We start from the raw sequence: 111,830 nt of genomic DNA on the forward strand, positions 1-111,830 counted from the left end.
CCGGCGGCGTGGCCGTCATCAAGGCCGGTGCCGCCACCGAGGTCGAGCTCAAGGAGCGCAAGCACCGCATCGAGGACGCGGTGCGCAACGCCAAGGCCGCCGTCGAGGAGGGCATCGTCGCCGGTGGTGGCGTGGCCCTGCTCCAGACCGTCTCGGTCTTCGAGAAGCTGGAGCTCGAGGGCGACGAGGCCACCGGTGCCCAGGCCGTGCGCCTGGCGCTCGAGGCCCCGCTGAAGCAGATCGCGGTCAACGCCGGCCTCGAGGGCGGCGTCGTGGTGGAGAAGGTGCGCAACCTCACCCCGGGCCACGGCCTCAACGCCGCGACCGGCGAGTACGTCGACCTGATCGCCGAGGGCATCATCGACCCGGCCAAGGTCACGCGCTCCGCGCTGCAGAACGCCGCGTCGATCGCCGCGCTGTTCCTGACCACCGAGGCCGTCATCGCCGACAAGCCGGAGAAGGCCGCCGCGGCGGGCGCTCCGGGCGGCATGCCGGGCGGTGACATGGACTTCTGATCGACGCCTTCCGTCGATCGACCGTCCGAAACGTCGGGGCGGCACCCTCTTCCGGGTGCCGCCCCGACGGCGTTTCAGGACCCGCGCCCTCAGCCGCGCGCGGCCTCCAGCGCGGCCCGCAGATGGCCGTCCGACTCGGTCAGCAGCCGGGTGGCGGTGGGGGCGTCCACCTCGCCGAGGATGGCCAGGATGGCGTGCTTCGTCTCGCCGGCGCTGGCGGCCAGCGCGGCTTCGATCCGCGGGGCGGGGGCCCCGGTGGCGAGGGAGACGATACGGCGCGAGCGCGCCCGCAGCTTGTCGTTCGAGGCGCGCACATCGACCATCAGATTTCCGTAGGTCTTGCCCAGCCGGATCATGGTGATGGTCGAGACCATGTTGAGCACCAGCTTCTGGGCCGTGCCCGCCTTCAGCCGGGTGGAGCCGGTGAGCAGCTCCGGCCCGACCACGATCTCGATGCCGTGCTCGGCGGCCGCCGCGAGCGCCGAACCCGCGTTGCAGGACAGGCCGACGGTGAGCGCGCCGAGCCGGCGGGCGTGCTCGACCGCGCCGACCGCGTACGGGGTGCGGCCGGAGGCGGAGATGCCGACGACGCTGTCCTGGGCGCCGACGGCGAGCGCGTCGAGGTCCGCGGCGGCCAGCTCCTTGCTGTCCTCGGCGCCCTCGACCGAGGTCACCATGGCGGCGGGCCCGCCCGCGATCAGCCCGACGACCTGGCCCGGCCCGGTGTTGAAGGTGGGCGGGCACTCACTGGCGTCGAGCACGCCGAGCCGCCCGGCGGTGCCCGCGCCCATGTAGATCAGCCGGCCGCCGCGGGCCATCCGCTCGGCGATGCCGTCGATGGCGGCGGCAATCCGCGGCAGTTCGGTGGCGACGGCCGCGGGCACGGCCGCGTCCTCGCCGTTCATGATGCGGGCGATCTCGATGGTCTCCAGCCGGTCGATTTCGGCGAGTTCGGGGCGGAATGCCTCGGTGGTGAGCGTGTCCAGCTGGGCGCGCAGCTGTTGTTGGTCAGCGGCGGAAGTCATGGCGAAGCGGCTCTTTCCGGTACGGGGTGTCAACGGGGGGTGTCCCGACTCGGTCAGCGCTCGGTCAGCGGGGTCCGGGCCGGGGGTCATGCCGGTGGGCGAGGGCTTCGTACGAGGCGGCGAGCGCGGGGGCGGCCGCCTCGTACGTACGCTGCGCCACACCTATGAAGAGGCAGTCCACGACGAGGAGTTGGCTGGTGCGGCTGGACATGGCCGCCGGGCGCAGCTCGCTCTCGCGGGCGGTGGAGGTGGTGAGCACCAGATCCGCGTACTGTGCGACCTCGCCGTCGGGGCGGCCGGTGATCGCGACGGTGGTGGCTCCGTGCTCGAAGGCCACCCGCAGGGGCTCGATGACGTCGGTGGTACGGCCCGAATGGGTGATCGCGATGGCGACGTCCCCGGAGTGCAGCTGCACGGCGTTGGTGACCGCGAGGTGCGGGTCGGCGTGCGCGTGGGCTATCAGGCCGATGCGCAGCAGCTTCTGGACCAGGTCCTGGCCGACGAGGCTGGAGGCGCCGACGCCGTAGACGTCGATCCGGCGGGCGGTGGCGAGCGCGCCGACGGCCGCTTCGAGCTGGCTGGTGTCAAGACCGGCGGCGGTGTCGGCCAGGCACTGCTGCTCTTCCTGGGCGAGCTTGGTGACGACGTCGGCGATGGGGTCGTCGACGGCGATGTCGGCCGTGACGGCCGGGGCGCGCCCGGCCGCCTGCTGCGCGGCGAGGGCGGCCAGCGCGAGGCGCAGATCGCGGTAGCCGGGGTAGCCGAGCAGGCGCGAGGTGCGGACCACGGTGGCCTCGCTGGTGCCGGTGCGCTCGGCGAGCCCGGTGACGGTGAGCGCGGCACAGCCGGCCGGATCTCCCGCCACGGCCTCGGCGACGCGCTGCATCGAGCGGGTCATGGAGGGCGCGAGGGTACGGACCTTGGCCGCGAGGGCGGCGGGGGCGGGCGGAGTGGCTTCGGGCACGGTGAAAGTTTCCTTCAGCTTGCTGCTCACCACTGAAAGGTATTTTCACCGCCCGGGGGCAGTCAAGGGTCCGTGCCGGGGCTCGCCCTGCGCCGCTCCATAGCTCCCGGCGCGCTCACCGACGGGCGCCGGCTGTGCGCAAAGGTGACAATGGGGCTCATGAAGCTCGAACATGCACTGCACGCGGCACGGGCGCTCGTGCTCGCCGATCTCGCGGCGGGAGAGGTCGCCCAGGCGGACATCGTCTCTCTCGTCGAGGACTCCATCGCGCACCGCAGGTGGTGGGTCGAGCAGTGGCCGGAAGGGGCCGACTACTTGGCCGGGCTGGTCGCCCAGGACGTACAGGACGCCCTCCTGGAGCGGTACGGCCGCTGGCCACTGTGCCCGGTCTGCACGGAGGGCGGCGATCCGCACGCGCTGGACGTGGAGCCGGAGTTGGGGCCGGATCCGCACTGGGTGTGCGGCAAGACGGCGGTGGCGGTGGCGAGGGTGGGGACGCTCGGGACGATCTGAGGGGTGCGGGGCATGGACGGCCGCCGCTGTCTAGCGTCGCTAGACAACCGAGCGCCGAACATGAACGGGCCGCTCACCCCGTCTTCCGAAGGCCGTCGTGCTCGTCTTCGCCCCGCGGCTCCTGTTCCCGTGCCTCCGAACCGACGATCACGCGCGAAGTGCCCGGCGCCTGATGCGGCAGCCGCGCGGCGAGCGCCGTCGTCCCGACGGCGAGCGCCGCGAGCGCCGCGCCCGTCCAGGCCACGGCCGGGTAGCCCCAGCCCGCGTCGATGACGAGCCCGCCGAGCCAGGGGCCGAGCGTGTTGCCGATGTTGAAGGCGGAGGTCGTGGTCGCGCCCGCGAGGGTCGGGGCGGCGTTCGCGACATTGAACATCCGGGCGTTGAGCGCGGGCCCGGTGAAGAAGGCCGTCACACCGAGCAGCAGCGCCAGGCTCACGGCCACGACCGCGTGGTGCGCGGTCAGCGCCAAGGCGCTCAGCACGACGGCCGTGGCCGTGATGCCGCCGTAGAGCGTGCCGAAGAGATGGGCGTCCGCGATCCGCCCGCCGATCGTCGTCCCCACGATCGCCCCGGCGCCGAACAGCGCCAGCACGCTGGGCACCCAGTCCTCGTCCATCCCGGCCACGTCCGTCAGCAGCGGCGCGAGATACGAGAACAGGCAGAAGACCGCCCCGCCGCTGAGCGCCGTGGTGACCAGCGCCAGCCACACATGCCGGTCGCGGTAGATGGACAGCTCGGCACGGAGCCTCGGCCGGTCCTGCCCGGTCGGCGCCTCCGTACGCGGTACAAGCCCGACCACACCGACGAGCCCGAGCGCCGACAGCGCCGCCACCGCCCAGAAGGCCGCCCGCCACCCGGCGTGCTGACCCAGGAACGCCCCCGCGGGCACGCCCACCACGTTCGCGACGCTCAACCCGCCGAGCATCACCGCCATCGCCCGCGCCCGCGTGTTCACCGGCACCAGCGACACGGCCACCGCCGCCCCCACCGCCCAGAACCCGGCACACGCGAGCGCGCTGACCACCCGGGACGCGAACAGCACCTCGTACGAAGGCGCCACCGCCCCCGCGACCTGGCCAAGCCCGAACACGGCCAGCAGCGCGATCAGCGTCGTCCGGCGCGGGAGCCGCAGCGTGGCGGCGGCGAGCAGCGGCGCGCCGACCACCATCCCGATCGCGAAGGCGGAGATCAGCAGCCCGGCGGTCGGGATCGAGACGTCCATGTCGCGGGCGATGGGTTGCAGCAGCCCGGAGAGCATGAACTCCGAGGTCCCGAGGGCGAAGACGGACAGGCCGAGGACATGGACGGCGACGGGCATACGGACCCGCGCGCGGTCAGCGGGGGACATGCCGAGAGTCAACTACGGCCTGGAGCTTGGTATTCCGCATCAGCCTCCGCCCTCCTGGTTGACTCCTCGCATGGATCCCACGACCACTCTGACAGCTCTGCGTGACTTCTGCGCGGAACATCTCGGTACCGACCTCGCGGACCGCGTCATCAGCCTGGCCCGGCCCGGTTTCGAGCTCACCGAGGCCGCCCCCGGACAGGCCGCCGGGCACAGCCGCTTCGGCGGCAGGGCCATGCTGGAGCCCGGCACCCCCTGGCCGATGTGCGAGGACCTCCCGCTCAGCCTGATCGCCGTCCTCGACACCGACGCCCTGGCGCCCTGGCTCGGCGACCTCCTGCCACCCGGCACCGGCCTGCTCAACTTCTTCCACCTCGACAAGGAGTCCGAGCAGTGCGACCCCACGGCCCGGGAGGTGGCATCGGGCTTCGGCGCGGAGGACCCGGAGGTGGGGAGGGTCATCGCGGCCCGTTCCCCCCTCGCCGTCGAAACGGGACCACCCGCCCGGTCCAGCGTCTTCGCCCCCGTCCCATGGGCGGCGGAACTCGCCTTCGCCTTCCCCGACATCTGGGATTCCGCCTGGGACACGCTCGACCTGGGATACGAGGGGGGCGACTACGAGGCCGTGGAGACGTTCAGGGGCGCGATACACGCCGATTGGTTTCCCCCGGGCCTGCTGTTCTGCGAGGACATGGCCTTCGGCCGGCCGGTCTTCCCCACGGGAAGCTCATCGGTGATGCTGAACGGCGACGACTCGAACCGATACCACCACCTGCTCCAGCTCTCCGACCGGCACGAGTGGCGCCTCGACGGGGAAGGCGGCTGGATGCACTGGTCGATCCCCACCGAGGCGCTGCGCGCGGGCGACTTCAGCCAGGCGATACCGACCCCGGACATGTGGTGACGCGTCGCCGGGCCGGAACACCGACGGCCGGCCGTGCGAGGGGCGAAACCCCTCGCACGGCCGGCCGAACCGCTAGACCCCGAAGGGCGCGGCGTAACGGACGGTGCCGCTCGGCAGCGGGCGGGTCGCGTCCAGGGTGAGGGCCATCATGGCCTCATCCGGGACGTCGAGGGTCACGCCGATGCCGTGGGCGGAGGCACGGCCGAAGCCGAACCGCGGGTAGTACGCCGGGTGTCCGAGGACGGTGACGTAGTACTCGCCCAGCTCCCTGGCCGCGCCGAGCGCGGCGCGGATGGCCGTCGAGCCGGCACCGGTCTTCTGGTGCTCGGGCAGCACGGAGACCGGGGCCAGGCACAGGGCCGGGGTGTCGCCGATGTGACAGCGCGTCAGCAGCGCGTGGCCGACGGGCGAGCCGTTCGCGCCGACGCTGACGACGGACAGGCCCTCGATCCACGACACGTCGTCGCGCAGGGCGTCTACGAGGTCGGCCTCGTACGGGGTGTCGAAGGCGGCGAGGACGATGCCGCGGATGGCCGGGATGTCGGCCTCGGTCTCGGCACGGGTGATCCACTGGTGGTGGGTACGCATGACTGGATGAAGATCCGTTTCATGGTGAGGTTCGTGTAGGACTGCCCCGCGAGCTCACGCTCCCAGCAAGGCGGATGACTGGATCAGGCCGTCGCCCGGGACGTGAGGACGGTCCGGGCGCTGCGCAGCGCAGCGGCCTTATGCGCGGCCATCAACTCGCCCTCCTTGTCGTCCTCGATCTGATCCAACACGAACGCCCGTACCGTACCACGCCGTTGATCTGCCCCGACCTGACGTCCGGCAGCGGGCCCTGCCCGTCACCCAGGGCCGCGCCGGATCGCCTTCACGTGGTGCTTTCTTCGGCGAGCGTGTGCGCCACGAGGGCGTTGGCGTGTCCGTGTCCGAGTCCGTGCTCGGTCTTCAGCCACGTGACGAGCTCCATGTGCTTGGACAGGGGCGAGGAGCGGATGAGGTCCTTCCATTCCGCGATCGGGCGGCCGTACTTCTTCTCGATCGAGGGGGCCATGTTCACCGGCGGCCCGCAGCACACCGAGGCCGATCTCGACCACTACGCCACCGCCGGCGTCCGGGCCTTCCTCGCCGCCTACCGCTGACCGGGGCGCCGCCCGTCGCGGTCCAGGGTGCGCTTGATGACCTGAATCCCCTGGTCGACCATCTCACCCATGGGACCCCGGAGACTGCTGGGTGTCACGTCGGTGATCCAGACGAATCGGCTGCGGTTCTCGGTGTCGTCGAGGATCTGCATGGACGCGTGGTGGTGCGTGGGCTCCAGGGAGCCGCCGACCACCGTGTAGGCGATGCGTCGGGCTTCGTCGTCGAGGTCGACGATGAGCTCGCGCACCACGGTGCCGTTTGCGAAGGTCACGACTCTGATGTCGCCCTCGACGCGGGTGTCGGTGACGAAACCCGGTGCGAGACGCTGGTGGATCTCGCCGAAGGCGCGAACCGCCGCCCAGACGTTCTCCGGTGTGTCGTCGATCAGGACTTCGCGATGGATGGATGCCACAGGTCGATCTTCCTTTCCGTCAGGGCGCTCAGCTGCCGGAGGCGTCGGGGACGAGGCAGAACGGATGCCCCTCGGGATCGGTGAGGACGATCCACCGGCCCTCGCCCGGCTGGAAGTCGGGCCGGGACGCCCCGATGCCGACCAGTTCCTCGACGGCGCCGTCCAGGTCGGTGACGGTGAAGTCGAGGTGCACCTGCGTGGCGCCGTCGGGCCAGCTCGGCGGCCGGTAGTCCGCGGCGCGCACGAAGCCGAGCTGTACCGGGGTGCCGTTGCCCACGGACGCGAAGTCCTGCCCGCTGCTGGTGATTTCCCAGCCGGTGGCCTTCTGGTAGAACGCGGCGAGCGCGGCCGGATCGGCGCAGTCGAACACGACCGTGCTGAGCTGCTCGAGAACAGGCATGCCGATGACTCCTGAGAATCGGTAGAGGATGGGGCTCGACGCCTCGGGGGCGCGGCCCGTCGCAACCCCGCCAGCATGCTCGCGGCGGCAGACCCTCGTCTTGAACATCCTTGCGGGGGCTGTCGGACCCGCCGCGTAGCGTTCGAAAGGTGCTCACAGCTGTTCCTGTCGCCGGCCGTCCCGACTTCGGCATCAGTGCGGTGGCCTGCCGTGCCGACCACACGCGCTGGTCGGCGACGGAAGTGCGCACCGACTACCGGGTGGTGCTCGTGCGGCGCGGCCGGTTCCGCAGAATGAGCGCCGGAGTCCCCGCCGACATCGACGCGGCCTTGGCCTATGTGGGCCACCCGGGCGAGGAGGAGAGCTTCGCCCACCCCACCGGCGGGGATCTCTGCACGGCGATCAGCGTGACGCCGAAGCTGTGGCGTTCCCTGGCCGGAGACGCCGCGGGACCGGCCGCGCCGACGGTCTACGTCGACCCCCGGCTCGATCTGGCCCACCGCCGTCTCCTCGCGGCCGCACGCTCGGGAGATGTCGACTTCGCGGTCTCGGAGGAGCTGCTGGCGCTGCTGTCGACCGCCATCGGCCGGATGGCGGCCGGACCGACCCCGCTCGGCGGCACATCCGCCGGATCTGACCGACGGCTCGTAGCGGCAGCACGCGAGGCGATCGCCGAAGAACACCCCACATCGAACACGCTGTTCTCACTGGCCGAACTGCTGGGCGTCTCCCCCTACCGCCTGAGCCGGGCGTTCCCCCGTGAGCTGGGCGTGTCGGTGACCCGCTACCGTCACCGCGTCCGCATCGGCCGGGCCCTCGACCGCCTCGAGGCCGGCGAAGACAGCCTCAGCGCCCTGGCCGCCGACCTCGGCTACGCCGACCAGGCCCACCTGACCAGGACCATGCGCCAGTACCTGGGCCGCACGCCGACAGCGCTCCGCCACCTGCTGGCCCCGGCCCGCCCGCCCGGGCCATCTTCCGCTCGTACACCGGCTATCGGCGGAGAGTTCCCCTTCACTTGACCCTGCCGGTCTTGGTACCGGGACGGCTCCCCGCCCGCAACACCCGGTCAAGCGACTCAAGTCCGAGGCAGGATGTCTGCCGCACAGGGTGTGTCGATGGCGTCTGGAGAATGGGGGCACACAGTGGATTCCGGGACGGTTCTGTCTGGCAGGTACGAGCTGCACAGGATCCTGGGGCGCGGTGGCATGGGCCAGGTGTGGCTGGGCCGCGACCTGTCGGTGCTGCGGCGGGAGGTCGCGGTCAAACTTCTGCCCGCGTTGGCGGACCCGGGGTCGGTACGGCGTTTCCAGGACGAGGCGGCTGCCCTCGCCAAGTTGCAACACCCCGGTATCACCGTGGTTCACGACGCCGGTAGCCACAATGGGCATCTGTTCATCGTGATGGAGCTGCTGCACGGCTGCGATCTGGCGCAGTTGATGGTCCAACAGCCATCAGGGCTGCCGATCGAGCAGGTGTTGGACCTGGCTCGCCAGACTGTCGACGCTCTGGGCGTGGCACACAGCCGCGGAATCGTCCACCGGGACCTGAAGCCGGCCAACCTCTTCCTCCAGCGCGATGGCCGGGTCAAGATCTGTGATTTCGGTATCGCGCGCAGCACGGATGCCGTCACCTCGGTGACCGCCAGCGGACAAATGATCGGTACACCGCCGTACATGTCGCCCGAGCAATGGCAGTCCCAGCCGGTCGACGCCCGCAGCGACCTGTACTCCCTCGGCTGCGTGATCTTCGAGCTGCTGACCGGGCAGCCCCCGTTCTCTCCCCGCCAGCCCCTCTACACGCTGATGCGTCAGCACGTGGAGCAGCGGCCACCATCCCCTCGCGCATTGCGGCCCGACATTCCCGCTGTGCTGGACGATCTGACCGTGGCACTACTGGCCAAGATGCCCGAGGGACGACCGGACGCCGACAGCCTTGCCTTCGAGCTGGCCCGGCTCGCCGAGCGGGGTGACAGAGCAACGACGAAAACACTCCAGTACTCCGGCGCCGGCGCCTCCGGCGCGCCCACCAACTCCTCGTACGGCATCAGCGGGATGCCCACTTATGCCCTGCTCGGCCGATTGGGCACACGCGCCATGGGAGCGGTGAACTCGGTGGCCTTCAGCCCGGACGGGCAGACGCTGGCCAGCGCTGGTGAGGGCGGGGTCCGTCTCTGGAACGCGCACACCGGCGAGCAGCTCCGTCGGCTCATCGCACACCGTGACCTGGACAGGCTGCTGTTCAGCCCTGATGGCGGCACGGTGGCCACTATCGAGGGCGGCAAGGTGGTGACCCTGTGGGACGCGCACACCGGGGAGCAGCGCGACCAGCTGGCGCACGCCAGATGGCTGACAGGGCTGGCGTTCAGCCCCGATGGACAGACCCTGGCCAGCAGCGGGACGGACGGGATCCACCTCTGGAATATCCGCACCGGCGAGCAGCGTCGCGAGCTCGTCGCGTCCAAGATGGTGTGGTCGCTGGCCTTCAGCCCCGATGGGCAGACGCTGGTCAGCGCTGAGGGCGGAAACGTCCGACTCCGGGGTGCCTACACCGGGGAGCATCGCTCCGAGCTGGCCGGGCACCGCAGATGGGTGTGCTCGGTTGCCTTCAGCCCCGATGGGCAAATCCTGGCTGGTGGCAGCGGGAATTGGGTGTACCTCTGGGACGTCCGCACCAGCGCGCTGCGGCGGCAGCTGACCGGGCACCGCGGGCGGATGCAGACGGAGCACGCGCTGGCCTTCAGCCCGGATGCCCGCATGCTGGCCAGTGGCGGTGCCGACCACAGGGTGCACCTTTGGGACACGCACACCGACGACAAACTCGCCACTTTGACGGATCACCGTGCGCCGATCCGCTCCGTGGCCTTCAGCCCGGACGGGAGCACCCTCGCCGGCGCCGGTGGCAACGAGGTGGTCCTCTGGACCGCCTGAATCACGCATCCAGCAGCGCCAGCTCCGTCGCGAGATTCCGGCGCGCCGCGTCCTCCCAGCGGTCCTGGGCCTCCGGCGTGCGGAACAGCCGGGGCATGGCCAGCAGTTCGCGCAGCACGCCCGCCCGGCCCTCGCGGAAGGCGTCGTCGGGGACGAAGCCGTACTCCTCACGGACGGCGGCGGCGTACACGGCGTAGTCCTCGGGGGATCCGGCCAGCACCGCCAAGTCGGCGTCGCACAGCACTTCGCCGTTCGTGTCGCCGGGACCGGGGGCATGGCTGCGTGTCAGCCGCACCAGGCGGGCGACTTCGGCGGTACGCGCCTGGGGGACGCCCGCCTCGGGGAGGGCGCGTTCGGCGAGGCGGGCGCTGCGGTCCTCGTTGGTGGAGCGCTCGGGGAGGTAGACGGCGTCGTGGAACCAGGCGGCGAGGCGGACGGCGGCGGGGTCTGCGGCATAACGGATCAACTCATCGACCCGGTCCAGGATGGCGATGAGGTGGTCGGTGGTGTGGTACCGGCGCTGGGGTTCGGCCCAGCGGGCCAGGAGGTCCTGGCCGTACGGCTCGGGGGCGGGCTGGGTGACGGGCTCGCGGGCACTGTCGAGGTGGATCGCCCAGCGGGTGAGGAGCGCGTCGTGCGCGGGGTCGGCCATAGGCCAATTGTGGGACGTCCGGGTTTCGGGGTGCGTGTGGTGTGGCAAGCTGTTCGGCATGTCTAGACCACTTCTCGAGGTGATCGCCCTGGACGTGGCCGACGCGGTCGCGGCGCAGGCCGGCGGGGCGGACCGGCTCGAACTGGTCACCGATATGGCTGCCGACGGGCTCAGCCCCTCCCGCGAGACCTTCGCCGCGGTCCGGTCGGCCGTGGACATCCCGCTGCGGGTGATGCTGCGCGCCTCCGACGGCTTCGCGTGCGGTGGGGCCGCCGCGCTCGACGCGCTGTGCGCGCGGGCCGCGGCGCTGCGGGCGGAGGGGGCGGACGAGTTCGTGCTCGGCTTCCTGACCCGCGACGGGCTGGCCGACCTGGCCGCCGTCCGCGCGCTCATGGACGTCATCAGCGCGGGCCCCGGGCTCGACGAGAGCCGATGGACCTTCCACCGGGCCATCGACCGCGCCGCCGACCGCGGCGCGCTCCGCCGGCAACTCGCGGGCGTCCCCGGCCTGGACACCTACCTCACCGCCGGGTCGCCCGCCGGAGTCGACAACGGGCTTCCGGTCCTGGTGGACGAGGCGGCGCACATGGCAGCCGGGCCCCGGATCATGGTGGGCGGCGGGCTGCGGCTCGACCACCTGCCCGCGCTGCGCGCCGCGGGGATCGACGCCTTCCACATCGGCGGCGCGGCCCGGGCCTCGGGGTGGGACGGGCCCGTGGACATCGCCTCGGTCCATCAGTGGCGCGCCGCGCTGGACGAAGTGGTACCGGTGGGCTGACGGGGGTCCCCAGACCCCTGACACATTCGACGATGCCATGGCAGGGGCCACCGGGCGGGTAGTCGCGAGACGGCGTGAGGGGGTGGGGGTGCAGGGGTGGTGCCCTGGACGCTTACGCATATGTGTGGCGCCAAGTTCCGGCCCACTCCGCGCTTCCGGGCACCGGCGCCGTAAATATGCGGTCCAGGGTGACAGCCCCGGAGGCCCCGCCCCCGCACCACCCACGAACACCAGGCGCACCCCCACCGGACCGGCGCGGTCCAGGCCTGACAGCCCCGGAGCCCCCGCCCCCGCACAGCAGGCGCACCCCCCACCGTCAGGCAGCCAACCGCTCCGGGAGCGCCGCCGCGTGGACCACCGTGAGCCCCGACACCGCCCGGGTCAGCGCCACATACAGGCGGCGCAGGCCGGTGCGCTCGTCCGGTTCGCCGTCGACCACCGCGGCCGGCTCGTCCAGCACCACGTAGTCGTACTCCAGACCCTTGGCGAGCGTCGCCGGGACGAGCGTCAGGCGGGCCTCGGCGCTGGTCTCCTCGCCGGGGGAGAGATACGCCAGGCCCGCCGCGTCGAGGGCGTCCGCCAGCACCGGGATCCGCGCGTCGGCCGCGATCAGGCCGATCGAGCCCTCGTGGCCCAGCGCCTCGCGGCAGGCGGCGATCACGGCGGAGTCGAGAGCGGCGGCGTCCACGGCCCGTACGGAGAAGTCGCCCGCCGCCTCGCGGATCGAGGTGGCCTCCGACAGGCCGGGGGCGATGGCGGGCAGCAGCCGCGAGGCGTACGCGATCACCTCGCGCGGCACGCGGAAGCCCTGGGTCAGCTCCTCCACCGCGGCCCCGGACTTGCCGAGGTGGGTGAGGGCCTCCTCCCAGGTCGCGGTCGCCCACGGCGTGGTGCCCTGCGCGATGTCGCCGAGGATGGTCGCCGAGCCCGTGGTGCAGCGGCGGCCCACCGCGCGGTACTGCATGGGGGACAGGTCCTGCGCCTCGTCCAGGACCACATGGCCGAGCGAGTGCGTCCGCTCGACGAGGTCGGTGGCCTCGTCGATCAGCACCGCGTCCGCCGGGGACCACTTCGCGGACTTCACGCTGCGCGCCGGCTTGGCCCACAGGATGGTCTTCTGCTCGTCGGCGTCGAGGATCCCGTCGGCCTGCTCGGCGAGGAAGTCGGGGTCGGAGAGCAGCCGCAGCACCAGCTTGGCCGGGTCCACGGGCGGCCAGATCGCCTTGACAGCCGCCTTCACGGCGGGGTTGCGGGCCACCGCGTCCTGCACCCGGTCGTCGGGCGCTTCGCCGGACTGCTCCATCCGTACGAGCACGGCGTGCGCGATCCGCTGCGGCAGCGCCTCGCGGGCCGCGCCGTAGCGGATGTCGCGGTCCAGCAGCTCGCGGACCATCTCCTCCAGTTCGTACGCCGGGACCCGCCAGCGGCGCGAGCCGCGCACCACGACGCACGGCTCGGTCGGCAGGTTGACATGCGAACGGACGGCGCGGCGCAGCACCTCGGCCATCCGCGCGTCGCCCTTGACGCCGGCCGCGTCGGCGTCGTCCGCGCCCCGCACCTCGACATGCGCGACCAGGTCGTCCACCGTGGCCTGGCCGACCTGGAGCTCGCCGAGCGCGGGCAGGACCTGCTCGATGTAGTGGAGGAAGGAGCGGTTCGGGCCGATGACGAGGGTGCCGGAGCGGGCGAGCCGCTCCCGGTGCGCGTACAGCAGATACGCCACCCGGTGCAGGCCGACCGCCGTCTTCCCGGTGCCCGGCGCCCCCTGGACGCAGACCGTGCCGCCGATCCCGGCGCGCACGATCTCGTCCTGCTCGGGCTGGATCGTGGCGACGATGTCCCGCATCGGACCCACGCGCGGCCGCTCGATCTCGGCCTGGAGCAGCTTGCTGGCGTGCTCCGCCTCGCTCGGGTCGGTGAGGGCCTCGTCCTCGTACGCGGTCAGCTCGCCGCCGGTGTAGCCGAAGCGGCGGCGCAGCCCGACGTCCATCGGCGCTTTCTTCGACGCCTGGTAAAAGGGCTGGGAGACGGGGGCGCGCCAGTCGATGACCATCGGGTCGCCGTCGGCGTCGTGGACATGCCGCCGCCCGATATAGAACTGCTCCCCCTCCGCGCCCTCCGCCGTCTCCGCGCCCGGGGCGTGCAGATAGTCGAGGCGGCCGAAGAACAGCGGGGTGTCGGCCAGGTCGGCGAGGGCCTTGATGCGCTCGTCGACCTGGTGCTGGAGGGCCTCGGCGTTCACCCAGTTGGCGGTGACGTCCTTGAGGTCGAGGGCCTCGACGTCGGCGCGCATGGCGCGGAGGGCGGCACGGGACGCGGCGAGGTGGGTGCGCTCCCGTTCGAGTGGATCGGGGTGGTCAGGGGCGTGCGAGGGCACGGCGTAGCCTCCGGCGTGTACGCGAAGCAGACAGACAAAGTGCGGGGCGTGAATGGCTCACGTCAGAAGCCGGCCGGTTTCCGTCCGGGCGGCGGCTCTCCCTGAGGGGCGGGAGGCGGCAAGACGGGCGATTGTAGCCAGTGTTTCAAGCGACCGCGAATGGTTTTCCGCTGGTTCTCCGCTGGTTCTCCGCCCGGCCCGGCCTGATTGGATGGCATGGGTCGCACCGGGTGGTCCGGGAACGGAGAGGGAGGTGGCGCATGCCCCGAGCGGGTCTGACGCCTGAGCGGGTGGCGGAGGCGGCGGCGGACATGGCGGACGCCGTCGGCCTGGAGAACGTCACGATCTCCGCGCTGGCGCGCAGCTTCGGGGTGGCCGACGCGAGCCTGTACTCGCACGTCAAGAACGTCCGGGACCTGCGCGTCAGGGTCGCGATGCGCGCCGCGAGCGACTTCGCCGACCGCATCACGGCCGCCGTGGCCGGGCGGGCCGGGCGCGACGCCCTGCTCGCCTTCGCCAACGCCTACCGGGACTTCGCGCTGGAGCACCCCGGCCGGTACGCGGCGACCCATATCGAGATCGACCCCGAGGTGGCCGCCCAGTCCTCGGGCGGCGCCCGGATCATCGAGGCCACGTACGCCGTGTTCCACGCGTACGGGCTCACCGAGCCGGACCTGACCGACGCCGTACGGCTGCTGCGCAGCACGTTCCACGGGTACGTCGGCCTGGAGGCGATCGGCGCCTTCCACGACCCGCGCGACGTCCAGGCGTCGTGGGAGCGCGGCGTCAACGCCCTGGCCACGCTGCTGGAGAACTGGCCCTCGGCCGCCAGGTCCTGAGCCGTGCTCTCAGATCAGACGTCCTCAGATCCGACGTCGTCCCCCGCCAGCAGCGCGCTCGCGTCCACGATCCGGTAGGCGTACCCCTGCTCGGCGAGGAACCGCTGGCGGTGGGCGGCGAAGTCCTGGTCGATGGTGTCGCGCGCGACGACCGAGTAGAAGACCGCCCGGTGGCCGTCCGCCTTCGGCCGCAGCACGCGGCCCAGGCGCTGGGCCTCCTCCTGGCGGGACCCGAACGTCCCCGACACCTGGATGGCGACCGTGGCCTCCGGGAGGTCGATCGAGAAGTTGGCGACCTTGGAGACGACGAGGACGGAGATCTCGCCCTGACGGAAGGCGTCGAAGAGCTTCTCGCGCTGCGCGTTGGTCGTCTCGCCCTTGATGACGGGCGCGTCCAGATGCTCGCCCAACTCGTCGAGCTGGTCGATGTACTGGCCGATGACCAGGGTCTGCTGGCCCTGGTGGCGCGCCACCAGCGCCTCGGTGACCCGGCGCTTGGAGTCGGTCGTGGCGCAGTAGCGGTACTTCTCGTCGGGCTCGGCCGTCGCGTACGCCAGGCGCTCGGTCTCCGTCAGATTGACGCGGACCTCGACACAGTCGGCGGGCGCGATATAGCCCTGCGCCTCGATCTCCTTCCACGGCGCGTCGAAGCGCTTGGGGCCGATGAGGGAGAACACATCGGACTCGCGGCCGTCCTCCCGCACCAGCGTCGCGGTCAGCCCGAGCCGGCGGCGCGCCTGGAGATCGGCGGTGAACTTGAAGACGGGGGCGGGCAGCAGATGCACCTCGTCGTAGACGATCAGGCCCCAGTCGCGGGAGTCGAAGAGCTCCAGGTGCGGGTAGACGCCCTTCCGCTTGGTCGTGAGGACCTGGTACGTGGCGATGGTGACCGGGCGGATCTCCTTGCGCGTACCGCTGTACTCGCCGATCTCGTCCTCGGTGAGCGAGGTGCGCTTCACCAGCTCATGCTTCCACTGGCGGGCCGAGACGGTGTTGGTCACCAGGATCAGGGTGGTGGACTTGGCGGTGGCCATCGCCCCCGCGCCCACCAGCGTCTTCCCGGCGCCGCACGGGAGCACCACGACCCCCGACCCGCCGTGCCAGAACCCCTCGACGGCCTGCTTCTGGTACGGGCGCAGCGCCCAGCCGTCCTCGGCCAGCTCGATCGGGTGCGCCTCGCCGTCCACATACCCGGCCAGGTCCTCGGCGGGCCAGCCCAGCTTGAGCAGCGCCTGCTTGATCTGCCCGCGCTCGGAGGGGTGGACGACCACCGTGTCCGGGTCGATGCGCTGGCCGACCAGCGGCTGGATCTTCTTCGAGTGCAGCACCTCCTGGAGGACCGGGCGGTCGGAGGTCTCCAGGACCAGCCCGTGGGTGGGGTGCTTGAGCAGCCGCAGCCGCCCGTAGCGCGCCATGGTCTCGGCGACGTCGACGAGGAGGGCGTGCGGGACGGGGTAGCGCGAGTACTGGACCAGCGCGTCGACGACCTGCTCGGCGTCGTGCCCGGCGGCGCGGGCGTTCCACAGACCGAGCGGGGTCACCCGGTAGGTGTGGATGTGCTCCGGGGCCCGCTCCAGCTCCGCGAAGGGGGCGATGGCGCGGCGGCAGGCGTCTGCCTGCTCGTGGTCGACCTCGAGCAGGAGTGTCTTGTCGCTCTGGACGATGAGCGGTCCGTTCACGCGCCTGGGCCCTTCATGACGGGGGTGGGGGGCAAGCCTCCAGTGTTACGCACTCGGGTGGGTGAACGGGAATGAAGCGCCAGACGGGTGCGGGTGGGGGCACCACGCTGAGGACGATGGCTCTCGAGAACGAGGTGGCGTGAAGAGCGTCGTGCATGATCCGCACTACGGCCCTTGGACGGTCGAGGAAGTTCTGGCCTTGGGGGAGGACTGTGGACAGGGGCGGGAACTGGTGGGAGATGCGCTTCTCCTGTCGCCGGCTCCGGGGACCAAGCACCAGCGGGCTTCGTCCCGTCTGTGGCGCTTGCTGGACGCTGCGGCCGAGGCGGCCGGTGCGCCGGTGGAGGTGCTGAAGATGATCAATGTGGTGCTGCCGGAGGCGCTGTTCATCCCGGACCTTGCCGTGGTGGATGCCGCAGCCACCTGACGCGGAGGCGGGGATCGAGTACCTGTGGCGGCTGGAGCTTGAGCCCATGCCCGCGCTGATCGTCTCCCAGCTGGAGAACGGCCGCTATGTGGAGCGGCTCGCGGCCGAGGCCGGGCACACCACGCTGATCGAGAAGCCGTTCCCCGTCGAGGTGGACCCCGGGGCGCTGGTCCAGCGCAAGCGCTGACGCGCTGACGGGCTACACCTCGCTCACGCTGAGTCGTCCGCCAGCTCGGCGACGCCTGTGATCCGGTGCAGCGGGTACGTGCGCACCTCGTCGGCCGTGTGGTCGTACGCCGTCACGAAGCCGCCCTCGACGCGCACCGGCGCGATGACGCGCTGGCTGGCCGCGCCGTCCGCGTTGACGTAGCCGATCCACACGGCCGAGCCGGTGAGGGCCGCGGCCTGCATGGTGGCGAGGGTGTCGGCGGAGGTGGTGCGGGGCAGCCGGCTGCCCGACGAGGCGGCCGCCGACACCGGCTTGTGGGGTGCCGTCGCGGCGCGGTCACCGGCGCGGATGGCGCGCACCGCCGCGCCCAGGAGCGTCTCGTCGGGCACCGGTGGGCCCTCCGGCACGGGGGCGGGGGCCGAGCGCGGCGGGGTGCGGTGGGCCTCGGCGCGCGTGATCAGCACATCGCCCTCGGCGGACTCGGCCGCCGGCGCGTACCCCATCGCGCGCAGGCCCTCCAGGAGCGCGTCCGGCGCCGCCTGCGCGGCCAGCACCGTCGGCGCGAGGCGGCGCAGCCGCAGGCCCGCCGAGCGGCGGTCGGCGAGGATCTCGGCCAGCAGGGCGTCGTCGTCGCAGCGCACATAGGCGGAGGCGGCGCCGACGCGCAGCCGGCCGTGTTTCCGGGCCACGTCGTCGATGAGGTAGGCGAGCGGCTGGGGCACGGGGGTGCGGGAGTGCTGCGCGAGGAAGGCGTGCAGGTCGGACGCCGCACGCCCGGCGTCAAGCGCGCGGCGTACGGAGGCGGGCGTGAAGCGGTAGACCGTGGCGCCGCCCTTGGACTCCACGTCGGCGAGGACGCCGAGCATCGCCGCGAGCGGCCGCTCCAGCGGGCCGGGCGCGACGGCGGTGAGGTCGGCCTGGAGGAGGACGTGGTCCAGCGGCTGGGGCAGCAGCGGCGCGAGCAGCCGCGCTGCCGCCGCCACGGCGGCAGCGGCCTCGGCCCCGGAGAGGGGTCGGCCGGGCGCGGGCGGGGCCTGCGGTTCCGCCGCGCCCGGCCCCGCCGGGGTGGCGGGGCCCGGGGGCCGCGCCCCGGGGCGGGTGCCGGTCGCCCGGTCGGCGGCCCGGCCCTCGGGCCCGGCGGCCGATGGCGCACCGGCTCGGCCTCCCGACCCGGGGGCGGGCCGGTCAGCGGCCCGTCCTTCGGCCTCGGCGGCCAATGGCCCGGCGGGCCGGTCCCCGGGCTCGCCGGCCTCGGCCTCGGCCTCGGCCTCGGCCTCGGCCTCGGCCTCGGCGGCCTGCGGTGCGAGGCCCTGGCCGACGGTGCCCCGGCTCCGCGCCCGTCCCCCGGGCTCGGTGGCCTGCGGTGCGGTGCCCCGGCCGCCGCCGCCTCGTCGGTTCTCGGCGCCGCCCGCCGCGGGGCCTGCCGGAGCCGGGACCGCGGGTGGGAGCGGGCCCAGAAGGGCGCGGGCGTGGGCGGACAGGGCGCCGCGGCCGGTGACGCCGAGCAGCTCGGCCTCGGTCAGCGTCCACTGGGCCAGCCGCGACCGCAGGTCCTCGCCGGGCGCGCCGCGGTGGGCCGGGCGCTCCCAGCGCAGCCGGGCCAGCAGCGACTCGGCGGCGGGCGAGGCACCGGGCGGGAGGGCGGCGAGGAGTTCGAGGACGCGGCGGCGCACCTCGGGGGCGGGGGAGCGGTCCAGCTCCGGGCCGAGGGCCGCGAGGGTGCGGCCCTTGGCGTCGCGGCCGCCGACCAGGCCGGGCGCGCGGGTCGCGGTCAGCCAGGCGGAGGCGAGCCGCGCCCAGCGCTCCTCGGCGGGCAGCCCCAGCCAGTCGTCGTAGGCGGGGGTGGGCACGTAGCGCTCGTCCGTCTCGCCGTCCGAGGCGACCAGCCCGGCCGCGTACGCCAGCTCGATCCAGAACGCGGCCAGCGGCTCGGTCGCGTCGAGCGCCGCGGCGGTCCGCTTGAGGTCCCGTACGCTCAGGCCGCCCGCGCGCAGGACGGCCGGGCCGGTGGCCCCCCACTGCCCCAGCAGCTCCTCGACCGTGGCCAGGGAGGTGTACGCCTGGCCCGCCGCCGTCGCGTCCACAGCCTGTGGATCGTGGCGCGCCGCGGGCGGGAGTGGCGGCGGCAGCGGCTCGGGCGCGCGGTGCGCGCGGCCGCCGCGCAGATGCAGTGCCACCTCGCGGGGCAGCACCACATTGCGCGACCCGGACGGCAGCAGCAGACCGCGGGCCAGCAGCCACTCGACGGGCGGGCTGGGCGCGGCGACGGACGCCTCCCCGTACGGCGGGCCCCAGGTCAGCTTGGTCAGCACCGCCGTCGCGGCGGCGGGGGCCCCGGCGAGCAGCGCCGCCATACGGGGGCGGTCGCCGAAGAGCGAGGTGAGGGCGGCGGCCGCGGTGACCGGGTCATGGGTCGGCGGCAGCCCGGCCGCCGCCAGGATCTCCTGGAGCCGCCCGGGGGACATCCCGGCCGTGGCCTCCGGGACGGTGGGGCCCAGGCCGGTCGGGGACGGGGTCGTGGGCGAGGGGGCCAGCAGCTCGCGAGCGGTGCGGACCAGGCGCAGCCGGTCGTCGCCGCCCCAGGCGAGCGCCTGGGCGCGCAGGGTGGCCACGGCGCGCGGGAGCTCGGCGAGGATCTGCTCGCGGGTCGCGGCGGGAGGCTCGTCCGGGGCGCCTTCGCGCGTCGTGCCGCTGGGTGCTGCGTCATCGTTTCCGGGGTCCCCCGGCCTGCTGTCGCCCGCCATCAGCGCGCTCAGCGTCTCGTACGGGCACGGGTCAGGCGCGACCGCCAGCGCCTCCGCCGTCTGGAGCGCGAACCGGTCCAGGCGCTCCACGGCCCGTACGACCGAGGCGCGGGTGCCCGCCCGGGTGGCGAGCTGGGTGAGGTCGCCCGGGACGGGGGACAGCAGGTCGGGGCGGGCGCGCAGAAGCGTGGCGAGGGCGTCGTCCCGGCGGGTGCGCAGCTCTTCGGCGAGCGTGCGCGGCGCTCCGCGGCCGCTGTCCCGTGAGCCGGTCTCTGCAGGCACGTGTGCCTCCCGATTCCGCGAACTGGTCATTCGATCCACAGTACCGGGGGCTGGTGACGAGCCGGAGATGCGGCGGCCCGCCCGTCCGGCGCGGTACCGTCGGGACGGTCTGATACGCCAGCGGTGTGCATTCTCAGGGGTCTTGGTGGGGATCGAGAGCGAACAGCTCGTCTACGACTATCTGAGCCGTGTCGGCGATCTGGCACAGCAACAGGGTCTGCCGTCCGGTGACCGGATGCGGCTGGTCGCCGAGTTGCGCGCCGACATCGACCAGAGACGGGGGTCCGTCGGCTCGGACAGCCCGGCCGGGGTGAAGCGGATTCTCGCCAAGCTGGGCACGCCCTCGGAGGTGGTGGCCGCCGCCGGGGGCCGCCCGCGCGAGGGGGACGTTCCGGGCGGGGGCACGGTGGGCGCCGGGGGCGCGGGAGGCGCCGACGGGGCGTACGGGAGCGCGCAGCCGCCGCGCGGCGCGGGCGCGGGCGGGGTGGCGCGCGCGGCGCGCGACAAGCTGTCCGGGCTCGCCGAGCGCAGCGGGCTGATCGGCAAGGTACCGACCCCGCGCGACGGCGACTCGCCGTCTCCTTCCACGTCCGACGGGGCATCCTCAGGCAAAGCTGACCAAGTTGACAGGCACGCGCTCCGGTCGCCCCCGGCCGCCTCGCCGCCGCATCTCGCGGGCGAGGACGAGCTCGGCCCCCGCGACTCCAACCCCGACTGGTGGCATGTCGAGCCCGGCCCGTTCGCCCAGCCGGAACAGCGCGACTCCCCGTTCGGGCAGGTGGAGGGGTTCGTCGGCGGCGTCGAGATCCCCGAACTGCTCGGCATGCCGGGCGAGACGGACAGGGAGACCGGGGAGGCCGCGGGCGAGGGCACGGAGCAGGACGCCGACGCGGGCGCCGAGGAGGCGGAGGCCGCCGGCGGCAAGGCGGCGCGGCGGCCCGGGCTGCTCCGCCGCGCGCTGCGGCGCGGCAAGAAAAAGGGCGGGGACGGGGGCGGGGAGGAGAAGGCGGGCCCCCTCAGCCTGCTGGTCCTTCTCGCGGCCGCGCTGCTCGTGGCCGGAGCCGCGCTGGGCAACCTCATCGTGATGGCCTTCGGCTGGGTGATCGCCTACTACACGCGCAAGCTGTCGCCCGCCGAGGCGAAGTGGGCCGTGCTGGGCATGCCCGGCCTGGTCGCGGCCGGGACCATGGCCTGGCTGTGGGGCCGGGCCAGCGGCAAATGGGGCGAGCAGATCCCCGAGAACGGCATGGGGGACGCGATCCAGGGGGCCTGGCCGGTCGTCGTGCGCGCCGCCGCGATCTCGTCGGCGCTCTTCCTCGTATGGCGCGCGAGGCGGCGGCGGAGCTGACCCCGGGCGGCCGGCCCTCCGGCCGCCGGGGCCCGCGGCGCGGAACGGGGCGCGGAACGGGCGGCGCGGGGGCCGAATGGGGCGCGGGGCACAATGTCGGGCATGCCTTCGTCTACGCCCCAGCATTCCGTGACGGTCGGTTTCGACCTCGACATGACCCTGATCGACTCCCGCCCCGGCATCAAGGCCGCCTTCGAGGCGCTCTCCGCCGCCACCGGCACCTTCGTCGACGCCGACCTCGCCATCACCCGCCTCGGCCCGCCGCTGGAGCAGGAGCTCGCGCACTGGTTCCCCGACGAGCGGATCGAGGAGATGGTGGAGATGTACCGCACGATGTACCCGGAGTACGCGATAGCCCCCACCCTTGCGATGCCCGGCGCCCGCGAGGCCATCGCGGCGGTGCGGCAGGCGGGCGGTCGCTCGGTCGTGGTGACGGCCAAGCACGAGCCGAACGCCAAGCTGCACCTGGCCCACCTGGGCATCGAGGCGGACGCGGTCGTCGGCTGGCTGTGGGCCGAGGCGAAGGGGGAGGCGCTGCGCGAGTACGGCGCATCGGTGTACGTCGGGGACCACACGGGCGACGTGCGCGGCGCGCGCACGGCGGGCGCGCTGTCCGTGGCGGTCGCCACCGGGCCGTGCGACGCGGAGGAGCTGCGGACGGCGGGGGCCGACGTGGTGCTCGACGACCTGACCGCTTTCCCGGCGTGGCTGGCGCGCCACCTGGAGGGGGGAACCCCGCGCTGACCTGGGCGGACGCCCGCCAGGGCGCCGCCCGGCGGGACGTCGCCCGGCAGGACGTCTAGGAGAGCGCCGACGGGGACGCCGACGGGGACTCCGCCTGCCCGGCCGGCCGGGAGGGCCGGTCGTCCTGGCTCGCCAGGGCGGCCGCGCGCCGCTGCGCCCCGATCGAGCGCACCAGACCCGCCGCGGCGAGCGCGAACCCGACGCCCATCAGCATGCACACGAAGTACGCGGCCGACGGCAGCGGGTGCAGGCCCAGGAAGAGCGGGGCCACGGTGACGAGAGTGGCCACCGCGCCCACGCCGAAGACGATCACGCCCAGGCGTACCAGCCGGTCACCGGGGAGGGGCGCCTCCCGGTCGTGGCCGGGGGAGGTTCCGGCGTGCGGGGTTTCATTGCTCACCGCACCAGGGTAGGTCCGAGCAGAGCGCGCGTAGGAACCACCACCCGGAACCACCCGGGTACGTCTTGTCACCAGGCTCCCGACCATTAGCCTTGGTGGTGGCGGGTCTTACGACCCGCTGTAGTGCTATCCAGAGCCGTTTTTAACGTGTTTTCCGACGAGTGACGAGGACGAGGACAGACGTGCCTACCGGCAAGGTCAAGTGGTTCAACAGCGAGAAGGGCTTCGGCTTTCTCTCCCGTGACGACGGCGGCGACGTCTTCGTGCACTCGTCGGTGCTCCCGGAAGGCGTGGACTCGCTGAAGCCGGGGCAGCGAGTCGAGTTCGGCGTCGTGGCCGGAAACCGTGGTGACCAGGCACTTTCGGTGACGGTGCTGGACCCCGCCCCGTCCGTCGCGGCCGCGCAGCGGCGCAAGCCGGACGAGCTCGCGTCCATCGTCCAGGATCTGACCACCTTGCTGGAGAACGTGACGCAGCAGCTGGAGCGCGGGCGCTACCCCGACAAGGCACACGGCAGCAAGATCGCGGGCATGCTGCGAGCGGTGGCCGACCAGCTCGACGTCTAGGCGAGACGTCCGGGGAACTCCAGCGCGTTGTCGCCGAGGGGCGGGACCAGCCCCTCGGCCGCCGCGCGTGTGAGCAGCCCGCGCACCGCGGCGTAGCCGTCCTCGCCGAGGTCGGCGGTGAACTCGTTGACGTAGAGCCCGATGTGCTGGTCGGCGACCGCCGGGTCCATCTCCTGCGCGTGCTCCAGGACATACCCGCGCGACGCCGCCGGGTCGTCCCAAGCCGCCCGTACGGACGTGCGGATGGTCTCGGCGACGGCCCGCAGCCGCTCGGCGCCCAGCGACCGCTTCGCGACGATCGCGCCGAGGGGGATCGGCAGGCCGGTGGTGCGCTCCCAGTGCTCGCCCATGTCAGCCAGGCAGTGCAGGCCGTACTTCTGATAGGTGAACCGGGCTTCGTGGATGACCAGACCGGCGTCCACCCGGCCGTCCCGCACGGCGGGCATGATCTGGTCGAACGGGAGCACGACGACCTCGCCCACCCCGCCCGGCACCTCGCCGGCCGCCCACAGCCGGAAGAGCAGATACGCCGTCGAGCGCTCGCTCGGCACGGCAACCGTCCTGCCCGCCAGGTCCTTTGCCCGCCCCGGCTCCTTGGTGAGCACCAGCGGGCCGCAGCCGCGCCCGAGCGCCCCGCCGCAGGGCACCAGCGCGTACTCGTCCAGGATCCACGGCAGGACCGCGTACGACACCTTCAGCACATCGAGCTCGCCGCGCTCCGCCATGCCGTTGGTGATGTCGATGTCGGCGAACGTGACATCGATCGGGGGTGCGTCCGGGACGCCACCGTGCGCCCACGCGTGGAAGACGAATGTGTCGTTCGGGCACGGCGAATACGCGATACCGAGCGGCTCGGGGGTCATCTGCTGGGTCCCTTCCAGAGTGGCGAGGGCGGGCGTCAGGTCGCGGAAGGCGCCCGCCAGGGCGTCGAGCGCCCCGCCGATCCGCCAGGCCGCGCGGTCGCGCGGGCCGACGGCGTTGGAGACCGCCCGCACCTCCAGAACGGGCACGCCGTGCGCGGCGGCCGCCTCGGCCACCCCGAACCCCTCCATCGCCTCGGCGGCGGCGCCCGGATGGCGCCGGAGCAGCTCGGCGGCGCGCCCGGCGCTGCCGGTCACGGTCGACACGGTGAGCACCGCGCCGCGCACCGCGCCGGTGGCCTCGGCCACGGCCCGTACGAGCGCGGGCTCGGGGAGGTGTTCGACGGTCCCGAAGCCGAGTTCGGTGACGGCGGCGAAGCCGTCGGGGGTCTCGGCACCCAGATCGGCCGCGACGATCGCCTCGGCGACGACGACGGAGCCCAGCGGCGCGGGGGCGAAGCCGCCGCCGATGCCGGCCGAGACGACGAGGCCGTAGGGCGCGCCGCCGAGCTCGGCGGCGGTCAGGGCGGCGGCGGTCGCCGCCGCCGCGGCGGCCGGGCCGACCCCCGCGGCCAGGGCGTCCACGGTGAGCGGGGGGCGGACGGCGCGGTGCGCCGTCCGTCCGCCGGGTACGGGGACCTCGGTTGCCTCGGTCGCCGTCGCGCCCGCGCCGCGCAGCACCGCGTCCCGCTCGGCGGGCACGGCGGTCACGACGAGTACGCGCATCAGCGGCTCCCGGATCTCCCGTCAGGCGTCGGTGTCAGACGTCGGTGTCAGGCGTCGGGTGTCAGGCGTCCCGCGTGATCTTGATCGGCCAGGCGCCCTTGATCCCGGTGCCCTCGCCGGTCTCCACGATCACGAGGGTCACGCTGTCGAGGGTGGTGGTCTGGCCGGTCTGCGGGTTCGTCTGCTGGAACAGCGTCTCGCTGTCGAGACTGCGGTACGTCTTCTTGGACTGGCCGCTGACGACGCCGCGGGCCTCGCTGATCACGATCCAGCCCGACTCGGCGATCTTCGGGTCCACGCCGACCCGCACCTTCTCGCCGGGGCTGACCTTCAGCGACTGCTCGGCCTTCTTGGTCAGGCACGCCGTGACCTGCTTCTCGGACTTGGCGACGACCTCGCCGTCCTTGTAGCAGCCCTTGGGGGCCTCGGTCGTCACGGTCTCCGAACCGACCGTGACCGTCGCCAGCGGGGTCGGCTTGTCGCAGGCGGAGAGGGCGACGAGCCCGAGGGACACGACACAGGCGGCGGTGGCGGCCCGTCGGCCCTTGCCCCTGGAAAACAGCGCAGCGGTCATGCGGGCAGGCTATCTGGCCGTCTCGGTCAAGCCACGCGCGGGTGTGTCGCTCCGTGCCGGGCGGCCGCCAGCAGCCCGCGTACGCTCGCCGCCGTGCCCAGCGCGATCATCGCCCCGGCGATCGACATGCCGAGCGCCCCGTTGAGCGGGACGGCGATGCCCACGGCCCCGCCGACGACCCACGCCAGCTGAAGCGTGGTCTCCGAGCGGGAGAAGGCGGAGGTACGGACCCGCTCGGGCACATCGCGCTGGATCAGCGCGTCCAGCGACTGCTTGGCCAGCGCCAGCGCGAACCCGGCGGTCGCGGCCACGGCGGCGACCATGACCGCGCTGTAGAGCGCCGCCGACGCGACGATCACCCCCAGGGCCGAGGTCAGCACCACCGCGATGATCCGCTCCGGTCCGCGCTCCCGCAGCCAGGCGCCGATGGCCGTGCCCAGCGCGTTGCCGCCGCCCCCCGCGACCGCGGCCACGCCGAGCGAGATCTCGGGGCTCAGCCCGCCCAGCGGGTGCTCGCGGAGCAGGAAGGCGAGGAAGAGGGTCAGAAAGCCGGACAGAGCCTTCAGCGAGGAGCAGGCCTGGAGGGCGTGCAGCACGGACGGGCTGACCTTGCGCAGGCTGACGCGGCGCGTGGCCTTGTCGCCCGCGTCCGCGTCCGCGCCTGCGCTCGCGCCTGAGCGCGCGGCCGCGTCGGCGGGGTCCGGGGCCGGGGTGTCGGTGGGGTCGGGGTCGGGGGCGGGTTCTGGGTCGCGGTGCGCGGGCTTCGGCAGGTGCAGATGGTGCTCGCCGGAGGTGAAGCGCACCCGGCCCTCGCCCTTCGCGGAGTCGACCTTGGACGGCAGCGTGAACGAGAGGAAGCCGCCCCCGGCGAACACCACGCACGCCCCGTACAGCGGCCAGCCCGGCCCGATCTGGTGCAGCCCGGCCCCGATGGGGGCCGCAAGACCGGTCGCCAGCAGCCCGGCGAGGGTGACCCGTGAGTTGGCCTTGACCAGTGAGAAGCGGGGCGGCAGCAGGCGGGGCACGACGGCGGAGCGCACCACGCCGTACGACTTGGAGGCCACCAGCACCCCCAGCGCCGCCGGATACAGCTCAAGACCGCCGCCCACGACCGCGCCCGCCATCGTCAGCGCGAGCACCGCGCGCGTGAGCATGGCGCCGGCCATCGCGGCGCGGCGGCCGTGCGGCAGCCGGTCGAGCAGCGGGCCGACGACGGGGGCGAGGAGGATGAAGGGGGCCATGGTGATGGCCAGGTAGAGGGCGACGCGCCCGCGCGCCTGGTCGGTCGGCACGGAGAAGAAGACGGTGGACGCGAGGGCGACGGTGATCAGCATGTCGCCCGCGGAGTTCACGGCGTGCAGTTCGATCAGCTTGCCGAGGCCGGATTCGCCGGCCCCGTGCGCGTGGGTGGCCCGGCGGATGCCCCTGCCGGTCGCGCTGAACGGGAGGTGCAGCGCCCGCCCGATCCGACGGCCTGACCGTCGGATCGGGCCGTCACCGATGAATCTCGCGACATCCACCCGACCATGTTGCAGCCAAGGCGGCCGATATGTGAGGCCCCCGGCCGCCATCCGGAACTAAGTCTTCCCTTTCAGTGATCTGTCAGTGATCCGTCGACGTCTGGTTCAACAGCCACGTCAGCCAGGCTTTTGGGGCGATCTCCGGTGGTCGTCCTGCGAGGTTGTTCCGAGGTTGTCCCGGGACGGGGGTGGGGCGGGATGGGCCGGACAGGGTAGCGTGCGTTACGCGCCACCGACGGTCGTTCTTGGCCACGCGCCGAGTCGCCATCCCTCAGAATGGGACGTACAAGGTGCGCCCGAGGCAGGATCGGGCGCGGACGTCGACGCGGCCCCATGGTCCGCTCCGTCCGTGGTCCCGCGTCCCGGCTGTGCGGCTGGCGCACTCGTCAGACGGCTGCGACGGCGTGGAAGAGAGAATCGATCCTGTGAGTGCTGCGATGCGAAGCCGTACCCCCGACCGCCTGTGCGCCGAGGCGGTCGAACTCGCGCGCGAGGCGGCCGCCGAGACCGCCAGCCCCGGCACGGTCGGCGCACATGTGCGCGTCGTGGCCGACGCGGACCGCGTCGTCACGCACCTCTTCGAGTGCCAGGAGATGGGCTATCGCGGCTGGCGCTGGGCGGTGACCGTCACCCGGGCCTCCCGCGCGAAGGTCGTCACCGTCGACGAGACGGTGCTCCTGCCCGGGCCGGACGCGCTGCTGGCGCCCGAGTGGGTGCCCTGGAGCGAGCGGCTGCGCCCCGGCGACCTGGGCCCGGGCGATCTGCTCCCCAGCGAGGCCGAGGACATGCGGCTGGAGCCCGGCTACTCGGGCGAGGACACCCCGCTGCCGAACTCCGTCGTCTCGGAGGAGATGCAGCAGCTCGCGGCGGTGGAGGACGCCGATGTGACAGCCGGCGCGCCCGCCGCGCAGGAGGCGGCGCCCGCGGTCGGCAGCATCGGGTCCGTCGCCGAGGAGCTGGGCATGCGGCGCGCCCGCGTGCTGTCCCGCTACGGGCTGCATGGCGCGGCGGACCGCTGGGACGACGCGTTCGGCGCCCGCACGCCGATGGCGCAGGCCGCCCCCGCGTCCTGCCTGACCTGCGGCTTCCTGGTGCCGATCGCGGGGTCGCTGCGGCAGGCGTTCGGGGTCTGCGCGAACGAGTTCAGCCCGGCCGACGGGCGGGTGGTCTCCCTGTCGTACGGCTGTGGGGCGCACTCCGAGGCCGCCGTCATGCCGAAGCCGCCGCGCCCGGCGCTGCCGGTGATCGACGAGACCGTCGTCGAGCCGCTGCCGCTGCGGGGGCCCGCGGAGCGGGCCGAGGGCTCGGTGGAGGCTGACACTCCGGCGGAGGAGCTCGGGCACTCCTGAGCGGGTGCTTGCTCTGCTCCTGAGGTGCTCTTCCTGAGCTTTGTGGTGCGTGCGCCTGCTGTGCGTGCGGGGTGCGGGGGCGGGGCCTTACGGAGCTGTCACCCTGGACCGCATATGTACGGCGCCGGTGCCCGGAAGCGCGGGGAACTTCGCGCCACAAATATTTCCCCTGGCCTTCGGCATGGGGGACCCCAAGCGACAGGGCACCACCCCTGCACCCCCACCCCCTCACCTCTCGTCGGCGGCTCCCCGCGGCGCAGGATGGTGAGGAGGGCGGCGCGAGATCGGGAGCGAGGTGGCGGTACGTTCGGCGAACAGCAGTGGGGAAGGCGGGCCGCGGGGGAACCCTGAGGCGCGGGTCGCGTTCCCCGTTCGGACCCAGACCAGGACCCCGGAGGCGACACGTGAGCAGCACGGCGATGGTGCGAGGCGCGACGGAGGACGCGGATCCGTTCGGGACCGCGCGGCTGCGGCGCGGCGTGCTGGACGCCTGGGCCGCGTCTCCCGCGAGGTTCCGGGAGGACGCCAACGCCGAGGAGGACCTGGCGCTGGGCGGCCACCGTGATCGCCTCGTGGTCGAGCTGGCGCAGAACGCCTCGGACGCCGCCGCCCGGGCCGGCGTGCCCGGCCGGCTGCGGCTGACCCTGCACCCGGCGCGGGACGGCGAGCCCGCCGTGCTGGCCGCGGCCAACACCGGGGCGCCACTGGACGCGGCCGGCGTGGAGTCGCTGTCGACGCTGCGGGCGTCCGCGAAGCGCGACACCGCCGGGTGGGAGGACGCCGCCGTCGGCCGGTTCGGGGTCGGCTTCGCGGCGGTGCTCGCGGTCAGCGACGAGCCCGCGGTCGTGGGCCGCTCGGGCGGCGTGCGCTGGTCGCTGGCGGAGGCGCGGGAGCTGGCGCAGCGCGCGGCGGAGGCGAACCCCGGCCTCGGGGACGAGCTGCGCCGCCGCGACGGGCACGTACCGCTGCTGCGCCTGCCGCTGCCCGCGGAGGGCACCGCGCCGGACGGGTACGACACGGTGGTCGTGCTGCCGCTGCGCGACGGCGCCGCGCAGGACGTGGTGGAGCGGCTGCTGGGCGGTGTCGACGACGCGCTGCTGATCACCCTGCCGGGCCTGGCCGAGGTCGTGGTCGAGACGCCCGAGGGCGTACGGACGCTGCGGCAGACGCGGGCAGAGGGGGCGGGTCCGTACACGGTCGTCGAGGACAGCCGTGCGGGGGTCCGCAGGTGGCGGACCGAGACCGCGGGCGGCCCGCTGGACGCCGCGCTGCTCGCCGACCGCCCGGTGGAGGAGCGGCTGCGGCCGGTGTGGTCGGTGACCTGGGCGGTGCCGGTGGACGCCGAGGGCGCCCCGGCGCGGCCGGACACGGCCCCGGTGGTGCACGCGCCGACGCCGACGGACGAGCCCCTGGGCGTGCCCGCGCTGCTCATCGCCTCCTTCCCGCTGGAGCCCACCCGCCGCCACACCGCCCCGGGGCCGCTGACGGACTTCCTGGTGGAGCGGGCAGCCGAGGCGTACGCGGCGCTGCTGCGCGACTGGCACCCGGTGGGGGTCGGGACGATCGACCTGGTGCCCGGCCCGCTGGGCCGGGGGGAGCTGGACGGCGAGCTGCGCCGGCGGATCCTGGAGCTGCTGCCGCGCGTGCCGTTCCTGCCCAGCGCCGCCGCCCCGGCGGGCAGCGAAGAGGCTGGCGCCGGGGCTGTCGGGACGGAGACGGGCTGGCTGGGCTCGCCGGACGCGCTGGGCCCGGACGCCGCGCAGGGCGGTCCGGGGAACCCGGGCGCCGAGCCGTGGGACGACGACATCCTGGTCGGCGGCTCCGACAGCGAGCCGTACGCGCTGCGGCCCCGGGACGCCGAGATCCTGGAGGGCGCGGGCGCCGAGACGGTCGGGGTGCTGGCCGAGCTGTTCCCCACGCTGCTGCCCGCCGGTCTCGAACGGCGGCAGGAGCTGCGGGTGCTGGGCGTGGCGCGGGTGCCGCTCGGCGAGGTGATCGACCGGCTCGCGGGCGTCGAGCGCGCCCCCGCGTGGTGGCGGCGGCTGTACGACTCGCTGGGCGGCACCGACCCGGACCGGCTCAGCGGGCTGCCGGTGCCGCTGGCGGACGGGCGTACGACCATCGGGCCCCGGCAGGTGCTGCTGCCGCTGCCGGGCGAGGGCGAGGAGCCGGGCGACGACCGGCACCGCACGCTGGCGCGTCTTGGCCTGAAGGTCGCCCATCCGGACGCCGCCCACCCGCTGCTGGAGAAGCTCGGCGCGACCCCCGCGACCCCGCGCGCCGTGCTGACCACCCCTCAGGTGCGGGCCGCCGTCGCCCACTCGCTGGACGCGGAGGACGAGTACGACCCGTTCGCGGAGGACGAGGGCGCGCCCGCCGCCGCGCTCGGCCCCGACACGCTCGCCGAGACGGTTCTCGGCCTCGTCCAGCAGGCCCGGCTGGCGCCCGGCGACGAGCCGTGGCTGGCCGCGCTGGCGCTGCCCGACGAGGACGGCGAGCCGGCCCCCGCCGGGGAGCTGGTCTTCCCCGGGAGCGCCTTCGAGCAGGTGATGCGAGAGGGCGAGCTGGCCGCGTGCGACGCCGAGCTCGCCGAGCGCTGGGGCGAGGAGACGCTGGCGGCGGTCGGCGTGCTGGCCGGCTTCACGCTGGTGCGCGCCACCGATGTGGTCCTGGACCCGGACGAGCTGGAGCCGAGGGAAGGGGACTTCGCCGAGCCCGACGACGTGGGCCTGCTGGACGCGGTCGACGTGTGGTGCGAGGACGTCCTGGACCGGCTGCCCGAGACCCCGGTGCCGCCGGTGGCCACCGAGATCGTCGCCGTGCGGGACCTTGACCTGGTCGACGACGACGCCTGGCCCAGGGCGCTGGCGATGCTGGCGCAGCCGCCGCTGCGCGACGCGCTCACCGCGCCGGTGCGGGTGCTGCTGCCCAACGGCACGACGGAGATCGTGCGCTCGTACACCGCCTGGTGGCTGCGCGGCCACCCGGTGCTGGACGGGCGCCGGCCGGCGGGGCTGCGCGCGGCCGGGGGCGACCCGCTGCTGGTCGGCCTGTACGAGCCGGTGGACGCGGCCGGGTTCGAGGACGAGCAGGTGCTGCGGGCGCTGGGCGTACGGACCTCGGTCGCCGCGCTGCTGGACGAGCCGGGCGGGGCGGCGGAGCTGCTGGCCAGGCTGGCCGACGAGGACCGCCCGGTGACCCCCGCCCAGCTGCACGCCATCTACGGGCTCCTGGCCGACCTGGACCCCGAGCAGGTGACCCTGCCGGACGAGCTGCGCGCCGTGGCCGACGGCGAGGCGCGCGTGGTCGACGCGGGGGAGGCGCTGGTCGCGGACGCGCCGGACCTGATGCCGCTGGCCGAGGCGGAGGGGCGGGCGCTGCTGCCGGTGCGGCCCACGCGGGCGGCGGACGTGGCGGAGCTGTTCCAGGTGCGGCGGCTCAGCGAGGCGTACCCGGCCCCGGTCGTCTCCGAGGGCGAGTCGCACGAGGTCCCGGCGGCGGTGCGCGAACTGCTGCCGGGCGCCCCGCTGTCGTACGTCGAGCACGAGGAGCTGCTGGTAGAGGGCGGCACCGAACTGGACTGGCGCTATGCGGACGGCACCCTGCACGCCTCGACGCTGGAGGGCGTGGCGGCGGGCCTGGCCTGGGCGGCAGGACAGTGGGCGCGCCGCTTCGAGGTGGCGGCCCTCCTGGAGGACCTGACCCGCACCGAGGAACTGGCCCGGGCCCGCTGGTTCGACTGACGCACCCCGGCTTACCCCTTGCGCCCGACCCCCGCGTAGATCCACAGATCCGTCGACTCCGCCTCGGCCCGCTCCCGCTCGCTCCCGGGCCTCCAGCGGTGCGGCATGACCACGCCCGGCTCGACGAGCTCCAGCCCGTCGAAGAAGGCCGTGACCTCCTCCAGGGTGCGCCCCTGCACATGGATGCCGCTCGCGCGGTAGAGCTCGGTGACCGCGTCGGAGAGGCCGGGGCGGGGGTCGATCGCGCCGTGCGAGAGGACGAGGTAGCTGCCCGGCGCCAGCGGGGCGAGCAGCCGCTCGACGATTTCGTAGGGCTTCTGGTCGTCGCCGATGAAGTGCATGAGCGCGTTGAGGGACAGCGCGACCGGCTGGTCCAGATCCAGCGTGGCGTGCAGCTCGTCGGCGGCGAGGATGGCCTCGGGGGCGGTGACGTCGGCGTGGAGGTAGGCGGTGCGCCCTGCACGGCTGGACAGCATCAGCGCCTGTGCGTGGGCCAGGACGATGGGGTCGTTGTCGGCGTAGACGACCCGGGAGGCGGGGGCCGCCTGCTGCGCCACCTGGTGCAGATTGGGCTCGGTGGGGATGCCGGTGCCGATGTCCAGGAACTGGCGGATGCCCGCCTCGGTGGCCAGCCAGCGGGTGGCGCGGTGCATGAAAGACCGGTTGGCGCGGGTCCACGGTATGACGTCGGGCCAGACGGCCTCGACCTGTTCGGCGGCCCGGGCATCGACGGAGTAGTGGGTCTTCCCGCCGAGGAAGTAGTCGTACATACGGGCCGAGTGCGGCTTGCTCGTATCGATTTGGTCCGCTCGAAAACCATGACCGGTCATGAAGCCCACATTACCGGCCAGTTGGCATACGAAGGTGAGCAATCGTCGCACCAGTAGAGAACCGTGGCGGCACTGAAACCTGCGTCACCGACAGCGAGGGCGGTTCCTCCGGGCTCAGGGCTCGCGGGAGCGGCGGATGGCTGCCTCCCGGGCGCGGACGTACCAGATGCCGATCAGTCCGAGGCCGCCGCCGGCCAGGCAGGTCCACAGCCACCACGCATGGCCGTGGTCCGCGTACCAGCTGTAGAAGGGCAGCTGGACCAGGAAGAGGACGAACCACACGATCGTGCCGCCGGTGATGGTGGCGACGACATTGCCCTCAAGGGGCGCCGGGGCCTCGTGTTTGGGGGTCCACTTCGTCATGAGCACAGCTTACGGGCCGGGTGCGGGGGCGGCGGGAGCGCGGTCCCTCCACCCGGCCCGGTCGCTTGCCGTCACCAGTCGTCACTGATCATCCGGGATTGGCGTTTTTGCACTTCATGTATTCATACTGAATCGGTCCGGGTCTGGCTGGAATGTCTTGTCTGATCATCCAAAATGGCCCGTTGGTTGTCTTCACGCACCTTTGAGGTACCTCATGACCCCCTCGGCCACCGCGCCGGCCGACGCCACGCAGCAGGCTCCGGCACCCCCCAAGAGCGGCCTGGACAGGTTTTTCCGGATCAGTGAGCGGGGGTCCTCCATCTCCCGGGAGGTCCGCGGCGGTCTGGCGACCTTCTTCGCGATGGCGTACATCCTCGTGCTGAACCCGATCATCCTCGGGGCCGGCGAGGACAAGTACCACCACCATCTGGACAACGCCCAGCTCGTCACCGCCACCGCCCTGATGGCCGGCCTGACCACCCTGCTCATGGGGGTCATCGGCAACGTCCCGATCGCGCTCGCCGCCGGGCTCGGCATCAACGCCGTGGTCTCGCTTCAGCTCGCGCCCAAGATGAGCTGGCCGGACGCCATGGGCATGGTGGTCCTCGCGGGCCTGGTGCTGATGCTGCTGGTCGCCTCCGGGCTGCGGCAGCGGGTGATGGACGCGATCCCGGGCGGGTTGCGCCGGGCGATCGCGATCGGCATCGGGCTGTTCATCGCCCTGATCGGCCTGGTCGACTCGGGCTTCGTCACCCGTAACCCGGACAAGGCCGAGACCTCCGTGCCCATGGCCCTGGGTGTCGCGGGCAGGCTGCACGGCTGGCCGGTGCTGGTCTTCGTGCTCGGGCTCGCGCTCACCTTCGTGCTGGTCGTCCGCAAGACGCGGGGCGCGATCCTGATCGGCATGGCGACCATGACGGTGGTCGCGGTGGCGATCAACGCGGTGGCGAACATCCCGGACCTGAGCTGGGGGCTGACCGTCCCCAATGTGCCGGACAAGGTGGTTGCCACCCCGGACTTCGGCCTGATCGGTCACATCAGCCTGTTCGGCGGCTTCCATGAGGTGGGCATTCTCACCGGCTGTCTGTTCGTCTTCACCGTGCTGCTGTCCGGCTTCTTCGACGCCATGGGCACGATCATCGGCGTCGGCGAGGAGGCCGGGCTCACGGACGAGCGGGGCCAGCTGCCGGGGATGGGCCGGATCCTGATGGTGGACGGTGTGGCGGTCGCGGGCGGCGGCTTCGGCTCGGCCTCGGCGAACACCTGCTTCGTGGAGTCCACGGCGGGGGTCGGAGAGGGCGCCCGCACCGGCTTCGCCAACGTGGTGACCGGCGGGCTCTTCCTGCTCGCGCTGATCTTCACCCCGCTGGCCAAGGTCGTCCCGTCGCAGGCCGCGACCCCGGCGCTGGTCGTCGTGGGCTTCCTGATCATGGCCGCGAACGTCAAGGAGATCGACTGGAGCGACTTCACGATCGCGGTCCCGGCGTTCCTGACCATGGTGTCGATGCCGTTCACCTACAGCATCACCAACGGGATCGGCCTCGGCGTGCTGTCGTATCTGCTGCTGCGGATCGCGACCAAGCGGACACGGGAGGTGCCGTGGCTGCTGAGCGCGGTCGGGCTGTGCTTCCTCGTCTACTTCCTGCTGGACCCGATCCAGCAGGCGATCGGAACCGGCTGAGGCCGTCACGCGGGCCGGGCCGGGGAGCCGGCCGCGCGGCCGGGGTCAGGTGGTCCGGCCGTAGAAGCGCTCCGTCTCGTCGACGGAGGTCTTGAAGCGTTCGTCGAAGTCCTCGCGAATGAGCGTCCGGATGACATAGTCCTGGACGCTCATTCCGCGTTTTGCGGCATGCTCCCGGATCCGGTCCAGCAGCTCACCGTCCATCCGTAGGCTGAGCACTTTCGATCCCATACGGGTCAGAGTCCCCGTGACATAGGTCTCGTCGCGTCACTTTCCGGAGTGGACTCACTCGTATGGGTGAAAATGCAATAGAGCCGTAACGCGGGTTTTCATTAGACGAGGTAATGAGTTATGCTAAAGACCATGCCGGATCTGTCCCATGATGGCGATGCGGACACAGCCGCGGTGAACTCGCTGCGATCCGCCGTGATGCGACTGTCCCGTCGGCTCAAGCACCAGCGCGTCGACGAGTCGCTCAGCCCTACCGAGATGTCGGTGCTGGGCATTCTGGCCCAGTGCGGCTCCGCCACCCCAGGTGAGCTGGCCCGCAAGGAGCATGTCCAGCCGCCCTCGATGACCCGCATCGTGGCGCTGCTCGAGGCCAAGGGACTGGTCAGGCTGGAGCCGCACCCCGAGGACCGGCGGCAGAAAGTCGTCTCGCCGACCGAGCGGGCAGAGGCCATGCTCGAAGAGAGCCGCCGCAGGCGGAACGCATGGCTGGCCGAGCTGGTCGGCGGGTTGAGCGAGGAGGAGTGGGCCGCGCTGCGGGCCGCCGCGCCGGTCCTGGAGAAGCTCGCGCACATGTGAGAGAAGACGAGCCCGCCTAGGAGGCGAACGCACTTTGAGTACGGGACCCGGAGCAGATTCCGCACCCGCACCCGATATCGACCCCGCGACCGACCCCACTGGTGACGCCGCAGCCGGGCGCACCAGGGGCGGGACCTTCAGTTCCCTGAAGGTCCGGAACTACCGGCTGTTCGCCACCGGTGCCGTGATATCCAACACGGGCACCTGGATGTCGCGTATCGCCCAGGACTGGCTCGTCCTCAGCCTCACCGGCTCCTCGACCGCCGTCGGTATCACCACCGCGCTCCAGTTCCTCCCGATGCTGCTCTTCGGCCTGTACGGCGGCGTCATCGCCGACCGCTACCCCAAGCGGCGGCTGCTGATCCTCACCCAGGGCGCCCTCGGGCTGTGCGGGCTCGCGCTCGCCGCGCTCACGCTCAGCGGCCAGGTGCAGGTCTGGCACGTCTATCTGATCGCGTTCCTGCTCGGCATGGTCACGGTCGTCGACAACCCCACGCGCCAGGCGTTCGTGGTCGAGATGGTCGGCCCGAAGGACCTGCGCAACGCGGTCAGCCTGAACTCCGCGAACTTCCAGTCCGCCCGGCTGGTGGGCCCCGCGGTCGCCGGTGTGCTGATCACCGCCGTCGGCAGCGGCTGGGCCTTCCTGCTCAACGGGCTGTCGTTCGGCGCCCCGCTCATCGGCCTGCTGATGATGCGCCCCGGCGAGCTGCACAAGGTCGAGCGCGCGCCGCGCGGCAAGGGCCAGCTGCGCGAGGGGCTGCGCTATGTCGCCGGGCGCCCGGACCTGATCTGGCCCATCGTGCTGGTCGGCTTCATCGGCACCTTCGGCTTCAACTTCCCGATCTGGCTCAGCGCCTTCGCCGACGACGTCTTCGACGCGGGACCGGGCACCTACGGCCTGCTCAACTCGCTGATAGCGGTCGGCTCGGTGACCGGCGCGCTGCTCGCCGCCCGGCGGACCGCGACGCGGCAGCGGGTGCTGGTCGGCGCGGCGCTGATGTTCGGCCTGCTGGAGGTCGCGGCGGCGCTGTCCCCGGCCTTCTGGCTCTTCGCTGCGCTCATGGTGCCGATCGGGATCTTCTCCCTGACCTTCAACGTGACGGCGAACTCCAGCGTCCAGCTGGCCACCGACCCCGCGATGCGCGGCAGAGTGATGAGCCTGTTCATGATGGTCTTCGTCGGCGGCACCCCGGTCGGCGGCCCGCTGGTGGGCTGGGTGACCGACACCTACGGCCCGCGGGTCGGCTTCGCGGCGGGCGGGCTGGTCTCCGCGGCGGCCGCGGTGGTGGTCGGTCTGGTCCTCGTACGGGCGGGCGGACTGCGGGTGAAGGTCAATCTGCGGCCGGGGCGCCCGCACATCGCCTTCGTGCCGCGCACGCCGGAGAGCCAGGAGGCGTCGCTGCCCGCGGCGGTCTGACCCCGGGCGCGCCGGGCGGGCCGGGCGGGCCGGGCGGTTGCTGCGCGAGACTGGGCGGGTGAGACTCTTCGCCGCTGTGCTGCCCCCCGAGGCGGCCGTCGCCGAGCTCGCCGCCCGGGTCGCCGCGCTGCGCGGGCTCCCGGGCGCGGACGGGCTGCGCTGGACCGAGCGCGCGGGCTGGCACTTCACCCTCGCCTTCTTCGGCCGGGTCGACGAGAGCGTGCTGCCCGAGCTGCACGAGCGGCTGGGGCGGGCGGCCCACCGCCACCCGCCCCACGAGGTCCGGCTCGCGGGCGGCGGCCGCTTCTCCGACAAGGTGGTGTGGGCCGGCGTCGAGGGCGACCGGGCGACCCTGGGCCACCTGGCCGACTCCGCCGAGGCCGGGGCCCGGCGGGCCGGCCTCCACATGGACCGGCACCGCCCCTACCACGCCCATCTCACGCTCGCGCGCTGCCGCGGCGGCGCGGACCTGAGGCCGTATGTGGCGGGGCTCGAGGACTTCGAGGGCAGCGCCTGGACGGTGACCGAGCTCAGCCTGGTGCGCAGCCATCCGCCGACGCCCGGGGTCGCGGGCGCGCACCCCCGCTACGAGGTGGTGGCCGCCTGGCCGCTGGGGCGCTGAGCGGTCCCGTTACCCTCGAGGCGTGGACCCGAAGACCAGGAACCTGATCATGAGCGGTGCGCTCGTGCTGATACTCGTCGTCGTCGCCGTGGCGGCCGCGTTCGGCTGAGGCCGAGCCCGAGCCGTGCCGCCGCCACGGCGTGACGTGACGTTGAGTCCTACCAGGCGAACGCCTCGGGCGAGGGGCCCGTACCCGGGAAGATCTCGTCCAGCGCGGTCAGCAGCTCCTCGCCGAGCGTCAGCTCGCTCGCGCGGACCGCGGAGGTGAGCTGCTCGGCGGTGCGCGGGCCGACGATCGGGCCGGTCACCCCGGGCCGGGTCAGCAGCCACGCCAGGGCCACCTCGCCGGGCTCCAGATCGTGCTTGTCGAGCAGGTCCTCGTACCGCTGGACCTTGTCCCGCACCGCGGCGTCCTTCAGCACGTCGGCGCTGCGCCCGGACGTGGAGCGCGCACCGCCGCCCTCGCGCTCCTTGCGGAGGGCGCCGCCCAGCAGCCCGCCGTGCAGCGGCGACCAGGGGATCACCCCGAGGCCGTACTCCTGCGCGGCCGGGATGACCTCCATCTCGGCGCGCCGCTCGAACAGGTTGTACAGGCACTGCTCGCTGACCAGCCCCAGCGAGCCACGGCGGCGCGCGGTCTCGTTGGCCTGGGCGATGTGCCAGCCGGCGTGGTTGGAGGAGCCGGCGTAGAGGACCTTGCCCTGCTGCACCAGGACGTCGATGGCCTGCCAGATCTCGTCCCAGGGCGTCGAGCGGTCGACGTGGTGGAACTGGTACAGGTCGATGTGGTCGGTGCCCAGCCGCTTGAGGCTGGCGTCGACGGCGCGGCGGATGTTGAGCGCGGAGAGCTTGTCGTCGTTGGGCCAGGGCTCGCCTTCGGCGCCCATGTTGCCGTAGACCTTGGTGGCCAGCACGGTCTTCTCGCGCCGCCCGCCGCCCAGCGCGAACCAGCTGCCGATGATCTCCTCGGTGCGGCCCTTGTTCTCGCCCCATCCGTAGACGTTGGCGGTGTCGAAGAAGTTGACGCCCGCGTCGAGTGCCGCGTCCATGATCGCGTGGCTGTCGGCCTCGTCGGTCTGCGGGCCGAAGTTCATGGTGCCGAGGACCAGCCGGCTGACCTTGAGTCCCGTACGTCCGAGCTGCGTGTACTCCATGAACACCTAGCCAAGCCGTTCGAGTGCGCTCGAATCAAGGGCCCGCCGGGTCAGCTCAGGGCCAGTGCACTTCACCTTCGGTGACGGACACCGGCGCGAAGGTGTCCTCCTCGTAGAAGCGCAGATGGCACTGGAAGCCGAGGGAGTCCACGGCCCGCTCGTGCAGCCAGACCAGGAGCTCGCCCAGCCTGCCGAACTCGTCGGGGTGGAACTCCTGGCGGGAGGTCAGGGCCCAGCCGCCGTGGTTCCCGGGCTCCAGGGCCGACAGGAGTACGCCGCCGGCGCGGTGGGCGGGGCCCTTGGCGGCGAGGACGGGGTACGGCTCGTAGACCGTCAGCCAGTTGCCCTGCTCGTCCTCCTCCGGCCGGCCGTCGTCGCCGATCAGCGGCTCGGCGTAGTCGGTCACGAGGGACAGGGGGGCGGCGGGCTGCGGGGCGAGGCCCAGGTGCCAGCGGAGTTCGGATATCTCGGCGTCCGAGAGGGTGTCGGGGAGATCCACCGACAGGATCAGGTCATAGATATCGGCCACGCGGAGATCATAGCGCCGGGCGATTCCGGAAGGTGGTGCGGAAAATCCGAATGCCCGCATTCTCGGCCGGGGTGCGGCCGAAAAGCGGGCTCTCGGATGCTTCGCCGAATTCTTTTTCTTATCGGCTGTTGCGGGACTTCATGAATCCGAGGACGCCGAAGACGATGGTCAGCGCCGCGCCGATCAGCACCATGTAGAGGCCGGGGCCCGCGGAGATGTCGAGCTGCTTCACGGCCTCTTCCGCGGCCTTCTCGGCCATGCTGTCGGAAACGTTCTCCTCGTCCATGTACTTCTGGGCGACCAGACGAGCCGGGTCCGCCATGTTGATCACGGCGAAGACCGCAGTGACCAGCGACAGGATCGCGGCGCCCAGGTAGAGCGGCGCCTTCTTGGCGACCATGGCGCCGACCAGGACCAGCGCGGCGACGACGGAGACGATCAGCGTGATCACGCCGTCGCCGTCCATCCCCTTGATGCCGCCGTCCGCGCCCTCCATGCCGGAGACCACCCAGTTCACCAGCGAGCCGACAAGGGCGATGACCGCGCCGACGATCCCGAAGATCGCGAACTTCTTGGGCGGCGCGGAGTCCGCCGGAGCGCCCCCGTGCGCGGGCGGCGCGGTTTGTGCGTAAGAAGAACCACCGTAATTGCTCATGGGGCAAGACCGTAGGCGGGCCGTATTCTTCAATGCAACGCCGCGGTCCGCTTTGCCGTCAATGACCGATAAATTTCCGGAAATTAATCTCCGGATCAGCTCAACTGATCGGGAGATTATGAATTCTCTTTACGAGATGCGCCGAGCGCTTCCGCATTCGTTATCTGCCCGTTCTCGACGAAGTCAATCAGACCGGTGTAGCGGCTCTGGGGCCGCCCCCTGGCCGACTGCCGCCCCTCGGGTCCGCGTCCGGATGGCAGGCTTGGCCCCATGCGTTCGCTTCCGTCCGTCCTCGGCGCCGCCGCGCTGGCGGTTCTGCCCGCCGCCGCCCCGGCCGCCGCCGACGACCACACGTCGCCGTCCTCGTTCACGATCGAGGACTCCCGGATCACCGAGTCCAGCGGCCTGGCGGCCAGCCGTCTTCACCCGGGCGTCTACTGGACGCACAACGACAGCGACGACGGCCCGTACGTCTACGCCGTCGACAGCAGGACCGGGCGCACGGTCGCGACCGTCACCCTGCGCGGCATCGGCAGCCCGCGCGATGTGGAGGCCATCTCGATCGGGCCGGACGGCGCCGTCTATGTCGCCGACATCGGCGACAACCTGGGCGGGACCTGGCCGCATGTGTGGATCTACCGCTTCCCCGAGCCGAAGAAGCTCGGCGACACCACGGTCACGGCGACCCAGTTCACGGTGAAATACGAGGACGGCCCGCGCAACGCGGAGGCGATGATGGTCGATCCCAGGACCGGCCGGGCCTACATCGCGAGCAAGAGCCAGGACAACGGCGGCCTGTACGCCGGCCCCGAGAAGCTGTCCGCCTCGGGGGTCAACATCTTCCGGCGGGTCGCCGACATCGACATGGAGGTGACGGACGGAGCCTTCGCCCCGGACGCCAGCAGACTCGTGCTCCGCGGCTATTTCAACGTCGCCGAATACCGCTGGCGCGGCGGAAAGCCGGCGAAGCTCGACAAGGAGCCGGATCTGCCGTTGCAGCGGCAGGGCGAGTCGGTCACCTTCACCACCGACGGCGGCACGCTGATGTACGGCACGGAGGGGCCGGGCAGCAAGGTCACGGCGGTGAAGCTGAGCGGGGAGCTGCTGCCGGACGCGACGGCGAAGGAGCAGAAGAAGAACGGGGGCGGGGACTCCGCGGCGGGCGGTGAGGCGTCGGAGAAGGAGAAGGACGGCAATCTGTTCAAGGCGGCGCTGACGTTCGCCGCTGCCGCGGCCCTGTTCTTCGGCCTGCGCTCGCTCTTCCGCCGGCGGCGCTGAGGGGCTCCGGAGTCACTGCCCCGGGGCTACTGTTCGGCGGCGTCGCCGGCGCGGGTCTCGATGAACGCGCCGATGCCGTCCAGCAGCCTCTTCAGGCCGAATTCGCGGACATCCGTGTCCGGCCCCTTGAAGGCGTCCTCGTCGAGCGCCGCCTGCATCGGGAACCGGCCGCTGGCGAGCGCCTTCTCCATCGCGGGCCCGTGCGCCTTCCAGAACTCCTCGTCGCTGACGCCCGTGCGCTTCTCGGCCATCGTCGAGTTCAGATGGGTGCGGGCGACGCCGGTGGCGAACCCGTCGACGGTCACGATGACATGGACCCGCTCGCGGTCGGTGAGGCCGAGGCCGTCGAGGCCGCGCAGCGCGAACTCCAGCCCCGCCATGGCGTTCGGCCCGAGGACGGGGCGCGCCTGGTCGACCTGGAGCAGCCAGGGGTGGCGCTCGTACAGCTGCCAGGCGCCGCGCGCCACCATCTCCATCGTCTCCCGCCAGCCCAGCTCCAGGTCGTGGACGGTGGGGTCGAAGGACTGGACCTGATCCAGCATCAGGTCCAGTAGCTCGGCCTTGCCGGGGATGTACCGGTACAGCGACATGGTGCCGGTGCCCAGTTCGGCCGACAGCCGCCGCATGGAGACCGCGGCGAGCCCTTCCGCGTCGGCGATGGCGATGGCGGCCGTCACGATCCGCTCCAGGGTCAGCCCGGGTTTGGGGCCGCGGCTGGGCCGCTCGCCGGTGCCCCACATGAGCTCGAGGCTGCGGGAGATGTCTCCGCTGCCGCTGTGTTCGGTGGTCGTCATCGCGTCCTCATCCTAACGCCACGACCAAAAACTGAGTACGGTGTACCCGCTATTGGGTACGCTGTACCCAGTGACCTGATGGGCGCCGAACGACCTGGGGGTTTCTTGTGGACACGGCGCGATGGGCGGTCCTCACCGAAGGACTGTGCAAGCGATACGGACAAAAGTGCGCGCTCGACGGCTTCGACCTGGCCGTCGGCCGCGGCACCGTCCAGGGGTTGCTCGGCCCCAACGGCGCGGGCAAGACGACGGCGGTGCGGATCCTGTCCACGCTGGCCCGGCCGAGCGGCGGCCGGGCGACCGTCGCCGGATTCGATGTGACGGAGCAGCCCCGCCAGGTGCGCCGCCGGATCGGGCTGACCGGCCAGTACCCGGCGCTGGCCGAGCCGCTGAGCGGGCGGCAGAACCTGGTGATGTTCGGCCGCCTCTTCCACCTGGACAAGGCGCGGGCCGCCCGGCGGGCCGACGAACTGCTGAGCGCGTTCGGGCTGACCGAGGCCGCCGACACGGTTTCCAAGGAGTACAGCGGCGGCATGCGGCGCCGGCTCGACCTGGCCGCGAGCATGATCCTCGCCCCGCAGGTGCTGTTCCTCGACGAGCCGACGACCGGGCTCGACCCGCGCGGCCGCAACGAGGTGTGGGAGGCGGTCCGCTCGCTGGTCGCGGGCGGTACGACCGTGCTGCTGACCACGCAGTACCTGGACGAGGCCGATCAGCTCGCGGACCGCGTCGCCGTGATCGACCGGGGGCGGAAGATCGCCGACGACACGCCCGCCGAGCTCAAGCGGGCGATCGGCGGGGACCGGATCGAGGTGGTGGTGCGGGAGACCGCCGACCTGCCGGCCGCCGTCGAGGCCGTGGCGCGGGTCATGGACCGGGCCGCGGTCGGGGTCGGGGGTACGGGCGAGCGGCCCGCCGAGCCGCGGGCCGACCGGGAGGACCGCCGGGTGACGGCCCCGGTGCGCGACCGGGTCACGGCGCTGACCGAGGTCGCCCGGGCGCTCCAGGAGCGGGGCGTGGCCGTCGAGGACATCGGGCTGCGCCGCCCGACCCTGGACGAGGTCTTCCTGCGGCTGACCGGACATCGCACGGACGACGAGCCGAAGGCTGACAAGAGGGTGGAGGTGGCCGCATGAGCCGCGTGGTGACGGAGGAGCGGGCAGCGACGAGGGAAGCCCGCGCGCCCCGGCGCGCCGGGACTGAGCGGGAGGAGGGCGCATGAGCACCGCAGCAGAGGTCAAGGCGGTCGTGGACGGGCCGGAGCGGCGGGTCTACTGGGCGGTCGCGGACTGTCTGACCATCGTGCGGACCGACTTCATCAGCCGTCTCCGCTATCCCTCCGCCATCGCCTGGCAGCTCGGCACGCCCGTGATGTTCGTGCTGCTCTTCGTCTATGTCTTCGGCAGTGCGATGGAGGTGGGCGGCGGGGCCGACTACGAGGACTACGCGCTGCCCGGCATGTTCGCGATGACCATGGCCAACGGCTTCATGGGCACTGCCGTGGTGGTCGCCGCCACCAAGGAGAGGGGCGTCATGGACCGCTATCGCTCCATGCCGATGGCGCCCTCCGCGGTGGTCAGCGGCCGGGGCATCGCCGATGTCATCGGCGCCGCCGTGGATCTCGCGGTGCTCGCGACGATCGCCCTGGCCGTCGGCTGGCGGCCCGACGGCAATCTGCTGGAGACGCTGAGCGCCTTCGCGCTGCTGATCCTGCTGCGGTCCGCGCTGATCTGGGTCGGGGTGTGTCTGGGGCTGCTGATGCCCAATCAGGAGGCCGCGGGGAATCTCTTCGCGGTCGCCTTCCCCCTCGGGATGATCTCCAGCGTCTTCACCCCGCCCGCGATGATGCCGGACTGGCTGGCGGCGATCGCGCTGTGGAACCCCGTCTCGTCGACGGCCAACGCGATCCGCGATCTGTTCGGCAACCCGGTCCCGGGCGGGGGCGGCTGGGTGGAGGAGCACGCGATGCTGATGGCGGTGGTCTGGCCGGTCGCCCTCACGGCGGTGTTCCTGCCGCTGGCCGTACGGCGCTTCCAGCGGCTGAGCAGCTGACCCCCCGTACAACCGGCCCATACGCGGAAGGGGCCCGCGGCCGAATCGGCCGCGGGCCCCTTCCGGGGTTGTCCGGATGTCAGAGGTGCTCGATGACGTAGTCCACGCAGGCGGTCAGCGCCTGCACGTCGGACGGCTCGACGGCCGGGAACATGGCGACCCGCAGCTGGTTGCGGCCCAGCTTGCGGTACGGCTCGGTGTCCACGATGCCGTTGGCCCGCAGCGCCTTGGCGATGGCGGCGGCGTCGATGTCCTCGTTGAAGTCGATCGTCCCGACGACCTGCGACCGCTTGGCCGGGTCGGTGACGAACGGCGTGGCGAACTTCGACTCCTCCGCCCAGCCGTACAGCGCGCTCGAGGAGGCCGCGGTGCGCTGCACGGCCCAGTCCAGGCCGCCCTGCCCGTTGATCCACTCCAGCTGGTCGTTGAGCAGGAAGAGCGTCGCGAGCGCCGGGGTGTTGTACGTCTGGTTCTTCAGGGAGTTGTCGATCGCCGTCGGCAGCGAGAAGAACTCCGGGATGTGCCGGCCCGAGGCGTGCACGCGCGCGGCGCGCTCCAGCGCGGCGGGGGAGAAGGCCGCGACCCACAGGCCGCCGTCCGCGGCGAAGGACTTCTGCGGCGCGAAGTAGTAGACGTCCGTCTGGGCGATGTCGACGGGCAGGCCGCCAGCGCCCGAGGTCGCGTCCACCAGCACCAGCGCGCCCTCGTCGGCGCCCGCCACCCGCTCCAGGGGCATGGCGACACCGGTCGAGGTCTCGTTGTGGGTGAGGGCGTAGACGTCCACGCCCTCCTCCGCCTGCGGCAGCGGGTGCGTACCCGGGTCGGAGGAGATCACGGTCGGCTCCTCCAGCCACGGCGCGAGCTTCGCGGCCTTGGCGAACTTGGAGGAGAACTCGCCGAACGACAGGTGCTGCGACTTGGCCTCGATCAGGCCGTGCGTCGCGATGTCCCAGAAGGCGGTGGAGCCGCCGTTGCCCAGGATCACCTCGTAGCCCTCGGGGAGCCGGAACAGCTCGCGCACGCCCTCGCGCACCTTGCCGACCAGGTTCTTGACCGGGGCCTGGCGGTGCGAGGTGCCCAGCAGAGAGCTGCCGGTGGCGGCCAGGGCGCTGAGCGCCTCGGTGCGCACCTTGGAGGGGCCCGAGCCGAAGCGACCGTCGGCGGGCTTGATGTCAGCGGGAATCTGGATCTCAGCCACGGGGGAAGCCTAATCCGTCGGTATGCGCGGCCTGCCCCGGTGTCCACCGGATGAGACACGGCGTCTCTTCTCCGGGATGGCCCACGAGGCGGCGAGCGCGCCGCAGGCCACCAGCGCGAAGACGGCGAAAGCGCTGGTGTAGCCGGATTCGGCGGGGAAACCGGGGGCGCCGGCGGGGCCCGCGGCGTCGAGGACCGCGGCCGCCATCTGGGCGCCCACCGCACCCCCGACGGTGCGCGCGATCGTGTTGACGCCGCTGGCCACCCCGATGTCCGCGGGCCCCGCCGTGTCGACGACCAGCGTCCCCAGCGCGGCGAACGACAGCCCGTACCCGGCGCCGATGAGCACCCCCGCGGCGTGGAACTGCCACATATGGGCGTGCGCCACGGCCAGGAGCGCGAACGCGAGCCCGCCGCACGCCACGCCCAGGCGCAGCGGCGCCCGGGCCCCGAACCGGTCCCGCAGCCGGGTGGTGAGCGGGCTGACCGCCAGCATCACGACCGCGACCGGGACCAGCACCAGACCGGCCTCGCCCGCCGAGGCCGCGAAGCCGTACCCGGCCGAGGGCGGCGTCTGGACGAACCGGGGGACGAGCGTGATGACGCCGAACATGGCCGCGCCCACGATGAACGTCACCACATTCGTGGCCGCCACCGGCCTGCGGCGCAGCACGCGCGGATCGACCAGCGGCGCGTCGACCCGCGATTCGACGGTGCCGAAGGCGGCGAGCGCGGCCGCCGCGCCCAACAGCAGGCCGATCACCCGGGGCGAGCCCCAGCCCCACGCCGCGCCCTGGCCGATGCCCAGCAGCAGACAGACCAGCGTGCTCCCCAGCAGCGCCGCGCCGGCCAGGTCGACCCGCCCGCCGGGGGGCGCCGCACCGGGCGGCAGCCGCCGGGCCAGCGCCAGGGCGGCGCCGGCCAGGACGAGCAGCGGCCAGAACAGCCAGGCCGTGCCGAACGCGCCGGACATCGGGCCCGACAGCACCATCCCCGCCGCGCCGCCGACCCCGAACATCGCCGACAGCATGGCGATCACGCCCCGGGCGCGATGCGGCTCCACGGCCGTCCGGACCAGGCCGAACGCCAGCGGGAACACCCCGCCCGAGACGCCTGAGACCGCGCGCCCGGCCAGCAGCAGCGGCAGCGAGCCCGCCTCGGCGCCGAGCGCGCAGAGCAGCGTGCCGGCGGTGAAGCAGCCGAGGCAGGCCAGCAGCACCCGGCGGTAGCCGAACAGATCGCCGAGCCGGCCCGCGATCGGGGTGGTGACGGCACTGGCCAGCATGAAGGAGGTCAGCAGCCAGGTGGTGGCGGCGCCGGAGACATGCAGGGAGCGGCCGAACGCCGGAAGGGCCGAGATCACGATCGTCTGCGCCATGCTCGCCGCGAGCGCCGCCGTCAGCACGGCGGGAACGACGAGGCTCGGCCCAGTGCCCCCTTCGGCCGTGCCGCGGCGGCCACGTAGTAATCCGAGCACCAGCATCGCCCCACCTCCGGAGGTAGTTAGGTGAGGCATACCTTAGGAACTTGCGGACACTGTCCGCAAGTTGTTGCCCGGTACGGTTCGGCACGTGAACACGCAAGCCTTGGAAGATGGTTCAGGTGCGGGGGAGCGGCGCGCCTGGGGCAGCCTGGACCGGGCGCACATCGTCGAGACGGCGGTCGCCCTGGCCCGCAGGGAGGGCATGGCCGCGCTGACCATCCGGCGGCTGGCGGCCGAGGTGGGCGCCTCGCGGATGGCGCTGTACCGGCACATCCCCGACAAGGACGCGCTGCTCGGCCTGGTCGCCGACGCCGTGGCCGAGTCCGAGGTGATCCCCGACGAGGCCCGAAACGGCCCCTGGCAGCAACGGCTGCGCCACCTCGCGCACGGCATGCACCGGCGGCTCACCGCCTACCCCGGGCTCGCCGAACTCATCGTGATCCGCGGCAACCACGGCCCCGGCGGGCTGCGCCTCGCCGAGACGATCGTCGAGACCCTCTCCGAGGCGGGCCACGACGAGCCGACCACCGCCCGCTACTACCTCGTCTTCATCGACCTCGTTCTCGGCCGCGCCCACCGGGAGGCCGCCCAGGGTGACCCGACCACGCCCCGGCGCAACGCCGCGCTCCTCGACGCGGCCGAGCGGCGCGCCGACGCCCCCCGGCTCGCCGCGCTGGCGCCCCATCTGCGCGCCGTGACACACGACCAGGTCTTTGAAACGGAACTCGACATTCTCATCCGGGCCCTCGCCGGGGACCATGGGAAACATGGTTGATCACGAGGCAGACGGAGCAGGCGGAGCAGACAAGACAGGCGAAGCACAAGACCTGGAGCGGGCCCTGCGCCGGGCCGTGCGCGGCGAGGTCTCCTTCGACACGACGAGCCGCGCGCTGATGACGATGGACGCGTCGAACTACCGCCGGGTGCCCGCCGGGGTCGTCGCGCCGCGCGACGCCGACGACGTCGCCGCCGCGCTCGCCGTGTGCCGCGAGCGCGCGGTGCCCGTGGTGGCGCGCGGGGCCGGCACATCGATCGCCGGACAGGCCACCGGGGTCGGCGTCGTCCTCGACTTCACCCGCCACATGCGGTCCATCGTCTCCCTCGACCCGGACGCGCGCACCGCCGTCGTCCAGCCCGGTGTGATCCTCGACGACCTACGGGCGGCGGCCGGTGCCCATGGGCTGACCTTCGGCCCCGACCCGTCCACCCACAGCCGCTGCACCCTCGGCGGCATGATCGGCAACAACTCGTGCGGCTCCCACTCGGTCGCCTGGGGCACCACCGCCGACAACGTACGGGAGCTGGACGTCGTGACGTACGGCGGCGAACGGCTGCGCGCCGGGCGCGGCCTGGACGGGCTGCCCCCACGGCTGCGGGAGGCCTTGCGCGCCCTGGTCGACGCCAACCTCGCCCTGCTGCGCACCGGCTTCCCCGAACTGCCCCGCCGCATCTCCGGCTACGCCCTGGACGCGCTGCTGCCCGAGAAGGGCGCCGATGTGGCCCGCGCGCTCACCGGCAGCGAGGGCACCCTGGGCGTGCTGACCGAGGCGACCGTACGCCTCGTGGACGCCCCCGCCGCCCGCGCGCTCGCCGTCCTCGGCTACCCCGACGAGAGCGCCGCCGCCGAGGCCGCCCACACCCTGCTGCCCCACGGCCCGCTCACCGTCGAGGGCATGGCCGCCGACCTGGTCGCGGGGGCGACCGGGCTGCCGGGGGGCGGCGCCTGGCTGTTCGCCGAGGTCGGCGGCGAGACCCGGGCGGAGGCCCTGGCCCGCGCCGAGGCCCTGGCCCGTGCGGCCGCCGACGCCACCACCGACCACACCGTCGTCGCCGACCCGGCCGGGCAGCGCGCCCTGTGGCGGATCCGCGAGGACGCCTCCGGCACCGCCACGCGCATGCCCGACGGCAGCGAGGCCTGGCCCGGCTGGGAGGACTGCGCCGTGCCGCCCGCCCGACTCGGCGCGTATCTGCGCGACTTCCGCGCGCTGATGGCCCAGCACGGGCTGCGCGGCACGCCGTACGGGCACTTCGGCGACGGCTGCATCCACGTACGCATCGACTTCGACCTGCTCACCGAGGCCGGGATCCGGGTCTTCCGCGGCTTCTCCACCGACCTCGCCGACCTCGTCGTCGCCCACGGCGGCTCGCTCTCCGGCGAACACGGCGACGGCCTGGCGCGCGCCGAACTGCTGCCCAGGATGTACGGCGACGAGATGGTCGGGCTCTTCTCCCGCTTCAAGGACCTGTGGGACCCGGCGGGCGGCCTCAACCCCGGCGCCCTCGCCCGCCCGCAGCGCATGGAGGAGAACCTGCGCTTCGCCGTGCTGCCCAGCCGCCCGGTGGACGTGGAGTTCGGCTATCCGCACGACAACGGCGACTTCGCGGCGGCGGTGCGGCGCTGCGTGGGCGTCGCCAAGTGCCGCAACGAGTCCGTCTCCGGCGCGGCCGTGATGTGCCCCTCGTACCGCGCCACCGGCGACGAACAGCACTCCACGCGCGGCCGCGCCCGCCTGCTGCACGAGATGCTCGCGGGCGAGGTCGTGCGCGACGGCTGGCGCTCGGAGGAGGTGCGCGGAGCGCTCGACCTGTGCCTGTCGTGCAAGGGGTGCCGCAGCGACTGCCCGGTCGGGGTGGACATGGCCACGTACAAGGCGGAGTTCCTGCACCACCACTACGAGGGCCGGCTGCGGCCCGCCGCGCACTACTCGATGGGCCGGCTGCCGGTCTGGCTCCGGGCCGCCGCCGCGCTCCGGGCGGCGCCGGTCGCCAACGCGCTGGCGGGCGTGGCGCCGCTGGCCGCGCTCGCGAAGCGAGTCGGCGGCATCGCGCCGGAACGCGACATCCCCGAGCTGGCCCCGGAGCCCTTCACCCGCTGGTGGCGCAGGCGGGCGCGGGCCGCTGCGCGGGGCGGCAGCGACGAGCGGGGCGGCCCGGGCGCCGGGCCGGGCGGCGGTGGCGCGTCCGCGCCGGGGCAGCCCGCCGCGGGGGCGGCCCGCCCGTGGGCGGGCGAGGCGGCGCGGGCCGGCGGCCGCGCACAGACCCCCACCGTCGTGCTGTGGCCCGACACCTTCACCAACTACCTCTCCCCGTCCGTCGGGCAGGCCGCGGTGCGGGTGCTGGAGGCGGCCGGGCTGCGGGTGGTCGTGCCGCCGGGGCCGGTGTGCTGCGGGCTGACCTGGGTGTCGACGGGGCAGCTCGACCGGGCCCGGTCCGTCATGCGGCGCACCCTGGACGTCATGGCCCCGGCCCTGGACGCCGGGCTGCCCGTGGTCGGCCTGGAGCCCAGCTGCGCCGCCGCGCTCCGCACCGATCTGCCCGAACTCCTCGGCACCGCCGACCCCCGCGCCGCCCGCCTCGCCGACTCCGTCACCACCTTCGCCCAGGCGCTGGAGGACCACGCCCCCGACTGGCGGCCCCCGAAGATCGACCGCCCGGCCGTCGGGCAGACCCACTGCCACCAGCACGCGGTCCTCGGCGACGCGGCGGAGCGCCGACTGCGCGCCCGCGCGGGCCTGACGGGCGAGCTGAGCGGCGGGTGCTGCGGGCTGGCCGGCAACTTCGGCTTCGAGCGGGGGCATTACGACGTCTCCGTCGCCTGCGCGGAAGAGCAACTGCTGCCGTCCGTACGCGGCGCCGACCCCGCCGCCGAAGTCCTCGCGGACGGCTTCTCCTGCCGTACGCAGCTCGACCAGCTGGCAGGGCGCCGGGCCCGCCACCTCGCGGAGGTCCTGGCCGAGCGGCTGCCCTGACGCACGCACATCTACCGCGTGCTCACCTGGCCGGGGCGGGCTGGGCGTGGTTGACGATGACGCCGTTGACGACGTTGCGGGGCGCCTGGCCCGACAGCACCCGGTCCAGGCTCTCGACCAGCCGCGCCCTGATCGCGTGGTACGCCTCGTGGGTGACGCCCGCGGTGTGCGGGGTGAGCAGCACGTCGGACCGGCCGCGCAGCGGGGAGCCGGCGGGCAGCGGCTCCTCGGCGAACACGTCGAGCGCGGCCCCGGCCAACTGCCCGCTGTCCAGGGCCCGTACGAGCGCGTCCTCGTCGAGGACCCCGCCGCGCCCTGCGTTGATCACGTACGAGCCCTGGTGCATACGGGTCAGCAGGGCGTCGCCGACGAGGCCGCGGGTGGCGTCGTTCAGCGGCATGTGCAGGGTCAGCACATCGGAGCGGGCGGCGAGTTCGTCCAGGGGCACGTACTCGCGCTCCGGCTCGGACGGCACGGGGTCATGCACCAGCACACGGCTGCCGAACGCGTCGAGGCGCCGCGCGACGGCCCGGCCGATGGTGCCGAACCCGGCGATGCCCACGGTCAGCGCGGCCAGATCGCGCCCGCGCAGCCCCTCGGGGCCCCAGCCGCCCCCGGCGATCCGGGCGTGCCCGGCCGCGTAGTGCCGCACCAGATACAGCAGCGCGCCGACCGCCCAGTCGGCGACGGCGTCGGCGTTGAACCCGGGGAGGTTGGCGACCGGGATGCCCAGCTCGGCCGCGGCGCGGTGGTCGACCCCGTCGAAGCCGACGGCCACGGACTGCACGAGGCGGCACCGCCTCATCTGAGCCAGCAGCTCCGCGGTGATGCGGCGCTCCTTCTCCAGCGGGGCGAGGACGACCGTCGCGTCGGCGAGCGCCGCCCGGTGGTCGTGCGGGTCCTCGTCGGGGCCGATCTCGGTGATGCGCAGGTCCGGGTGGCCGGGCAGCAGCCGCCGCAGCTCATCGGGGCCCAGGTCATTGAGGTGATACAGGGTCACGAGGTGGTCGTCGGGCATGGCGGGCGGCTCCAGAGGTCATCCAGGGTGTGGGGACGCCAAGAGTTTTCGCCACCCCTTAAGATCATGTCAACGGTTAACCGATAACGGTTACCCGTGAGCGTGACCCGGGGCGGCCTTGACGCTCCGCGCCACGCCCCCACCCGCACCGCCGAGGAAAGGAACCGGACCATGACCGCTCAGCGCACCGTCGTCACCGCCCTGACCACCCCGTTCACCGCGGATGGCGACCTCGACCTGCCCGCCGCCCGCGCCCAGTACGCGTTCGCCGCCCGCACCACCGGACAGCTGCTCGTCGCGGGCACAACCGGTGAGTTCCCCGCCCTCAGCGAGGGCGAGCGCATGCTGCTGACCGAGACCGCCCTCGCGGAAGCAGGCGCCGACGGCGTCATCGCCCACATCGGCGCCCCCGACGCCCACGGCGCCGCCCGGCTGGCCCGCGCGGCCGTGGCGGCCGGCGCCCGCCGGCTGGCCGCGCTGACCCCGTACTACCTCCCCGCGAGCGCCGACGAACTCCTCGCGTACTTCGGCCGCATCCGGGAGGCCGCCCCCACCGCCCAGCTGTACGCGTATCTCTTCCCCGAGCGCAGCGGCCTGACGGTCGATCCGGTCCTCTTCGGCAAGCTGGCCGCCTCCTGCGGCCTGACCGGCGTCAAGCTGAGCGGCGCGCCCTCCACCGAGGTCGCGGCCTACCGCGCCGAACTCCCCGACGACTTCGAGGTCTACTCCGGCAACGACCGCCGCCTCGCCGACGTCCTCGCCGCCGGCGGCGCCGGTGCCGTCTCCGGCTGCTCGGCCGCCTTCCCCGAGCCCTTCCTCGCCCTGGCCGCCGCACTGGCCTCCGGCGCCGACGACCTGCCCGCCCTCCAGGACCGCGTCGACCGCACGGTCGACCTCCTTGGCCCCAGCATCGGCCGTATCAAGCACGCCCAGCACACCCGCGGGCTCTCCGCCGGCACCTCCCGCATGACCGTCGGCGACCCGGACCCGGAGACGGCCGCAGCGATCGAGGCGCTGGGGCGGGAGATCCAAGGCTGACACGGGAGCTGAGGCGGCCCACCGCGCCGGCCGGAAGGTCTCGTTCGGGTGATTTGCGGCCTGACCGTGATGCCTGGGCGCACCCGCTCTCGTTAAGCCTGCGGGGCTCGGCATACCGTGGGGGTGGACAAACGCTGTGCTCAAAAATGGTCCGAAACGGGAGGGTTCCGGCGATGGTGGACCGCTTCAGCGACCCGCTTCTGAGCGTCCAGGACGCCGCCCGGCACTTGGACATTCCCGACCGTACGCTCCAGCGCTGGCTGCACCGCGAGAGCGCCGCCGGATCCCCGCTCGTGCACGGCGTCCAGCCGGTCAAGCGCGGCTGGCCGTCGATCCCGTTCGTGGCGATCGTCGAGGCGTATGTGCTCCGCTCGCTGCGCGACTGTCTGAGCATGTCCAAGATCAGGGAGGCGGCGGAAGCCGTCCGCTTGGCGTTCGGCGACGAGTACGGGCTGGCCACCCGGCGAATCGCCACCGATGGCGTGGACATCTTCGTGGAGTACGCGGATGGCGATCTGGCTCGCGCCCGCGACGGTCAGCGGCCCATCAGAGAGGTGATCACCGACTACCTGCGTTACATCGCATGGGAGAGCGGCGATCAGTACCCCTACCGACTACGCCTGCGCCAGTATCCGGACGTCGCCCCGGTGATCATCGATCCGCGGTTCGGCTGGGGCGCGCCGGTCGTCGCCGAGAACAAGGTCCAGGTGGAGGCGATCGTCGGTCTGTGGGAGGCCGGGGAGTCGCTGGAGACCGTCGCGGACGAGTACGGGCTGACGCGTGAGCAGGTCGAAGCGATCTGCCGGACAACCCGCCGACGAGCCGCCTGAGTTCCTTGCCGACCGCTCCTTGGGGCGCCGTACCGTCGCGCTGCTGCGGGAGGCCGGGTGGTCCGTGCGCCATCTCGGCGAGGTGTACGCCGATGACGGGCAGCATGTCCCGGACGAGGAGTGGATCGCTTGCGGGCTGGCCAATGGGTGGGCTCTGCTGACCCAGGACGAGAGGATCCGGTACCGCGCGCATGAGCGCGGTGCTCTTGACGACGGTGGCAACCCCTTGTTCTACCTGAGCAAAGAAGGACCTGCTGATTGCGGACAAGGTGCACCGGTTCCACAGCCAACAGGTGGCCATTTACCGAGCCGTAGCCCGGGGCGAAGCCGCCATCTACGCCGTCTACGAAGACCGCATCGAGAAGAAGTGGCCGTAGCCCTGGCATCCGACAGGCCTCGCTGTTTCAGCCGTCGACGCTTCCGGATGTCGCACAACCACACGCCGAGGTGGTCCTGACCGTTGTCGGGCATGCCGAGCTCCCCTCTGGCCTTGACACGGTGAGCCTCTACCCGTGGTTAAACCCGTCAAGTGCCGCCTGGTCACTCGCGAAAACCAGTGGCACGGCTTGGTGCATACCAATTAGCTTGCGCGCTCGTGACCGAAGGTTCGAAGGCTTCGAAGGCGCGGGGGCTGTTCTCCCGGACGTACGCGGCCGCCACCGCGAGCTTCGCGGCGGTGATGTTCCTGACCGGGTTCGCCGCGCTCGCCGTGGTGCCGACCCTGCCGACCGCGGCCCGGGACCTGGACGGGGTGTCGCTGTTCCCCGTGGTCGCGGGGTGCTTTGTGACGGCGAGTCTGCTGGGAGGGGTGGTGGGCGGCAGGTCGGCTGGGCCACACCAGCGGCGCGATGCAGACCAGCCAGAACCTCGGCCAGGTCACAGTGATGGCCCTGGCCTTCGCCACGCTCAACACCTGCGTGGCGATGGGCGCCTCCACGATGGCCGGTTACGGGGCCGCCTTCGGGCTGCTGCTCCTGCCGCCCCTGCTGATCGCCCTGCTGGCCGGGCGCGCCCGCAGCACGGGAGGCAGAGTGGTGGCCGCCGTCCACGCCGATGAACCATCGCTCACCGGCAGCGGTTCCGACTGAGCCGTGGGGCCGGGGCCGTCTGGGATTCTCTTCCTCATGAACACACCACCAGACGGGCTGCCCGTCTACCGCGTCCTGACCGGACCGGACGACGCCACGTTCTGCCGACGCGTGAGCGAAGCGATCGCTCTCGGCTACGAACTGCACGAAGGCCCTGCCGTCACCTTCAACGGTGAGCGCGTCATCGTCGCCCAGGCGATGATCTGGCCGACGCGCCCGTAAGGACCTTCTGTCCCGCTGGGCCGGACGGGACCGGGCGGCAAAATCATGCAAGCGCGCTTGATTGTTTCTCGCCGCGCTGCCACGCTCCCTTCCCGGGACGCACGACAGGGACCCCACACGACGGGAGCGCAGCGTGTCCGATACGGAGGTCGTGCTCGGCGATTTGCTCGCCGAGGGCGAGGAGTTGGACGGCCTGGTGGCCGGGCTCGCGGAGGAGGCGTGGGCCGCGCCGACGCCCGCCGCGGGCTGGACCATCGCGCATCAGATCGCCCATCTCGCCTGGACCGACGAGCGGGCGGCGCAGGCGGCCACGGACCCGGCGGGGTTCGCGGCCGAGGTGCGGAAGGCCGCCGCAGAGCCGGACAGGTTCGTGGACGAGGCCGCCGAACTCGGCGCGGCGCTGCCGCCCGCGGAGCTGCTGCGGCGTTGGCGCGAGGGGCGGGAGCGGCTGCGGCGCGTACTGGCCGGGCAGCCCGCCGGGGCGCGGCTGCCGTGGTACGGGCCGTCGATGAGCGTGGCGTCCATGGCGACCGCCCGGCTGATGGAGACCTGGGCGCACGGACAGGACATCGCCGACACGCTCGGCGTCCGCCGCGCGCCCACCGCCCGGCTGCGGCATGTGGCCCGGATCGGCGTGCGGGCGCGGGGCTTCGCGTACGCGGTGCGCGGTCTCGAGCCGCCCGCCGAGGAGTTCCGGGTCGAACTGCGCGCCCCCGGCGGGGAGCTGTGGACGTACGGACCCGAGGACGCGCCCCAGCGGGTCACCGGCCCCGCGCTGGACTTCTGCCTGCTCGTCACCCAGCGCGCGCACCGCGCGGACCTGGCGGTCCGGGCCGAAGGGCCGGACGCGGAGCGGTGGCTGGACATCGCCCAGGCCTTCGCCGGACCGCCCGGCAAGGGCCGGGCCCCGGGGCGCACGGGCGAGGGTCGCGTATGACGTCGAAGCCACCCCTCCGCATCGGCAACTGCTCCGGCTTCTACGGCGACCGCCTCGACGCCATGCGCGAGATGCTCACCGGCGGCCCCCTCGACGTGCTGACCGGCGACTACCTCGCCGAGCTGACCATGCTCATCCTCGGCCGGGAGCGCCAGAAGGACCCGGCGCGCGGCTACGCCACCACCTTCCTCCACCAGCTCGACGACACCCTCGCGCTCGCCAAGGAGCGCGGCGTACGGATCGTCAGCAACGCGGGCGGGCTCAACCCGGCCGGGCTCGCCGACGCGATACGCGCCTCCGCCGCCCAACAAGGCCTCGCCGCCCGCGTCGCCCACATCACCGGCGACGACCTCCGCACCACCCACGACTGGCCGGCCCACACCCTCACCGCCAACGCCTACCTCGGCGGCGCCGGGATCGCCGCCTGCCTCCGCTCCGGCGCCGACATCGTCGTCACCGGGCGGGTCACCGACGCCGCCCTCGTCACCGGGCCCGCCGCCGCGCACTTCGGCTGGCGCGCGGACGACTGGGACGCGCTCGCCGGGGCCGTGGTCGCCGGGCACATCCTGGAGTGCGGCGCCCAGGCCACCGGCGGCAACTACGCCTTCTTCACCGAGCACGACATACGCCGCCCCGGCTTCCCGCTCGCCGAGATCCACCCCGACGGCTCCTGCGTGATCACCAAACACCCGGGCACCGGCGGCGCGGTGACCGTCTCCACCGTCACCGCCCAGCTCCTCTACGAGACGGCCGGTGCCCGCTACCCCGGGCCCGACGTCACCGCCCGCCTCGACACCGTACGGCTCACCCAGGACGGCCCGGACCGGGTGCGGGTCCACGGCGTGAAGGGCGAGCCGCCCCCGCCGACGCTCAAGGTCGGCCTCACCCGCCTCGGCGGCTGGCGCAACGAGGTCGTCTTCGTGCTCACCGGCCTCGACATCCAGCCCAAAGCCGCCCTCGTACGCGACCAGATGGAGGCGGCCCTGGCCAAGCGCCGCCCCGCCGAGGTGCGCTGGACCCTCGCCCGTACCGACCACCCCGACGCCGACACCGAAGAGGCCGCCAGCGCCCTCCTCCGCCTCACCGTCCGCGACCCGGACCCGGAAAAGATCGGCCGCGCGGTCAGCGGCGCCGCCGTCGAGCTGGCGCTCGCCGGATACCCCGGCTTCCACGTCACCGCCCCGCCCGGCAAGGGCTCCCCGTACGGCGTCTTCGAAACGGCGCACACCCCCACCACCGACGTCCCGCACACCGCCGTACTCCCCGACGGCACCAGCACGCCCATCCCCCCACCCGCCACCACCACCCCCCTCACCCCCGTCCCCGAACCGCCCCTGCCGCCCCCGCTCCCGCCAGGCCCCACCCGGCGCGCCCCGCTCGGCCTGGTCGCCGGGGCCCGCAGCGGCGACAAGGGCGGAGCCGCCAACGTCGGCGTCTGGGCCCGCACCGACGACGCCTGGCGCTGGCTGGCCCACACCCTCACCCCCGACCGCTTCCGCGCGCTGCTCCCCGAGACCGACGGCCTGCCCGTCACCCGCCACACGCTCCCCGCCCTGCGCGCCCTCAACTTCGTCGTGGACGGCCTCCTCGGCGAGGGCGTCGCCGCCCAGGCCCGGTTCGACCCGCAGGCCAAGGCCGTCGGCGAGTGGCTGCGCTCGCGTCACCTCGACATACCGGAGGACCTCCTGTGACCCGGCTCGCCTCCGCCCTCGACCCGCACGGCGCCGACTACGCCGTCCACCGCGAGGCCATGCTCACCAAGCTCGCCGAGCTCGAAGCCGAGCACGCAAAAGCCCTCGCCGGAGGCGGCGAGAAGTACGTCGCCCGCCACCGCAAGCGCGGCAAGCTCCTCGCCCGCGAGCGCATCGAGCTGCTGCTCGACCCCGACACCCCGTTCCTCGAACTCTCGCCGCTCGCCGCCTGGGGCAGCGACTACCCCGTCGGCGCCTCCGTCGTCACCGGCATCGGCATCATCGAGGGCGTCGAGTGCCTGATCAGCGCCAACGACCCGACCGTGCGCGGCGGGGCCAGCAACCCCTGGACCCTCAAGAAGTCCCTGCGCGCCCACGAGATCGCCCGCGCCAACCGCCTCCCCGTCATCAGCCTCGTCGAGTCCGGCGGCGCCGATCTCCCCAGCCAGAAAGAGATCTTCATCCCCGGCGGCGCGATGTTCCGCGACCTCACCCGCCTGTCCGCCGATGGCATCCCCACCATCGCCGTCGTCTTCGGCAACTCCACCGCCGGAGGCGCGTACATCCCCGGGATGTCCGACCACGTGATCATGGTCAAGGAGCGGTCCAAGGTCTTTCTCGGCGGCCCGCCCCTGGTCAAGATGGCCACCGGCGAGGAGAGCGACGACGAATCCCTCGGCGGCGCCGAGATGCACGCCCGCACCTCCGGCCTCGCCGACTACCTCGCCCTCGACGAGCCCGACGCCATCCGCCAGGCCCGCCGCGTCGTCGCCCGCCTCAACTGGCGCAAGGCGCAACCCGACCCGGGCCCCGCCGAGCCCCCGAAATACCACCCCGACGAACTCCTCGGCATCGTCCCCGGCGACCTCAAAGTCCCCTTCGACCCCCGCGAGGTCATCGCCCGGATCGTCGACGCCTCCGACTTCGACGAGTTCAAGCCCCGCTACGGCCCCAGCCTCGCCACCGGCTGGGCCACCCTCCACGGCTATCCGATCGGCATACTCGCCAACGCCCAAGGCGTCCTGTTCTCCGCCGAGTCCCAGAAGGCCGCGCAGTTCATCCAGCTCGCCAACCAGCGCGACATCCCGCTCCTCTTCCTCCACAACACCACCGGCTACATGGTCGGCCGCGAGTACGAGCAGGACGGGATCATCAAACACGGCGCGATGATGATCAATGCCGTCTCCAACTCCCGCGTCCCCCACCTCTCCGTCCTCATCGGTGCCTCGTACGGCGCCGGGCACTACGGCATGTGCGGCCGCGCCTACGACCCCCGCTTCCTCTTCGCCTGGCCCAGCGCCAAGTCCGCCGTCATGGGACCCCAGCAGCTCGCCGGCGTCCTGTCGATCGTCGCCCGCCAGTCCGCCGCCGCCAAGGGGCAGCCGTACGACGAGGACGCCGACGCCGCCCTCCGCGCCATGGTGGAACAGCAGATCGAGTCCGAGTCGCTCCCCCTGTTCCTCTCCGGGCGGCTGTACGACGACGGCGTCATCGACCCCCGCGACACCCGCACCGTCCTCGGCCTGTGCCTCTCCGCGATCCACACCGCGCCCCTTGAGGGCGCGCGCGGCGGCTTCGGCGTCTTCCGGATGTGAGGATTTTCAAACCCGTGATCCGATCCCTCCTCGTCGCCAACCGCGCGGAAATCGCCCGCCGGATCTTCCGCACCTGCCGCGAACTCGGCATCGCCACCGTCGCCGTCCACTCCGACCCCGACGCCGCCGCGCCCCACACCCGCGAGGCCGACGCGGCCGTACGGCTCCCCGGCGCCGCCCCCGCCGACACGTATCTGCGCGCCGACCTCATCGTCAAAGCCGCCCTCGCGGCCGGCGCCGACGCCGTCCACCCCGGCTACGGATTCCTCTCCGAGAACGCCGGCTTCGCCCGCGCCGTCACCGACGCGGGCCTGCTGTGGATCGGGCCCCCGGCCGAGGCGATCGAGGCCATGGCCTCCAAGACCCGCGCCAAAGACCTCATGCGCGCCGCTGGTGTCCCCCTCCTCGCCCCCGTCGACCCCGACCGCGCCACGCCCGACGACCTCCCCCTCCTCGTCAAGGCGGCAGCGGGCGGCGGCGGGCGCGGTATGCGCGTGGTACACGACCTCGCGGCCCTCCCGGCCGAACTGACCTCCGCCCGCGCGGAGGCGCTGTCCGCCTTCGGCGACGCGGAGGTCTTCCTGGAGCCGTACGTCGAGGGCGCCCGCCATGTCGAGGTGCAGATCCTCGCCGACGCGCACGGCACGGTCTGGGCGCTCGGCACCCGCGACTGCTCCCTCCAGCGCCGCCACCAGAAGGTCATCGAGGAGGCCCCGGCCCCCGGGCTCACCGACGAGCTGCGCCACGCCCTCGACGAGGCGTCGGTCGGCGCGGCGCGCGCGATCGGCTACCGGGGGGCGGGGACGGTGGAGTTCCTGGTGGGGCGGGACGGGCGACCGTACTTCCTGGAGATGAACACCCGGCTCCAGGTGGAGCACCCGGTGACGGAGCGCGTGTACGGGGTGGACCTGGTGGCGCTGCAACTACGGGTCGCGGAGGGCGTACCCCTGCCCGCGGAGCCACCCCCGCCCCACGGCCACGCGGTGGAGGCCCGGCTGTACGCGGAGGACCCGGCGCGGGGGTGGCGCCCGGGGACGGGGGTGATGCACCGGCTGTCGTTCGCGGCCGGCCCGGTGGGGGGTGCGCCTGCTGTTGGTGCCGGGCCGGTGGGGGGTGCGCAGGGTGTTCGTGGCGGGTCCGGGGACGGGGCCTCCGGGGCTGTCACCCTGGACCGCATATTTACGGCGCCGGTGCCCGGAACCGCGGGGAACCCGGAACTTGGCGCCACAAATATGCGTAAGCGTCCAGGGCACCACCCCTGCACCCCCGCCCCCTCCCGTCTCGTCGGCGGCTCCCCGCCGGTGGACCTCGGCCCCGGCCAGGACTGGCTGCGGGTCGACTCGGGACTGTCCGACGGCGACGAGATCACCATCCACTACGACCCGATGCTCGCCAAGGTCATCGCCTGGGCGCCCACCCGAGCCGAGGCCCTGCGCCGCCTCGCACACGCCCTGGAACGGGCCCGGCTGCACGGGCCCGTCACCAACCGGGAGCTGCTCGTACGGGCGTTGCGCCACCCCGCGTTCGAGGACGCCCGCATGGACACCGGCTTCCTCGAACGGCACCTCGGGGAACTCACCGCCACCGACGACGACACCGCCCCCCTCGCCGCACTCGCCGCCGCCCTGGCTGACGCGGCGCGGCGGCCGGCGACCGTGGCCGGGCGGCTCGGCGGGTGGCGCAACGTACCGTCGCAGCCGCAGATCAAGAGCTACCGCTCCGAGCCCGACGGCACCGAGCACGAGGTCCGCTACCGCCTGACCCGCCAGGGCCTGATCGCGGACGACCACCCGAACACCCGCCTGCTTGAATTGAACCCCCATCAGGCCGTGTTGGAGATCGATGGCGTACGCCGAACATTCCACGTCGACACGTACGGCGAGGACGTCTACGTCGACTCGCCCCTCGGCTGCCACGCCTTCACCGCCCTACCCCGCTTCCCCGACCCGACGGCCCGTACCGAACCGGGCTCGCTGCTGGCCCCCATGCCGGGCACGGTCGTCCGCCTCGCCGAGGTGGCGGTCGGCGACCGGGTCGAGGCGGGGCAGCCGATTCTGTGGCTGGAGGCCATGAAGATGGAACACCGGGTCACGGCGCCCGCCGCCGGTGTGCTCTCCGCGCTGCACGCCACCCCGGGCCGGCAGGTCGAGGTCGGGGCGGTATTGGCGGTGGTGGTGGCGGAGGGGGACGAGACGTGAGGGGACGGGGGTGCAGGGGTGGTGCCCTGGACGCTTACGCATATTTGTGGCGCGAAGTTCCGGCCCAGTCAGCGTTTCCGGGCACCGGCGCCGTAAATATGCGGTCCAGGGTGACAGCCCCGGAGGCCCCGGCCCCGCCCCGTACCGAGCACCGCAACCAGTAGCCCGCACCCGGGAGGAGCCGCACATGACCCATGACCCGAGCACCAGCCCCCTGATAGACGGCCCCGAACGCACCGCCCTCCGCTCCGCCGTAGCGGACTTCGCCAAGCGTCGCAGCAGCGAGAAAACGGACCCCGACGCCCTCTGGGCCGAGGCCGGCAAGCTCGGCTATCTCGGCGTGAACCTGCCCGAGGAGTACGGCGGCGGAGGCGGCGGCATCGCCGAGCTGTCCATCGTGCTGGAGGAGCTGGGCGCGGCCGGCTGCCCGCTGCTGATGCTCGTGGTCTCGCCCGCGATCTGCGGCACGGTGATCGCGCGCTTCGGCACGGAGGAGCAGAAGCGCGCCTGGCTGCCGGGGATCGCGGACGGCAGCAAGCGGATGGCGTTCGGCATCACGGAGCCGGACGCCGGATCCAACTCGCACCGCATCACGACCACCGCCCGCCGCGCCCCCGGCGGCGGTTGGCTGCTGACCGGCCGGAAGGTGTTCATCTCGGGCGTGGACATCTCGGACGCGACGCTGATCGTGGGCCGCACGGAGGACGCGCGCACGGGCAGGCTCAAGCCGTGCCTGTTCATCGTGGAGCGCGGGGCGCCCGGGTTCTCATACCACCACATCCCGATGGAGGTCGTGGCGGCGGAGAAGCAGTTCGAGGTGGTGCTGGACGAGGTGGAGCTGCCGGCGGAGGCGCTGGTGGGGGACGAGGACGCGGGGCTGCTCCAGCTGTTCGCGGGGCTGAACCCGGAGCGGATCATGACGGCGGCGTTCGCGCTGGGGATGGGCCGGCACGCGTTGGCGAAGGCCGTGGAGTACGCGCGCGTCCGCCAGGTGTGGAAGGAGCCGATCGGCGCGCACCAGGCCGTGGCACATCCGCTCGCGCAGGCCCATATCGAACTGGAGCTGGCGCGGTTGATGATGGCGAAGGCGGCCCACCTCTACGACGCGGGGGACGACGCGGGCGCGGGGGAGGCGGCGAACATGGCGAAGTACGCGGCGGCGGAGGCGGCGGTGAAGTCGGTCGACCAGGCGGTGCACACGCTGGGCGGAAACGGCCTGACGACGGAGTACGGGCTGGCGAAGCTGATCACGGCCGCGCGGGTGGCGCGGATCGCGCCGGTCAGCCGGGAGATGATCCTCAACTTCGTCTCGCACCAGACGCTCGGGCTGCCCAAGTCGTACTGACGGACCGACCAGGACCTACGGAGGGATCCGCGATGGCGTGGCGCAGTGAGTACCCGGATGTCCCGCTCTTGGACCTGCCCATCCACGAGGCCGTGCTGGCGCGGGCGAGCGCCGAGTTCGGCGACCGGCCCGCGCTGGTGGACGGGGTGGACGGCACGGCGCTGAGCTACGCGGAGCTGGACCGCGCCACGCGGCGGTTCGCGGCGGCGCTGGCGGAGACGGGGGTGCGCAAGGGCGACGTGGTGGCGCTGCACAGCCCGAACTCGGTGCTGTATCCGGTGGTGTTGTACGGCGCGACGCGCGCGGGCGCGGCGGTGACGACGGTGCATCCGCTGGCGACGGCGGACGAGTTCGCGGAGCAGCTGCGGGACGCGAAGGCGGAGTGGATCGTCACCACGTCGGCGCTGCTGGGCGTGGCGCGGCGGGCGGGGGAGCGGGCGGGCGGGGTGCGCGAGGTGTTCGTGTGCGACGCCGTCGAGGGTCACCGGTCGGTTCCGGAGATGCTGGAGTGCACGGCGCCGGAGCCGGTGGTGGAGATCGACCCGGGCGAGGACATCGCGGTGCTGCCGTACTCGTCGGGGACGACGGGCACCCCGAAGGGGGTGATGCTGACGCACCGCAATCTGGCCACGAATCTGGCGCAGCTGCGCCCGCTGGTGCCGACGGGGCCGGAGGACCGGATTCTGGCGGTGCTGCCGTTCTTCCATATCTATGGGCTGACGGCGCTGGTGAACGCGCCGCTGCGGGACGGCGCGACGGTGATCGTGCTGCCGCGCTTCGATCTGGAGCGGTTTCTCGCGGCGATCGAGCAGCACCGGGTGACCGGCCTGTACGTGGCGCCGCCGATCGTGCTGGCGCTCGCCAAGCATCCGGCGGTCAGCGGGCACGACCTGTCGTCGCTGCGGTATGTGATGAGCGCGGCGGCGCCGTTGGACGCGGGTCTGGCGGAGGCGTGTGCGCGGCGGCTGGGGATTCCGCCGCTGCTTCAGGCGTTCGGGATGACGGAGCTGTCGCCGGGCTGCCATGTGGTGCCGCGCGCCGCGCGGGACGTGCCGCCGGGGACGGTCGGCAGGCTGATGCCGGGCACCGAGATGCGCATCGTGGAGACGGCGGGGGCGCGGCGGGATCTGGGAGTCGGGGAGGACGGCGAGATCCTGATCCGGGGGCCGCAGGTGATGAAGGGGTATCTGGGCCGGGCGGCGGAGTCGGAGGCGATGGTCGACGCGGAGGGCTGGCTGCGCACCGGCGATGTGGGGCATGTGGACGCGGACGGCTGGCTGTTCGTGGTGGACCGCGTCAAGGAGTTGATCAAGTACAAGGGCTATCAGGTGGCCCCCGCCGAGCTGGAGGCCGTGCTGCTGACGCACGAGGGGATCGTGGACGCGGCGGTGGTCGGGGTCCGCGACGCGGACGGCAACGAGATCCCCACGGCGTATGTGGTGGCGCGGCCCGGGGTCGCGCTGTCGGCGGACGAGGTGATCGCGTACGTTGCCGGGCGGGTGGCCCCGTACAAGAAGGTGCGGCGCGTGGAGTTCACGGGCGCCGTGCCGCGCTCGGCCACCGGCAAGATCCTCAGGCGTGAGCTGCGCGCCAGGGAAGGGAGTACGACGGCCTCATGACGGACGCTCACGTACGGCGCGCGCACGCGCGCGGTGTCACCGCGCTGACCCTCGATTCGCCGCACAACCGCAACGCGCTCTCCGCCCGGCTGGTCGCCGAGCTGGGCGAGGCGCTGGCGGCGGCCGGGCGGGACGCGGGCACGCGGGCGGTGCTGCTGACGCACACCGGCAACACGTTCTGCGCGGGCGCGGATCTGAGCGAGCCGCCCTCGGCGTCGGCGGCGCTGGATCTGGTCGCGCTGTTGCGGTCGATCGTGGAGCTGCCGAAGCCGGTGGTGGCGCGGGTGACCGGGCATGTCCGGGCGGGCGGCCTGGGGCTGCTGGGCGCGTGCGACATCGCGGCGGCGGGCGGGGGCGCGAGCTTCGCCTTCACCGAGGCCCGGCTGGGGCTCGCGCCCGCGATGATCTCCATACCGCTGCTGCGCCGGCTGGACCCGCGCGCGGCGGCCCGCTACTTCCTGACGGGGGAGCGGTTCGACGCGGCGGAGGCGGCGCGGATCGGCCTGGTGACGCTGGGAGACCCGGGAGCGGACGTGGACGAGCTGCTCGCGCCGGTGCTCGACGGGCTGCGGCGCGGGTCACCGCAGGGGCTCGCCGAGTCCAAGCGGCTGGTCACGGCGGAGGTGCTGGGGGTCTTCGAGCGGGAGGCGGAGCGGCTGGCGGAGCGGTCTGCGGCGCTGTTCGCCTCGGCCGAGGCCCGCGAGGGCATGGCGGCGTTTCTGGAGCGGCGGGATCCGGTGTGGGTGTCGGAGCTGACGCGGGAGGACGCGGGCGCGGTGCGCGGCGGCGGGGAGGCGCGGTGAGCGCCCCGCGCGCCGCGCTGCGCGACCCCAAGCAGGACCGCAGCCGCGCGACGCGGCAGCGGCTGCTGGAGGCGGCCGTGGCCTGTCTGGCCGAGCACGGCTGGGCCAGGTCCACGGTGGCGGTGGTGGCCGAGCGGGCGGGGGTGTCGCGGGGCGCGGCCCAGCATCATTTCCCGACCCGCGAGGACCTGTTCACGGCCGCGGTACAGCATGTCGCCGAGGAGCGCTCGGCCGCCCTGCGCACGCTGTTCTCGCACGAGGGCGGGCACGAGGGTGAGCGGGAGTCGATCGCGGCCGTGGTCGAGGCCTTGGCGGACCTGTACACGGGCCCGCTGTTCCGGGCCGCGCTCCAGCTGTGGGTGGTGGCCTCGTACGAGGAGCAGCTGGGCGCGCGCGTGGCCGCCCTGGAAGCGCGGATCGGCCGGGAGACGCACCGGATGGCGGTGGAGGCGCTGGGCGTTGACGAGACCGTGCCGGGCGTGCGGGAGTCCGTGCAGGGCTTCCTGGACATGGCCCGCGGCCTCGGCCTCGCCAACCTGCTCACCGACGACCGCGCCCGCCGCGACCGGGTGGTGGCGCAGTGGGCGCGGATCCTCGAGGACGTCCTGCGCGGCGGTCAGCGGGAGGGGTCTGTGCAGCCCTCGATGTCGTGCGGGCTGCGCGGGCCGGGGCCGATGTAGTGGGCGGAGGGGCGGACGAGGCGGCCGGTGCGCTTCTGCTCCAGGATGTGCGCGCTCCACCCGGCGGTGCGGGCGCAGGTGAACATGGAGGTGAACATGTGCGCCGGGACCTCCGCGAAGTCCAGGACGATGGCCGCCCAGAACTCGACGTTGGTGGCCAGCACCCGGTCCGGCCGCCGGTTGTGCAGCTCGTCGAGGGCCGCCCGCTCCAGCGCCTCGGCGACCTCGAAGCGCGGCGCGCCCAGCTCCTTGGCGGTGCGCCGCAGCACGCGGGCGCGCGGGTCCTCGGCGCGGTAGACGCGGTGCCCGAAGCCCATGAGCCGCTCGCCGCGGTCGAGGGCCTGCTTGACGTAGGCGGTGGCGTCGCCGGTGCGCTCGATCTCCTCGATCATGTGGAGCACACGGGAGGGCGCGCCGCCGTGCAGCGGGCCGGACATGGCGCCGACCGCCCCGGAGAGCGCGGCGGCGACGTCGGCGCCGGTGGAGGCGATGACGCGGGCGGTGAACGTGGAGGCGTTCATGCCGTGCTCGGCGGCCGAGGTCCAGTAGGCGTCGACGGCGGCGATGTGCTTGGGGTCGGGCTCGCCGCGCCAGCGCCGCATGAAGCGCTCCACGACGGTCTCCGCCTTGTCGATCTCCCGCTGCGGGACCATGGGGAGGCCCTGGCCGCGCGCGGACTGGGCGACGTACGACAGCGCCATCACGGCGGCGCGGGCGAGGTCCTCGCGGGCCTGCGCCTCGTCGATGTCGAGGAGCGGTTTGAGTCCCCAGACGGGCGCCAGCATGGCCAGCGCGGACTGCACGTCGACGCGGATGTCGCCGGAGTGGACGGGGATGGGGAACGGCTCGGCGGCGGGCAGCCCGGGGTTGAACGCGCCGTCGACCAGCAGGCCCCATACGTTCCCGAAGGAGACATGGCCCACGAGGTCCTCGATGTCGACGCCTCGGTAGCGGAGCGCGCCGCCCGCCTTGTCGGGTTCGGCGATCTCCGTCTCGAACGCGACGACTCCTTCGAGTCCGGGTACGAAGTCGGACATCAGGCGGCTCCTCGTGATGTGGTCGACGGTGGACGAGCGGCGGGTGGGGCGAATTCGGCGGGGGCTCGGCGGGGGTTCGGCGGGGACGGGGGTGGGACTCGGACGGTACGGCGGAACTCGGGCGCCCGGCTACCGGGTGATCCGGGATGTCGTGGGGCGCTCGGCGCCGGGACGGCTCCACGGCCGCGCGCGGCTCGCGGTCCGTACCGGACACCCCGGTGATGCCCCGTGCGGGCGGGTCTCATCCGGCCGTGCCGGGCGCGTACCGCCCGGCGGGCACGTGACCAGCCACAGTCTGGTGTCTGAGGTACCCCCGGGGAAGCGTGAGAAGCGGCACACGCCTCCGCCCGCGCGGAAAGGGTTACGGCGCGGCGGGAAGGGGCAGGGGAATCGCCCGTTCGGGGCAGTACCCGAGGCGCGGTGTTGATGTTGCAAGATATGCGCGTGCCTCACGTTGACCCGCAATTCTCGGCGCGGCCGGCCGCGCGCACCTACGACCCGGCCGCCATGCGCGAGCACTACCGCGCGGAGGGCATCGCCGAGAGCGATCTCGCGGCCGACCCGTACGAGCAGTTCACGCGGTGGTTCGAGCAGGCCGTGGCGAGCGGGCTGTTCGAGCCCAACGCGATGGTGGTCTCGACGGCGGACGCCGCCGGGCGGCCCAGCTCGCGCACGGTGCTGATGAAGAGCTTCGACGCGCGCGGGTTCGTCTTCTACACCAACTACAACTCGCGCAAGGGCCGTGAGCTCACCGAGAACCCGTATGTGTCGCTGCTCTTCCCCTGGCATCCGATCGCCCGCCAGGTCGTGATCACGGGCACGGCGCGGCGGACCGGCCGGGACGAGACGGCGGCGTACTTCAGGACCCGCCCGCACGGGTCGCAACTGGGGGCGTGGGCGAGCGCGCAGTCCTCGGTGGTCGGCTCGCGGGAGGAGCTGGACCGGGCGTACGGGGAGCTGGCGGACCGCTATCCGCCGGGGGAGCAGGTGCCGGTGCCGCCGGAGTGGGGCGGCTTCCGGGTGGTGCCGGACGCGGTGGAGTTCTGGCAGGGGCGGGAGAACCGGCTGCACGACCGGCTGCGGTATGTGCCGGGCACGGGCGGGGAGGGCTGGCGGGTCGAGCGGCTGAGCCCGTAGGCGGGCCTCCGAGCAGGAGCAGGAGAAGGGGAGAACGCAGACGACCCGTGGGTCTTCCCCCGCGCCGCGAGGCGCAAGGGGAGCCGGTCGGACGTACCGGCGACCCACGGGTCGGGTGACTGCTTGGGATTGGCCGGCTGCGCACATGCTTCGTGCGCCGGTCCGGCGAATGCGCTGAGCGCGACAACGGACCGCTAGCCCGCAGTCACCTCACGCGTCCGGATTTGATACATCTGCCGAACCACCTCCCTTCTCGTGTGCTCCACACCCTAGGAACCGCTTCGCCACGCCACAAGTGAATTTCCGGGACGCAACGATTTCGCGGAATCCGGTGTGGCGCGTGTCACGTTCGAGTTGAATGTCACGGCGTGCACCACCGCACGCGGTCCACCAGGGGGTGTCCGGTGAGCGCTTCGCGACGTTCCGAGCCCGCACAGCCGGCTCGTGCCGTGCCGTCCGCTCCGACGCCGCCGCGGGCCGCCGAGGTCCGGCCGCCGCGCAGCGGCGCCGACCCGGGAGACGACTCGGGGCTGCTCGCCGCGCTGCTGGACGGCATGGACGCCGCCCTGTGCGCCTTCGACGCCCAGGGCACCGTCACCCACTGGAACCGCGAGGCCGAGCGCATCCTGGGCTGGTCGGCGCGGGAGGCGGTGGGCCGCAAGGGGCTCGCGGGGTGGGCGGTGCGGGCGGCGGACGCGCACGAGGTGGAGGCGCGGCTGATGGCGGCGATCGAAGCCCCGGGGCGCCAGGTGAACGAGTTCGCGCTGCTGACCAAGGACGGCGGCCGGGTCCTGGTGCGCACCCAGTCCTCGGCGGTGCCGCGGGCGGACGGGCGGCCGGGCGGGGTGTACTGCGCGTTCAGCGAGGTGCATACGCAGATCGATCTGGAGCGGTCGATAGCGCTCAGCGAGGCGCTGCTGGACGACGCGTCGTGGAACGTGGTCCTGGTCGACGCCGATCTGCGCCCCGCGGTCGTGAACAGGAACGCGGCGCGCGCGCTGCGCACCGGTCGTACGGCGGCGCTGGGGCGCCCGCTCGGGGAGCTGCTGGACCAGGGCCTGGAGGAGCTGGAGTGCGCGCTCCAGCACGTCCTGGCGGAGGGCGCGCCACCGGCGCCCACGGAGCTGTGGGTGAGCCTGCGGGAGTCCGGCGAGGGCGGTCGCGGCTTGGGGGGCGTACGGGGCCTGACGGGCGGGGGCGTCGCCGGAGAGGGCGGCGCCCCCGCCCGGCGCTGCTGGCGCAGCGGCTTTCTGCGGCTGGCCTCGCCGCTGGCGGAGGAGCCGGTGCCGCTCGGCGTGGCCTGGATCTTCCAGGACGTGACGGAGCTCAAGCGGCACGAGCTGGACGGCTCGCGGCTGCGCTTCCGCGGCAACCAGCTCCAGCGGGCGGCGCGGGCGGCGGCCGAGTGCGAGGACCCGTCCGAGGCGGCCACCGTCCATCTGGACTTCGCGCTCGCGGGCTTCGCCGACCACGCCCTGATCGACCTGGTCCTGGGCGGGCCGCGGGCCGACGGACCGGATGACGGGCCGAGCCGGGTCCGGCTGGTGCGGGCGGCGGCGACGCCGGGCAGCGGCGCCCCGGGCCCGTGTCCGGCGATCGTCCAGGGGGGCATTCCGGTGGCGTACGCGGAGAGTCACCCGGCGCTTCTGGCGGCGGAGCGCTGCGGGTCGGTGCGGGTCAGCGCGAACCGCGTGGAGGAGGCGGTCGCCACCGGGTGGGCGACGGCCCGCAAGTGGCCCGACGGCACGGTCCACGGCCTGTGCGCGGTGCTGCGCAGCCGTGGCCGCACCCTGGGCGTGGTCACCTTTCTGCGCGGCTCCGGCCGCCGCCCCTTCGACCGGGCCGACGCCGGATACGCGGAGGACGTCTCGGCCCGCGTCGCCGCCGCCTTGGACCTGGCCCAGCAACTGGGCTAGGACATGTCCCAGGCCCGCCGCAGGCGGCGGAGGGGCGCGCCTAGCGCTGGTAGAAGATCCGGTCGCCGTAGTCGGCCATGATCTGCCGGTTCCAGTCATGGCCCCCGTCCACGTTGCCGGAGCGCAGCATCGGCGGGTCGATACCGCGCTCGGCGAGCTCGCCCGCCGCCGTGGCCATCACGGCCTGCATCAGCGCGGAGGTGACGACGGTGGAGGCGGGGCCGAAGGGCGCCCCGACGCCGTCGGCGCTCAGTTCGGCGTCGCCGACCGCGATCTTGCTGTCGAGGACCACGTCGCAGTGGTCCTTCAGGAAGCTTCCGGAGCTGTGCCGCGAGGTGGTGGCGGTGGTGTACGCGACGGAGGTCACGCCGATCACCTTGAGGCCGAGGGCGCGCGCGTGCATGGCCATCTCGACGGGCAGCGGGTTGCGCCCGGACAGCGAGATGACGAAGAGCACGTCGCCCGCGCGCACCGGGCTGTTGTCCAGGACGACGCCGGCGAGCCCGTCGACGCGCTCCAGGGCGCTGCCGAGCGTGGCGGGCATCACGTCCACGCCGACCATCCCGGGGACGGGGAGCAGGTTCATCAGGGCCAGGCCGCCCGCGCGGTAGACGACGTCCTGGGCGGGCAGCGAGGAGTGGCCCGCGCCGAAGGCGAAGAGGCGGCCGCCCGCGACGACCGTCTCGGCGATCAGGGCGCCCGCCGCGCCGATGTTCTCGGCCTCCTCGTCGCGTACCCGCCGCAGCAGGCCGATGGCGGCGTCGAAGTACTGCCCGGCCTGCTTGCTCTCGCTCATTCTGGGGTGAACCTTTCCGTCGGATCCTGTGCCGTGTCGGGTGCCGAGTGGCGCGGATCACGTTGGGCCGTCGGTCAGGGAGCTGTCAATACTGGCTCCGCACCGGCCCTGTTCCCGATCAGGACCCGATCGCACCGACGGGTACGGCGACGCCGGACCAGGCCCCGTTGTCGGCGGGATGCGTCAGAATTGGGGTCAGGGCCACCGCACGACACATTCGAGGGGCACGCATGTCCGGACTGATCGACACTACGGAGATGTATCTCCGCACCATCCTCGAGCTGGAGGAGGAGGGTGTGGTCCCGATGCGCGCCCGGATCGCGGAGCGGCTCGACCAAAGCGGCCCGACGGTCAGCCAGACCGTGGCGCGCATGGAGCGGGACGGCTTGGTGACGGTCGCGGGCGACCGTCACCTGGAGTTCACGGAGGAGGGTCGCCGGCTGGCGACCCGCGTGATGCGCAAGCACCGGCTCGCCGAGTGTCTGCTGGTCGATGTGATCGGGCTGGAGTGGGAGCAGGTGCACGCCGAGGCGTGCCGCTGGGAGCATGTGATGAGCGAGGCGGTGGAGCGGCGGGTGCTGGAGCTGCTGCGCCACCCCACGGAGTCGCCGTACGGGAACCCGATCCCGGGCCTTGAGGAGCTGGGCGAGAAGGCGGAGGCCGACCCGTTCCTCGACGAGAGCATGGTGAGCCTGCGCGAGCTGGAGCCGGGCACGGAGGGCAAGACGGTGGTGGTGCGCCGGATCGGCGAGCCGATCCAGACCGACGCCCAGCTGATGTACACGCTGCGCCGGGCGGGTGTGCAGCCGGGCTCGGTGGTGAGCGTGACGGAGTCGCCGGGCGGTGTGCTGGTGGGCAGCAGCGGTGAGGCCGCCGAGCTGGACGCGGAGATCGCGTCCCATGTGTTCGTCGCCAAGCGCTGAGCACTACCGACCCTTGTGGCGCACCTGCGTAACTCCGGCGACACGCTGACCGAATCGACCGGTTCGGCCGATTCGACGGTCGTGACCTGCGACGGTGGCTTTTTCTGAGGTTTTTCTGACATCGGAATCGGTGGAAACCGAGCGCCCGGGCCCATCGCGTGCGACTCTGTCGCGGAGGCATATATGCACGGGCGCGCTCGTGCGCCGAGGTGTGCTGGGGATCCGGGGCGGGGCGTGCGAGGTCTGCTCGTCCGCCTTCCCGGGTTGGGGGGAGGGGGCTCCTTATGGGCCTGACGGGCGGTGCCGCTCCGCGGGCGATCGACGGCAAGGGCAGCGAGGACGGCGAGGACGGTAGGGACAGCGAGGGCCCCGGCGCCTTGAGCCGCCGGGGCCCTGCCTCCCCATGTCCCCCCTCTGGGCCCCCGGCCCCACGGTCCGCTGTGACGCGGCCCGCGCGGCCGGAGGCCTTGGCGACCCGGAGCCCCGAGCTCTCAGGGTCGGCCCCCGCGGACTCCCTTCCCCGAGTAGTCCGCCTCCCGCTAGCTGTCTCCCCTCGGTGCGGACGATCAATCCCCTGGCGCGGTCACTCGAACGAGGGGTGTTGTCGGCTCGTGACGGCGTGTTCGAATACAGGTTCGATATCCTGGGGCCGGTCGAGGGAGGAATGGGGGTGTCGGAGCACATGGTGCGGCGCATCGACGTGACGGGAGCCGGCGGCGTGCGGCTCGCCGCCTGGGAGTTCACCGAGCCGCCCAAGGCGGGCGGCGGCGCGCGGGCGTCGCGCGGGCCGGGTGTTCTTCTGCTCCATGGCCTGATGGGCCGCGCGGCGCACTGGGCGCACACCGCGCGCTGGCTGGCCGCCCGCCATCGGGCCGTCGCCCTCGACCAGCGCGGCCACGGCCGTAGCGAGAAGCCCGCCGACGGCCCGTTCGACCGGGGCACCTATGTGGCCGACGCCGAGGCCGCGGTCGAGCAGCTGGGCCTGGCCCCCGTCACCCTGATCGGCCATTCCATGGGCGCGCTCACCGCCTGGCAGCTGGCCGCCCGCCGCCCCGATCTGGTCCGGGCCCTGGTGATCTGCGATATGCGGGCCTCCGCGCTCGGCGCCGCCTCGCAGGCGGAGTGGGCCGAGTGGTTCGCGTCCTGGCCGCTGCCGTTCGCGACCCTCGCCGATGTGCGCAAGTGGTTCGGCGAGGACGATCCGAGGCTGGAGCGGCCGAGCGCCCCGCGGGGCGACTTCTTCGCCGAGATCATGACCGAGCGTTCGGACGGCTGGCGTCCGGTCTTCTCCCGCCGCCAGATGCTCAAGGCCCGCGCGACCTGGGCCCATGACGCCCATTGGGAGGAGCTGGCGCTCGTGGAGTGCCCGACCCTCGTGGTGCGGGGCCCGGACGGCGAGTTGGGCCGGGCGGAGGCGCAGGAGATGGTGCGCGTCCTGCCGCGGGGTCAGTACGCGGAGGTGACGGAGGCGGGCCATCTGGTCCACTACGACCAGCCGGAGGGCTGGCGCCGGGCCGTGGAGCCCTTCCTGGCCTCGGTGCTGCCCGCGTAAGCCGGAGACATCCCGGGCGGATTGGGTCGGCTGCGGTCAAAGGGTGTCTAGGCTTGTCGCTGCCACGGAAGGGCGGTGCCATGGATGCTGAGTCCCGGATCAGGGCCGCGATCGAGGAGCATTGGCGGGCGTCGGAGCGCGGGGATATCGAAGCCGAGCATGCCGTTTACGCTGCGGACGCGATCCTGGACTACCCGCAGTCGGGCGAGCGTTTCCGGGGCCGCGAGACGATTGCGGCGCAACGTGGCGGGCACCCGGCCGACCGGCACTTCACCGTCCAGCGGATCACCGGCCATGCTCACGTATGGGTGAGCGAATGCGTCATCACCTACGACGGCGTGCCTTCGTACTCGGTGAGCATCATGGAGTTCGCTGACCATCATGTAGTGCACGAGACGCAGTACTTCGGCGGCCCATTCGGCGCGCCGGCGTGGCGGGCCGCGCTCGCGGAGCCGATGCCGGGACGGACTGTCACGGAAGCCTGATACTCGGCCGCCTGGCCGCATCATCCCGCCCGCACAGCGCCGACCGGACTGCTCGGACGGTCTCAGTGCGCTTGGGCGCGGGCTTCCGCGGTGGTCTTCAGATCGCGCAGCCAGGCTTCGAGGCCCGCGCCGAGGGCCGCGGTCGCGGTGGGGACATCCGATTCGACCTGGGCGCCGGTCCAGGTCTCCTCGGTGTGGACGCGGACGCCGCCCTTGACCTTCGTGAAGGTCCACAGGTGGACGCCCTCGTCGATGCGCAGCCCTTCGCCGATCGCGGGCCCGCGCCACAGAATGCAGTGGCCGCGCTGGAGTTGCCGGACGGTGGAGGTGATGTCCAGGGTGGTGGCGGGGGTTGACGGGGTGGCGGGCGCCGGGGTGGTCCACCGGAACTGCGAACCCTTCCGCAGGGGGCCGGGGTCGAGGCGCTTCATGGTGAGGACGGGGGGCTGCCAGGCCGGCCAGCGCTCCACGTCGGTCTGGAGCTTGAAGATGGTGCTCAGCGGCGCGTCGATCACGACGTCGGACTGATAGCGGATGCGGGCCGTGGGGTCGACGCCCTGCCCGCGGCACTGCGAGGCGCCGCCGTGATGGCCCTGGGCGGCCGGGGCTGCCTGGGCGGGCGGGGCGGGCGCCCCGAGGACGCCGGCGACGGCGAGCGAGAGCGTGAGGGCGGCGGCGCGCACGCCGGTCCGGGGCCGGGACTGCCGGGCGGGTGAGGTCGACGGGCCGTTGCTGGACATGGGTGTTCCCTTCAGCTGTCGGGTGGGGGTGGCGGCGTGCGTCGGACAGGGCCTACGGAGTCAGTACGACCTTTCCGGCGACGGTGCCGGATTCGGCCAGCCGCATCGCGTCCGCGGCGCGGGTGAGCGGCAGTTGGGCGGCGATCTGGGCGGTGACGTCACCGCGCTGGAAGGCCGCGAAGACCTGGGAGAGATCGGCGCGCAGCCGGTCCCGGAACCCGTTCTTGGTCAGGGCCCGCCCGGCCCAGACGTTGAAGAAGTAGGCCCGGCGGCGGTTGGGCAGGGCATTCCACAGCCACACCCGGCCGAGGAGCTTGAAGACGGGCCACTGCTTGGACCCCTGGTCGTCCCGGGTGGAGGCGCTGCCGTAGGAGACGAGCGTGCCGCCGGGGGCGAGGAGGCGCCAGGAGTCGACGATGCCCCGGCCGCCGACGTGGTCGAAGACGGCGTCCACTCCGCCGGGGGCGAGTTCGCGGATCCGCGCGGCGACGTCCCCGGCGCGGTAGTCGACGGGGGCGACCCCCTGCTCCCGCAGGGCGTCGTGGTGGCGGGCGGACGCCGTGCCGATCACCTTCACACCGGCGGCGTGGGCGAGCTGGACCAGAACGGAGCCGACGCCGCCGTTGGCGCCGTGCACCACGACGGTCTGCCCCGCGCGGACGCGCGCCTTGCGGTGGAGCATCTGCCAGGCGGTGATGCCGTTGACGACCAGGGTCTCCGCCTCGGCCGCGCCGATCCCGTCGGGGACCTCCACCACGTCCGCCGCGTCGACGACCACATGGCTGGCCCAGCCGCCGACCTTGACCAGCGCGGCCACCCGGGTGCCGGCCAGCCCCGGCTCGACGCCCTCGCCGGTCGTCAGCACCGTGCCGACCAGGTCGTAGCCGGGGACGAAGGGGAACGCCGGCTGGTCGTAGTACCGGCCGCGGCGCATCTGCTGCTCGGCGAACGAGACTCCGGTCGCCTCCATCAGGATCACGACCTGTCCCGGACCCGGGGTGGGGACGGCTCCGTGCCGGATCTCCAGCCCTTCCGGCTCGACCGTGCCCGGCAGGACGACCTCGACGAGTCCACCGGCGTTCATGACGACCTCCACTGCGCTTCGCGTTTCGCTGGATGCTCTTGCGTTCGTTAGAAGTTATAACGCGAAGGCGCGCGGGGCGTCAATGGTTTCCGTGAGAGGTTCTAACTGGTTCTTCGGTGAGGGCCTCGCCGCCGCGCTTACCTCGGCAGGGTGAGGATCTCGGCTCCGTCGTCGGTGATGGCGATCGTGTGCTCGCTGTGCGCCGTCCGGCAGCCTGTCGCACTGCGGAGCGTCCATCCGTCCGCATCGGTGACGAGTCGAGCGGTGTCCGCCATGACCCACGGCTCCAGTGCCAGCAGCAGCCCGGGGCGCAGTGTGTAGCCACGGCCGGGTCGTCCGGCGTTCGGGACATGCGGGTCCTGGTGCATCGTCGATCCGATGCCATGACCTCCGAACTCGGTGTTGATCGGGTACCCGGCCTCGCTGAGGGCCGTGCCGATGGCGTGGGAGATGTCGCCGATGCGGGCCCCGGGTCCGGCGGCGGCGATCCCCGCGGCCAGCGCGCGTTCGGTCGCGCTGATCATCGCGACGCTCTCCGGGGGCTTTGCGTCGCCCACGATGAAGCTGATGGCGGCGTCCGCGGCGACTCCGCCCTTGGAGACGGCGAGGTCGAGTGTCAGCAGATCGCCGTCGGCGAGCGTGTAGTCGTACGGCCGTCCGTGGAGCACGGCGTCATTGACGGCCGTGCAGATGTAGTGGCTGAACGGGCCGCGCCCGAAGGAGGGCGCGTAGTCGACGTAGCAGGACAGCGCTCCCGCCTCGACGATCATGGCCTTGGCCCACTGGTCGATGTCCAGCAGGTTCGTGCCGATCGCGCTGCGGCTCTTCAGCGTCTGGAGGATGTGGGCGACCACGGCGCCTGTGTCTTTTGCTCGGGTCAGTCGGCTGGGGCTCAGGATCTCGATCACGCGGCGTCCTTCTCGTGAAACCAATAACTATACCGGCCATACTGTACCGGTACTTGAATTGGATTCATGGTCGGGCTGCCGCTCACTCCCGCGGCCGCATTGCCCGGTCGAGGAGGGGGAGCAGGCGGTCCCAGTGGCGCTGGAGCCCGGGGGCGCTGAAGGCGTCCGTGTCGGACATCGTGAAGCCGTGGACGGTGCCGGGGTAGATCTCGCAGGTGTGGCCGAGGCCCGCGGCATCCAGGGACTGGTTGAGCTCACTGATGATCGCGGGCGACAGGTCGCCTTCGGCGAGGCCGAGATGTACTTCGGCGCTGAGCTCGGGGATGAGGCGGTGCGGGCTGTCGGGCGCGTCGGTGACCACGAAGCCCGGGTGGAATCCGGCGACGGCGGCCACCTGGTCGGGATGGGCCGCTGCGGTGCGCAGCGCCAGGAGGGTGCCGATGCAGTAGCCGGTCACGGCCACCGGTCCTGACCTGACCTCGGGCTGGGTGGTGAGGAACCTGAGGTAGGCGTCGGCGTCGCGCAGGACGCGTTCGGTGGTGGTGTGTGCCTTGAGCAGGGGCATCAGCTGGGCGATGACCGCGGGCCTGGCCTCTTCTCCGATGTACTCGGGAAGTTCCACCACCGGTGCCGGGCCGTGCCGGTAGTAGAAGTTGGGGACGAGCACGTAGTAGCCGTGCCCGGCCAGTTCGCGGGCCTTCCGCTCCAGCTCGGGTCGCAGGCCGAAAGCGTCCGTGTACAGCAGCACCCCAGGGTGCCGATCGCCGTCGTCGGGGGAGGCGGCGAAAGCGTCGGCCTGGCCGTCAGGGGTGGGAATCCGGAGTGTCTTGGTGGGAATGGCGGATCTTCCTTCCAGGGGTTTGCCCGACCACCGTTAGTCACACTAGCGATGTCGGCGCAAGCGAACGTACATCGCTAGTCGGACTAACGCAATGGGTAGAATGGGCGCCATGACCAGAGCCGAAGCCACGGACATGCCCGACGACGGCGCGCTCAAGACGCCCGACCGACTGCGGCGACGGGCGAGCCGGCTGTTGTCGCAGCTGTCCACGCGGTCGGACCGGCTGGTCAACGAAGGGCTGGCCGAGGCCGACGCCCGCAAGTGGCACTACGCCGTGCTCGCCTCCCTGGAGGATCACGGGCCCGGCAGCCAGGCGACGCTGAGCAGACGCACCGGCATTTACCGCAGTGACATGGTCGGCGTGCTCAACGAACTGGCCGAGCGTCACCTCGTCGAGCGGGCGCCGGACCCCGACGACCAGCGCCGCAACATCATCACGATCTCCGCCCAAGGCCGCCGTCAACTAGGCCGCCTCGACCAGGTCCTGGACGACCTTCACGACGAACTGCTGGCACCGCTGAGTCCGGCCGAACGCGACCAGTTCGTGCAGTTGCTCACCCGACTGCTGGACTACCACGCCCGGACCTCCTGACCTCGCGTAGTGGCAAATGTCCGGTGCTATTCTCGTCTGCGCGATGACGAAAACGTTCCTGATCACGGGGGGTGTGATCGCGTGCAGGCCAAATACCGGGCTTCCGTAGTCGCGTTGACGGCGTCGTTGCTGCTGGGGGGCTTGACGGCCGTGGCGCCGACGGCGTCCGCGGTGGGCGCGTCGGCGTGCCGGTTCGATTCGCCCGATGTGAATTTCAAGGTCCGTACGAGTGGTGCAACATTCCGGACAGGGCCCGGAAAGCGTTATCGAGTGATCGGGACGCTTTACCGGGGGGATTCCTTCCGCTACTTCTGCCGGACGGGTGGCGTCCACGACTTCAAGAAGAGCTGGTCGTACGGAAAGATCACCAAGAGGACCAGCTCGGGAATTCCGGCCGGTACGAAGGGCTGGGTCTACAGCAAGTACCTCGATTAGCGACGGCCCGAACCCTCAGGTGCGCCAGAGCGTCCAGCTGTCGCCGCCGCACTCTTCTTGCAGCACTTGTTCCTCGTCCCCGCTCGTAGTGGGCAGGGCGACGCACTTGCCGCTGTTACGGCTGATCAGCTTCCATGCGTGACGGGAAGTGTCGTAGCGGAAGCTCCAGAGCTGATCCGGGAACAGATCTTGCTCGTCGTCACCGCACAGATAGTGCGTGATGATGGCGTCGTTCTCCTTGCTTGCCGCATCGACCGACAGGCACAGATCGCTGTGCTGATTGCGGATCGAGTACGTGGTTCCGGCCGAACCGGAGTCCTCCACGGAGAGTTTCCAGAACTGCTCGGGGCTCGCGCCACAGCCGGTCTGGATGAGGCCTGCCGATGGGGTGGTGTTCTCCGGGGGCACGGACAGGCACAGGTGGCTGTCGGCATTGGTCAGGCGGAACAGGCCCTTCGGCAGCGGCGGTGCGTCAGCGCGGGCGCGCGGCTTCTTGCCGGGCGATGGGGTGGCCGACGGTGCCGACGGTGTCTGCGGCTTCGACGGGGTCGCCGTGTGCGCGGGTCGGCTGGTGCCGCCGGACGGGCCCGTGAACGGATCGGAGGACCGAGCCGAGGGCCCTGGCGTCGGGCTGTGGGGCGTCGTGATCGTCGGCGTGGCGGACGTGGTGGGTGGCGCGCCTGACGTCGCGGTGTTCTGGCTGTCGGTGACGAACCACATGCCGGCCAGCAGCGCCGCGAGCGCGCCCCACTGGGCGGGGGTGCGCCAGCGCCGGAACCGGCCCCGGCGGTCGCCAGTGCTGCCGGTGCTGCCGGTCGCCGGGGAGCCGACGCCGGCCGGTGGGCGGTCCGCCCCGGACGACGCCTGTTGGGGAGCGCGCGGTCCGGCGTCCGAGTGGAGGTACTTCTCCTGGTCCTCCAGGGCGGTGTTCCGGGCCTGTAACGCGTCGGACTTGGCCTCTTCGGCGATCGTCAGGCTCTCTCTGGCCTGGCGGAGTTCGTCCCCGGCATCCGAGTCCGCTGTCGGGTCCTGCGTCTTCCCGCGCTCGAGCCGGTGGATGACTTCGACCAGGCTCCGGATGCGCTCTTCCGCTTCCGCCAGGTCCGTCTCGGCCTGCGTCTGCGCCTGTACGGCCTTCTCCACGGCCTGCTGTGTCTTCGATACCGGGGCCTGCCGCTGCTGCTTCTGCGCGACCAGTTCGTAGAGGCGCTTGGCCTCTTCGTGCCGCTGCTGCCGGGTGCGGGCGTCGGGTACCTGGCGGTTGATGACCTCATGCAGGATGTGGGCGGGCACCGCCCGTTCACCGGAGCGGTACTGCCCCCACAACGTCTTTCCGCCGCCTTGCGGATAGCGCTCGGCGAGCTCGCGCAGCGTCAGGCCTTCCGTCAGCCGGCACAGCATTCCTGCTAACGCGTTGATGTGCTCCGACTCGCCCCTCAGCCCTTCGAATGGCCGGCCAGACCTGCCCATGAACCCCCCTTTGTCCGCGGACAATCCCCCGATGTCCGCCGCCGACCTGCGCCGAAGATGAACGATCTTGATGGAAAACAGCCCGGCCCGCAGCGTCGATGTCATCGCACCGGATCCCCACGAACGGACCGGTGCTCGGAATCACATCAATGCTGAAGGGACTCTACCCATGCGTATGCGTCGTTCTCCGGCATCTCAGCCAGAAGGAATCTCGATCTCCACCGCCAAGAAGTTTCTGTTCCTGCTCGGCGCGGCCACTCTCGTCATCGGTATCCCCGCGTACGCCGACACCCAGCAGCCCGCGTCGGGTGAGCCCGTCGCCATGGGCCAGATCGTCTCGGCCGAGGACAGCGTCTACGCCCTGGCCGAAGACAACTCCGCGGTCTACGAGTGGTCCTCCGACACGGTCAACTGGCAGAAGGTGGGCGGCCCCGCGAAGGACCTCTACGCGAGCGCCGACGCCGTCTACGCCACCGACCCGGCCACCGGCGATCTCAACAAGTACAACGGCGAGCCCGGCCAGTGGTCCCGCATCGGCGGCGCCGGCGCCGACTTCGCCGCCACCAGCGAGCACCTGTACGGCATCGGCCCCGACGGCACCGGCGTGTGGGAGTACACCGGCCAGGGCGACGCGTGGACCAAGGTGGGCGGCCCCGCCAAGGACCTCTACACCGGCCCCGCCGCCGCCCTGTACGCGACCGACCCGGCCACCGGCGACCTCAACAAGTACGAGGACGGCCAGTGGGCCGGCATCGGCAGCTCAGGCGCCACCTTCGCCGTCACCGACAACAACGTCTACAAACTGACCCCCGACCGCTGCTGCGTGTGGGAATACGACGCCGAGCACAGCCAGTGGAACAAGGTCGGCGGGCCCGCCGGCGAGATCTTCAGCAGCAACACCCTGTACGCCACCAACCCCGACACCGGTGACCTCTACAAGTACAACGGCCGACCCGAGCAGTGGAACCGCGTCGGCGGGCCCGCCGCCGCCTTCACCACCAGCGGCGACCGCCTCTACCGCCTCGCCTCCGACCACCGGTCCGTCCAGATGTACAGCGGCAGCGGGGCGGACGACCAGTGGACCGACCTCCACGCGCCGACCGCCCCCACGGTCTCGGACGACAAGCTCGCCCGGCTGAACAGCCTGACGCAGGAGGGAGAGGATGCCCGCCGCGCCTGGTACACGGCCCTCTACGAACACCAGGCGGGCTCGCCCGACCCCTACGAGTTCGACTGGTCCACGAACGGGTGCAACGCGCCCGCCCCCGACTCCATCGGCGGCTTCGACTTCACATTCGCCTGCTACCGGCACGACTTCGGGTACCGCAACTCCAAGGCCCTGCTCGGCAAGGAGTCCTTCCACAACAGCGTGAACGGAGACTCCGGCAAGGACCGCATCGACCGCGTCTTCCACCAGGACCTGAACACCATCTGCGAGAGCCGGGACTGGCCCGTCGACCACACCGCCGTCGAGCGCGCGCTGTGCCGCCGGGCGGCAGGCCTCTACTACCAGAGCGTCCTCGCGGCAGGCCTGCTCGAGACCCGGTGATCCGCTGAACCACCCGTCGCCCGGCCGGCGCTCCGTCGGCCGGGCTTCGGCTACGCGCCGAGCGGGGTGGCGGCTCAGCCCTTGCTGACCGCCGCCAGGATCTCCGGCAGCCGTGCCGCCGTCCGCGGCGCGGCCAGCCGCAGGCCGCCCAGGGCGACCCCGGCGCCGTACGCCGTGCCCAGCGGCAGCAGCAGCCACAGCCGGTCGTGCGCCCCCGACTCGTGCATCCAGATCGTCACCGCCAGCAGCGGCGCGCAGAGCGCGACGCCGGTGAACATCCCGGCGAGGATGGACCGCCACGCGAGACCCACCTGGCCCGGCGCCACGTTCTTGTAGCCGCTGTCCTGCGGGATGGAGTACGGGTACAGGGCGGAGGCCAGGGCCCCGGTCGCCACCAGCGAGCCGAACAGCGCCAGGGCGAGGCCGAGCGCCTCGGGGGCCGCCGCCCAGTCGTCCATCAGCGCGGCCGCGCCCAGCACCACCAGCGTGACGTACGGCACCCCGATCAGCGAGAGGGCCAGCGCGCGTCCGCGCAGCTCCAGATAGGCCTCGCGCGGCGTGGAAATGGTCTGCGCCACCATCCAGAACGCCGAGGAGTCCTGCCCGAACTGGTTGTACATCTGCATGCCGAGCAGCCCCGCCGCCCAGCAGGAGGAGTAGACGCTGCCCGCGCCCTGGACGCTGGTGACGACCGGCAGCAGCAGGCCGATGGCCAGCGAGGTCACCCACGCCGACTTGGTCTTCGGGTCGCGCCACGCATAGCGCAGCGTGCGCAGCACGACCGTGCCGGTGCGGTCGTCGGGCAGCAGGCGCTGGAGCGCGGGCCGCCCGGCGGCCGAGCCGGGGCGCTTCCGGCCCGGCTCGGCGGCCTGGATGGTCGAGGAGTCGGGCGCGGTCATCAGATGGGTCAGGCCGCGCTGCCACCACCACAGCAGCAGCGCCAGCAGACCGGCCGACAGGGCGAGCTGGGCGGCCGCCGTCCCGTACGCGCCGTCGCCGACGCCTTGGACGGCGTCGATCGCGGCCGCGGGGGGCACCCAGCGCAGCACGTCCGCGAGCGGTTCCAGGGAGGCGAGCCCGTCCTGGCCGGACAGCTTGCCCACCCCTATGTTGACCAGCTGTGCGCCCACCGCCACGAACAGGCCGCTGAGCAGCGCCAGATCGCGGCCTCGGCGGCTGGTGAGCAGCCGGTTGTTGGCGGTCGCGACGGCGCGGGACAGCGCCACGCACAGCAGCATCGCCAGCACCACGGCGAGCACCCCCGCCGCCGCGGCCGCCGCGCCGTGCGCCACGGCGATCACCGAGCCGACCATGAGGGTCAGGGTGAACAGCGGGCCGACGCCGATCAGCGAGGACACCAGGAGGGCGACCACCAGCGGGCGGGGCCGCAGCGGCAGCATCACCAGCCGGGTGGGGTCCAGCGTTTCGTCGCCGCCGGGGAAGAACAGCGGCATCACGGCCCAGCCGAGGGCGAAGACCGCGGCGAGGAGGGTGACCAGCGCGGCGGCGTGGTCGTTGCCGCGCAGCAGGATCAGCCCGAGCAGATGGAACGCCGCGAAGAGGAGAGTGAGGACGACGGAGGTGATGTACGCGGCGCGGCGTCCGGCGGACTGCCGCAGTCCGTTGCGCAGCAGGGACAGCTTGAGCTGGACGAAGAGGGCGGTCAGCGGGCCGGTGGCGGTCATCGGGCGCCGCCGCCCAGCCAGTCGAGGTCGTGCCCGGTCGCTCGGTCGCTGGCGCCGACCAGCTCCAGGAAGGCGTCCTGGAGCGACGGCGCCGCGCCCCGCACCTCGTCCAGCGGGCCGTGCGCCCGGATCCGTCCGCCGGCCAGCACCGCGACCCAGTCGCACAGCGACTCCACCAGCTCCATGACATGGCTGGAGAAGACGACGGTGGCGCCGGAGCGGGTGTAGCGCTCCAGCACCCCGCGGATGGTCTGGGCGGACACCGGGTCGACGCCCTCGAAGGGCTCGTCGAGGAAGAGGACTTCCGGGTTGTGGAGGAGCGCGGCGGCCAGCCCGATCTTCTTGCGCATGCCGGTCGAGTAGTCGACGACCAGCTTGTGCTGCGCCCCCGCGAGGTCGAGCACGTCCAGCAGCTGGGTGGCGCGCTTGTGGACCTCGTCGGCGGGCAGTCCGCGCAGCCGCCCGGTGTAGTCGAGGAGTTCGCGGCCGGACAGCCGCTCGAACAGCCGCAGCCCCTCGGGCAGCACCCCGATCCGGGCCTTCACGGCGACCGGGTCGCGCCATACGTCGTGGCCGCCGATCTCGACCGTGCCGGAGTCGGGCCGCAGCAGCCCGGTCACCATCGACAGGGTGGTCGTCTTGCCCGCGCCGTTGGGCCCGACCAGCCCGATGAACCGCCCGGCGGGCAGCTCCAGATCGATCCCGGCGACCGCGACCTGCTCCCCGTAGCGCTTCCACAGCCCCCGTACGAGCACGGCCGGTATGGCAGCCTTCCCGTGCTCCTCCGGCTCCTTCGTCACGCGGTCCCCCTCTTCGACGCGCGGGGGCCAGGTCGACGCCCCCGTCCGCCGCCCACGATAGGCGCATGGCGCGCGGGGAGGCCGGTACCCGGCGCGCGGCGGCGCGTCTCAGCGCCGTCCCAGGGCTGTCCCGGCGCCGCCCCGGCGCCCTCTCAGCGCCCGTCGCGGCCGCAGGCGTAGGCGAGGGCGCTGACCAGCTCCTCGGCGTCCGGGAGCCAGCGGTTGGCGGCGGTCGGCCGGCGCGCCCACTGGACCGCGCCGTGCCGGCCCACGCGGGTGGGCGGCGCGACCACGTAGTCGCCCTCGCCGCGCGCGACCAGGTCGATCGACGACGGCGGCCAGCCCTGGTTCCGCACCAGGTGGGGGATCTTGGCGGCGGCGCCCGGCAGCACGAAGAAGAGCATTCTGCGCTCCGGGGTGGAGGTGACCGGGCCGAGTTCGACGTCCCTGCGCTCCATCCGCGCCAGCGCCAGACAGCCCGCCGTCTCCGGCACGTCGAGGGCGTCGAAGGTGCGGCCGGTGGGCAGCAGGATCGAGGCGTGCGGCGTCCTGGCCCACGCGCGGCGCGCCACGACGGGGCTGCCGGTCGCCTGGTCCGCCCAGTCGGCGCGGGTCGGATGGGCGCCGGGGGAGGGGCAGTCGGCCGCGCCGCAGCAGCATTGCTCCCAGCACTGGACCGCTCCGTTCACGGGCTCGAGCCAGGCGCCGGGGAGCACGTCCCAGTGCCGCTCCTCGGCGTAGCGCACGGCCGCGTCCCGCAGCGGTTCCCCGCGCTGCTTGGGGATCTGTGGTGCTCCTGTCACATCTGTCACGTCTGTTGCGCCTGTTGCGCCTGTCGCGTGCATGCTCTCGTCCACGACCAGCACAACTCGAGGGACCGGCAAGGGTTACGCCCCCCGGCCCGCTCCGGGGGCCCGCGGGAGCCCGTAGGTCGCACGATTCGGGCATGCGGGGCGCATGGGTGCATGGCCGGGGGCGCGCATGGGGACGCGGCTGTGTGAGCGGGTAGCCACCATGCGTGACGGGCGTACGAGTGTCCGGTAGGCCGTGCCGTGTTCCAGGGCGCGGCCTCCGGGTTCCTGTCGGCGCCGTACGCGCACGATCGCGGTCAATTCGGGCAAGTCCTGCATTCTCCGCACATGCCTGGCGTATCCGCGATATCTGCGGGGCACTGATCAACAGGGACGGCATCCGCCGTAAACGCACAGCAGTCACTGGGGGTAAATCCATGGCCGCTAGGCCGCTTGTGGCGCGGCAGCCGAACGAACGGCTGCAAGCGCTCATCCAGGAAGCCGCGTGCTCCAACGCCGGCTTGGCGCGCAGGGTCAACATGTGCGGCGCCGAGCACGGTCTCGATCTGCGCTATGACAAGACCTCGGTCGCCCGCTGGTTGCGCGGCCAGCAGCCGAGGGGCCGGGCTCCGGGCATCATCGCCGAGGCGCTCGGCCGCAAGCTCGGCCGTACGGTCACGATCGACGAGATCGGCATGGCCAACGGCAAGAACCTCGCCTCGGGGGTGGGGCTCCAGTTCTCGCCCACCGTCCTCGGCGCGATAGAGCAGGTCTGCGAGCTGTGGCGGAGCGACGTCGGGCGCCGCGACTTCCTGAGCGGTTCGACGGTCGCCGCCTCGGCGCTGGTCGAGCCCAGCCGCGACTGGCTGATCACCGGGACGGACTCCCAGGTGGCGCGGACGGCCGGGGCGAAGGTCGGCAGGTCCGACGTGGCGGCGGTGCGGGCGACCACCGACGCGCTCGTCGAGCTGGACCACCGGTACGGGAGCGGGCATGTGCGCCCCGTCGTCGTCCACTACCTGAACAGCGTGGTCTCCGGGCTGCTGGCGGGCTCCTATCGCGAGTCGGTCGGGCGCGAACTGTTCGCCGCGGTCGCCAGGCTGACCGAGCTGGCCGGCTATATGGCGGTCGACACCGGCCAGTCGGGGCTCGCCCAGCGCTACTACATCCAGGCGCTGCGCCTGGCGCAGGCCGCGGGGGACCGCGGTTACGGCGGGTATGTGCTGGCCGCGAGCATGAGCCATCTCGCGGCCCAGCTCGGAAACCCGCGGGAGATCGCCCAGTTGGCGAAGGCCGCGCAGGAGGGCGCGCGCGGACAGGTGCCGCCGCGCGCCGAATCGCTGTTCCTGGCCGCCGAGGCCCGGGGCCACGCGCTGCTCGGGGACGCGCGCGCCTGCCAGGTCGCCGCGGGCCGCGCGCTGGACGCCATGGAGCGGGCGGTGGGCAGCGGCGGCGAGTCCGGCGACGAGCCGCCGTGGATCCGCCACTTCGACCACGCCTACCTCGCCGACGAGTTGGCCCACTGCCATCGCGACCTCGGCCAGGCCGAGCCCGCCAGGCGCCGCGCGGAGGAGGCCCTGGAGGGCCACCCGGAGGGGCGGGTGCGGCGGCGCGCGATCGGGCTGTTGCTGCTGGCCACGGCGCATGTGCAGCAGCGCGAGGTGGAACAGGCCTGCCACACCGGGACGCAGGCGGTCGAGCTGCTCGGATCGCTGCGCTCCAACCGGGGGATGGAGTATCTGGACGACTTCCAGCAGCGGCTGGAGCCGTTTCGGGAGGAGCCGGTGGTGCGGGAATTCGGGGCGCGGATGGAGGTGCAGGTGGCCTGAGGCGGTGATGAGCGTCTCGTTGTCCCGCGAGTCCGCCGGGCACCGTGCCGTCCGGGGACCCGGTAGCGTGAGCCGTTGATTCCGTACGTTCGCAAACCAAGGAGTCCCGGTGACGCAGAGCGGACAGGGGAACGAGCCGCAGCTGCCTGCGGTCCCGCCCGCCCAGCCCGCGCAGCCCGTGCGCGAGGGGGTCGTGCTGCCCGCTCAGGGCGATCAGCGGGCCCACGAACCGCATCAGGCGGCCCCGGCGGGCGGTCAGGCCTGGGGGCAGCCATGGGGGCCGCAGGGCGCCGGGCAGCCCGGCGCTCCGGCGTCGCAGCCGCTGCCGCAGCCTCAGGGGGGCGACGCGGCCCCCGCCCAGCAGGGCTGGCAGCAGGACGCGTCACAGAACGGCTTCCAGAACGCGCCGCTGAGCCCGCCGCCGGGAGCGTACGGACCTCCGCAGGGCGCGCCGCCGCCCGCCCAGGGGCAGCCGTACGCCCAGCATCAGCAGGGCTGGCCCGCGCCCGGTCAGCCGCAGCCGCAGGGCCAGCACCCGCAGCCGCCCGCGCAGCACCCGCAGCACCCGCAGCCGCAGGGCGGGGCGCTGCCGCCGGACAGACAGGCGCAGCCCTTCCCCGGAGCCGCCGACGCGACCCAGATGCTGCCGCCGCAGTCCGGCTTCGGCGGGCCGCCCGCGGCCGACTCCGACGCGACGCAGTACATACCGCCCGTTTCCGGGCAGATGCCCGGCGCGATGCCGCTGCCGCCCGAGGGCGCGGCCCCCGCCCCCGCGGCGCCCCCCGCCCAGGCCGCCCCCGGCCAGGCCCCCGCGGGTGCGCCGCTGCCGCCGGAGAACCGGCCCGCGCACCCCGAATCGGACAACGAGTCCACCACGCTCCTGCGGGCGGTCCGCCCGGGCCGCGCCCGCCACGGCGCCCCGCAGGCCGCCCCGGGCCAGCAGCCCCAGCCCGCCCCCGCCGCCGAGGAGACGCAGGTCCTCCCCGGCCCGATCCCGGCCGCCGGGCCGCCGCAGCCGCAGGGCCACCGCGCCCAGCCGGGCGGCCCGCCGCAGTCCGGCCCCACGCCGTACGCGATCCGTCCCGGCATGCCGGGGGACCGGCCGCCGCCGTCGGAGTTCGACGGCCTGTTCCGCGCCGACGGCGTGCCCGAGGCGGCGGACTCCACGCAGCAGCTGCCGCAGTTCAGCGACCAGGGCCCGCAGCCCCCCGCACCCGCACCCGCCGACGGCGGCGGCCGGGGCAAGCGCGGCGGCCGGAAGATGACGCCCGCGGTTCTCATCGGCATCGTCGTCGCGGGCTGCGCCCTCGCCGGCCTCGCCGCCGGGGCGGCGCTCAGCAGCGACGGCGACGATGACAAGGGCGGCAAGAAGGACTCGGCCGCCGAGAGCCAGACGCCGGACACCAAGACCGACGAGCAGACCAAGGCGGCGGACCCCGTCGAGACGCAGGCCAAGGCGCTCGACGCGCTGCTCGCCGACAGCAACAGCAGCCGCGCGGCGGTGATCAAGGCCGTGGAGGACATCAAGTCCTGCCAGAACCTGTCCGACGCGGCCACGAATCTGCGCACCGCCGCCGGGCAGCGCACCGGCCTGGTGACCCGGCTGGGCAAGATCTCCGTCGACAAGCTGCCCAACCACGCCGAGCTGACGACCTCCCTGACCAAGGCATGGCAGTCCTCCGCCACGGCGGACAACCAGTACGCGGCCTGGGCCGACCAGGTCGGCGGCAAGAAGGGCTGTCACAAGGGCAAGGCCCGCAGGACCCCGAAGGTGGGCGCCGCCGAGCGGGCGAGCGTCGAGGCGACCACGGCGAAGAAGAGGGCGTCCGAGCTGTGGAACCCGATCGCCACGCAGTACGGGCTGACTTCGCACCAGGCGACGGAGCTTTAGCCGGCTTTCCCTGTCCCGCGCCCCGGCCGAGAGCCGGGGGCGTGGGACGGAGGGGGTCAGGTCAGCGGGGTGTACCGGCGGAGCGTCTGCGCGACGTCCACGAACCCCTTGCGGACCGCGACCAGCCGCCCGTCCCGCACCACCTGGTAGGTCACGTCCGCGTTCACGATGCGCGGGTAGCCGTGGATGGACAGCATGTCCTTGTATCCCCAGCGGAGCTCCGGCGTCAGGCCGCCGGTGCCGACCGTGTGGCCGTTGTCCAGCGTGCGCCGGATGGAACGGGCGCTGATGTCGTCGGCCTTCAGCGAGTCCAGGACGGACCGCAGCGCGGTGTAGGCGATCCAGGTGGTCTGGGTGCCGGGGTCCTCCGCGTCGATGCGGGCGTCTTCGAAGGCGTATTCCTTGATGACCTTCTTCATGGGCGCCCAGCGCGGATCGTCCGCGGCCGGGTACCAGCCCGTGGCGTACGCGCCCTCCAGCGGGCTCTTGCGGCCGCCGGTGCTGTCCACGAGGGACTGGCGGACGCTGCCGAGCACGGAGGCGATCCGTACCTTCGGGTGGTCCTCCTGGAGCCGCCGGAAGGAGTCGAAGAACGTGCTGGTGCGCTCGCCCAGCGCCGCGGTCACACAGGAGCCGGTCAGCTCGGCGCCCTGCGTGGCGCTGCCCAGGGAGGTATTGGCGCCCACGCCGTTCAGGGCGGCGCGCGCCTGCCGGGTGTAGTCGCCGGCGTCCTCGGGGGCGCGTATGTCGGTGGCGGCGCGGCGCTTGCCGGCGGCGAGGCCCGCGTCGAGGAGTTCGGGCAGCTCGTCGCCCGCGATGGTGTCGGGGCGGACCAGGGAGACGCGCCGGCACACAGACGCCAGCTGCCGTCCGTTGCCGGCCAGCAGCGCGGCCTGGCCGCCGTTGACCGGGTAGGAGTACGGGCTGTCGAACTCCTCCTGGGTCAGCCCGTATCCGCCGATATAGGGGATGCCCGAGCCCTCCAGGGCGGAGATGAAGTAGCGGCCGAACTGGCTGTACGAGCCGACGACCGCGACGACATTCTCGTCGGCGGCGCGCCGGGCGCAGCGCGCGGCCTCGGAGGGGTCGTTGCGCTCGTTGCAGGTGAGGACCTTCAGCTTGCGGCCGTGGATGCCGCCGGTGTCGTTGACCCAGCGGGCGTACGCCTTCGCCATCGCGGGCATCCCGGGCATATTGGTCGCTTTGGTGTTCTCGGGCGCCCAGGTCATGACCGTGATGGGGTCCTTGGCGTCCGACCCGGACAGGACGCCGCAGCCGGTCAGCGTCCCCGCCCCGAGGGCTGCGCAGAGCGCGGCCGTGAGCCACGGCCGGGGGGAGAAACGTCGCCATCCGGTCATGACATGTGAGCGTGGCGTTCCGTACGTAACGGGGCGGCTATCGCAATTGACAGGAAAGTGACGAGAGGGTGAATTGCGGGGGTCGATGCATGTCCGTCTATGAAGAACGTACGATCGATTCCCGTGCAAGGTTCAGAGAAGTCTTCCCGTCGCGGCCGTCGCTCGACCACCATGGGTGGCATGCCTGTCAACGACATGCCGTGGTGGCGCTGGCGCAGCAACGTGCGCTCGGCGCTGCACATGCTCTCCGACCCCGTCTTCCAGCAGGAGTGCTGGCTGGCGGGCCGGGACGGATACGGGGACGTCACCGACGCCGTGTACCGGCTGGTGGAGGACACCTGGCTGGACAACTGGTCGGCCGAGAAGTACGTCGGCACGATCTTCCGCGACTCGCAGGAGGCGGCGCTCGTCGATGTCGCCGTGCTGCGGGTGCTGCGGATCATGCACCAGGTCGGTGCCGACGCCCTGCCCTTGGCCTACCTGGAGCACCACGGGTGGCCGGAGGCCGTCCGGGCGGCGCGCGACGCACATGTGCGGCTCGCGGCCAACGACGGCGAGGACCCGGACCTGCCCCCGCACACCCTCGAAGTGCTGGCGATCATGACGCGCTCGGTCTAAGACCGTCCGGCAGTAGGGCCCGCGGCCGCGCTCGGTACTGCCGGACGGTCTAGGGGGCGCGGGTGTGCGACGCTATGGAGTCATGAGCCAGTCGCATTCCGCCGCCCCCGATCAGTACATCCTCACCTTGTCCTGCCCGGACAAGGGGGGCATCGTGCACGCCGTGTCCAGCTATCTCTTCATGACCGGCTGCAACATCGAGGACAGCCAGCAGTTCGGCGACCGGGACACCGGGCTCTTCTTCATGCGCGTGCACTTCCGGGCGGACTCGCCGGTGCGGGTGGAGGACCTGCGGGCGAGCTTCGCGGCGGTGGGCGAGTCCTTCCGGATGGACTGGCAGATCCACCCGGCCGGCGAGAAGATGCGCGTCGTGCTGATGGTCAGCAAGTTCGGGCACTGCCTGAACGACCTGCTCTTCCGCTCGCGGATCGGGGCGCTGCCCGTGGAGATCGCGGCGGTGGTCTCCAACCACACCGACTTCGCGGAGCTGGTCGGCTCGTTCGGGGTCCCCTTCCGGCACATCCCGGTGACCAAGGAGACCAAGGCGCAGGCCGAGGCGGAGCTGCTGGCGCTGGTGGAGGCCGAGAAGGTCGAGCTGGTGGTCCTGGCCCGCTATATGCAGGTGCTCTCGGACGACCTGTGCAAGCGGCTGTCGGGACGGATCATCAACATCCACCACTCCTTCCTGCCGAGCTTCAAGGGCGCCAAGCCCTACCACCAGGCGCACGCCCGCGGCGTGAAGCTGATCGGCGCGACGGCCCACTATGTGACGGCGGACCTGGACGAGGGCCCGATCATCGAGCAGGAGGTCGAGCGGGTCGGCCACGGGCTCACCCCGGACCAGCTGGTGGCGGTGGGGCGCGATGTGGAGTGCCAGGCGCTGGCGCGGGCGGTGAAGTGGCACAGCGAGCGGCGCGTGCTCCTCAACGGCCACCGAACCGTGGTCTTTGCCTGAGCCCTCTTTCCGGGCGGTTCACAGCCGCGACAGCGAGGCCGTCGCGAAGAGCACATCGCGGATCGCCTCCGTGTCGCCGAGCTGCCCCGCGGCCGCGTCCTGGGGCGGCACATGCCCGGCGGCCAGCTGGTAGAAGGCCTCGCGGTCGAGGGCGATCTGGGCCACCACCTCCTCCTGGGAGGGCAGCGCGGCGGGGGAGTCCAGCGGGATGAGCCACTCGCCGCTGCCCTCGACCTCCAGCTGGAGCGTGCGGCCGGGCGCGCCCGCCTCGACCAGTTCCCGGGGCGGCCCCGCGAGCCCGGCCCGGCGGCGCTCGGCGAGGGCGTCGGGCAGCAGCCGGGCGCACAGGTCGACCATGGGTTTGAGGTGGGCCGAGGCGGGCGGCTCGTACGGGTAGTCGATCGCCTCGGCGATGTCCCCGGCGTGCACCCAGCACTCGAAGGCGCGGTCGAGGAACGCATCGCCTATGGCCAGCGAGAAGTCCCCGTACGGCACGCGGAGATCGCGGACGCCGCGCCCGGCGAAGGACACGGTCCGCACCAGGGCGTGGCCCTGCTCCCGCCACGGCTCGCGCACGGCCCCCGGCTCGCCCGCCGCCCGGGGCTCCGGCGCGGGCCCGCCGTGCCAGTACGCCTCGGTGCGGGCCGCCGGGGAGCCCTGCGCGTGGGCGCCCAGCGGGTCGGGCAGCCCGAGGGACGAGGCGAGCATGCCGTCGACCACCATCAGGTGCCCGATCACCCCGGCGACGGTGGTGTCCCGCGCTGCCGGCCGATCCCCGTCGAACCATCTGAGCCGCACCGGCGCCCGCCACTCCGCCTCGCCCATGTCGCGCAGCAGCGCGTCCAGCCGGGCGGCCTCCGCGTCGTACACCCCGGCCCAGTCGGGCACCGGGATACGGGCCGGGCGGCGGCCCAGGCAGCCGGCCAGCACGCGGGAGCGCAGCAGCGGGTCGAGGTCCAGGCTCTGCTCGGTGTGCAGCAGGCCGACCGCGTCGCGCAGCCGCAGAGCCTCCTCGGCGCACGGGGTGCAGTGGTTGAGATGCGCCTCCACGGCGGCGGTCTCCTCGGGGGAGCAGGCGGTCAGGGCCCAGGCGCCCAGCAGCGACTTCAGCACCGCGTGCGAGAGCTGCGGCGGGGCCAGCGGCTCGCGCGGCGCGGGCACCCCGTCCACCGGGGGCGCCGGGCGCCAGTGGGGCCAGCGGCCGCTGTCCTCGGCGGCCGCCCGCGGCGGGGGTATGCGCGGCGCCTCCGCGGGCTCGGGCGCCGACGGCGGCTCGTCGCCGCGCCCGGGACCTCCCGTGCCGTCACCCGGCCTGTTCACAGCGCCCGTCCATAGCCGGGCGGCGGAACGGAGTCCGGGGGCGGGACGTTGGCCGTCGCCAGCAGCTGTAGTCCCAGCCGCAGTCGGCGCCTGGCCTCGACCTCCGTCACGCCCAGCTCGGCCGCGGCCTGGCGGTAGTCGCGGCGGTCGAAGTAGGCCAGTTCGAGGGCGGCGCGCAGCGGGGCGGGCATGGAAGTGACGATGTAGTCGGCACGCGCGGCCACGGAGGCCTCCCGGATCCGCTCCTCGATGTCCTCCTGCGTGCGCGCCGGTTCGACGGCGGCCCGCGCCTCCGCCTCGCGGAGCCGGTGCACCGCCTGGCGGTGGGCGAGCGTGGCGATCCAGGAGCGCAGCGAGCCCTGCTTGGGGTCGTACGCGTCCGGGTTCTCCCAGGCGTAGCCGAACACTTCGCGGGTGACGCGGTCGGCGGCCTCCTCGTCCTGGAGCACGCGATAGGCCAGGTTGTGGACGAGAGAGGCGAACCGGTCGTACAACTCGCCCAGCGCGGCGGCCTCGCCGCGCGCCAGCCGCTGCTGCATCCTGCGGTCCCAGCGGGGCGGTGCGTCGCTCGTCATACGGCCCCCATCCCTCGTGGTCGAGTCGTCCGGGCGTTGCCTACGTCATATCGAATGTAGTTGGGGGGCTGGTAGAACACGCGCCCATGCGGCAAAGTGCGGCGCGGTGGGGCTGCGGATGGTATTGGGCCCGTCACTTTGCGCAGGAATCCCGCGACGAAACGCTTCCGCACGGCATAAGGTCGTCATCTCTGGTTCGTGCCGGGGGGTGTTTGGTGGGGCGGCGGGCGGGCAGCCGCTGGGGAACAGGCAATTCCGGATAGCGGGCGAGCGAAGGGCTTCGAGCGCGTGACGTTGAAGGTGATGGAGGACCGTCGGGGGGAGTGGGTCGTCCTCCAGGTCTCCGGAGAGATGGACCTGGTGACCTCTCCCGCCGTCCGGCAGCACGTGCACGAGGCGGTGGCCGAGGGCCGCCACCGGCTGGTGCTCGATCTCCAGGAGGTCCGCTTCTGCGACTCCAGCGGGGTCGGCGTCCTCATCGCGGCGCGCCGGCTGATGCGGTCCTGCTCCGGGCGGCTGCGGCTGATCCTGCCCCCGCAGGGCGCCGCTCACGGCTCGCATGTCCACCGCGTGCTGGCGGCCCTCGGCGTCCGCCGCCTCTTCGACGTCTACCCCGACCTGGCCGCCGCGACCGACACGGCCGCGGACCCGCTGAGCGCGTAGTCGTCCCGGAAACTCCGTGTGCGCCTGAGGGTTTCAGGTTCTTCGGCCGCGGCGTGGCCGTCTGCTGCGGTGGGGTCCGAACCTCGAGGTGCAGGGGTGGACTCCGGTTGTGTGCCGCGATGTGCCGCTTGGCGGCCGGGCGCCGCATCGCCTCGGCGACGGTGCCGGCAGCCGCCCGGCATGGGCCGGGCGTGCTCGCGGCTCTGCCGGGTCCGGTTACGGGTCCCCGCTCCGCTCGCCGAGGTAGGCAGCGCCTGGCGCAGCGCTGCCCACAACTCCGCCTCGCCGCGCCGGGACGGGTCGGCGGGCCAGGTGGCCGGCAGCGCCACGACCACGGCTGACGACGCGCCGGGACGGTGCCGTTGAGCCACACCGACGACCACTGGCCCTCACGCGACTGGGCACGCGCCACCGAGCGGGCCCTCGACGCGCTGGACGAGGAGTGGGAGCACAGCCCCTCGCCACGGGACCGCCTTCCGCTGTTCCGAGCTCTTCAGGGCCCATCACACGACCATCTTCTCGTCGGTCTCGAACAGCTGCTTCTCGATGGCGGAGAGCATCAGTTGAACGGCGTGCGAGCCGCCGCCGCGGCCGACCTTCCACAGCGCCCGGCCGCGCTGGCCCGCGCCCCAGGACGCGATCAGCTCGCACTCGGCGTCGGTCAGGCCGATGGCCTCACGGGTGAGGTTGAGCGGCTTGGTGTCCTGCGCGAGTTGGACGCGGGTCTCACAGGAGGCGATCAGGTCCTTGGCGATGGCGACGGACTCCGATCCGGCCGCGCCGACCGCTTCGAGGTCGCTGAGGCGGTGGGTGGCGAGCACCTGGATGGTGCCGGTCGCCCGGGACAGCCTGAGGTCGGCGTCGATCTTGCGGACCATGGCGGCGCCTCCGCTGCGCATCTGCCGCCACAGCTCGTCCCGCACCACGATCCAGGGCCGGCCGGGACGGTCGATGGCGGCCTGAGCCCAGGAGGAAACACAGGTCAGCACCATCGCCACGGTCTCGTCCCCGTACTGCTCCAAGGCGGAGATGTCGACGGACTGGATCGGCGCGTCCCAGTCCAGGGAGATGGAGGTGTGCTCGTCGAACAGGCCGCCCAGATGGCCGTGGATCATGCCGCCGAGGGCAGAGCGGATGGAGGCCATCTGCTCCCGCGCGGTCTGTACGTCATCGCCGCGCACCCGCAGTTCACGCGCCATGCGATCGGTGGGGTCCTTGAGCACCAGGTAGACGCGCGGCAGGGTGGGGGTTTCCCGGCGTTGTTCGTCGGCTTGTGCCAGCTCACCCGTCACCTCCCGTACCGCGATGTCCAGGCACTCCTCCTCTTGGGGCAGGAGGTTGCGCCGCAGCTGGAGCTCCAGCAGGGCCTTCAGCAGGGTGAGGCGTCGGCGGTGGATCTCTTTCAGCCGCGCTCGCAGCATCTCCCGGTCGGTGATCTTGTGGAGGTCCTGACCCAGTGGTCCGGCGTCCAGGGGGTTGAGGCGCCCGGGCAGCCCGGGACCCAGCCGGACCGGCTCCACGCCCAGATGGCGGCAGAGCTGCTGGTACTCGCCCTTGACATCGCCCGCGATCAGTGTGCGGTGGCCGAAGGCCATCAGCCGGAAGCAGAGAGCCTTGATATGGGCGCTCTTACCGCTGCCGGGAATGCCGGTGATCATGACGTTGGGGTTGGTGCACAGACCGTGGCTCACCCAGGCCGCCGGGTGGGCGGAGAACGCCTGTGTGGTCAGGGTGTTCCAGCCTATGTAGGCGCCGAGCGGGGGAAGGCCGCCGGCGTGCAGAAAGGGATAGATGCCCGCGGCCCGCGCGGTGTCGGCGCGGAAGACCTCCGACCGTACGAGCGAGGCGGCCCGTCCGGCATACGGCTGTCGCCAGCCCTTCTTGGGGGCCACGCGCATGGCGCTTTCGGGGTCCTCCAGCAGCCGGGCGCGGCGCAGTTCGCGTGCGCTGGGCCGGGGGGTGGACGGTGCCGTCCCGGTGTCGGCCTCGATCAGGTTGGTTACCGGGGCGGCTTCGAGCGTGGTGTCGTCGAACCGGCGGCGGTTGAGGGAAAGGCGCATCAGATGCCCACCCGCCGGTCCGGCAGCCCCTGGCCCAGCGGCAGCGCCGCGGCCGCGAAGCCCGCGTCCTGGGCACCCCACATCCGCCGCATCTCCAGACCGGCAGCCGAGGCATCGGCCTGGAGCTCCGCGCAGGCGATCTCCAGTTCCTCCTCGTCCATCACGGTGACGGCCAGCAGACAGGTCAGCCGGACCACGCCCTCGCCGGACGCCCGCGCCACGTCCTGGGCGCGGGCGGTCATCGACTCGCGGCGTTCGTCCTCGGACTCCACCCGGCCGGTCTTGGACCGCAGCTGCCGCGCGGCGTCGCGCTTGGCCTTCTCGCGCGCGAGCTCTTGACGTGCCTTGGCGGGGCCGATCGGCTCGTACACCAGCGACAGTGAACGGCGGGCGTTGCGCCGGGGCCGCAGCAGAGGCTGGAGGAAGGTGGCGTACACCTCGGACTGGGGCAGGCCGCGCACCTGGTAGGACACGGTCCATGCCCCGTCGTGCCGGTACACGCCCCAGCCGGTCTCCGCCGCGGCGGGTCCGGCCACCGTCGGATCGACGCCGGGCGGGGCGCCCTTCCACTCGGGGTCGTGTGCGGCGGCGCTGCGGGCGGCGAGCATCAGCTGCGCCTCCGGGTCGTAGGCCGTGCGGATGGCCTGGGCGACCTTACGGGGCGTCAGCAGCTCCTCGATCTGTAGACCGGCGCTGCTCAACGTCCCCTGCATGGCGTGGATCTCGCGGACCAGCACGGCGGCGGCGCCGATCTGGCCACCGCCGGCTCCCTTGACCGCCAGGCGTGCGCGTGCGGAGGAGAAGGTGATGGACAGAAAGGTCTCGCGGATGGTCGCCACCGGCCCCGCGGTGACCATGAGTTCATCCAGGGCCTGTACCGCGGCGGGCGGGGCGTCGGGGGCGGTGTGGCGCTCCACCCATGACCTCAGCTCGGTCCCGTCGTCGGGGAGGGAGCGCTGGTGTACGGAGATCCTCGTGATCGCCCCGTCTTCCTTGCACTGCGAGCGCAGGAAGGCGGCCCAGGCGCCGACGCGGGCGTTCTGCTTGTCCGTGTCGACCAGCGCCAGGCCGGGGAAGGCGATACGGGCGATGGCGGTGTAGGTGCCGCCGACCGGGTCGTGGACGACGCCGAGTTCGCCGCCCAGCCCGTCGGACGCGTTGAGGATGCGCAGGCGGGCGAGGACTCCGGGCAAGTCCATCGGCTGCTCCCCGGACTTGGTGCGGGGAGCGAAGGCGCCGGAGAGGAAGAGGTTCTTCTTGGTGGCCACGGCGATCTGATGCCTCACTGCGAGAATGATCCATTGATCCGCCGACAACCCCATGACTCGCCCGAGGGCGAGCAGGAGCAGCAGCAGGGCGAGGGGGAGGCAGACGAGTGTCGCGGACCAACTCCGCTGGTAGAGCGGGAGCAGCGCTACGGCGGTCGCGGCCGCCACCAGGGCGAAGCCGGGGCCGGACAGGTTGCCCATGAATCCGATGCGCTCGGACTGCCAGCCGCCGTAGGTGGCGGGCTCTGAGATCGGCATGGGCTAGTCCCTCCACGTGTAGGAGTCCGGTGGAGCCGCGATGGTGTGGTCCCCTCCTGGCGGGAGTGGCGGAGCCGAGGTGTCCGCGGGGGCATCCCGCTCCAGCGTTGCGGAGTACCCTCCCGCCGCGGGCGGCGGTGGTGCCGAGTCGTCGTCGTCCCCGCCGCCGCCCCCGCCGCCCCCGCCGCCGCGCTGACCGCGGCGACCGATGATCACATGGCGGTCGGCACTGGAAGCCGGACCGAGGCCGGCGTGGGCCGCGGTGTTGGCGCCCGCGTCCTCCAGGATGTCCTTGCCGACGGCCGCGGCTTGCAGGCCCAGGCTCACGACACCGCCGAGCTTGCTGCCGAAGCCGCCGGCACCGCTGCCGTTCATGAATTTGGACCAGAAACCGCCGCCGCCGCCGGAGTTTGAGCCGCTGGAGGCGGTGGAGGCGTTGTCGTCCTCCAGCCCCATGGTGAAGCCGGCGCCCCCGCCCATCATGCCCGCGCCTCCCATCTGCGGCCGGGACTTGGAGGCATTCACCGACATATTCGATCCCATCGCGCCGAAGAGCGCGGAGCCGGTGCTGTTGCCGTCGCCGTTGGTGGTGAAGGTCATGAACCTGGCGATCACCGGCCAGGCGAAACACGACAGGACGAAGATCATCAGGCCGACCAGGACATTGCGGGCGCCCTTGCCCTCGCTCATGGCGTTGAAGCCGATGGAGAAGCAGATCACGATCACCGGCTTCATCAGGATCAGCGCGATCACCGCGTTACGGGCCTTGGGCCACCACTCACGGGTCGAGTCCGCCATCTGCCCCGCCAGGACGATGGGCATCACGGCGACCAGGACCATGAGCCCGGCCTGACGCATCAGCATCTCGATCCACAGCGCTCCGATGGCCAGGATGCACAGGATGCCGACGACGATGACAAAGCCGACCGAGGAGGCCAGCATGCCGCTGCCGGTGATCAGCGCGCCGCCGGCGGCAGCCGTCCCACCGGCGGCGCCCAGCCCGGCGAACAGCTCGCCGAGCTGTGTCTGCATCGCCTTCGCCGCGTCCTTCTCTCCGGAGCCGCCGCCCTTGAAGGTCTCATTGATGACCGCGGTGCTCAGCTGGTCGGACCAGTCGAGCGCGGTCTGGATGGCGACCACGTAGACGGCGAGGATGATCGCCCATTTGGCCAGTCCGGTGAGCGCGGTGGCGAGCGGGGCACCCTGCTGGCTGATGGCCAACTTGCCGAACTGGAGCAACAGCAGAAAGGCCGCGAGCAGCACGGACAGGCCGGTCATGATGCTCATCGTGGAACCGATACCGGTCTGCCCCAGCTTGATGGTGGACCAGCTGTTGAACGCGTCGGCGAACTGCTTGAGCACCCATACGACCGACTTGCCGATGTACTCCGCCGCCTTGGTGAGCATGTCGGTCGCCAGACTCGCGACCGCGTCGCCGACCCACTCCCATGGCGTTTTCACGTTGATCATCGGGTAGTTCGAACCATGCTCGTTCGAGCAGTCCTGGAACGTCCGACCGTCGTTCACGCACTTGGTCATCAGCTCATTGAGCTTCTTGTAGTTCTTGTGGTTGTGGTCGGCCTTCTCTCGCCACTCCTTGAGCTTCTTGAGCTCGTGTTTCTTCAGGTCATCCTTGGAACAGCCGTCCATGACATCGCTGCACGGCTCATAGGTGCCGGGTATCTCACCGATGGCCTTCTCTGTGTCGCAGCGTTTGACATCGGCCCCCAGCGTGGTGTTGCACCAGTGGTTCTGGTCATCGAGGCCGATGCCCGGAGACCAGCCGTTGCCCTTGCCGTCGTCGCTCCACTCCTTGGGCGGGTCCTTCGGAGGGCCGTAGTCGACATAGCCCTTGGGATCGTCCGCGGAGGCCACGGGGGCGCTCGCCGCGCCGACGCCGAGACAGAACACCAAGGTCAGCAACAGGGTCAGAGCCCGCCGGAACCGGTCACGCCACATGCGCCACCTGCCACCAACCGCTCTGCCAGGAGATGGGGCTGTCGGGGTCGTAGGACGCCGGGAAAGTCCGCAACTTGCGATAGCGCGGCTCGTCGGTGATCTTCCAATCGCCGTCCTCCCATATGAGGAGGAGGTCGGTCGTCTCATCCTTGATCGGCTCGTTGGCCGGGGTGCCGTCCGGTTTGGTCGCGTAGCGGTCGTAGTTCAGCCAGACCTGGACAAGACGTCGATTCACCAGCGGCGTCGCCCGGATCGCGTTGACGTTGGTGGTGAAAGTCAGACCCCCCGGCACGCCGCCGGAAGGCGCCAGCCCCGCGGCTTCGCGCACCTTGCGGACCTCGGAGACCTGCTTGTCGATGTAGGCGGAAGAACCCCTGGAGGTGACGGCCGACAGCTGTTGCCGGGTCCTGACATCGTCGAGAAAGGGTGACTCCTCCAGGTAGTAGACGGCGGCCGAGACGGCGCCGGGCCCGGTGCGGGGGAAACCGACGGAGAAGCCGTCCTTGCCGCTCTCAGGCTTCAGGAGGTGCATGGGCTTGGCCTTCGCGGGAGTCATCTTGCCCCGCGAGGACGCCGACGGGGTCGGATGAGGTGTGCTGGACCTGCGCTCGCCGGAGGGCGCGGCCGACGCGCCCTGGCCGCTTACGGCGTTGGTCAGCAGAACGCCACCGCCGACGAGCAGGGCGAGCGCCAGTCCCCCGATGGCGACCAGGCGGACGCGGGCCCGGCGGGCCGCGCGGTCTTGGTCTTCCATATCCGCCTCAGTTCGACATGTTGTAGAAGCCCATGACCAGACCAGAGGTAACGCCGATGCCCACCCCGGAGATCAGGCTCCAGAGGATCGAGGATTTGCCCCGGGCGGCGAGACTCGCCCGCTCGGTGTTGTGCCCGATGGCCACCAGACCCCAGCCGACGAGGCCGCCCAGTACCGCCAGAGAGAGCCCGCCGCCCGCGGTCCAGGCGAGAATCGTGCTGGTGGGCGTCCGGATCTCGCCGGGCAGCTTGGGCTTGTAGTCGGGAACGATGGGCTTGTCGGTCGGGTCATCGGCGGCGAGGAACTGAAGGTGCGGGTCGTTGGCAATGGCATGCAGGGACTGCAGAAACTGACTCATGCAGGAACCTTTTTCGAAGCGATGCGGGCGGTGTCGTGGACGCGGGGCGGGGCCGCGGTCTGAGTACGCGGCACGGCAGCCGCGGGGAGTGGATCACCCCAGGCGGCCTGGGCCGAGCCCACCACCGCGAGGGCGAGTTGTCGGCCCGCCTCCAGCGAGCGTGGTTTCAGGCGGGATGCGTCGCGCATCCCGTGGGCGCGGATGCGCGGGTCATAGGGCACCTGGACGACCGCCCGGACTCGAGGTTCGAGCATCGCGGCGGCGGCCTTCACCGCGGCGGGAGACCTGCCCTCCCCGATGCCGGTCAGGGCGACGATCACGCGGTGAAGGGGAAGCCCCTCCGCCGAGGCGGCCTTGACGGCGGTCTGAAGGGCCTGGACCCCGGATCCGGTGGTTGCGGCGCACAGAACCGGTACGGAGAAAGGGAGTTCGCACCAGCGGGCCGTCAGTCCGGTGGAGCCGGCGCAGCGCGCGGTGAGCACATCGTGAGCGACCGGATGGACGGTGTCCGCGACGACCGCCTGCCACCCGCCGATCGCCGCCAACTGGTACCAGGCGGCCGGATCTTCGGGGAGGGGCAAGGGTGGATGACTCCACTCCTGATGATCGGTGAGCACCTGCCATGTGCCGCCGCTCGGAGCCGGAAAGCGGGACGCTGCCGCCTGGACCTGACTGTGGGTCAGCGGCCGGTCCGGCGGGAGCGAGAGCAGGCCCGTTCCGGGCTCGGCGCTCCAGGCGGGCCAGGGTGAGGACAGGCGTGGTCCTGTGTCCAGTACGACGGTCGAGCCCATCGCCGACAGGGCATAGGCCAACAGGCCGGCCGTGGTGGACCGTCCGCTGCCGCCAACCGCGCTCAGCACGGGTACTACCAGCCGGTTTTGTGGTGTGAGTGACATCACAGACTGCGTTTTCACTATGCCCCCCCGCTTGCAATCACTTTCACCGCAGCGAATGCCCCGAAATGAGCGCTTGGCGACGGCGGCGACCGCGACAGGCCTGGCCGCAAAGTGAGCGTTTAGACGGCGGCCACTCGGGCAACGGCGGCCGCAATAGTGAGTGTCTAGCAGACGACATCAGGTCATGTCCACGTGATACTGGTGTGGCCACTGTGATAGAAACACACCCTCAACTTTCCCTCAACACCCGAGCGGCCTGCTGCCAGTTGGGGGAGGATCACCCAGGTGGGGCGGATTGCAGTGCACAGCACCGATCCGTCCGTGAAAGCGGAATGATCTATTCCTGACGCTGCCGCTCGTTCGAGAGTGCAAACTGCGGCAATTGGTGGCAGGCACGGTGCCGCCCGGGGGGCCCTGAGTGGATATCAAACGTGGGCTGAAGCTGGTGCTTGCGGCTTCGCTGACTATGCCGTTCGGCTTGATAGTGGGTGTCTTCGTGCTGGCCTCCCTGTCCGACAGCGGTTCGACCCCACTGGACCCCGGTCTGGCCGGGGGGTCGTTGAAAGTCGGGCGCGGCGGGGTGCCCAGTCAGTACGAGGGACTCATCGTGCAGGCCGCCAACGACTGCAAAGCCGGACTGTCTCCCTCCATACTTGCCGCGCAGTTGAAGCAGGAGTCGGGCTTCAATCCCAAAGCCTCATCGCCCGCCGGGGCCCAGGGGATCGCCCAGTTCATGCCGGGCACCTGGAAGACCTGGGGTGAGGGCGGGGACGTCTGGGACCCCAACGATGCGATACCGGCACAGGGCAGGTTCATGTGCTCGCTGCTGAAGCGGGCCAAAAACCCCGCCAAGTACAACGACTGCCCGACGGAGACTGTCACGGACCCCTCGCAGTACAACGGCTCCCCGACCGAGTTGGCGCTGGCGGGCTACAACGCGGGCTGGTGCGCCGTTGAGCGCTACGCGGGCGTGCCCCCGGCGTCGTTCGCAAAGGGCCAGACGTACGACTACGTCAAGATCATCATGGCGTCGTCGCGCCAGCTGACCCTCTCCGGCTCCTCCGGCGGCTCCTCCGGCGCCTGGACGCGGCCGACGAGCGGTGCACTCGGGACCGTTTATCACGCGACCGGCGCGCACTGGTCCAGCGGCTACCACACAGGCATCGACTTCACCGTACCGACCGGCACGACCGTCAAGGCCGTCGGCCCCGGCACCGTCATCACGGCCGGCCAAGGGGGAGCCTACGGAAACCAGATCGTCATCCGGCACGCCGACGGCAAGTACAGCCACTACGCCCATCTCTCCTCGCTGAGCGTCTCGAAGGGCGACACGGTCAAGGGCGGCCAGAAGATCGGCCTGTCGGGCGCCACGGGCAATGTCACCGGCCCGCACCTGCATTTTGAGATCCGTACCGGGCCGGAGTACGGGTCGGACGTCAACCCGATCCCTTACCTGCGCCAGCACGGCGTGAGCATCTGACGAGCTGGGCCAGGGCCCGGATCCGGGAACCAGTGCCGAACGGACGACGTGAGGTAATTCATGGACGAAGAGGAGACGTTCGCCCCATGGGGCACCGTCAGCCCCGCCTTCTGGGACTTCACCGCGCTCCAGCCCTCGCCGTCGCCGACGGCCGAGCAAGCGGCGCGATCAGCTCCGGCCGCCCTCGCGGCCTCCGGTCCCCAGGCAGCCTCCCGGCTGTCCGCCGCCGAGCCGGTGCCCGACCCTGGGCCGAGGCCGCAGCCACGGCAACCCGCACAAGCAGCGCCCGAACCGCCTCCGGCGAAGTACCGCGAGCGCGTGGCGACCGTTACCACCGCGTTTCAGACAGGGGACCGGGGGCATCTGGCCTGGGCCACGATCGAAGCGGACCAACTGGACCAGCAGATCACCGCCGAGTTCGGCCCGGCACACCCGCACACCATCAATATGCGCGAGTTGCGGGGCTGGCTCGCCCATCTGATGGGGCACCATGCCACCGCTGCCCGCTGGTATCTGCACACCACCAGCCTTCAGGCGGCGGTGGTGGGACATCACCACTCGCTCACCCGCGCCTCGGCGCGGCGGGCCCTCTTCACCTGGACATCCATCACGGACCCACAGGAGAAGCTCAGCGTCGGGGCGGATGTCCTGGCCATGCTCGCCGCAACCGGCGGCCGGGACAGCAAGGCGGCCAGGAGCCTACGGGCCCGGCTGGACAAGCTGCGCGCCCAACACTAGGCGGGGAGTGCCGTCGGGGGGTCACCAAAGCCGCCGGGCTCCGGGGGTGGGAAGCCGTTGCCCCACCCCCCACTCGCCGCATGCGCTCTACGACCGCGACCGCTTACGGATCCGCAGGGAAGCACGCGCCGGCATACGGGACGCCTCAACTGGTGTCGCAGCTGCCGGCTTCGATTCGCCGAAGGCGCGGTCATACTTCTCGCACATCTCCGTGCCGATGCGCGCGCGCATCTCCGGGTCCTTGAACCACGGTGTCGCCGAGACCTTGAGGGGCGGAAGATTGCCGGACAGGATGACCGCGACGTCCTTCGGCAAAGTGCGCAGGTAGTCGATCGGGGCGAGCCGGATGTCCTCGACGCCTTCGTTGGCCGTTATCCTCTGGTGCCCTTCCTGGTGCGTGTATCCGAACCTGTGCTGTGAAACGGATTGATCTCCGATGAGCCGGGAGAGCCGGTCCAGTGTTGTGTCGTCCGAGGACCCGGGTAGGTACACCCGGGTCGTGTGGTTCCCCAGAACCGTGGGGGCTCGCGTGGCGTAGAGCGTCGCCACCTGTGACTCGTCCTGCCAAATCGACATGATGACGATTCCGAATCCACGGTAGGTCGCAGCCATCTTGTCGAGGGTCGGCAGCGGGGCGACGTTGGCGGCTTCCTCGAGCAGGAGCAGCGGGGGGTTCACCAGGGGACCGGCGCCCTGTCGCCGCTGGCGCTTCCGACAGGCTCGAAGGTAGGACATCGCCACCGACTGGAAGACGGGGCGCAGCATTTCTTGTTCTTCCTCGTCGCTGATGGCATAGACGGTGCCACCCGTGTCCAGGACGTGTTCGATATCCAGAATCCGGAGGCCGAAAGGGCTGTAGGGTTTCCCCTCCTCATCAAACCTGATATCCGTCGTCGCCGCCATCTGCGCGGACATGAACGGCTTCAGAATGACGTCCGCATTGGCGAAGATCACGGAGCGGTCCTTCACGTGACGCTTCTGGGTTGCCGACAGCCCACGCCTGGCTATCGCCAGATCCTCCTTCGACGCCTGATCATCGAGTTCGCGTTCATATTCGTCGAAATGCCGCTCTATCGCCTCGAAGTCTTGGTAGCCGATCCAGTTCGCAATGTCCTGCATCGTCTTGTTGGTCTTCCTGGCGATCCACAGCATGGGCCCCATGCATATCTGCGTGAGATTGATCCAGTAGCGCGCCTCCCCATCCTGGCTGGCGTTCTCCATCGCCGCTTCGGAGAGCCATAGAGCTATCTTGTCGGCATCGGAAAAGTCACGAATCGCCATGAGTGGAGACCACGCGCACAGATATTTGCGCTGATCCTCCGGCCACTCTCCTGCGGGATCAAAAATATAAACCGGTCGACCAAGTGTCTCTGCGCGGTAGTTCAGGGTCAGATCCGCGATGTCATTTTTCGTGGACGTGACGAAGATGGCGTCGGGCCAGGTCAGTATGGTCGGCACAACGTATTTCACCGTCTTTGACGAACCCGTTGGGGCGATGACCGCGACCGAGGTGTAGCGCGAGGTCGCCAGCCTGGCCTCCGGGGTGCCCACCACCTCACCCAGGTAGACGCGCCCGGAGAGATTATTCCGGTCAGGGACCAAGAGAGATTCTACTTCCGAGGGCTTCGCCCAGATGACTGAATTATCCCGTTGTGCCTTACGGACCTTGATGTGCCGCGAGCGACGCTGCTGGGCCAGCACGCGAAAAATCCAGCTGAGCACCATCTTCACGATGGCCCCCACCAGGATGACCAATATGACGTAAACCGACCAGAACAACCAGTCGGGTCCCAGCAGTGGCCGATCCACAACCGACCACGCGAGCGCGCGGTCGTCCCAGTGGACGACCAGGTCGATGACCATGGGAAACGTTGTAGAAAAGGGCTGGGCAGGCCAACCGCCGTTTGTGACCAGCGCGACAAGTCCCCCCGCCGCCCATGCCAATACCCCGAGAACCCAAACTATCGCCAGCAAGAGGGCCACACCTGCGGCGATCAGCTCATCCGTCGACCACACGTGGCCGGGCATATCGGTGACGGACTTACTTTTCGCGCTCTTGGACACGCCGTCGGTACCTCTCTCTTCCGGTCTCTTCCGGGTAGGACGCCCTGCACGCCGCCGAGGACCGGAAATCCGAAGATCTCCCGGCCGACGGCTGAGGGGCGCTTCCTGTGAGACCTGCCGATGCAGGGAGATCGGTCATCGAACACGCCTCAGCAACTGGCGAGGGGAGTCAACCGCGAGTCTAGCGGCGAAGCGCCCGCCAATGTGCCCATTCCCTGACGGACTTCGCCGTCCGCACGCGCGGCAAAGGCGCGAACCGGAGTCCGCCGCGAAGGCGTTCACCCGCGATCCGGCCGGGCACCGCAACCTGCTGCCCGGCGCCCATGCGCCCTGGGAACTGGGCGAGGTGTGTGCCGACCGGTGTTTCCCTGGGGTGTTCACCGACAGCCCGTCAGGGACCGATCGCTCAGGATGAGCATTCGGCGCCCGGTCCTAGGACACGAGGCCACCAGTCGGCGCCTGCCACTGGAAAAGGAACGACATCCGACCTGCGACAACACGGCGTCCCACTTCGGACGACCGCACTTTGCCGCTTGTCGTCACCGGCAGCTGTCCAGGACCAACGAGACCAACGAACTGGACGCCCAGTTCCAACCGCCGCGCCAGTGCCTCGGTGACACTTGCGGCCAGCCGAGCCCAATCAGGTTCAGATCGTTCGAAATCGCGGGTGACCTCCAGGACAACTCCGACGCCGTCATGTACCCGCCCGGGGCCGGCGAACGCGGCGATTCGCCCGTGCCGAACTCCGGGGAGCGCTCCGCAGACCGTTGTGATATCCGCGCTGTGGTGATTACGGCCTCGGATGATCAGGGTGTCGTCCTTGCGCCCGAGTACGAAGAGTTGACCTTCACAGAGGAAGCCGAGGTCGCCGGTCTCGAGCCAGCGGTGCTCACCAGACGCGTGCTGCCCCGACTCCATGCTCCAGTAACCGGGTGAGATCTGCGGTCCGCGTACATGAATCTCCCCGACGTCGCTTCCGGCGACGTCGGGCACGATCCGCAGGTGCGTATCGGCGACGGGGGTTCCCGAAGAGATGAGAGAGACGGAAGCCTCCGAATCGGGTGCCGATCCTGTTACCTGGACCACTCGACCGGCCTGGAGCGCACTCCGGTCCACGGTTATCCGGGCTGCTGGGACGTCCGGAGCCGATGCCGTCACAGCCAGTGTCGCCTCGGCGAGACCGTAGGAAGGACTCATGGCGCTCTGCCGTAAACCCGCTGCCGCAAAGCACTCGGTGAATCTCTGCACTGTTTCGGGCCGCACTACCTCGCTGGCGTTGCGGGCGATACGCCAGCTCCGCAGGTCGAGCCGCGCTGCTTGTTCTTTCGAGATTTTGCGGACGCAGTAGTCGTAGGCGAAGTTCGGCGCACTGCCGAGTGTCGCACCGCATGCACTGATCGCTTCCAGCCACGTGGCGGGCCTGCGGACGAATTCCTGAGGGCTCATGAAGTAGGAGGGATAACCGCTGAACAGCGGCCGCATGAGACCCGTGATCAAACCCATGTCGTGATAGAGCGGAACCCAGGTGATCACGCTGTCGGTCGGGCCTTCGCCATAGCGTTTGGCAGCCTGCTGACAGCTCTCATGGAGGTTCTGACTCGTGACCATCACACCCCGGGGACGGGTTGTCGAGCCCGAGGTGTACTGAAGCAGTGCGACAGGCCCTGCCGGTCTCCTTTCGAACGGAGCGTCACTCCGCTCGGGGAGGCTCTCGACATCCACCACGCGTACTCCGAACTCCGCGTCCCCGACCACGCCTTCGACCTGCTGCATCCAGTCCGCGGATGTGATCACCAGCGTCGGCCGGCAGTCAGCCGTGATACGCAGAAGGCGCTCCCGAAAGGCTTCCGGTCGACCGAGGCTCGGCACCGGAGCGGGCACAGGGATGGCGGCGAGTCCCAGACAGGCCAGCAAACCCACGACGAACCCCACCCCGTTGGGCAGGGACAACAGAACCCGGTCCTGTGGTCCCACGCCCTCCTTTTTCAGCCCGGCCCCTGCTTTGTGCACCTGGTCGAGGAGTTGAGGGAAGGTGTAGAGGCCATCAACGCCGCCGTCATGCCAGTGACCGAAGGCTGGGCTCCTGGGGCAGTCGACGGCGTTGCGTATGAGCCAGTCGTATGGCGTGGTCGCCGAGGCCGCGGGAGCGAGGATCTCATGACGCCAGTCGGACAGAGTGCCAAACCCTTCTCTAGGCCAGCGGCGGTGTGACCGTCCCCAACCGCTAGGGGCGAAGCCACACACCTTCGGCATCAGAATCCATCAGAAGATGCCATATCTGATCTCGAAGAGGTTTTCCAAGGGAAGTGCGAGGAATCGACGAAACATACCTGATTCTAAAAAGCGGAGGATCGAATTGAGCCAATGCCTCCGCTGCCTCGCGAACCCTGTCGCGGTCCTTGAGCACCACACAGGCGCCAAGCCTGTCGCACCCATCCACGTTATCGATCGCCGCAACCCCGACGTCTTCGACGAGCGGGATCTGGAGTAGGCCTTCCTCGATTTTCCCGGGCGTACTACGCCGATCGGAGAGAAACAGGATTTCTTTCGCCCTCCCCACCAGATGGACTTGCCCTACCTTGTCCATGTAGCCCATGTCTCCGACACTGATCCAGTGCTGAGTGGGAATCGACATATTCGCGGCAGCCGGCCCCTGGGCCACCTGAATCTGCCCTACCTCGCCTGGTGGAAGTGGTGCACCACGTTCATCGACGATTCGGCAGACTGCGCCAGGGCTCGGCACTCCCAAGCCATTGGGTTCCCCGCGCTTGACGAGTCGTGTAAAGACTGTCCCACCCAGCTCCGTGGCTCCGTAGATGGAAAAGATTCTGGCATTCGGAAAGGCGTCGATGGCCGCCGACGCCAGGCTTCCCGTGACGGGTCCTGCCACGACTTTCACTGTCTTGATCTGCTCAAACGCATCCGCCGTAGGGGAACTGTTGATCAGTTTTTGCAGGGCGTAGGGCGTCACAACCAATTGATTGCAGTCGAACGACTTGACAAGATCGAAGACTTCCCCGGAAGTCTTGGCAGCGACACTCACGGCTCCCGCCGCGATGTGTTGGAGCAGTATTCCGTGGACTCCGGTGGATGTTCCGAACGGTATACCGTAATGTGCGATTTTATCGACCCTGGAGGCCGCGCCCGAGGGCCGATAGACCCAGTCCTTGTGATGGAAGACGATTGGCTTTGGCGTCCCGGTAGTGCCCGAACTGAAGAGGATGTCGAGAGGATCGCCGGGGCTTGGCCGTCCTCGGTCGGACCTGCCATGCCGCACATCTCCGGAATCGATGCAGTCGTCCATCAAAGTGACTGGTCCATCGAGACTTCCCAGGAGTTGGTGATCTTCGGCCAGAACCGCGCATGCCCCGAGCCAGGCGCAGGCCAGGTAGTCGATTGAGACAGAGGCCCAGCTCTTGTTGCTGAGATCGAGGGCGAGACGGTCACCCCTGGCAACGCCGGACCGGCGCAGAAGATCGGCTTTCCGGACAGCTTGAAGCAGCAGAGACCTCAACGGGACGAATCCGTCGGCATCCGCAACCCCGCTCTTGCCCGGAGAGTGAACGCGGTGGGCCATGAGATGGGTAACAGAAAGTCCGTCAGTGGCCATGTCCGACAAAAGTGTCTCCATCGTGGGTCCTCAAGCCGCAGATCGTCACGTCATGGCTGGCCGGCGGTCCGCCGGTTGATGGCACCGACCGTCATGCAGGGGGCGAAGTAACCGCAGCGCTGGACGGTTGACCCCGCCGCGGTGCGTACACAAGGGAGATGGGACGGCATCGGCGACGTAGCCGACGTCCCGCAATGCCTGCGGGAGTTGACCGTAGGGCGCAAGACCCTCGCGCGCTCGTGGGCATTCCGCGAGGTCTATTTGGGGGTATTAATACCTGCGTCGAGGCCGATTATCGGGACCATCGATACGGCGTGTCCAGCATTTGGGACGATTATTCACAAACATAGAGTTGCCGTGCCGAACCCGCTTCTCACACCTCCTCGCGCGTCGAAGCTGCTTGGTGGGTCAGGGACTCCAGGGAGAGTGACATCGTCGATCTACCCTGTCAACAGAGATTTGAAGCGGGCGAGTTGATGGTTGCCCTTGCTATGAACTTCCCATGCCGCACATCGCCATGAGCCGGCCGCGCCTGTCGCCGCCTCGTCTCGGCCGGTTCTACCTTCGACGCGCGGTAGCAACCGTTTTGCTCCGTAGGTCCGTTGCTGGCTTCATCTAGGCCCTGACGTGTTGTTACCCACGGATGAAGCGGGGGTTGACGTGACGCATCCTCGGTGGAAAGGTTCTTGGGTGGCTGTATCGAACCGATGCGACTTACGGGGAATTTCGGGGGAAATTTCTGATGGTTATTCCTATCCGCTGCGCAATCTGGATCGATCGGCGGGCCCCCGGTTGCTCGGATGAATCCTCGTCCCGTGCTGGGCGATTACATCTACGTTAGTTGGCGCGAGCGTGCTCGGCGGGATCGATGGATTCGATGACTCCTGTCATTCGGCAGTCCGTGAATGTCACCCCGTCTGCTTCTTCTTGGTTCATGAAGATAGGTACCAGGTGGACTCTCCCGAAAATCTCACTCAGCACGAACAGATAGCCATCGACTCTCGGATAAACTTGTCGGATGGGCATCCCCGTCATGACCTGACCAGCAGTCAGAGTGCCGTGATCGACCGGCTACCGGAGTTGTTCAGGACTGCTTCCACAGAGCCCTTCGAGAAACTCGAGCGACAGGCTCTCAGGGCGTTCATGTCCGCGTTGGGTCAGCACTCGGCCCCCGTGGAGACCGGGCGGATATTCAGCCTCTACTCGTCATCTGTGGCAACAATGGCACTGGCGAACGCATTGGCGGAGCTGAACCATCGAGTCGCCCTTCTGCATCCCACCTTCGACAACATTCACGACATCCTTTCCCGCTCAGTGAAGATCACCCCGATCGAGGAGGCCGTCTGCGCCCAGGCGCGGTTGGAAGAGATCATTTCCTGGGGTGCGACCTGCCTGTTCATCACGACGCCGAACAACCCAACCGGCTGGGTGCTCCAGCAGGAGGAGTTCGAGCGGGTGGTGAGGGTGTGCGCGGAACGGAACATCCTGCTGTGCCTTGATACGTCGTTCCGGGGCTTCGACAAACGGGCGCAGTTCGACGGCTATGAAGTGCTCCACCGCTACGGCGCGCAGTACGTCGTGATTGAGGACACGGGCAAGCTGTGGCCGATGTCGGAGCTGAAGCTCGGCATCCTCGCGGTGAGCGAGGGCATGTGGCCGGTCATGCGAAAGGCCGTGAGCGACGTCCTCCTGACGGTCTCCCCCCTTGTCCTCAAGCTGGTGGAGTCACTGTCCCGGGACGCGGCGGCCGGCGGACTCGACCGTCTGCACGATCTGATCGCTGCCAATCGCCGACGCGTTGCCCGGACTGTCGGCGCACTGCCCGGCGTGACCCTGCCCGACCCCTCCTCGCGGATCAGCGCCGCCCGGCTCGCTTTTCCCTCGGCCGAGGCCGCCGCACGGGTCAGCTCGGACCTCCTGGAACACGGCATTCACGTGCTGCCGTGCCGGCAGTTCCACTGGGCGCGCCCCGAAGAGGGAGGGCACCTGTTCAGAGTCGCGTTGGCACGCAATCCGGACGTGATCGAGGCTGCTATGTCCCGGCTCAGCGCAGCTGTCAAATCTTCTGTCGGATTGGACTGACATGGCCAACGAAGAATGCACCAGATGCGGGCTTCCTGACACTCGGCGCAGTGTGAACAACGACACGGACGGAGTGTGCTCGGTCTGCCGTCACCATGAGCTGAAGAACACGGTTATCGACTGGGACGCGCGGGAACGCGAGTTCACAGCCCTCGTCGAGGGGATACGAGGCCGTCACGAGTACGACGCCGTCGTCCCCTTCGGCGGGGGCAAGGACGGGGCATTCGTGCTGTACCACCTGGTGCGGGAACGCGGCCTGCGCTGTCTTGCGGTGACAGTCGACAACCGGTTCATGCGACAGCAGGCATGGCAGAACCTCAGCACTGTGCTGGACGAGCTCGGTGTGGATCAGGTCACCTATCGCCCGCCCTTCCCTCTGGTGAAGCGCATGATGCAGGCCGGATTCGAAGCTGTGGGCACGGTGTGCTGGCACTGCAACGCAAGCATCAACGCCTATCCCGTTCGGGTGGCCGTCCAGCTCGGCGTCCCCCTGGTCGTGCATGCTTCCAGTTCCGCCGAGTACCACAGTTATCCAGGGCGCACCTACGCGGACAGCCCCGATTCGGACCTCGCCGACGAGGACTACCAGGAGGTGGCCACCGGACTCAGCTTCGACCGTATGGCCAAGGAGCTCAAGGACGTTGACCGCAAGGATCTGGAAGCCTTCTCCTACCCCGGCCGAGATGAGATCGCACGGGCCGGCGTGCGTCCCATCTTCCTCAGCAACTACCTGAAGTGGGATGACAAGCG

At 71.7% G+C, this 111,830-nt stretch carries 101 protein-coding genes and 2 pseudogenes (2 of these 103 cut by a window edge); 55 read left to right on the forward strand and 48 right to left on the reverse strand.

The genetic code is table 11. The annotated features are described in order from the left end of the window. On the forward strand, nt 1-515 hold the final stretch of the coding sequence (gene groL / locus ACZ4WQ_RS38355; RefSeq protein WP_311724470.1) for a chaperonin GroEL. It extends 1,111 nt beyond the left edge of the window; the window shows 515 of its 1,626 coding nt (coding positions 1,112-1,626); the start codon falls outside the window, past its left edge; the stop codon is at nt 513-515. Between the two features lie 89 nt (nt 516-604). Here groL and murQ read toward each other — a convergent pair whose 3' ends face one another. Both murQ and ACZ4WQ_RS38365 read right to left on the reverse strand, forming a co-directional pair. Then, the gene (gene murQ, locus ACZ4WQ_RS38360; RefSeq protein ID WP_398374789.1) at nt 605-1,540 is read right to left on the reverse strand and encodes an N-acetylmuramic acid 6-phosphate etherase; all 936 of its coding nucleotides are present in this window, start codon (nt 1,538-1,540) and stop codon (nt 605-607) included. 64 nt (nt 1,541-1,604) lie between these two features. After that, nucleotides 1,605-2,534, reverse strand: coding sequence for a MurR/RpiR family transcriptional regulator (locus ACZ4WQ_RS38365; RefSeq protein ID WP_398374787.1), 930 nt, complete (start codon nt 2,532-2,534; stop codon nt 1,605-1,607). A 120-nt stretch (nt 2,535-2,654) separates the two neighbouring features. Here ACZ4WQ_RS38365 and ACZ4WQ_RS38370 point away from each other — a divergent pair, with 120 nt between their 5' ends. After that, on the forward strand, nt 2,655-3,017 hold the full coding sequence (locus ACZ4WQ_RS38370) for a hypothetical protein (protein ID WP_311724466.1): 363 nt from the start codon (nt 2,655-2,657) through the stop codon (nt 3,015-3,017). A gap of 73 nt (nt 3,018-3,090) precedes the next feature. Here ACZ4WQ_RS38370 and ACZ4WQ_RS38375 read toward each other — a convergent pair whose 3' ends face one another. Next, nucleotides 3,091-4,335, reverse strand: a complete 1,245-nt coding sequence (locus ACZ4WQ_RS38375; RefSeq protein ID WP_398374901.1) for a Cmx/CmrA family chloramphenicol efflux MFS transporter — start codon at nt 4,333-4,335, stop codon at nt 3,091-3,093. A gap of 100 nt (nt 4,336-4,435) precedes the next feature. Here ACZ4WQ_RS38375 and ACZ4WQ_RS38380 point away from each other — a divergent pair, with 100 nt between their 5' ends. Beyond that, the gene (locus ACZ4WQ_RS38380; RefSeq protein WP_398374785.1) at nt 4,436-5,266 is read left to right on the forward strand and encodes a DUF1963 domain-containing protein; all 831 of its coding nucleotides are present in this window, start codon (nt 4,436-4,438) and stop codon (nt 5,264-5,266) included. A gap of 72 nt (nt 5,267-5,338) precedes the next feature. Here the strand turns inward: ACZ4WQ_RS38380 and ACZ4WQ_RS38385 are convergent, their stop codons facing one another. Next, the gene (locus ACZ4WQ_RS38385) at nt 5,339-5,854 is read right to left on the reverse strand and encodes a GNAT family N-acetyltransferase (protein ID WP_398374783.1); all 516 of its coding nucleotides are present in this window, start codon (nt 5,852-5,854) and stop codon (nt 5,339-5,341) included. 283 nt (nt 5,855-6,137) lie between these two features. Then, nucleotides 6,138-6,320, reverse strand: a complete 183-nt coding sequence (locus ACZ4WQ_RS38390) for a DUF4287 domain-containing protein (protein ID WP_398374782.1) — start codon at nt 6,318-6,320, stop codon at nt 6,138-6,140. On the opposite strand from ACZ4WQ_RS38390, the gene ACZ4WQ_RS38395 reads away from it, so the two are divergent. After that, complete coding sequence (locus ACZ4WQ_RS38395) at nt 6,262-6,408, forward strand: hypothetical protein (protein ID WP_398374909.1); 147 nt, start codon at nt 6,262-6,264, stop codon at nt 6,406-6,408. The genes ACZ4WQ_RS38390 and ACZ4WQ_RS38395 overlap by 59 nt on opposite strands. Here the strand turns inward: ACZ4WQ_RS38395 and ACZ4WQ_RS38400 are convergent. Continuing rightward, on the reverse strand, nt 6,399-6,821 hold the full coding sequence (locus ACZ4WQ_RS38400) for an SRPBCC family protein (RefSeq protein WP_398374780.1): 423 nt from the start codon (nt 6,819-6,821) through the stop codon (nt 6,399-6,401). The two genes, ACZ4WQ_RS38395 and ACZ4WQ_RS38400, sit on opposite strands and share 10 nt — an antisense overlap. Before the next feature lie 28 nt (nt 6,822-6,849). Further along, on the reverse strand, nt 6,850-7,221 hold the full coding sequence (locus ACZ4WQ_RS38405; RefSeq protein WP_398374779.1) for a VOC family protein: 372 nt from the start codon (nt 7,219-7,221) through the stop codon (nt 6,850-6,852). A 149-nt stretch (nt 7,222-7,370) separates the two neighbouring features. Here ACZ4WQ_RS38405 and ACZ4WQ_RS38410 point away from each other — a divergent pair, with 149 nt between their 5' ends. Both ACZ4WQ_RS38410 and ACZ4WQ_RS38415 read left to right on the forward strand, forming a co-directional pair. After that, on the forward strand, nt 7,371-8,243 hold the full coding sequence (locus tag ACZ4WQ_RS38410) for a helix-turn-helix transcriptional regulator (protein ID WP_398374778.1): 873 nt from the start codon (nt 7,371-7,373) through the stop codon (nt 8,241-8,243). Nucleotides 8,244-8,315: 72 nt separating this feature from the next. Further along, the gene (locus ACZ4WQ_RS38415; protein WP_468022784.1) at nt 8,316-10,151 is read left to right on the forward strand and encodes a WD40 repeat domain-containing serine/threonine protein kinase; all 1,836 of its coding nucleotides are present in this window, start codon (nt 8,316-8,318) and stop codon (nt 10,149-10,151) included. Between the two features lies 1 nt (nt 10,152). On the opposite strand, the gene ACZ4WQ_RS38420 is transcribed toward ACZ4WQ_RS38415, so the two are convergent. After that, nucleotides 10,153-10,803: an HD domain-containing protein gene (locus ACZ4WQ_RS38420; protein ID WP_311724458.1), complete on the reverse strand. Its 651-nt coding sequence runs from the start codon at nt 10,801-10,803 to the stop codon at nt 10,153-10,155. A 58-nt stretch (nt 10,804-10,861) separates the two neighbouring features. Here ACZ4WQ_RS38420 and ACZ4WQ_RS38425 point away from each other — a divergent pair, with 58 nt between their 5' ends. Further along, nucleotides 10,862-11,581 (forward strand): copper homeostasis protein CutC, encoded by a 720-nt coding sequence (locus ACZ4WQ_RS38425; protein ID WP_398374774.1) that lies wholly within the window; start codon nt 10,862-10,864, stop codon nt 11,579-11,581. 316 nt (nt 11,582-11,897) lie between these two features. Here ACZ4WQ_RS38425 and ACZ4WQ_RS38430 read toward each other — a convergent pair whose 3' ends face one another. Continuing rightward, nucleotides 11,898-13,958, reverse strand: coding sequence for a HelD family protein (locus ACZ4WQ_RS38430; RefSeq protein WP_398374773.1), 2,061 nt, complete (start codon nt 13,956-13,958; stop codon nt 11,898-11,900). A gap of 260 nt (nt 13,959-14,218) precedes the next feature. Between ACZ4WQ_RS38430 and ACZ4WQ_RS38435 the strand changes: the two genes are divergently transcribed. Next, nucleotides 14,219-14,797 carry a TetR/AcrR family transcriptional regulator gene (locus ACZ4WQ_RS38435; RefSeq protein ID WP_398374772.1) on the forward strand — a complete coding sequence of 193 codons (579 nt, stop codon included), beginning with the start codon at nt 14,219-14,221 and terminating at the stop codon, nt 14,795-14,797. Between the two features lie 14 nt (nt 14,798-14,811). On the opposite strand, the gene ACZ4WQ_RS38440 is transcribed toward ACZ4WQ_RS38435, so the two are convergent. Next, on the reverse strand, nt 14,812-16,476 hold the full coding sequence (locus ACZ4WQ_RS38440) for a DNA repair helicase XPB (protein ID WP_361193401.1): 1,665 nt from the start codon (nt 16,474-16,476) through the stop codon (nt 14,812-14,814). A gap of 139 nt (nt 16,477-16,615) precedes the next feature. Between ACZ4WQ_RS38440 and ACZ4WQ_RS38445 the strand changes: the two genes are divergently transcribed. Both ACZ4WQ_RS38445 and ACZ4WQ_RS38450 read left to right on the forward strand, forming a co-directional pair. Beyond that, nucleotides 16,616-16,903, forward strand: coding sequence for a hypothetical protein (locus ACZ4WQ_RS38445; protein WP_398374769.1), 288 nt, complete (start codon nt 16,616-16,618; stop codon nt 16,901-16,903). Further along, on the forward strand, nt 16,887-17,090 hold the full coding sequence (locus ACZ4WQ_RS38450; RefSeq protein WP_398374767.1) for a hypothetical protein: 204 nt from the start codon (nt 16,887-16,889) through the stop codon (nt 17,088-17,090). The genes ACZ4WQ_RS38445 and ACZ4WQ_RS38450 overlap by 17 nt, the downstream gene beginning before the upstream one ends. A gap of 23 nt (nt 17,091-17,113) precedes the next feature. Here ACZ4WQ_RS38450 and ACZ4WQ_RS38455 read toward each other — a convergent pair whose 3' ends face one another. After that, nucleotides 17,114-20,128, reverse strand: a complete 3,015-nt coding sequence (locus ACZ4WQ_RS38455) for a helicase-associated domain-containing protein (RefSeq protein WP_398374765.1) — start codon at nt 20,126-20,128, stop codon at nt 17,114-17,116. A gap of 115 nt (nt 20,129-20,243) precedes the next feature. Between ACZ4WQ_RS38455 and ACZ4WQ_RS38460 the strand changes: the two genes are divergently transcribed. Continuing rightward, a complete protein-coding gene (locus tag ACZ4WQ_RS38460; protein ID WP_398374763.1) occupies nt 20,244-21,446 on the forward strand; it encodes a hypothetical protein in 1,203 nt (400 codons plus the stop codon). Between the two features lie 93 nt (nt 21,447-21,539). Next, nucleotides 21,540-22,190, forward strand: a complete 651-nt coding sequence (locus ACZ4WQ_RS38465) for an HAD family hydrolase (protein WP_398374761.1) — start codon at nt 21,540-21,542, stop codon at nt 22,188-22,190. Between the two features lie 55 nt (nt 22,191-22,245). On the opposite strand, the gene ACZ4WQ_RS38470 is transcribed toward ACZ4WQ_RS38465, so the two are convergent. Then, nucleotides 22,246-22,590: a hypothetical protein gene (locus ACZ4WQ_RS38470; protein ID WP_394816750.1), complete on the reverse strand. Its 345-nt coding sequence runs from the start codon at nt 22,588-22,590 to the stop codon at nt 22,246-22,248. Between the two features lie 182 nt (nt 22,591-22,772). On the opposite strand from ACZ4WQ_RS38470, the gene ACZ4WQ_RS38475 reads away from it, so the two are divergent. Continuing rightward, nucleotides 22,773-23,156 carry a cold-shock protein gene (locus ACZ4WQ_RS38475; protein ID WP_311724449.1) on the forward strand — a complete coding sequence of 128 codons (384 nt, stop codon included), beginning with the start codon at nt 22,773-22,775 and terminating at the stop codon, nt 23,154-23,156. Here ACZ4WQ_RS38475 and ACZ4WQ_RS38480 read toward each other — a convergent pair. The 4 genes and pseudogenes from ACZ4WQ_RS38480 to ACZ4WQ_RS38495 all read right to left on the reverse strand — a co-directional run bounded on the left by ACZ4WQ_RS38480 (nt 23,153) and on the right by ACZ4WQ_RS38495 (nt 26,836). Continuing rightward, nucleotides 23,153-24,019 carry a 1,4-dihydroxy-6-naphthoate synthase gene (locus ACZ4WQ_RS38480; RefSeq protein WP_398374900.1) on the reverse strand — a complete coding sequence of 289 codons (867 nt, stop codon included), beginning with the start codon at nt 24,017-24,019 and terminating at the stop codon, nt 23,153-23,155. The genes ACZ4WQ_RS38475 and ACZ4WQ_RS38480 overlap by 4 nt on opposite strands. Nucleotides 24,020-24,058: 39 nt before the next feature. Continuing rightward, nucleotides 24,059-24,742, reverse strand: a pseudogene (locus tag ACZ4WQ_RS38485) (futalosine hydrolase); the annotation flags it as partial. 61 nt (nt 24,743-24,803) lie between these two features. Further along, entirely contained in the window at nt 24,804-25,316 is a 513-nt protein-coding gene (locus tag ACZ4WQ_RS38490) for a hypothetical protein (RefSeq protein ID WP_311724448.1), read from the reverse strand. A gap of 26 nt (nt 25,317-25,342) precedes the next feature. Then, the gene (locus ACZ4WQ_RS38495) at nt 25,343-26,836 is read right to left on the reverse strand and encodes an MFS transporter (protein ID WP_398374758.1); all 1,494 of its coding nucleotides are present in this window, start codon (nt 26,834-26,836) and stop codon (nt 25,343-25,345) included. 437 nt (nt 26,837-27,273) lie between these two features. On the opposite strand from ACZ4WQ_RS38495, the gene ACZ4WQ_RS38500 reads away from it, so the two are divergent. Both ACZ4WQ_RS38500 and ACZ4WQ_RS38505 read left to right on the forward strand, forming a co-directional pair. Further along, a complete protein-coding gene (locus ACZ4WQ_RS38500; protein ID WP_398374756.1) occupies nt 27,274-28,185 on the forward strand; it encodes a DUF3027 domain-containing protein in 912 nt (303 codons plus the stop codon). Between the two features lie 419 nt (nt 28,186-28,604). After that, the gene (locus ACZ4WQ_RS38505; protein WP_398374898.1) at nt 28,605-31,928 is read left to right on the forward strand and encodes a sacsin N-terminal ATP-binding-like domain-containing protein; all 3,324 of its coding nucleotides are present in this window, start codon (nt 28,605-28,607) and stop codon (nt 31,926-31,928) included. 11 nt (nt 31,929-31,939) lie between these two features. Here the strand turns inward: ACZ4WQ_RS38505 and ACZ4WQ_RS38510 are convergent, their stop codons facing one another. Continuing rightward, the gene (locus ACZ4WQ_RS38510) at nt 31,940-32,758 is read right to left on the reverse strand and encodes an SAM-dependent methyltransferase (protein WP_311724440.1); all 819 of its coding nucleotides are present in this window, start codon (nt 32,756-32,758) and stop codon (nt 31,940-31,942) included. Between the two features lie 114 nt (nt 32,759-32,872). Next, nucleotides 32,873-33,121, reverse strand: a complete 249-nt coding sequence (locus ACZ4WQ_RS38515; RefSeq protein WP_311724439.1) for a DUF2530 domain-containing protein — start codon at nt 33,119-33,121, stop codon at nt 32,873-32,875. A gap of 214 nt (nt 33,122-33,335) precedes the next feature. Here ACZ4WQ_RS38515 and ACZ4WQ_RS38520 point away from each other — a divergent pair, with 214 nt between their 5' ends. Further along, nucleotides 33,336-34,802, forward strand: a complete 1,467-nt coding sequence (locus ACZ4WQ_RS38520) for an NCS2 family permease (protein WP_398374753.1) — start codon at nt 33,336-33,338, stop codon at nt 34,800-34,802. Nucleotides 34,803-34,847: 45 nt separating this feature from the next. Here ACZ4WQ_RS38520 and ACZ4WQ_RS38525 read toward each other — a convergent pair whose 3' ends face one another. After that, complete coding sequence (locus tag ACZ4WQ_RS38525; protein ID WP_352130292.1) at nt 34,848-35,033, reverse strand: ribbon-helix-helix protein, CopG family; 186 nt, start codon at nt 35,031-35,033, stop codon at nt 34,848-34,850. A gap of 132 nt (nt 35,034-35,165) precedes the next feature. Between ACZ4WQ_RS38525 and ACZ4WQ_RS38530 the strand changes: the two genes are divergently transcribed. From ACZ4WQ_RS38530 to thpR, 3 genes are read left to right on the forward strand one after another with little or no spacing between them, the layout of a single operon-like run. Next, nucleotides 35,166-35,609 carry a MarR family winged helix-turn-helix transcriptional regulator gene (locus ACZ4WQ_RS38530; protein WP_311724436.1) on the forward strand — a complete coding sequence of 148 codons (444 nt, stop codon included), beginning with the start codon at nt 35,166-35,168 and terminating at the stop codon, nt 35,607-35,609. A gap of 34 nt (nt 35,610-35,643) precedes the next feature. Beyond that, nucleotides 35,644-37,026: an MFS transporter gene (locus tag ACZ4WQ_RS38535; RefSeq protein WP_311724435.1), complete on the forward strand. Its 1,383-nt coding sequence runs from the start codon at nt 35,644-35,646 to the stop codon at nt 37,024-37,026. 58 nt (nt 37,027-37,084) lie between these two features. Then, nucleotides 37,085-37,648 carry an RNA 2',3'-cyclic phosphodiesterase gene (thpR, locus tag ACZ4WQ_RS38540; RefSeq protein WP_398374750.1) on the forward strand — a complete coding sequence of 188 codons (564 nt, stop codon included), beginning with the start codon at nt 37,085-37,087 and terminating at the stop codon, nt 37,646-37,648. A 158-nt stretch (nt 37,649-37,806) separates the two neighbouring features. Here thpR and ACZ4WQ_RS38545 read toward each other — a convergent pair whose 3' ends face one another. The 3 genes from ACZ4WQ_RS38545 to ACZ4WQ_RS38555 all read right to left on the reverse strand — a co-directional run bounded on the left by ACZ4WQ_RS38545 (nt 37,807) and on the right by ACZ4WQ_RS38555 (nt 39,986). Then, entirely contained in the window at nt 37,807-38,802 is a 996-nt protein-coding gene (locus tag ACZ4WQ_RS38545; protein WP_398374748.1) for an aldo/keto reductase, read from the reverse strand. A 55-nt stretch (nt 38,803-38,857) separates the two neighbouring features. After that, on the reverse strand, nt 38,858-39,331 hold the full coding sequence (locus ACZ4WQ_RS38550; protein WP_385351067.1) for a hypothetical protein: 474 nt from the start codon (nt 39,329-39,331) through the stop codon (nt 38,858-38,860). Nucleotides 39,332-39,449: 118 nt separating this feature from the next. Continuing rightward, nucleotides 39,450-39,986: a hypothetical protein gene (locus ACZ4WQ_RS38555; protein ID WP_398374746.1), complete on the reverse strand. Its 537-nt coding sequence runs from the start codon at nt 39,984-39,986 to the stop codon at nt 39,450-39,452. A 270-nt stretch (nt 39,987-40,256) separates the two neighbouring features. Here ACZ4WQ_RS38555 and ACZ4WQ_RS38560 point away from each other — a divergent pair, with 270 nt between their 5' ends. Then, complete coding sequence (locus ACZ4WQ_RS38560; protein ID WP_398374745.1) at nt 40,257-41,264, forward strand: hypothetical protein; 1,008 nt, start codon at nt 40,257-40,259, stop codon at nt 41,262-41,264. A 26-nt stretch (nt 41,265-41,290) separates the two neighbouring features. Here the strand turns inward: ACZ4WQ_RS38560 and ACZ4WQ_RS38565 are convergent, their stop codons facing one another. Then, complete coding sequence (locus tag ACZ4WQ_RS38565; protein ID WP_398374743.1) at nt 41,291-42,058, reverse strand: TetR/AcrR family transcriptional regulator; 768 nt, start codon at nt 42,056-42,058, stop codon at nt 41,291-41,293. A gap of 107 nt (nt 42,059-42,165) precedes the next feature. Between ACZ4WQ_RS38565 and ACZ4WQ_RS38570 the strand changes: the two genes are divergently transcribed. Both ACZ4WQ_RS38570 and ACZ4WQ_RS38575 read left to right on the forward strand, forming a co-directional pair. Continuing rightward, complete coding sequence (locus tag ACZ4WQ_RS38570) at nt 42,166-43,194, forward strand: ATP-binding cassette domain-containing protein (RefSeq protein WP_398374741.1); 1,029 nt, start codon at nt 42,166-42,168, stop codon at nt 43,192-43,194. A gap of 82 nt (nt 43,195-43,276) precedes the next feature. Continuing rightward, the gene (locus ACZ4WQ_RS38575; RefSeq protein WP_361184156.1) at nt 43,277-44,110 is read left to right on the forward strand and encodes an ABC transporter permease; all 834 of its coding nucleotides are present in this window, start codon (nt 43,277-43,279) and stop codon (nt 44,108-44,110) included. A gap of 79 nt (nt 44,111-44,189) precedes the next feature. Here ACZ4WQ_RS38575 and serC read toward each other — a convergent pair whose 3' ends face one another. Both serC and ACZ4WQ_RS38585 read right to left on the reverse strand, forming a co-directional pair. Next, the gene (gene serC / locus ACZ4WQ_RS38580) at nt 44,190-45,308 is read right to left on the reverse strand and encodes a phosphoserine transaminase (protein ID WP_385350385.1); all 1,119 of its coding nucleotides are present in this window, start codon (nt 45,306-45,308) and stop codon (nt 44,190-44,192) included. Nucleotides 45,309-45,317: 9 nt separating this feature from the next. Beyond that, nucleotides 45,318-46,790 carry an MFS transporter gene (locus ACZ4WQ_RS38585; protein ID WP_398374739.1) on the reverse strand — a complete coding sequence of 491 codons (1,473 nt, stop codon included), beginning with the start codon at nt 46,788-46,790 and terminating at the stop codon, nt 45,318-45,320. A gap of 88 nt (nt 46,791-46,878) precedes the next feature. Between ACZ4WQ_RS38585 and ACZ4WQ_RS38590 the strand changes: the two genes are divergently transcribed. Together ACZ4WQ_RS38590 and ACZ4WQ_RS38595 are read left to right on the forward strand one after the other, a co-directional pair. After that, nucleotides 46,879-47,565, forward strand: a complete 687-nt coding sequence (locus ACZ4WQ_RS38590) for a TetR/AcrR family transcriptional regulator (RefSeq protein WP_385350379.1) — start codon at nt 46,879-46,881, stop codon at nt 47,563-47,565. Next, complete coding sequence (locus tag ACZ4WQ_RS38595; RefSeq protein ID WP_398374737.1) at nt 47,558-50,539, forward strand: FAD-binding and (Fe-S)-binding domain-containing protein; 2,982 nt, start codon at nt 47,558-47,560, stop codon at nt 50,537-50,539. Before ACZ4WQ_RS38590 ends, ACZ4WQ_RS38595 begins: the two co-directional genes overlap by 8 nt. Nucleotides 50,540-50,561: 22 nt before the next feature. Here ACZ4WQ_RS38595 and ACZ4WQ_RS38600 read toward each other — a convergent pair whose 3' ends face one another. Then, complete coding sequence (locus ACZ4WQ_RS38600) at nt 50,562-51,557, reverse strand: 2-hydroxyacid dehydrogenase (protein ID WP_398374736.1); 996 nt, start codon at nt 51,555-51,557, stop codon at nt 50,562-50,564. Nucleotides 51,558-51,728: 171 nt separating this feature from the next. On the opposite strand from ACZ4WQ_RS38600, the gene ACZ4WQ_RS38605 reads away from it, so the two are divergent. From ACZ4WQ_RS38605 to ACZ4WQ_RS38670, 14 genes and pseudogenes are all read left to right on the forward strand, one after another. Further along, the gene (locus ACZ4WQ_RS38605) at nt 51,729-52,595 is read left to right on the forward strand and encodes a dihydrodipicolinate synthase family protein (RefSeq protein WP_398374734.1); all 867 of its coding nucleotides are present in this window, start codon (nt 51,729-51,731) and stop codon (nt 52,593-52,595) included. A gap of 173 nt (nt 52,596-52,768) precedes the next feature. Continuing rightward, nucleotides 52,769-53,425, forward strand: a complete 657-nt coding sequence (locus ACZ4WQ_RS38610) for a DUF433 domain-containing protein (RefSeq protein WP_398374732.1) — start codon at nt 52,769-52,771, stop codon at nt 53,423-53,425. Beyond that, nucleotides 53,376-53,882: a PIN-like domain-containing protein gene (locus ACZ4WQ_RS38615; RefSeq protein WP_398374730.1), complete on the forward strand. Its 507-nt coding sequence runs from the start codon at nt 53,376-53,378 to the stop codon at nt 53,880-53,882. Before ACZ4WQ_RS38610 ends, ACZ4WQ_RS38615 begins: the two co-directional genes overlap by 50 nt. A 138-nt stretch (nt 53,883-54,020) precedes the next feature. Beyond that, nucleotides 54,021-54,254: pseudogene (locus ACZ4WQ_RS38620) on the forward strand (MFS transporter); the annotation flags it as partial. Nucleotides 54,255-54,273: 19 nt separating this feature from the next. Beyond that, nucleotides 54,274-54,513, forward strand: coding sequence for a hypothetical protein (locus ACZ4WQ_RS38625; RefSeq protein ID WP_361184144.1), 240 nt, complete (start codon nt 54,274-54,276; stop codon nt 54,511-54,513). Between the two features lie 36 nt (nt 54,514-54,549). Further along, nucleotides 54,550-54,735 carry a DUF1737 domain-containing protein gene (locus ACZ4WQ_RS38630; protein WP_398374728.1) on the forward strand — a complete coding sequence of 62 codons (186 nt, stop codon included), beginning with the start codon at nt 54,550-54,552 and terminating at the stop codon, nt 54,733-54,735. Nucleotides 54,736-54,868: 133 nt separating this feature from the next. Next, nucleotides 54,869-55,672, forward strand: a complete 804-nt coding sequence (locus ACZ4WQ_RS38635; RefSeq protein ID WP_398374726.1) for a TIGR03084 family metal-binding protein — start codon at nt 54,869-54,871, stop codon at nt 55,670-55,672. Further along, nucleotides 55,669-57,363 carry an acyclic terpene utilization AtuA family protein gene (locus ACZ4WQ_RS38640; RefSeq protein WP_398374724.1) on the forward strand — a complete coding sequence of 565 codons (1,695 nt, stop codon included), beginning with the start codon at nt 55,669-55,671 and terminating at the stop codon, nt 57,361-57,363. The genes ACZ4WQ_RS38635 and ACZ4WQ_RS38640 overlap by 4 nt, the downstream gene beginning before the upstream one ends. Beyond that, nucleotides 57,360-58,958, forward strand: coding sequence for an acyl-CoA carboxylase subunit beta (locus tag ACZ4WQ_RS38645; protein WP_398374722.1), 1,599 nt, complete (start codon nt 57,360-57,362; stop codon nt 58,956-58,958). The genes ACZ4WQ_RS38640 and ACZ4WQ_RS38645 overlap by 4 nt, the downstream gene beginning before the upstream one ends. 14 nt (nt 58,959-58,972) lie before the next feature. Beyond that, complete coding sequence (locus ACZ4WQ_RS38650) at nt 58,973-61,156, forward strand: acetyl/propionyl/methylcrotonyl-CoA carboxylase subunit alpha (protein WP_398374720.1); 2,184 nt, start codon at nt 58,973-58,975, stop codon at nt 61,154-61,156. 187 nt (nt 61,157-61,343) lie between these two features. Beyond that, the gene (locus ACZ4WQ_RS38655; protein ID WP_398374718.1) at nt 61,344-62,501 is read left to right on the forward strand and encodes an acyl-CoA dehydrogenase family protein; all 1,158 of its coding nucleotides are present in this window, start codon (nt 61,344-61,346) and stop codon (nt 62,499-62,501) included. Between the two features lie 32 nt (nt 62,502-62,533). Continuing rightward, the gene (locus tag ACZ4WQ_RS38660; protein ID WP_385345362.1) at nt 62,534-64,120 is read left to right on the forward strand and encodes a 4-coumarate--CoA ligase family protein; all 1,587 of its coding nucleotides are present in this window, start codon (nt 62,534-62,536) and stop codon (nt 64,118-64,120) included. Next, nucleotides 64,117-64,923: an enoyl-CoA hydratase family protein gene (locus tag ACZ4WQ_RS38665; RefSeq protein ID WP_398374717.1), complete on the forward strand. Its 807-nt coding sequence runs from the start codon at nt 64,117-64,119 to the stop codon at nt 64,921-64,923. Before ACZ4WQ_RS38660 ends, ACZ4WQ_RS38665 begins: the two co-directional genes overlap by 4 nt. Beyond that, complete coding sequence (locus ACZ4WQ_RS38670) at nt 64,920-65,603, forward strand: TetR/AcrR family transcriptional regulator (protein WP_398374715.1); 684 nt, start codon at nt 64,920-64,922, stop codon at nt 65,601-65,603. Before ACZ4WQ_RS38665 ends, ACZ4WQ_RS38670 begins: the two co-directional genes overlap by 4 nt. On the opposite strand, the gene ACZ4WQ_RS38675 is transcribed toward ACZ4WQ_RS38670, so the two are convergent. After that, entirely contained in the window at nt 65,540-66,640 is a 1,101-nt protein-coding gene (locus tag ACZ4WQ_RS38675; RefSeq protein ID WP_361184119.1) for a citrate synthase 2, read from the reverse strand. The two genes, ACZ4WQ_RS38670 and ACZ4WQ_RS38675, sit on opposite strands and share 64 nt — an antisense overlap. Before the next feature lie 438 nt (nt 66,641-67,078). Between ACZ4WQ_RS38675 and pdxH the strand changes: the two genes are divergently transcribed. After that, nucleotides 67,079-67,777, forward strand: coding sequence for a pyridoxamine 5'-phosphate oxidase (gene pdxH, locus ACZ4WQ_RS38680; RefSeq protein ID WP_398374712.1), 699 nt, complete (start codon nt 67,079-67,081; stop codon nt 67,775-67,777). A 449-nt stretch (nt 67,778-68,226) separates the two neighbouring features. Then, the gene (locus ACZ4WQ_RS38685; protein WP_311724406.1) at nt 68,227-69,693 is read left to right on the forward strand and encodes a PAS domain-containing protein; all 1,467 of its coding nucleotides are present in this window, start codon (nt 68,227-68,229) and stop codon (nt 69,691-69,693) included. A 40-nt stretch (nt 69,694-69,733) separates the two neighbouring features. Here ACZ4WQ_RS38685 and ACZ4WQ_RS38690 read toward each other — a convergent pair whose 3' ends face one another. Continuing rightward, entirely contained in the window at nt 69,734-70,489 is a 756-nt protein-coding gene (locus tag ACZ4WQ_RS38690; RefSeq protein ID WP_311724405.1) for an SIS domain-containing protein, read from the reverse strand. Nucleotides 70,490-70,719: 230 nt separating this feature from the next. Here ACZ4WQ_RS38690 and ACZ4WQ_RS38695 point away from each other — a divergent pair, with 230 nt between their 5' ends. The 3 genes from ACZ4WQ_RS38695 (at nt 70,720) to ACZ4WQ_RS38705 (ending at nt 73,449) form a co-directional block, all read left to right on the forward strand. Further along, nucleotides 70,720-71,412, forward strand: coding sequence for a metal-dependent transcriptional regulator (locus tag ACZ4WQ_RS38695; RefSeq protein WP_311724404.1), 693 nt, complete (start codon nt 70,720-70,722; stop codon nt 71,410-71,412). Nucleotides 71,413-72,094: 682 nt separating this feature from the next. Continuing rightward, on the forward strand, nt 72,095-72,964 hold the full coding sequence (locus tag ACZ4WQ_RS38700; protein ID WP_398374896.1) for an alpha/beta fold hydrolase: 870 nt from the start codon (nt 72,095-72,097) through the stop codon (nt 72,962-72,964). A gap of 80 nt (nt 72,965-73,044) precedes the next feature. After that, the gene (locus tag ACZ4WQ_RS38705; RefSeq protein ID WP_311724403.1) at nt 73,045-73,449 is read left to right on the forward strand and encodes a nuclear transport factor 2 family protein; all 405 of its coding nucleotides are present in this window, start codon (nt 73,045-73,047) and stop codon (nt 73,447-73,449) included. 62 nt (nt 73,450-73,511) lie between these two features. On the opposite strand, the gene ACZ4WQ_RS38710 is transcribed toward ACZ4WQ_RS38705, so the two are convergent. From ACZ4WQ_RS38710 to ACZ4WQ_RS38725, 4 genes are all read right to left on the reverse strand, one after another. Continuing rightward, the gene (locus tag ACZ4WQ_RS38710; RefSeq protein WP_361184111.1) at nt 73,512-74,189 is read right to left on the reverse strand and encodes an SRPBCC family protein; all 678 of its coding nucleotides are present in this window, start codon (nt 74,187-74,189) and stop codon (nt 73,512-73,514) included. Between the two features lie 52 nt (nt 74,190-74,241). Continuing rightward, nucleotides 74,242-75,273: a medium chain dehydrogenase/reductase family protein gene (locus ACZ4WQ_RS38715; RefSeq protein ID WP_398374709.1), complete on the reverse strand. Its 1,032-nt coding sequence runs from the start codon at nt 75,271-75,273 to the stop codon at nt 74,242-74,244. A 137-nt stretch (nt 75,274-75,410) separates the two neighbouring features. Then, the gene (gene map / locus ACZ4WQ_RS38720; protein ID WP_398374707.1) at nt 75,411-76,181 is read right to left on the reverse strand and encodes a type I methionyl aminopeptidase; all 771 of its coding nucleotides are present in this window, start codon (nt 76,179-76,181) and stop codon (nt 75,411-75,413) included. 82 nt (nt 76,182-76,263) lie between these two features. Continuing rightward, the gene (locus tag ACZ4WQ_RS38725) at nt 76,264-77,019 is read right to left on the reverse strand and encodes a dienelactone hydrolase family protein (protein ID WP_398374895.1); all 756 of its coding nucleotides are present in this window, start codon (nt 77,017-77,019) and stop codon (nt 76,264-76,266) included. A gap of 112 nt (nt 77,020-77,131) precedes the next feature. Here ACZ4WQ_RS38725 and ACZ4WQ_RS38730 point away from each other — a divergent pair, with 112 nt between their 5' ends. Both ACZ4WQ_RS38730 and ACZ4WQ_RS38735 read left to right on the forward strand, forming a co-directional pair. Continuing rightward, the gene (locus ACZ4WQ_RS38730; RefSeq protein WP_398374705.1) at nt 77,132-77,614 is read left to right on the forward strand and encodes a MarR family winged helix-turn-helix transcriptional regulator; all 483 of its coding nucleotides are present in this window, start codon (nt 77,132-77,134) and stop codon (nt 77,612-77,614) included. Between the two features lie 207 nt (nt 77,615-77,821). Next, a complete protein-coding gene (locus ACZ4WQ_RS38735; protein WP_352130525.1) occupies nt 77,822-78,049 on the forward strand; it encodes an SH3 domain-containing protein in 228 nt (75 codons plus the stop codon). Nucleotides 78,050-78,064: 15 nt separating this feature from the next. Here ACZ4WQ_RS38735 and ACZ4WQ_RS38740 read toward each other — a convergent pair whose 3' ends face one another. Beyond that, the gene (locus tag ACZ4WQ_RS38740; protein WP_398374704.1) at nt 78,065-79,624 is read right to left on the reverse strand and encodes an RICIN domain-containing protein; all 1,560 of its coding nucleotides are present in this window, start codon (nt 79,622-79,624) and stop codon (nt 78,065-78,067) included. A gap of 64 nt (nt 79,625-79,688) precedes the next feature. On the opposite strand from ACZ4WQ_RS38740, the gene ACZ4WQ_RS38745 reads away from it, so the two are divergent. Further along, on the forward strand, nt 79,689-81,068 hold the full coding sequence (locus ACZ4WQ_RS38745; RefSeq protein WP_398374703.1) for a phospholipase A2: 1,380 nt from the start codon (nt 79,689-79,691) through the stop codon (nt 81,066-81,068). 74 nt (nt 81,069-81,142) lie between these two features. Here ACZ4WQ_RS38745 and ACZ4WQ_RS38750 read toward each other — a convergent pair whose 3' ends face one another. The 3 genes from ACZ4WQ_RS38750 to ACZ4WQ_RS38760 all read right to left on the reverse strand — a co-directional run bounded on the left by ACZ4WQ_RS38750 (nt 81,143) and on the right by ACZ4WQ_RS38760 (nt 84,398). Continuing rightward, a complete protein-coding gene (locus tag ACZ4WQ_RS38750; RefSeq protein ID WP_385345347.1) occupies nt 81,143-82,753 on the reverse strand; it encodes a transporter in 1,611 nt (536 codons plus the stop codon). Further along, on the reverse strand, nt 82,750-83,553 hold the full coding sequence (locus ACZ4WQ_RS38755; RefSeq protein WP_358845312.1) for an ABC transporter ATP-binding protein: 804 nt from the start codon (nt 83,551-83,553) through the stop codon (nt 82,750-82,752). Before ACZ4WQ_RS38755 ends, ACZ4WQ_RS38750 begins: the two co-directional genes overlap by 4 nt. Before the next feature lie 152 nt (nt 83,554-83,705). Further along, a complete protein-coding gene (locus ACZ4WQ_RS38760; RefSeq protein ID WP_398374702.1) occupies nt 83,706-84,398 on the reverse strand; it encodes a bifunctional DNA primase/polymerase in 693 nt (230 codons plus the stop codon). Between the two features lie 383 nt (nt 84,399-84,781). Between ACZ4WQ_RS38760 and ACZ4WQ_RS38765 the strand changes: the two genes are divergently transcribed. Together ACZ4WQ_RS38765 and ACZ4WQ_RS38770 are read left to right on the forward strand one after the other, a co-directional pair. Continuing rightward, complete coding sequence (locus tag ACZ4WQ_RS38765) at nt 84,782-86,173, forward strand: transcriptional regulator (protein ID WP_311724392.1); 1,392 nt, start codon at nt 84,782-84,784, stop codon at nt 86,171-86,173. Between the two features lie 109 nt (nt 86,174-86,282). Beyond that, nucleotides 86,283-88,064 (forward strand): hypothetical protein, encoded by a 1,782-nt coding sequence (locus ACZ4WQ_RS38770; protein ID WP_398374700.1) that lies wholly within the window; start codon nt 86,283-86,285, stop codon nt 88,062-88,064. Nucleotides 88,065-88,120: 56 nt separating this feature from the next. Here the strand turns inward: ACZ4WQ_RS38770 and ACZ4WQ_RS38775 are convergent, their stop codons facing one another. Continuing rightward, nucleotides 88,121-89,422: an ABC transporter substrate-binding protein gene (locus tag ACZ4WQ_RS38775; RefSeq protein ID WP_361184085.1), complete on the reverse strand. Its 1,302-nt coding sequence runs from the start codon at nt 89,420-89,422 to the stop codon at nt 88,121-88,123. A 171-nt stretch (nt 89,423-89,593) separates the two neighbouring features. Between ACZ4WQ_RS38775 and ACZ4WQ_RS38780 the strand changes: the two genes are divergently transcribed. Together ACZ4WQ_RS38780 and purU are read left to right on the forward strand one after the other, a co-directional pair. Then, a complete protein-coding gene (locus ACZ4WQ_RS38780; RefSeq protein WP_449658035.1) occupies nt 89,594-90,040 on the forward strand; it encodes an SCO4402 family protein in 447 nt (148 codons plus the stop codon). A gap of 82 nt (nt 90,041-90,122) precedes the next feature. Then, nucleotides 90,123-90,995 (forward strand): formyltetrahydrofolate deformylase, encoded by an 873-nt coding sequence (gene purU / locus ACZ4WQ_RS38785; protein ID WP_361184083.1) that lies wholly within the window; start codon nt 90,123-90,125, stop codon nt 90,993-90,995. A gap of 18 nt (nt 90,996-91,013) precedes the next feature. Here purU and ACZ4WQ_RS38790 read toward each other — a convergent pair whose 3' ends face one another. After that, on the reverse strand, nt 91,014-92,315 hold the full coding sequence (locus tag ACZ4WQ_RS38790; RefSeq protein ID WP_385345338.1) for a zf-HC2 domain-containing protein: 1,302 nt from the start codon (nt 92,313-92,315) through the stop codon (nt 91,014-91,016). Beyond that, nucleotides 92,312-92,890 (reverse strand): sigma-70 family RNA polymerase sigma factor, encoded by a 579-nt coding sequence (locus tag ACZ4WQ_RS38795; protein WP_398374697.1) that lies wholly within the window; start codon nt 92,888-92,890, stop codon nt 92,312-92,314. The genes ACZ4WQ_RS38790 and ACZ4WQ_RS38795 overlap by 4 nt, the downstream gene beginning before the upstream one ends. A gap of 303 nt (nt 92,891-93,193) precedes the next feature. On the opposite strand from ACZ4WQ_RS38795, the gene ACZ4WQ_RS38800 reads away from it, so the two are divergent. Next, complete coding sequence (locus ACZ4WQ_RS38800; RefSeq protein ID WP_311724385.1) at nt 93,194-93,553, forward strand: STAS domain-containing protein; 360 nt, start codon at nt 93,194-93,196, stop codon at nt 93,551-93,553. Nucleotides 93,554-94,056: 503 nt separating this feature from the next. On the opposite strand, the gene ACZ4WQ_RS38805 is transcribed toward ACZ4WQ_RS38800, so the two are convergent. From ACZ4WQ_RS38805 to ACZ4WQ_RS38830, 6 genes are all read right to left on the reverse strand, one after another. Further along, on the reverse strand, nt 94,057-95,451 hold the full coding sequence (locus tag ACZ4WQ_RS38805) for a type VI secretion protein (RefSeq protein ID WP_385345384.1): 1,395 nt from the start codon (nt 95,449-95,451) through the stop codon (nt 94,057-94,059). A gap of 161 nt (nt 95,452-95,612) precedes the next feature. Continuing rightward, nucleotides 95,613-97,139, reverse strand: a complete 1,527-nt coding sequence (locus ACZ4WQ_RS38810; protein ID WP_311724383.1) for an SCO6880 family protein — start codon at nt 97,137-97,139, stop codon at nt 95,613-95,615. Between the two features lie 3 nt (nt 97,140-97,142). Next, nucleotides 97,143-99,098 carry a hypothetical protein gene (locus tag ACZ4WQ_RS38815; protein ID WP_398374694.1) on the reverse strand — a complete coding sequence of 652 codons (1,956 nt, stop codon included), beginning with the start codon at nt 99,096-99,098 and terminating at the stop codon, nt 97,143-97,145. Next, nucleotides 99,088-99,852, reverse strand: coding sequence for a hypothetical protein (locus ACZ4WQ_RS38820; protein ID WP_311724381.1), 765 nt, complete (start codon nt 99,850-99,852; stop codon nt 99,088-99,090). Before ACZ4WQ_RS38820 ends, ACZ4WQ_RS38815 begins: the two co-directional genes overlap by 11 nt. A 7-nt stretch (nt 99,853-99,859) precedes the next feature. After that, a complete protein-coding gene (locus tag ACZ4WQ_RS38825; RefSeq protein ID WP_311724380.1) occupies nt 99,860-100,210 on the reverse strand; it encodes a hypothetical protein in 351 nt (116 codons plus the stop codon). Next, nucleotides 100,207-100,791 (reverse strand): hypothetical protein, encoded by a 585-nt coding sequence (locus ACZ4WQ_RS38830; protein WP_468022785.1) that lies wholly within the window; start codon nt 100,789-100,791, stop codon nt 100,207-100,209. The genes ACZ4WQ_RS38825 and ACZ4WQ_RS38830 overlap by 4 nt, the downstream gene beginning before the upstream one ends. A gap of 733 nt (nt 100,792-101,524) precedes the next feature. On the opposite strand from ACZ4WQ_RS38830, the gene ACZ4WQ_RS38835 reads away from it, so the two are divergent. After that, nucleotides 101,525-102,586, forward strand: a complete 1,062-nt coding sequence (locus ACZ4WQ_RS38835; protein ID WP_398374692.1) for a peptidoglycan DD-metalloendopeptidase family protein — start codon at nt 101,525-101,527, stop codon at nt 102,584-102,586. Nucleotides 102,587-102,646: 60 nt separating this feature from the next. After that, nucleotides 102,647-103,324 carry a hypothetical protein gene (locus ACZ4WQ_RS38840; protein WP_398374690.1) on the forward strand — a complete coding sequence of 226 codons (678 nt, stop codon included), beginning with the start codon at nt 102,647-102,649 and terminating at the stop codon, nt 103,322-103,324. 87 nt (nt 103,325-103,411) lie between these two features. Here the strand turns inward: ACZ4WQ_RS38840 and ACZ4WQ_RS38845 are convergent, their stop codons facing one another. From ACZ4WQ_RS38845 to ACZ4WQ_RS38855, 3 genes are all read right to left on the reverse strand, one after another. Continuing rightward, nucleotides 103,412-105,388, reverse strand: a complete 1,977-nt coding sequence (locus ACZ4WQ_RS38845; RefSeq protein WP_385345328.1) for a type IV secretory system conjugative DNA transfer family protein — start codon at nt 105,386-105,388, stop codon at nt 103,412-103,414. A gap of 432 nt (nt 105,389-105,820) precedes the next feature. Further along, a complete protein-coding gene (locus ACZ4WQ_RS38850) occupies nt 105,821-107,641 on the reverse strand; it encodes a fatty acyl-AMP ligase (RefSeq protein WP_398374688.1) in 1,821 nt (606 codons plus the stop codon). Next, on the reverse strand, nt 107,613-109,019 hold the full coding sequence (locus ACZ4WQ_RS38855; RefSeq protein ID WP_398374687.1) for a class I adenylate-forming enzyme family protein: 1,407 nt from the start codon (nt 109,017-109,019) through the stop codon (nt 107,613-107,615). Before ACZ4WQ_RS38855 ends, ACZ4WQ_RS38850 begins: the two co-directional genes overlap by 29 nt. Nucleotides 109,020-110,057: 1,038 nt before the next feature. Between ACZ4WQ_RS38855 and ACZ4WQ_RS38860 the strand changes: the two genes are divergently transcribed. Continuing rightward, nucleotides 110,058-111,080 carry an aminotransferase class I/II-fold pyridoxal phosphate-dependent enzyme gene (locus ACZ4WQ_RS38860; RefSeq protein WP_361184064.1) on the forward strand — a complete coding sequence of 341 codons (1,023 nt, stop codon included), beginning with the start codon at nt 110,058-110,060 and terminating at the stop codon, nt 111,078-111,080. A 1-nt stretch (nt 111,081) separates the two neighbouring features. After that, nucleotides 111,082-111,830: the 5' portion of an N-acetyl sugar amidotransferase gene (locus ACZ4WQ_RS38865; RefSeq protein WP_311724373.1), read on the forward strand. The gene runs 391 nt beyond the window's last position; only the first 749 of its 1,140 coding nucleotides appear in the window; its start codon is at nt 111,082-111,084; the stop codon falls past the right edge of the window.

The organism is Streptomyces sp. NPDC028305, from assembly GCF_055569495.1.

Excerpts from the sequence above, each read along its gene's own strand:
- murQ (WP_398374789.1), bottom strand. The coding sequence starts at position 1,540 with ATGACTTCCGCCGCTGACCAACAACAGCTGCGCGCCCAGCTGGACACG.
- ACZ4WQ_RS38370 (WP_311724466.1), top strand. The coding sequence starts at position 2,655 with ATGGGGCTCATGAAGCTCGAACATGCACTGCACGCGGCACGGGCGCTC.
- ACZ4WQ_RS38375 (WP_398374901.1), bottom strand. The coding sequence starts at position 4,335 with ATGCCCGTCGCCGTCCATGTCCTCGGCCTGTCCGTCTTCGCCCTCGGG.
- ACZ4WQ_RS38380 (WP_398374785.1), top strand. The coding sequence starts at position 4,436 with ATGGATCCCACGACCACTCTGACAGCTCTGCGTGACTTCTGCGCGGAA.
- ACZ4WQ_RS38385 (WP_398374783.1), bottom strand. The coding sequence starts at position 5,854 with ATGCGTACCCACCACCAGTGGATCACCCGTGCCGAGACCGAGGCCGAC.
- ACZ4WQ_RS38395 (WP_398374909.1), top strand. The coding sequence starts at position 6,262 with ATGAGGTCCTTCCATTCCGCGATCGGGCGGCCGTACTTCTTCTCGATC.
- ACZ4WQ_RS38390 (WP_398374782.1), bottom strand. The coding sequence starts at position 6,320 with ATGGCCCCCTCGATCGAGAAGAAGTACGGCCGCCCGATCGCGGAATGG.
- ACZ4WQ_RS38405 (WP_398374779.1), bottom strand. The coding sequence starts at position 7,221 with ATGCCTGTTCTCGAGCAGCTCAGCACGGTCGTGTTCGACTGCGCCGAT.
- ACZ4WQ_RS38415 (WP_468022784.1), top strand. The coding sequence starts at position 8,316 with ATGTCTGCCGCACAGGGTGTGTCGATGGCGTCTGGAGAATGGGGGCAC.
- ACZ4WQ_RS38420 (WP_311724458.1), bottom strand. The coding sequence starts at position 10,803 with ATGGCCGACCCCGCGCACGACGCGCTCCTCACCCGCTGGGCGATCCAC.
- ACZ4WQ_RS38425 (WP_398374774.1), top strand. The coding sequence starts at position 10,862 with ATGTCTAGACCACTTCTCGAGGTGATCGCCCTGGACGTGGCCGACGCG.
- ACZ4WQ_RS38435 (WP_398374772.1), top strand. The coding sequence starts at position 14,219 with ATGCCCCGAGCGGGTCTGACGCCTGAGCGGGTGGCGGAGGCGGCGGCG.
- ACZ4WQ_RS38450 (WP_398374767.1), top strand. The coding sequence starts at position 16,887 with ATGCCGCAGCCACCTGACGCGGAGGCGGGGATCGAGTACCTGTGGCGG.
- ACZ4WQ_RS38455 (WP_398374765.1), bottom strand. The coding sequence starts at position 20,128 with ATGACCAGTTCGCGGAATCGGGAGGCACACGTGCCTGCAGAGACCGGC.
- ACZ4WQ_RS38465 (WP_398374761.1), top strand. The coding sequence starts at position 21,540 with ATGTCGGGCATGCCTTCGTCTACGCCCCAGCATTCCGTGACGGTCGGT.
- ACZ4WQ_RS38480 (WP_398374900.1), bottom strand. The coding sequence starts at position 24,019 with ATGACCCCCGAGCCGCTCGGTATCGCGTATTCGCCGTGCCCGAACGAC.
- ACZ4WQ_RS38490 (WP_311724448.1), bottom strand. The coding sequence starts at position 25,316 with ATGACCGCTGCGCTGTTTTCCAGGGGCAAGGGCCGACGGGCCGCCACC.
- ACZ4WQ_RS38500 (WP_398374756.1), top strand. The coding sequence starts at position 27,274 with ATGCGAAGCCGTACCCCCGACCGCCTGTGCGCCGAGGCGGTCGAACTC.
- ACZ4WQ_RS38505 (WP_398374898.1), top strand. The coding sequence starts at position 28,605 with ATGGTGCGAGGCGCGACGGAGGACGCGGATCCGTTCGGGACCGCGCGG.
- ACZ4WQ_RS38510 (WP_311724440.1), bottom strand. The coding sequence starts at position 32,758 with ATGACCGGTCATGGTTTTCGAGCGGACCAAATCGATACGAGCAAGCCG.
- ACZ4WQ_RS38515 (WP_311724439.1), bottom strand. The coding sequence starts at position 33,121 with ATGACGAAGTGGACCCCCAAACACGAGGCCCCGGCGCCCCTTGAGGGC.
- ACZ4WQ_RS38520 (WP_398374753.1), top strand. The coding sequence starts at position 33,336 with ATGACCCCCTCGGCCACCGCGCCGGCCGACGCCACGCAGCAGGCTCCG.
- ACZ4WQ_RS38525 (WP_352130292.1), bottom strand. The coding sequence starts at position 35,033 with ATGGGATCGAAAGTGCTCAGCCTACGGATGGACGGTGAGCTGCTGGAC.
- ACZ4WQ_RS38530 (WP_311724436.1), top strand. The coding sequence starts at position 35,166 with ATGCCGGATCTGTCCCATGATGGCGATGCGGACACAGCCGCGGTGAAC.
- ACZ4WQ_RS38545 (WP_398374748.1), bottom strand. The coding sequence starts at position 38,802 with ATGGAGTACACGCAGCTCGGACGTACGGGACTCAAGGTCAGCCGGCTG.
- ACZ4WQ_RS38555 (WP_398374746.1), bottom strand. The coding sequence starts at position 39,986 with ATGAGCAATTACGGTGGTTCTTCTTACGCACAAACCGCGCCGCCCGCG.
- ACZ4WQ_RS38560 (WP_398374745.1), top strand. The coding sequence starts at position 40,257 with ATGCGTTCGCTTCCGTCCGTCCTCGGCGCCGCCGCGCTGGCGGTTCTG.
- ACZ4WQ_RS38565 (WP_398374743.1), bottom strand. The coding sequence starts at position 42,058 with ATGACGACCACCGAACACAGCGGCAGCGGAGACATCTCCCGCAGCCTC.
- ACZ4WQ_RS38575 (WP_361184156.1), top strand. The coding sequence starts at position 43,277 with ATGAGCACCGCAGCAGAGGTCAAGGCGGTCGTGGACGGGCCGGAGCGG.
- ACZ4WQ_RS38585 (WP_398374739.1), bottom strand. The coding sequence starts at position 46,790 with ATGCTGGTGCTCGGATTACTACGTGGCCGCCGCGGCACGGCCGAAGGG.
- ACZ4WQ_RS38595 (WP_398374737.1), top strand. The coding sequence starts at position 47,558 with ATGGTTGATCACGAGGCAGACGGAGCAGGCGGAGCAGACAAGACAGGC.
- ACZ4WQ_RS38600 (WP_398374736.1), bottom strand. The coding sequence starts at position 51,557 with ATGCCCGACGACCACCTCGTGACCCTGTATCACCTCAATGACCTGGGC.
- ACZ4WQ_RS38605 (WP_398374734.1), top strand. The coding sequence starts at position 51,729 with ATGACCGCTCAGCGCACCGTCGTCACCGCCCTGACCACCCCGTTCACC.
- ACZ4WQ_RS38610 (WP_398374732.1), top strand. The coding sequence starts at position 52,769 with ATGGTGGACCGCTTCAGCGACCCGCTTCTGAGCGTCCAGGACGCCGCC.
- ACZ4WQ_RS38625 (WP_361184144.1), top strand. The coding sequence starts at position 54,274 with ATGCAGACCAGCCAGAACCTCGGCCAGGTCACAGTGATGGCCCTGGCC.
- ACZ4WQ_RS38630 (WP_398374728.1), top strand. The coding sequence starts at position 54,550 with ATGAACACACCACCAGACGGGCTGCCCGTCTACCGCGTCCTGACCGGA.
- ACZ4WQ_RS38640 (WP_398374724.1), top strand. The coding sequence starts at position 55,669 with ATGACGTCGAAGCCACCCCTCCGCATCGGCAACTGCTCCGGCTTCTAC.
- ACZ4WQ_RS38655 (WP_398374718.1), top strand. The coding sequence starts at position 61,344 with ATGACCCATGACCCGAGCACCAGCCCCCTGATAGACGGCCCCGAACGC.
- ACZ4WQ_RS38660 (WP_385345362.1), top strand. The coding sequence starts at position 62,534 with ATGGCGTGGCGCAGTGAGTACCCGGATGTCCCGCTCTTGGACCTGCCC.
- ACZ4WQ_RS38665 (WP_398374717.1), top strand. The coding sequence starts at position 64,117 with ATGACGGACGCTCACGTACGGCGCGCGCACGCGCGCGGTGTCACCGCG.
- ACZ4WQ_RS38675 (WP_361184119.1), bottom strand. The coding sequence starts at position 66,640 with ATGTCCGACTTCGTACCCGGACTCGAAGGAGTCGTCGCGTTCGAGACG.
- pdxH (WP_398374712.1), top strand. The coding sequence starts at position 67,079 with ATGCGCGTGCCTCACGTTGACCCGCAATTCTCGGCGCGGCCGGCCGCG.
- ACZ4WQ_RS38690 (WP_311724405.1), bottom strand. The coding sequence starts at position 70,489 with ATGAGCGAGAGCAAGCAGGCCGGGCAGTACTTCGACGCCGCCATCGGC.
- ACZ4WQ_RS38695 (WP_311724404.1), top strand. The coding sequence starts at position 70,720 with ATGTCCGGACTGATCGACACTACGGAGATGTATCTCCGCACCATCCTC.
- ACZ4WQ_RS38700 (WP_398374896.1), top strand. The coding sequence starts at position 72,095 with ATGGTGCGGCGCATCGACGTGACGGGAGCCGGCGGCGTGCGGCTCGCC.
- ACZ4WQ_RS38705 (WP_311724403.1), top strand. The coding sequence starts at position 73,045 with ATGGATGCTGAGTCCCGGATCAGGGCCGCGATCGAGGAGCATTGGCGG.
- ACZ4WQ_RS38710 (WP_361184111.1), bottom strand. The coding sequence starts at position 74,189 with ATGTCCAGCAACGGCCCGTCGACCTCACCCGCCCGGCAGTCCCGGCCC.
- ACZ4WQ_RS38715 (WP_398374709.1), bottom strand. The coding sequence starts at position 75,273 with ATGAACGCCGGTGGACTCGTCGAGGTCGTCCTGCCGGGCACGGTCGAG.
- ACZ4WQ_RS38730 (WP_398374705.1), top strand. The coding sequence starts at position 77,132 with ATGACCAGAGCCGAAGCCACGGACATGCCCGACGACGGCGCGCTCAAG.
- ACZ4WQ_RS38740 (WP_398374704.1), bottom strand. The coding sequence starts at position 79,624 with ATGACATCGACGCTGCGGGCCGGGCTGTTTTCCATCAAGATCGTTCAT.
- ACZ4WQ_RS38745 (WP_398374703.1), top strand. The coding sequence starts at position 79,689 with ATGCGTATGCGTCGTTCTCCGGCATCTCAGCCAGAAGGAATCTCGATC.
- ACZ4WQ_RS38750 (WP_385345347.1), bottom strand. The coding sequence starts at position 82,753 with ATGACCGCCACCGGCCCGCTGACCGCCCTCTTCGTCCAGCTCAAGCTG.
- ACZ4WQ_RS38760 (WP_398374702.1), bottom strand. The coding sequence starts at position 84,398 with ATGCACGCGACAGGCGCAACAGGCGCAACAGACGTGACAGATGTGACA.
- ACZ4WQ_RS38765 (WP_311724392.1), top strand. The coding sequence starts at position 84,782 with ATGGCCGCTAGGCCGCTTGTGGCGCGGCAGCCGAACGAACGGCTGCAA.
- ACZ4WQ_RS38775 (WP_361184085.1), bottom strand. The coding sequence starts at position 89,422 with ATGACCGGATGGCGACGTTTCTCCCCCCGGCCGTGGCTCACGGCCGCG.
- ACZ4WQ_RS38780 (WP_449658035.1), top strand. The coding sequence starts at position 89,594 with ATGGGTGGCATGCCTGTCAACGACATGCCGTGGTGGCGCTGGCGCAGC.
- purU (WP_361184083.1), top strand. The coding sequence starts at position 90,123 with ATGAGCCAGTCGCATTCCGCCGCCCCCGATCAGTACATCCTCACCTTG.
- ACZ4WQ_RS38795 (WP_398374697.1), bottom strand. The coding sequence starts at position 92,890 with ATGACGAGCGACGCACCGCCCCGCTGGGACCGCAGGATGCAGCAGCGG.
- ACZ4WQ_RS38800 (WP_311724385.1), top strand. The coding sequence starts at position 93,194 with ATGGAGGACCGTCGGGGGGAGTGGGTCGTCCTCCAGGTCTCCGGAGAG.
- ACZ4WQ_RS38805 (WP_385345384.1), bottom strand. The coding sequence starts at position 95,451 with ATGCGCGTGGCCCCCAAGAAGGGCTGGCGACAGCCGTATGCCGGACGG.
- ACZ4WQ_RS38810 (WP_311724383.1), bottom strand. The coding sequence starts at position 97,139 with ATGCCGATCTCAGAGCCCGCCACCTACGGCGGCTGGCAGTCCGAGCGC.
- ACZ4WQ_RS38815 (WP_398374694.1), bottom strand. The coding sequence starts at position 99,098 with ATGTGGCGTGACCGGTTCCGGCGGGCTCTGACCCTGTTGCTGACCTTG.
- ACZ4WQ_RS38820 (WP_311724381.1), bottom strand. The coding sequence starts at position 99,852 with ATGGAAGACCAAGACCGCGCGGCCCGCCGGGCCCGCGTCCGCCTGGTC.
- ACZ4WQ_RS38825 (WP_311724380.1), bottom strand. The coding sequence starts at position 100,210 with ATGAGTCAGTTTCTGCAGTCCCTGCATGCCATTGCCAACGACCCGCAC.
- ACZ4WQ_RS38840 (WP_398374690.1), top strand. The coding sequence starts at position 102,647 with ATGGACGAAGAGGAGACGTTCGCCCCATGGGGCACCGTCAGCCCCGCC.
- ACZ4WQ_RS38850 (WP_398374688.1), bottom strand. The coding sequence starts at position 107,641 with ATGCCGAAGGTGTGTGGCTTCGCCCCTAGCGGTTGGGGACGGTCACAC.
- ACZ4WQ_RS38855 (WP_398374687.1), bottom strand. The coding sequence starts at position 109,019 with ATGGAGACACTTTTGTCGGACATGGCCACTGACGGACTTTCTGTTACC.